The sequence below is a fragment of the Microcoleus sp. Pol8_D6 genome (genome assembly GCF_036700965.1).
Taxonomy (GTDB): domain Bacteria; phylum Cyanobacteriota; class Cyanobacteriia; order Cyanobacteriales; family Microcoleaceae; genus Microcoleus.
In genome coordinates this window covers 115,343-230,685 of the sequence record NZ_JAUBPW010000001.1, presented here as the reverse complement: position 1 = coordinate 230,685, position 115,343 = coordinate 115,343, and the positions used below count along the sequence as shown (strand labels likewise).

Genomic DNA, 115,343 nt, shown 5'->3' with positions numbered 1-115,343 from the left:
CCTAGTCGATACCGCTCAAGATTTTTTCATGTCTGCCCAGGAAGCTAAGGCGTATGGGATTATTGATAAAGTAGTAGATAAACTACCTTTAAGCTGTCAAACATAGTCTCACTCAGCTCAAAGCCCCTAACACTTTCAATGTAGCTTTTTGAGCGTTCGTCAATTCCGTTATACCTTGAATATTCATGCCTTCATACAGCCGATCGCCCATCAACGTCCTAATACAACATCCGGTTGCGACATCCCACAGCTTAATCGTGCGATCGAGGCCGCCACTTAATAAAATTTGACGGTCAGCGCTAAAGATGAAAGTGTTGGGCGAAGCGAACCGTAGGGTTCGATCGCACTCAACCCAACTTAAAATTTAGAAAGCAAAGTAATTAATCCGAAAGTATAAGCCTTTTTCCTGCAAAGTTCGATCGCCCGATCGAGCATTGATCAAAGGAATACCGTAGTCTAAACGCACATTCAACCGATCGCCCATCTGCCAAACCAGCCCCAAACCCGCACCCAGCAGTTTATCCGACTCAGGATTCGCCTTTTCCTCCGACTGGTTCCACCCTACCCCAAAATCGATAAACGGAGCGACTTGCAACAATCCTTGGACTTCCGGGACACGCCAAACCGGAATTCGCACTTCAGCAGATGCGATCGCACCGCTATCAGTTAACAGCAAATCTTGGCGGTATCCGCGCACGCTTTGAACGCCACCGATCCCAATTTGTTCGAGGGAAAGCAGAGGGCGATCGGCTAATTGAATATCGGAACGCACTATCAGCAAGGTTTCTGGCGCTAGCAGCCGCACGTACTGGGCTTGTCCGCGCCACGCCAAAAAGCGGCTGTCGGGCCCGCTATCGTTCGCAGTAGCGCCGAACAAATTAGTGCCGAGGGAGAATTGCGATCGCGCCGCGAACACTTGGTTGGAACTCCGCTGCACGTATTCTTGAAAAAAACGCACAGCCGAAACCCGCGTTTCGCCACGATCGTTTGCTCCCGCCGAAAGCGCAAATCGTTCCCCTGACAGGAATGTATCGCTTTCTTGTCGCGAAAAACTCAGTCCCAAAGCCAAAGTGCGATCGGGCTTTTCGACAATCGGCTGGCGGTAAGTTAACTCGTAAGTCCGCGATTTCCCCTCAATTTCAGCAGCATCAAACGGTTCCTCGATGATGTTGGTGCTAGCAGCACTCGCAGCGAACCCAATCGTGCCGTTGCGCGCGTTGACGGGGACTGTGTAGCTGCCGTTGAATTCATTGCTGCCGTCGGTGTTAGCATAAGATACCTCTAATCCGTCGCCCAAACCGAGCAAATTTGCTTGATTGATGCGAACACCGCGCCGAAAACTGCCGACGCTGGGCGATCGGTTGTTGTCTGCGAACACTTCACCGTTAAAGCTGTCTGCTTCTTTTACCCGCACTTCTAAACGGCTGTTTTCCGGGCGGCTTCCGGCTTGCAATTCGGCAGAAATATTGGCAATTAAGGGGTCGAGTTGCAGCAATTGCAAGGCTTCTAGCAGACGATCGCGATTCAGAGGGCGTCTGGTGGCGCGCTCAAGGCGCGATCGCACGTAATTGGAATTTAAGCGCCTGTTTCCTGTAATCACAATTTCATCTAATCCGCCTTCTACAATCCGAATTTTCACCACACCTCCGTCTCTCGGAAAGCTTTGGTTGGCGAGAATTACAGCGCCGGAATTGAGGTATCCTGCCGCTACATATTTTTGAGTGACGGCTGCTTCGGCTGCGATCAGTTCGGCAAAGGTGATTTCCCGGCCCGCAAACTGTTGTGTAACTTCTGCGAGTTCGCGATCGCTAAAAGCTGTGTTGCCCTCAAATTCAAAGCCAGCGACCTTAATTGTACCTGGAATACCTGGTCTAATTTCGCTTTCAACGGGCGTTGGCTGGGTGGGTTGGAGGGGAGACGGCGCAGGCGGTTGCGGCGGCTCAGGAGCTGGTAATTCGGGTTCTCGCGGCAGAATTGGGTTGGGCAGTTGGGCCAGATGCGAGGCTCGATCGATACCCAAATCAATTTTTTGTCGGTCAATATTTTCTTCTAGCTTTTGATCTGAGTTAAAAAGCTCGGTTTCTTGAGTTTTTGTGCTGAAAGTGCGATCGGTCTGAGACGTTGCACCATTGTCAATAAGCCTTTTACGGGCGGGCAGGATGCCCACCCCACAAGAAAACTCACTCCCTGTGGAACAGGCATCTTGCCTGTTCTTGAGAATGCTGTAAGATGTCACATCGACTGAATTTGCCGCAGACGGCGGTAAGTCGGGAGTTTCCGCCGCCACCGATCGTTCTGACTCTGTGGGTAACTGCGTTTCCTCGTCTTTTATCGGCAAGTCTTCGCCTTTGTCAAAAGTGGTATCGTTGGGGGCTAATGCTCGATCGCCTCCGCTGCTGACTGCTGCCAAATCCTCAACATTTGAGGTCAAAATTTCAACGGTGCTAGCGGATGTTTTCGCTGGTTTTGCCAACAAAACTAACCCAAAAAAGCCAGCGAATAAAAATAGTTTTTGCGAGCGACAAGCCATAGAATCTAATTATCTCGAATAATTGGGTGAAAATATTTTCCGCAATAGAGCACCCTCAAGTAAAAATCAATCTTAACAGCAAAAAAACGAAACAGCCGTCGCAGCTAACAGTTTCGGCGACGCTACAAACCAAAAGGTCGATCGACGGCTGTTCATTTCCCAAGACTTACACACCAACCGGGTTCTTATCCGAAAAAATATCGTGTAAGTCGATGGTAAACGGTAAAAAAAACCAAATTTTTTTGTTGCAAAACCTACGCTTTCATGCTAACGCAGCGACCAGAACACTCCTGCACGCCAGGGTAAACCAGAAACCGGGTTGTGTCCGAAAAGACTCGCTACAACTGAGATATGGCACCCTTCTCAATAATCTTTTTAGGAACAGGCAAGATGCCTGTTCCACAAGAGATGAATTTTCTTATGAAACAGGCATCTTGCCTGTTATTAATAATAGTGCAAGATATGAGTTACAGCCTGCAGAGCCACTAAAAAACCCGGTTTCTTTGATTTTGGTGCATCATACCAAATCCGACTTTAATACCCCCTTTATTATTGAGTCCGCGTCTACCCACATCCTGTGCGTAGACGCCGTTTCAACTGCCAAGCCTAATAAAGGGGATTTGTAACTTTAAATTATGCAGAGCGGCCCGCACTAGCCGCAGCACCCATTTGAGCCCCGTCAGTCAATCCCACCAACTTAGCACTCAACTCCCACATCCGCTCGCCTTTTTCATCATCGCGGGCCTGGGGAGAAACCTTTTGCACAAAAGACTTACCATCTTTTTTCTGGCGGTTCCCCCAACTCCAATAAGCCCCAGATTGCTTGTATTCGGGATCAGCAACCACCATCGCCAGCCTTTCCCCCGCCAACTCCTGCGACACATAACCGCCGGTGATATTCTTCTGAAACAGCGGGAACAGCTTCTGAAACAAAGGATAGTGGTTGCGGAACAGCGGCGTATCCGCAACGCATCCCGGATACAGCGAAGTGAAAGTAATCCCCGTGGATTCGTGAAAGCGGCGGTGCAATTCCCGCATCGTCAGCACGTTGCAAACTTTGCTATCTTTGTAAGCCTTGACCGGTTCAAACTTCTTGCCGTCAGCCATCGAAATCGGGTCTTTGAAACCCGCTTCAAAACCCTCAAACTTGCCCAAATCCGGGCGCGGCGGAATCTTCCCGCCCAACTCGTCTGGATTGTGAGTCACGGTTCCCAAAATCACGATTCTCGCATCGGAATAATAGGAAGGCTTCATATTTTCCATCATCAGGTTGCACAGCAGGAAATGACCCAGGTGATTGGTAGTCATCGTCAACTCATAACCCTCCGGGCTCCGCAGCGGTTCCTTAATCAAAGGCATATAAATGGCCGCGTTACACACCAAAGCGTCCAGAGGCCTGCCGCTGGCCTTAAATGCGCGAGCAAACCGGCGCACGCTCTCCAAATCGCCCAAGTCAATCTCCATGATGGAGAAACTGCCTTCAGGTATGCCCAACTCGCGGGCGGCGTCTCCGGCTTTTCGCACGTCCCGACAGGCCATGACTACGTGCCATCCCTTGTCTGCGAGAGCTTTCGCGCCGTACAAACCGACGCCGGAGGAAGCGCCGGTGATGATAACCGTTGATTTGTGATTTTGTGCCATCTTGTTAAAAGCGCTTCCGCTATTGATTATTTTCAGGCACTCAAACGCTGAGCTAGCAGCTTGGATGTTTGGAAGTACCCTATGGTTATTAGGATATGGGGAAACGTTCTCGATCTCAACTGGGAGTCTCTCACTTTTGCAGCCAAGCCCAAAATTGGAGGCAGGAGACTACGAGGCAGGAGGCAGAAGGCAGAAAGCAGGAGGCAGGAGGCAGAAGAAGTGTTTTTATAAGTAGGAGATGCTTGCTCTCAACGGGCGATGAAAATTAAATATGGCTCCAAATCCGACTTTTCTTTTGAGAAATTAACCATAAATCTTTTAGGGGCGGGTTCACCATTATCTATGATGCACATACTCGGTATTTATTGATAAACCCGCCCCAACCAAATTAACTAAGAAATAGCTGCTGGTTCCTGATAGGTAGGGAAATCGATATAACCTTCAGATCCAAAAGAATACCAGACGCCGACTTCAGCAGGCGGATTGAGTGGCCAACCATTAGTAAAACGCTCTACCAAGTCAGGATTGCTGATAAAATCCCGACCAAAAGCAATTAAATCCGCAACTTGGCTGCTCAGGGCCGTTTCAGCCTGTTCTTGAGTATATCCGCAGTTGCCGACGAGCGGCCCTGCAAACACATCGCGAAACTCTCCTATCATCATCGGCGTTCCCAATTCATGAAAGCCAAAAGCCAAACCGTCCACCAAGTGAAGGTAAGCTAAATCATAGGCATTTAACTGCCCTGCGAAATACAGAAAATCTTCGCGATAACTGGGAGAACCCATATCATTGAAAACACCGTTGGGAGAAAGTCTAACTCCCACTTTGTTTGCCGGAAATACTGTGATAATCGCCTCGACAATTTCCTTGAGAAAACGGTAGCGATTTTCAACTGTGCCGCCATAGGAATCAGTGCGGTGATTGGTTTTGGTTTGCAGGAATGTGTCAATGAGATAGCCGTTTGCCGCGTGAATTTCTACACCGTCAAAACCTGCCATTTTGGCTCGTTCGGCCGCCTTGCGATAATCTTCTACAACCAGGGAGATTTCATCGGTTTCTAGAGCGCGGGGGGTTTCATAGGGTTGTTTGCCCACAGGGGTATGAATGCCTTCTCCGTTTATTTTGATGGCAGAGGCTGCAACTGGCAATTGATTGTTTTGATGAAAACTGCTGTGGGAAGCTCGTCCGCAGTGCCAAAGCTGCATGAAAATCGGCGTTTGGTGGGCATGAACCGCAGTCACAACTTGTTTCCAAGCTTCGCCTTGCTCGTCTGAATAAATACCGGGCGTATTGAGCCAACCATTAGCTTGAGTAGAAACGACTGTGGCTTCTGTAATGATTAATCCAGCGGAGGCTCGCTGAGTGTAATACTCTGCCATCAAGGCGTTGGGCATCCGCGCTTCACCGGCTCTGGCTCTCGTTAGTGGTGCCATGACTACCCGATTTTTTAAGGGTAAATCTCCGATTTTGAAGGGACTGAGTAGGAGTGGAGAAGTTGTTTGATTGGTCATAATTTTGGTATTTTTTCAACTGAATAATCTGGGAAATCACATATAGCAACTGCCCGTGTTAGGTTCCCAGGTGCAATACATCCAAGGGTGGCCAAAATGTAAGCAATCAAACTCATCAAGATGTTTGCGAATTTGACTTTTTAGCCAAGACTCTTCTTTGTTCAATTTTGTTAAACTCTGGAGAGTATGGCGGTAAATATAATAGTCTACACCCTGCTGTTTGAATCAATTCCTGAATCCGACCACTTTTATCAAATGTGAGATTATCTATGACCACCACCTGTGCTGTGACAAGTGTTGGAAGTAAACTTGTTGCTAGCCCAAGAGATGAGTAAGGAGATGGATAGCTGGGAGGTTTCCATCCCTGATAGGGTTTTTCCAGTTTTGTCCGTACCGCTGTTGGCATCAAGATGGATAGCTGGGAGGTTTCCATCCCTGATAGGGTTTTAGGTTGTTTCCGGCTTTATATAACGTAGTTATAAATAGCATCATCCGAGCCTTGTAAAAGTTTCAATCCCTGATAGGGTTTTAGGTTGTTTCCGGCATTCGATGTTCCTAGGTGTTTATGGTACTGAGTGGTTTCAATCCCTGATAGGGTTTTAGGTTGTTTCCGGCGATTATTGGCTTGGGGACTCTGTAAGTTTTTGCTGGGTTTCAATCCCTGATAGGGTTTTAGGTTGTTTCCGGCTTTATCGACTTTCAATTTACTCCAACAGTTGCTAAGTTTCAATCCCTGATAGGGTTTTAGGTTGTTTCCGGCCTCCAAACGTTCTTATCCAACGGCTTGGGGAAGTCGTGTTTCAATCCCTGATAGGGTTTTAGGTTGTTTCCGGCCTAAATAATTATGCCAACTTCGGCGCGATACCCTGTTTCAATCCCTGATAGGGTTTTAGGTTGTTTCCGGCATGGGGATGGGAGCAAAAAGGATTTTTATCAACGTTTCAATCCCTGATAGGGTTTTAGGTTGTTTCCGGCCTAACTGGGTGCAGCAGTGTTTCTAAAAATCTTCCGGTTTCAATCCCTGATAGGGTTTTAGGTTGTTTCCGGCTCTGATGGATTGTACTTATCCAGCAAGCTTGACGGGTTTCAATCCCTGATAGGGTTTTAGGTTGTTTCCGGCGAAGGTGGCGAAGGCTGAGGAATTTGAGGCACTGAGTTTCAATCCCTGATAGGGTTTTAGGTTGTTTCCGGCATGTACTCGAAAGGCCACGTCAGCGGGTTCAGTCCGTTTCAATCCCTGATAGGGTTTTAGGTTGTTTCCGGCCCTTGAAAGCTTCTTCGTGTTCCATCAAGTAGATCAAGCCGTTGTTTCAATCCCTGATAGGGTTTTAGGTTGTTTCCGGCCTTTCCCCGCTTTGGTTTTGGCGTTTTTAAGCTTGGCAGTTTCAATCCCTGATAGGGTTTTAGGTTGTTTCCGGCTTTTCTTTCAAATTTGCTCCATTGGCCAGGGTGTGTTTCAATCCCTGATAGGGTTTTAGGTTGTTTCCGGCCGGTCCAATGAGCGGCGGAATTATGGCTGTGGATTTTGTTTCAATCCCTGATAGGGTTTTAGGTTGTTTCCGGCGTTCTGTAAATTTCGGTAATGCAAATGGTGAGAGTGATGTTTCAATCCCTGATAGGGTTTTAGGTTGTTTCCGGCCTGTCGCCGATGACTCCAATGTGGAAAGGTAATCGTTTCAATCCCTGATAGGGTTTTAGGTTGTTTCCGGCATGCAGGCAATCGTTAATAATCTACAGTTGGCACAAGTTTCAATCCCTGATAGGGTTTTAGGTTGTTTCCGGCTTGATTTATTGCCACACCAATAACTAAACTGGTCGCGAGTCGTTTCAATCCCTGATAGGGTTTTAGGTTGTTTCCGGCGGTAGCTGCTACGGTTATCGGCTGGTGTGAAGAAGGGTTTCAATCCCTGATAGGGTTTTAGGTTGTTTCCGGCTCAGCAGCGCGGTTTTCTGCTTTCTCTAAGCCGAGTTTCAATCCCTGATAGGGTTTTAGGTTGTTTCCGGCGCAAAAACTATTTAGACAATCGGAGGAATATCAGTGTTTCAATCCCTGATAGGGTTTTAGGTTGTTTCCGGCACGATTCTAAGTCCGCTTAACACTCTTCAATGCGTGTTTCAATCCCTGATAGGGTTTTAGGTTGTTTCCGGCCCATCTACATAGAAGCAAACAACAAAGCAGAAGGTTTCAATCCCTGATAGGGTTTTAGGTTGTTTCCGGCGAGGATCTGTTTCATCCAGCCAAAATCCTGGATTCTGGGTTTCAATCCCTGATAGGGTTTTAGGTTGTTTCCGGCGTCAATGAGATCGAAGACTTGCAGCGACTTTTAAGTTTCAATCCCTGATAGGGTTTTAGGTTGTTTCCGGCACCCCCCGACATTGGCGATATGCCCAAAACAACAAAGTTTCAATCCCTGATAGGGTTTTAGGTTGTTTCCGGCTTTACGTATGCTCAACAATTCGGATTCGTATCCAGTTTCAATCCCTGATAGGGTTTTAGGTTGTTTCCGGCCACCCCCGATCGTTGATCCCGCAGAACTCGATCCGTTTCAATCCCTGATAGGGTTTTAGGTTGTTTCCGGCGAGTCAGGCTCCACACTTCAAGAATCTACCACCGCGTTTCAATCCCTGATAGGGTTTTAGGTTGTTTCCGGCGAGGTCGCAGACCGTAAGCCGCCAGCATCCCGAAGTTTCAATCCCTGATAGGGTTTTAGGTTGTTTCCGGCTAGGCATTTTCTGCCTTTGTCCCAGTCGTAAATAGGTTTCAATCCCTGATAGGGTTTTAGGTTGTTTCCGGCTTGCTCGGTGCCGCCAAAAAATCTGGATTGATTCGCGGGTATGTTTCAATCCCTGATAGGGTTTTAGGTTGTTTCCGGCGCGTATCGATGCCCGAAAGTGCGATCGCTTTCTGAAGTTTCAATCCCTGATAGGGTTTTAGGTTGTTTCCGGCTGGTAAGTACACCAAGTGTAGACAGGAGGGGGGGGTGCTGTAGTTTCAATCCCTGATAGGGTTTTAGGTTGTTTCCGGCTCCAAAAGCGATCGCTCAAAATCACCACGAGCAGGTTTCAATCCCTGATAGGGTTTTAGGTTGTTTCCGGCGGGTAAGCGTAGAATTTAAATTGGTGGAGCTTCAGTTTCAATCCCTGATAGGGTTTTAGGTTGTTTCCGGCTTATTTCCAGTAAAAGACACTTGTGCAACAGTTGAAAGTTTCAATCCCTGATAGGGTTTTAGGTTGTTTCCGGCTCAAAACAAGCTAATAAAGCTGTTCCCAAAGTTGGTTTCAATCCCTGATAGGGTTTTAGGTTGTTTCCGGCTCAAGGTACTTTTTTTTTCAGCCTCATTTTCGCCTGCTGTTTCAATCCCTGATAGGGTTTTAGGTTGTTTCCGGCATAGTAGAGTACATTCACAAATGAGCAAGAGAGAAGTTTCAATCCCTGATAGGGTTTTAGGTTGTTTCCGGCTCTGGTTAAGCCCTGCTTCTTCCATAAGTATTTGTGTTTCAATCCCTGATAGGGTTTTAGGTTGTTTCCGGCGATTGGTGCTACTTTGTGGCCAATTGTTGCTGTTTTAATGTTTCAATCCCTGATAGGGTTTTAGGTTGTTTCCGGCAAGTACCAGAAATAGGTGTAACTTCTTGAATGCCCGTTTCAATCCCTGATAGGGTTTTAGGTTGTTTCCGGCTTCAACGTGCAACTGCCCTTCTCCGTGTGCATTTGTTTCAATCCCTGATAGGGTTTTAGGTTGTTTCCGGCCAAAATGATCGTCTGCGGTAAAAGCTTGAAATTGTTGTTTCAATCCCTGATAGGGTTTTAGGTTGTTTCCGGCGTGCAGCGAGTTTCCCAAATGGTCTCTGTGCCTGGTTTCAATCCCTGATAGGGTTTTAGGTTGTTTCCGGCATTGCTGCACCCGCCGAAATCGAATCAGGGGCAATTGTTTCAATCCCTGATAGGGTTTTAGGTTGTTTCCGGCCTTTAGAGAACGCTGAAACTGCCGCACAAAAAGCGTTTCAATCCCTGATAGGGTTTTAGGTTGTTTCCGGCGCTCAACCCCTGCATTCACCCAGCTTGGTTTATTTGTTTCAATCCCTGATAGGGTTTTAGGTTGTTTCCGGCATAAAGCCGTAGCCAAAAAAGCTCTAGAAAGAAGTTTCAATCCCTGATAGGGTTTTAGGTTGTTTCCGGCGGATCTACGTTATTCCCAACGCTTTTCACAAAGTTGTTTCAATCCCTGATAGGGTTTTAGGTTGTTTCCGGCTCTATTTGTTTGTAGGCAGAGTCAAGTGCTTTGTTCGTTTCAATCCCTGATAGGGTTTTAGGTTGTTTCCGGCCTTGAGCAAATGCTAATATAGGTTCTTTGGCAATGTTTCAATCCCTGATAGGGTTTTAGGTTGTTTCCGGCTAGAATCGTTACGGCGTATGGCTTGTGTGACACAAGAAGATAGTTTCAATCCCTGATAGGGTTTTAGGTTGTTTCCGGCAATTCAATTGCCTGCTGCTTTTGGCTGATAGCCAATGTTTCAATCCCTGATAGGGTTTTAGGTTGTTTCCGGCCTTAGTCAGTCAAAATCATGGACTCCAACATTGAAGGTTTCAATCCCTGATAGGGTTTTAGGTTGTTTCCGGCATATCAATGTCTTCGTCGGTTCCTGTTAATTCGTTTCAATCCCTGATAGGGTTTTAGGTTGTTTCCGGCTTTCCCTAATAGTTTCTTGCCATCGCTACTTTCGTTTCAATCCCTGATAGGGTTTTAGGTTGTTTCCGGCCATTGCCCCTACGGGCGACAAAAGACTTAAAAAGTTTCAATCCCTGATAGGGTTTTAGGTTGTTTCCGGCGTGAAGTTTGAAGCGCGAGAGCGGAAATTAATTGGTTTCAATCCCTGATAGGGTTTTAGGTTGTTTCCGGCAGTAGACTTCCAAGGCACGCGAATGATGCAATGTGTAGTTTCAATCCCTGATAGGGTTTTAGGTTGTTTCCGGCTTGATAGATTTTATGTACCTAGACGCGGTGAGGTAGTTTCAATCCCTGATAGGGTTTTAGGTTGTTTCCGGCTTTAAAAAATCAACCCACTAAACTAACATTATGCGTTTCAATCCCTGATAGGGTTTTAGGTTGTTTCCGGCTCGGGAATGAAGATGAACCTTGCTGGTACGATAAGTTTCAATCCCTGATAGGGTTTTAGGTTGTTTCCGGCAGGATTGCGATTTGGCGTAGTGTGAGTTCGTATTGTGAGTTTCAATCCCTGATAGGGTTTTAGGTTGTTTCCGGCCCACGCTCTAAGCTTCTAAATTCTGCTTTGGGAGGGTTTCAATCCCTGATAGGGTTTTAGGTTGTTTCCGGCCCCCGTCCCTCAAAATCTCTTTTTGAAGATTAATTACTGTTTCAATCCCTGATAGGGTTTTAGGTTGTTTCCGGCGCGATCGCAGTTCCCGGACTCGTGCCGGACTTGCAGCGGTTTCAATCCCTGATAGGGTTTTAGGTTGTTTCCGGCCCGAGTGCAGAAGTTAAGCGTAGAAAAAGGCGTAGTTTCAATCCCTGATAGGGTTTTAGGTTGTTTCCGGCAGGTGTGGCTGCTTTGTCAGGTTTATGAGGTGGTGGGTTTCAATCCCTGATAGGGTTTTAGGTTGTTTCCGGCGCTAACCTTAGTTCTCCCAATAAAGGGGTTAGTTTTTGTTTCAATCCCTGATAGGGTTTTAGGTTGTTTCCGGCCCAGTAGTCATCGTCATTGTCAAATTCCCCAGAGAGTTTCAATCCCTGATAGGGTTTTAGGTTGTTTCCGGCGATATTTTTCATTTTTGGATTTGGGTAAAGTAAGTTTCAATCCCTGATAGGGTTTTAGGTTGTTTCCGGCTTAACTGGGCTGGGGCGTGGCACTTCTATTCGTATTGTTTCAATCCCTGATAGGGTTTTAGGTTGTTTCCGGCAAAGGGGAGGTTTTTACACATTAAAATTTCGGCGTTTCAATCCCTGATAGGGTTTTAGGTTGTTTCCGGCGTGTAGCTAATGCGATTGGCATGATTCAAGCCATTGTTTCAATCCCTGATAGGGTTTTAGGTTGTTTCCGGCGGGTTACCGCAAAGACCTGCTAGGGTGGCATTCTAAAGTTCAAGTTAGTTTCAATCCCTGATAGGGTTTTAGGTTGTTTCCGGCGACAAAACCCGAAGTGAGTTGGGTTGCCAAATTTTGTTTCAATCCCTGATAGGGTTTTAGGTTGTTTCCGGCGCTTGAACTTGAGTGTACTGCTGTTTCCGTTAAAGTTTCAATCCCTGATAGGGTTTTAGGTTGTTTCCGGCTTAAAATTGCTTTTTTGGTTGATCAGATTAATGTGTTTCAATCCCTGATAGGGTTTTAGGTTGTTTCCGGCTCGCGAACGTTTGAATGCCGAATTAGAAGAGTTAATCGGTTTCAATCCCTGATAGGGTTTTAGGTTGTTTCCGGCGAGAGTTATCAATCATATTTCTTGTGGTTGGGAATAAGTTTCAATCCCTGATAGGGTTTTAGGTTGTTTCCGGCGCGACCGAGCGTATCGGAGCTGATCCGAGCGATCGCCGTTTCAATCCCTGATAGGGTTTTAGGTTGTTTCCGGCCGGTTCAAAAATCTTGCTTGGCGATATCTTGTATGCCGTTTCAATCCCTGATAGGGTTTTAGGTTGTTTCCGGCTAGGCGGTATGCCTATCATTTGGCTCAAATATTACCAAGTTTCAATCCCTGATAGGGTTTTAGGTTGTTTCCGGCTTAAGGCTTAATCTTTTGCTGATTCAATTCATCGTTTCAATCCCTGATAGGGTTTTAGGTTGTTTCCGGCTGATATATGCGCGCCGTAACTTGTGGCTGAGTATTTGTTTCAATCCCTGATAGGGTTTTAGGTTGTTTCCGGCTTCCTGAGCGTGTCGCGCATCCAGTCAGCATGATCGTTTCAATCCCTGATAGGGTTTTAGGTTGTTTCCGGCTCATTCCGAGGGCCGAGCGTAATTCCCTGTCAGAGCAGTTTCAATCCCTGATAGGGTTTTAGGTTGTTTCCGGCCTAGGATTGAGGCGTCAGATTGCGCCCAATCGGTATTGTTTCAATCCCTGATAGGGTTTTAGGTTGTTTCCGGCCCGGCTGGCTTTCGAGGTAGCTTTCCGTGGCTTCCACAAAGTTTCAATCCCTGATAGGGTTTTAGGTTGTTTCCGGCGGGAAATATTTGGCGGAACCCTAGGGTTCCGCAAGTTTCAATCCCTGATAGGGTTTTAGGTTGTTTCCGGCATAAAGGCGATCGCACTTGGCAATTCTTTTGCACTGTTTCAATCCCTGATAGGGTTTTAGGTTGTTTCCGGCAGAACAGACTAAATATTTGCAAGAATTTGCAGGGTTTCAATCCCTGATAGGGTTTTAGGTTGTTTCCGGCCGCAGCAGTCGCGGTGGCCGCAGCCTGAGAGAATCCGGTTGTTTCAATCCCTGATAGGGTTTTAGGTTGTTTCCGGCAAATTTATCGAAGATTCATAATTATGATGCCACAATAGTTTCAATCCCTGATAGGGTTTTAGGTTGTTTCCGGCTCTGGTGACTGGCTTGCCTGAAATTTCAGCGAAATAGTCAACGTTTCAATCCCTGATAGGGTTTTAGGTTGTTTCCGGCGTTATAGAGAAAATTAGAGACCTATAGGTTTCTAGCTCGTTTCAATCCCTGATAGGGTTTTAGGTTGTTTCCGGCCCGCGAGCTTGAACAAGAGTCCGAGCAAGAATCCGTTTCAATCCCTGATAGGGTTTTAGGTTGTTTCCGGCTCCCAGTGAAGCAATAGGTTTGCAGTGGAAAAATATTGTTTCAATCCCTGATAGGGTTTTAGGTTGTTTCCGGCGAATCATTCGCTCTCCCTCGGCATGGGTTGAACTGTAGTTTCAATCCCTGATAGGGTTTTAGGTTGTTTCCGGCCCAAACAATATTGTTATGCTTCTCGACTTACCTCAAGGTTTCAATCCCTGATAGGGTTTTAGGTTGTTTCCGGCGTGGCCAATTTCTCGCCGGTATTTCCGCAGCAGGAAGTTTCAATCCCTGATAGGGTTTTAGGTTGTTTCCGGCTTAAAATCTGCTGGCTCAATGCTTGGCGATGCTGGCGTTTCAATCCCTGATAGGGTTTTAGGTTGTTTCCGGCCTGTGCGCGTTAGTTTCGGTCCCGGTGGAACTTTTGTTTCAATCCCTGATAGGGTTTTAGGTTGTTTCCGGCGACTTTGTGAAAATACCGCCAAACGTTACGACGTGGTTTCAATCCCTGATAGGGTTTTAGGTTGTTTCCGGCCTAGACCACGATGATTTATTGCATCCTGATGCTCTGTGGTTTCAATCCCTGATAGGGTTTTAGGTTGTTTCCGGCGGTTCATGGTTTGCCTCCGCTTGCAGCGCATCGTTTCAATCCCTGATAGGGTTTTAGGTTGTTTCCGGCTTTACTCAGAAAAAATACACTCGATTTGAAAAATAATTGTTTCAATCCCTGATAGGGTTTTAGGTTGTTTCCGGCTTATGGGCGCAACTGCACTGAGCACTGGTTGGTTGCGTTTCAATCCCTGATAGGGTTTTAGGTTGTTTCCGGCCGGTTGGACTTCAATAGTTGAGCGTGTTTTGTTGTCGTTTCAATCCCTGATAGGGTTTTAGGTTGTTTCCGGCTTTGTTTTTAGTTTGGTTGTTGCGGTTCTGTTCAGCCTGTTTCAATCCCTGATAGGGTTTTAGGTTGTTTCCGGCTGCAAAGCTAGCTCTAGATTGCATAAATGTTTAATGTTTCAATCCCTGATAGGGTTTTAGGTTGTTTCCGGCGCTGCATCTAATCCGATCGTGAGCTCAGTTAGAGTAGTTTCAATCCCTGATAGGGTTTTAGGTTGTTTCCGGCGTTTGATTGTTGAATTGTTTCATCGATTCGGGCGTTAGTTTCAATCCCTGATAGGGTTTTAGGTTGTTTCCGGCCTTTCTCTGTTGTAAACCGGAATAACAACGGAAACTTTTGGGTTTCAATCCCTGATAGGGTTTTAGGTTGTTTCCGGCTTTAACCTGGAAAGTGTTTATATCTTTTGCATCATGTTTCAATCCCTGATAGGGTTTTAGGTTGTTTCCGGCGCATTAAGTCACTAATTCCATTCACCCGTATTCAGGTTTCAATCCCTGATAGGGTTTTAGGTTGTTTCCGGCCCTTACTCAAACCACTCCCGCTACTTGCCTTTTCGTGTTTCAATCCCTGATAGGGTTTTAGGTTGTTTCCGGCGTATGAAGCTTATAAATTAGGAGAAATCTCAGAAGATGTTTCAATCCCTGATAGGGTTTTAGGTTGTTTCCGGCCCTTCTATGGTGTTTACGTGCCATCTATTGAGCCAGGTTTCAATCCCTGATAGGGTTTTAGGTTGTTTCCGGCATTTTTACTGTGCGCCTATTGGTAGCTGTAGTTCCGTTTCAATCCCTGATAGGGTTTTAGGTTGTTTCCGGCTTCACGGTAAATACATAGGTAAAAAATCATGCAAAGTTTCAATCCCTGATAGGGTTTTAGGTTGTTTCCGGCTTTTGCCCGATTATGGATACTATCTATGCTGCTACTTAGTTTCAATCCCTGATAGGGTTTTAGGTTGTTTCCGGCCCCCCTTGATTAGCACGTACTCAACTCGTTCGTTCCATCCAGTTTCAATCCCTGATAGGGTTTTAGGTTGTTTCCGGCAATTCGGCATAAAAAGGCAACTGACACGATAAGACGTTTCAATCCCTGATAGGGTTTTAGGTTGTTTCCGGCCGCCTGGGTCTGGGAGGCTTGAAATATAAGGTTTTCAAGGTTCAGTTGCGTCTGACTGCAATCAATATACCGTTTCAGCGATCGCCCCGTCAAGGGGGCAAAAATCAAATAGACCTCAAACTCTCTCCCAGTAAAGCTTTCAGCATTTGCGTCTGACCCGCATGAGGTACAAACCACCGCAAACCCAGTCCTGGTAAAGCTCTTGGCCATTAAAATTCCCCCCCTCCGTTCTACACCTACAGCCAGACGCAAAATCACACCATAAAAATCGTAGTATCGATCGGTGCCCGGCCGCCAATCCGCTCGATCTTGCCCTGACAGCAAGCACACAAAGAATGAAACAGGATGCTGTCTTCTTCTGACTTAATCACCCTATTCAGACGTTGGCGCATCCGGGCATACTGAGTATCCGTCACCTCGCAATGAAACACCGAATACTGCTTCCATTCCCCATAAGACTTGAGAATCTGGTGAATCTTAGTGCGGCGCTTGTCCTCTGATATATCGTAGCAAACCAAAACAAACATAACTTAATTGCCTCCCTATTTCAGAATCAAAGGTGGATACTTATCAACTTCACCCATCAAATACTTAGCCATCAACCGCCCTTGAATTTCAAACGCTTCTTGATAAGTACACAACTTTCCCATCACAGGATGCTTAAACGTTGACTGCTTCTTTTCTTCGTAAAGTCGCAAAAAATTGTGCAGCGCTTCTTTTGTCAAAGAAACCGCCCCACTCAACGGTTCTGCCGTAAAATCGCTAGGGGAAACTTTCTGCAAATTGATCGCCGTCAACACTACAGCATCAACTACCAAAGGTCGAAATTCTTCCATCAAATCCAGCGCTAAGGAAGGACGCCCATAGCGCTCAAAATGCAAATATCCCAAATACGGATCGAATCCCACAATATTCACCGCACTTTGAACATCGTGCCGCAGCAGAGAATATCCCAAACTTAACAGAGAGTTTACCGGATCTGTAGGCGGACGGCGGCGGCGAACTTCAAAGCTAAATTCCGGCACGCGAATCAGCCGATTGAAGCAGCCAAAATAAGTCGCACTACCCGCCCCCTCTAATCCTCGCAGAGAATTAATATTGGAAGTTTTATCAATAGAGGCGATGACTTGTTTCAATTGGGCGATGGGCTTCTCAAATTCCTGGGGAGAATATTTGCGCTGACATTCTAACAAAGTATTGCGGTAATTCTTGAGTTTTCCCCGTACAAACCCCCTAACTAAATGCACCGCCTGTTCCGATTCCCCAGCCGCTTGCCACTGAGCTTTTCGCACAAAGATATTTTTCGTCATCTCCGGTTCCAACCTCCCCAAATAACGTCCGTTTACTGTCAAAAAACTCAAAGGAATGTGACGTTCCAACAGTTCCACAACCACAGCCGGCGAAACTGTAGCCCGTCCCAATGCAACAACGCCATCAATCTTAATTAATGGCACGTCCAAGAGATTTTTTTGATCGGCTTTAACCGTCAGACGTTCATCCACTTTGCCAATAAAAGCATCTTCTTGAGTAATGTAAACTGTTCCCATTGTGAAATCTCCTGTTTGCAGATTAACTTGCTTCTTGATAGCGGTTGACTTTGGCGGCAGCTTGGGGCAGACATTGGGGAAAAAGACTGCATCCCTTACACCGAGAGGTGTAAACTGGTAAAGGGATATTTCCCGATCGCCAAAGAGCACCGACTTTTTCAATAGTTGCGATCGCATCCTGTCTCAAACCCTCAGAAATCTCGACTAATTGCCGCTGATGCGACTGCGCGTAATACACATATCCAGTTGCAATAGTTTTCCCCGTCATCTCCTCTAAACAAAGCGCTTGGGCGCAAACCTGCAACTCGTCGTTATCCCATTCCCCCTTCCGGCCGCGCTTGTATTCCACCGGATAAATCTCACCCTCTGCCGACTCAATCAAATCCGATTTCCCAATCAGTTTGTAGCGCTCAGATTTCAGCCAAATCGCCCGAACCTGCCAAGTTTCATCGCGATTAATCTCGCCCATCGTGTGAACGCGATCGTGCAAACTTGTCCCTTCAATGGTATACTGATTATCCGTGAATTCTCCCGCACAAGACATCCGCCAGCAGCGGTGAGGACAGTAAGAATACTGGTTGAGAGTTGCGATCGAAATGTAATCAAAATCGTTCATAATTTTGATGGTTTGTAGTAAATTAGTAATTGAAATTAGCAACAGGCAAGATGCCTGTTCCACAAGAGTTTAGTGTTATTGTGGGGTGGGCATCTTGCCCGCCCTGGAAACCCGGAATCTTGCCCGCCCTCAAAATCCCTTTAACTCTTATTAACAACAATCCGCCGAGTCATTCCCATCCCCATCGGAGTTTTCCTCCCCACCCCGCAGTAAACAGCAAAATCAGCCAAAGCATTAATTTGCTTAATCGCTAAAGGCTCCACATCTCCCAAAATCCGATAACTAACCTCCCCAACCATGCCGACAAAATCGCTTTGATAGTTAGTCAATCTTTCACTTTTGATATTGACAAATGTCGAAAAAAGTGCATCGAACGACTGCTCGGGAATTGCGATCGGGCTGTACTTATTCCAGCGACTGAGGAGACTGTTAAAAACGCAGTCTCTAGTAGGAATCACCGAATCAAATTTTCCCTGTCGAAAGGTAGTAGGAGTCGCAAAACTGAAGGCAATTAAGCGATTAGTTTCGGAAGCGCGATCGTACAATTGAGAGTAATCGCAAGCATTAGCCCAAGGCTGATCTACTTGGGGCGTTCCGAGAATCTTAGTAATCATCAAATCAGCGGGGCCCAAATGCCACGGCTTCGAGGGATTGAGATTCAGCCAAAGATTAGTTAATTTGCCGAATAGAGCGTCATCAAGCAGAGTAATCCGCCACCAACAGAGGGTATGTTCTGGAATCGGTTCTGTGTGTTCCCATTGCAGGAAATGGTGTTTTTTGAAAGGGCATTTTTTAGTTTGCAAAGGGCTGAGGGTGAAGGATTTTTGGGCGGTGGCATCGTGGAGGCGATCGCCGAGTTTTTTGTCAACCGAGCTCACGAGGGTAAGGAAGAGGGCGTGCAGGTGTCTTCCGGTGAGGTATCCGGGGGGAATTGGGGCCAGGGGGAGGATGTTGAGGACTAGGCTGTGCGGCATAATTTAAACTACCCAGAATTCTTGATTGTCAGGACATCTTAAGGTAATGCCAGCGGAGGCGATCGCCAAAATCCCCGATAAACTCGGGAAAAATGTAAATGGCTTGGCAGCGAAGCTATCTTTGACTGTAATCGAATAGGATTCGATTCCTTGTTTTTTGAGTTGGCAAATTGCCCAGCTATTTTTGCGGTGTTCTCGGACGATAACACCGGGCATTAGAGACAGTGAAAGTTGGGAAATTAGCGCTGTGGGACGCACGATATTGCTGCCCCTCGTCCGCGCAATCGTACAATTTTTGAAGGCATACACTTTGCAAAGAGAGTTGTTAGTAAATTCTTCTAAATCAGGAACTTGCAAAGTGAATTCGAGTACGTAGGTTTGGGAGGCACGATCGGTAAGAACAATCCCATTTTCATCTGAGGTAAATTCAAAAAATCTCAGCAGGTGAATCGGATCGAGATTGGTTTCGCCGACTTCATCGAGTAAAAAGTTTTTGGGGTCATAAATTTTGACATTTTCAAACAAACTTTCTCGAAATTTGAAAACGGGAGACCAAACCGTTTTCCAGAAAATCGCAAACTCTTTGAGTTTGGCGGCTGACTTCTCATATTGACGAAAGTCTTTCTCTATCTCATCCATCGTAAGTTGTTTACGATTGAGAATATCGGGATGTTGGCACTCCAGAAACTTTTCTATAAACTGCTTTCTAAAACAAGGAGGCTGTTTAAACAGAACTTCAACAAAAGACCACTCATTTTTGCGTCGAGGTTTCAGTGGGGCTAGGGCAAGTCTCTCTGCCGTCCTAATTAAAGTCATTCGGTATTTATAGTCGTTCCAACGGCGAGAACCACCTAATATTTTTTGAAGTGTATAATAGAGTTCGTGAACGCAACTTTCTTCCTCTAAATTGTGTAGGCTATCTTCAAGTTCTAGTAGGGGTCTAGCAATTTCCAAAAAAGCTTCGGAACGCCAGTAAATTTCGAGAAAGGGACGCTTCATGCAGTCTAGACTTTCTAACATTTCCGTCAGGGATTTGCGTCCACCGCTACAGTCAAGTTGTTCGATGCCTTGTTCCCAAGCGCGATCGGGCAAATAGGCGATCGCCTCTGAAGGGATTTCTGTTTGCGTTTTCCCTAAAACCCGTCCGACACGTCCGATGCGTTGCCAGAATGAAAAGCGATCGCGCGTTGAAAAAATCAACCAATCGAGATTTTGACGGGGTGGCGGATTATCGCGATCGAAGTTGAAGCCGACATCGACGGTACTGGTAGCTAGAATCACTTGTTTTTGGGCAGCCAGCGCGCGTTTTTCCTTCGGTGTATCCCCCGTAATCCGCCCGCAGAAATCGGCAAATCCCCGATCGCACAATTGGTTATAAATGCGCCCTAGGGTATCTTTGGCATCAAGAATGACCGCCCCATTTTGGTCTGGATTTTCTTTGAGTCGCCGCAGAACTTCTTGCACAATTTCTGCGATCGTAGTTTCTTTATCAACCTGCTTGCGAATTTCTAGATTTACTTCTGTTTGAGAAGGACGTAGATAACTAATTTGACTTTTGCCATCGATTCGAGCAATTTTTACCCCATTTTTTCCTAACACATTTAGGGCTTCTTCACAAGCAGGTTCGGGCGTTGCCGTCAAGAGAACTATTTTTCGATTGTACTGAAAGTAGCCAAACTCTTTAGATAAAGCGAGATAGAAAAACAAGCTAACTAATTGTTTGGCATCATAGAGGTGAAATTCATCGAAAATTACAGTGGAGAAACTGCTGTAAAATTCACTGGCAATATTTCCGCGATCCAGTGGATTGTATTGAAAAAATGCAGCGTAGTAGAAAATATCCGGGTTGGTCACCAGCAAAATAGGTCTACCGCCACCGCATTCGGGAAAAATAGTTGCAGGTTCGCGCAAAACATTATAGATTTTCTCGCCAGAACGTGTCCCAACGCGACCGTCTGGCCAGGAATGGACTTGTCTAGCAGAAGCAGCTTTTACGATATGAGGTAAACCAGCATCCCGAACAAATTTTTCGGCGGCTTCAGTTTGTTGGTCAATTAAGGCATTTGTTGGCGCGATATAGATAGCATTGCGCTGAGAGTTGTGCAGCAAAACACTCAATCCAGCTTTCGTTTTTCCCGTTCCCGTCGGTGCTAGGTCGAGAATGATATCATTATTTTTGGCAGATTCCCAAACATCGACTTGATGCTGCAAGGCTTGTCCCATAAATTCCAATGGTTGAGGCAATTGGGGACAGGCAGAAATGCTTGCTGGTTCGAGTTTAATTTTCAGATTATCCATTGTTATTTCCACCACAAAATTCAATGTTAGCTGGGAGAATGAAATTGCCGGCTTGCAGCGCCTCACCCCGAAACGAAAGATTTTTCAATAACGATGCGGGCGGCATCGAAATTAAGTCGAAAGCGAGGAGTTCAATATTTGGAGGTAAGTCGGCGGCGCTGAGATAAGTATTGCAGCGATAATCGCCCCTCGGAAGTTGCACAACATCGAGTTTTTTAACGATTTCAAGGCGGACTTTGCTGGTAAATTTGCCGACGCGAATGTATTCGGGCAATTCGCGATCGCCAAATACTAATGTCTGAAACCGATTTCCCCGTTCAATTACTCGCAATCGCCCGGTTTGCGGAAAATTACTAGGGCGATAGGTATTGGGTTTTTTCCCGGTTCTACTGAGGGGTAAATCTTCCCGCGCTGTTGCTACTCGGTTATTTGTCATGGCATACCAATAGGAGTCAGAAAGGGCGTTAAACCGCTCAAATCGGAACGATAAAGTGCCTTCAGTGGGCCAGGCGGGGAGGATGTAGCTATTACCGGAAAGGGGCGTTAAATCTTCTATATACCGAGGTCTGCTGGTATCTTGTCCGGTGAGGCGATAGGGCGATCGCGCCCAGCCTAAAGCATAGGCTAGTGCATAATTGCCGATCGCCCCTTCGGTATAGTAAGTATCGGACAATTCCCGCGAGGCAAAAAACACGGGTTCGGCACACCAAAGTTCGATTAAGCGTGCGGTGGAATGTGTCAAAATGGAGTTGGACGGGTTTAGAGTCATAAATTAAGAAGGATGGATTAAGAATATGGTTGCCAGTCAAAATCCAGGCTATATTTCTCCAGAAAAGTATCTGCAATTAGAGGAAACCAATTCAGTTAAACATGAATACAGGCAGGGCGATGTGTACGCAATGGCAGGGGCAAGTAATACTCATGTGCTAATTGCGGGAAATCTGTATGTGTTGCTGAGAAATCATCTGCGCGGACGAGGTTGTCTTCCATATATTTCTGATACAAAGGTTCGGGTCGAATCCATTAACACCTATTACTATCCAGATATTGCGGTTACTTGCGATCGTCGGGACAGAGAGTTTAGCAATTTTTTGCGCTATCCCTGTTTGATTGTGGAAGTTTTATCTGAGACAACAGAAGCATTCGATCGCGGGGACAAATTTGCAGATTACCGCAATTTAGAAACCCTGCAAGAATATGTCCTCATCAGCCAAACTCGCATCCAAGTCGATGTTTTTCGCCGCAACGAGTTCGGACAGTGGATTCTCTATCCGCATAGAGCAGGAGATACAATTCATCTAGCTAGTATTGACTTTTCTTGTGCGCTCGAGGATTTGTATGAAGATGTAGAGTTTTCTCCTGTTTCGTAATTGCAGGAAGGGCGAAAGGCTTTGGCCCTTCCTACAACCGCTATTCTTCTGATTTTTTACCCTTTCCTTTCTTCCCGCCTCCTTCACTCTTCACCTTCCGCCAAGGTGCATAGGATTCATCCAAGCGTTTGAGGAAGGTTTCTTGTTCTGGTAACGACCAATGGCGATCTACATCGGCAATCAGCGCGTCACATTCTGCTGGGGAAAGCTGCATCGAAATGCCTCGTTTATTTGTCCAAGTGCCGATTATTTCCTGAGTTGCATCTACTAAAGATGCGGTTTTTAAAGGATGTTCTAGGGCCGTATTTTGGGCTTTCAGCTTGTCATAAATTCCTTGTACCAATTCTAGGCAACTCGGCAGTTCGGCAATGCCGCCAAATACACCGAGAATTTGATTGTCCATGCGTCCGACGCGGCTGGAAACGGCACCGTAACGAGTCGTTAATAAAATGTTGCCGAGGGTGTAGCGCAGTTCGTCAGCGGTGACATCTTTGAGGGTGACAATATCGAGGAAGTGAACCCCAGGCTTGATGTATTCGCTGGTGTTGAGGGCCGTCGAAGCGTTACCTTTTTCATCGCGCATCGTTCCGGTTTCAAAGATAGCATTGATGGTGCGATCGGCAATTAGTTCTGTCGAATGCAACACGCTAAACGCATCCTCTGTCCACACCCTGCTTTTTTGCGCCCCTTCTCCCCCCGCTGCGAAGCCGTAGAGGAAGCAATCAACGCACATTTCACAAGGCGCATTGGTATTGAGAGCACAAATTGCATCAGTTTTTGGTGCAGTATAGAGAAGATTGTGCGATCGCAAAAACTCTCGTCCTTTCCGTCGTTCCGGTGCAACTTGTTTGCGTTTTGTCATTACCAACCGAGGAATAGATTCGGTATCTTCAATGCCAGCTTGCACGTATTCACTACACATCGGTTCGCCCGTTCCCTCTGTCCGAAAAATGGTTTCCGATTGCGTGGTACGAAGGACAACAATCCCAATGGTGCGGCCTTTGGGGAAGTTTTCGTAGCTGGGTGCGAGGAAGGGTTGCAATTTGGTGATCGACATTTTGTATTCTCCTAGTTGTTTGCAGATGTGGATTCAGATTCGGTTTTTGATTCAGTTTTTGATTCTTTCTGTGCTTCTTTAACAAAGAATAAGTAAGCAGCTTCAAGAGTTTTGCGATCGATCAATAAGCGGTCAGCCCGTTCATGATAAACTTCTTGAAAAAGCTTTCTCAGGACGTGATAGTAATTTTTAATTTGCTCCTCCCGCTCTTGACTGATTTGTGACTGTTTTAGAATTCTTGCCAAGCGAATGCGATACTCTTGGATGAGTGCAGCAAAAATAACATCCCAAGACATATGAGGTTTTCGGGATCTCACCGCTTGTAAGAAAGCGGTAAAAGGTTCTGTTTGGGAAGTACGTTTATACGAACTTCCCCGTAAGTTATACTGGGCGGCAATTTGTGCAGCTTCCATCATGTACTGTTTAATTACTTCGTGTTCTTCTGACATCAAACTCTCCAATAAAGTATTCAAAGGTTCTTTTATCCGAGACCAAATTGCCTCCAAATTGGGGTCATCTTGTTCCCGCAGCAGCCAGCGCAGCAGGACGTAATAGAAACTCAGCGGACGAGTTGCCGCCCGCGCCAAGTCATACAAACAGTCATCTTTTTTCTGAATACTTGCCACCGAAATAGCTAGCTTTCCGATACAGCGCAGCCGTTCTAAAACTTGCTCTGCCGTGACTGCCGTGCGCCGTTCTTCCTTGGATAAATGACCGTTTCGCCGATACTGGCCGCTGCCTAATAGTGGCTGCAAAGATGAGGGGATTCCCTCAACTTTTCCGAAAAAATCCCAAGTTGGTTCCACTTCCAAATTTGCACCCAAAACAAAGGGAAAACCGTCAAATGCCAAACTCATTTCCAACGCCAACCTGAGCGATTTCAGCAATGCCACGGAGTTATTAACTTCTCCCCACAGCACGGGAATTGTCACCGTTGAGTTGATAAATTCAGGACGTTTTGGCAGTGCCAACCCAACCATTTTGTTGGATTGAAAAACTATCTCGTTTTCGCGGTAAAGTTTAATTTCGTCAACTGTTACTGTCCCATCTTCATTGTGGGCGGTGGTCTTTCTCAGAAAATTTTGCCAAATTGTTCTGAGTTCAACACTCGATCCTTTTGGCAGGGCAAAGTGAAGATATAGCGGGTCTTGTTTGACAGAGTTCGGAAAATTTGCACCAACCGCCATCAACTGATAACCCAATGCCGATAAGTTATCTGCCCGCCGTTTGGGTTCAGCAATCATGCCGCCGGGAAGACGATTGGAAAAAGCTTGGACTTTGGTTCCGGGTGGCATTTTTGGAGAACTCAATTCGCTGATTTGTAGCGATGTCGTCCCCAAGGAACAGCGCTGGCGCGGGTTGGCTTCAATGTAGGCTGTGAGTTCGTTAAAGCCTTGCCAATTGGCTGGTGTGGAAAAGTTGAGCAGTTGTCGAACGGCATTTACCAATTCTTCAGATACGTCTACCTCTTCGGCTTTAGCGCGCAGTTGAAATGAGTCTTCTAAGGCGGCAAATACCTTTTCTAACTTCTGTTCGCGATCGCCCTCGATGGATTTGGCCGCAAACAAACAGCGTCCGTACTGCGCGTTAAATGGTTCTAATGCCGATCGCTGTTCTGAGGATAATCCGACTTGCGTTGCAATTCGATCCCAAACATCCTTGGGGCTGAGTTCGGCGGCTCGATAGCTGAGGTAAGCGGTTTTTAGTCCTTCAGAAATGGCAAATTCATCGGCATTGGAAACTGGATGCAAGCCGACAGCAGCGGCGGCGGTAACGGCATTTTCTCCAGCATCGCCGCCATATTTTTCAATATCCTTGGCGACTTTTTCGACTTTGTAACCGCTGGCTTTTTTTACCAGTAACTTATTTACTTCGTCTAAAGTTGCTTCTGGATTTTGTTGGATGGCTTGCGGGTCGATTTTGATGCCGTCTTTGGTGGCGTTCACGAGTTGTTCGACGTTGCTGCTAAAGACGCGATCGATCTTTTTTTGCCATTTTTTAGCAATGATTGGGCTTAAATCGCCGTCGGGAAAGGCTTCTCCGACAAAAATTTGACCGTTGGGATCGATCGCGAGAGTATGCAAATTGCGATCGTGCAAAACCTCTTCACAAGCTGACAGCAACAGTGAAGTTAAATAACCTCGGTCTTCGGAAAGAGTGACATGAAACAACTTACTGTCACGCTGCAATGCAACGGTTAACTCGGTTTCAACTTTGCGAATGCGCTTATTTTCCTCAATTCCTAAGTCAAATAAGTCGCCCCCAATCAACATCGCGGCCCAACGTTTAATATTGGGGTCTTCAGGCAAAAAACGCATTCCATCGCTGGCGCTGTGACCGGAATGGCGTTCTATCAGGCGGCGGACGAGTTCGAGTTCGGACTCGGTTTGGGCGAATTCGGCAACGCAGGCGCGATCGAGTTGTTGTAGCAAAAAAGAGCGATCGCGTGCCAACGTCTTAACATTGCGTCCGTCGTCTGCCAGCTTATTCAAATCGTGAACGGCAGTCGCGGCCAGAATACAAGCGCGTTTGTCATCGGGAACTCCGGCAATTTTGCTAACCGTTAAAACGAACTGACAAGCCGAATCGAGGTGTTCGGCAAGGGTGCGTCCTTGGCGAGTGCCATACTGTCCGTGATTCGTATGCAGTTCGTACAGCCGGGGACGAACTTCCCTAAAGTAGCGGTGGTCTAAAGTTTGAGGTTCTTCGTCAAAAAGCGAATTTTTGATTGACATAATTTCGCCCTAATAAATTCATTGAATACGAAAAAGTTTAATCTCTTCTTTTTGTTTGGAGTAATTTTTCAATTTTCATACTTTGCATTATTCTGTTTTCTCTGGTTCAATGGGTTGATATTCCTGAATTGCACCCTGTCGAATAATCCACAATTTCCCAAAAACCTCTGCTTGCTGTAATCCTAGAATTAATGTTTCTATTGCTTCTATCCACTCTGTAAAATTGCCACGAGGCGTTAGCCGAATTACAACAATCCCCGCATACTCAGATGGATTAAACCGCATTCGATTGCCAAAACCGCGATCGGCAGTAACTAAACATCTTTCCTCTTGATGGCAAACATTAATAAGTTCCACATCGGGTGCTGAAGTCAAACCTTCACTTACGACTGTTTCTACGTCATGCCCTGCCAAACGTAAAAAGGTGATAACGCGAACATCGACATTTTCATCTAGTTTTAGCTTCACGTTGCTGCTTCCTCCTTTTTTCCTAATGGAATTTCGGCATAATAATCTCGCGTTACTTCAGCAGCATAAGCAATACAAGCGAATACATCTTCTCTTTCTATGCTGGGATATGCTTCTAGGATTTCCTCAACAGCCATTCCTCCAGCTAGGTAGTCAAGGATTAGGGAAACCCAAATCCGATGGCCGCGAATGCAAGGTTTTCCAAAACAAATATTTGGATCGATCGAAATTCGGGACAGTAGATTATCTCTAGTCATTGGTCTTCCTCCAGATTTCACGTAATTCCTTTAAACAAATCCACTGGTCATTTTTCTTAACCTCGATGTAGTCCCAACCATTAGCTGAACTGCCATTTAGTTTTTCTGCCAATGGACTCGGTTGATCGAAATCTTCTCCGTCGTAAACAATGGTTCCTCTGATAGAGATTTCCAGGCTATTGATATACTCACGACCTAACTTTTTTGCCACAGGCCGCTTCAGTTTGACTCGCACAGGCATTCCTCGCTTGGTGATACCGGCATCAAATAGTTGAGTTAGTTTGACACGGGAGTTGTCTGCTTTCTCCTCTGAAGTCTGACTGGCAAGTGCCAAATCGAGAGTTAACTGAGTCGGTGATGTCTCTGGCTGACTGGACTGCTGGCGAACTGGTACTTCGGGCTGTAACGTATTTGTCTTCAGGTATTGAGGCAGCCAGTCGAGAAACGAAGTCCTTAGCAGTTCAGGCATCTGAGAGATGTCGCTGTCGTTGAGATGAATATCCATAAGAAGTCTGTTGAGGTTGTTCCCATCGTGCCATCCTCTCCAGTGAAATGTCAAGTTGTTGCTGTAGCCTTTTGATATCCGCGTTGCTGTAGCCTTGAGTTTGACGGGCGAGCAAAATCGTGTATCCTATATCTATGGAGAAAGGTTGCAGTTCAGTGCTGCACTGGTAGAAATACCTAAATACCTCTCAGGGATTGAAACGCTGTCGCCTTATGATGTCGGGCAAAACCCTTTCTCCTCAATCTTTTCAACATATCCACTACGCTGAATATCGCTGATATCAAGGAAAAGGCGTATAGGCAAAACCTTTTTTGTTCATCCAAACTTGTGCGCCATGCGGAGATAAAACTCCCCTTCTAGATCGTCTTTACACTTCTCCAGAATGACTAAATTTTGCGTCCAACCAATTTCTGCAACCATTGGTTGCAGTTTTTAATTTTGACTGTACGTGGTGTAAAAGTTGCGCTATTCCAGATATTACGGGCCGAAAATCCACTAATACCTGGAAACTCAGCCTGTAAATCTTTTGCCAGTTGTTCGACTACTGATAAGGAAGTCGATCAGGAAGCTGCGAAGCAATTTCCTGAATTTCAGTCAGCTTTGGACAAATTTGGAGCATAGTTAACCTTTGTTATGTCTAGGGTTTGTACTTGCACTAGAATTATAGTGGCATCTAAAACCAAATTTGTCAAGCATATACTTACACTTTATTAATGCCCCGCAAAAAAGAGACAATTACACTGTCAATTCCTGCCGGAACCAAAGAGCAGCTAGAGGCGATCGCCCTTCGCCTCGGTATCACATGGGGCAAAAGTCCCAGTATATCTGGGTTATTGGTCGCGATCGCCCAACAAAAAATCGAAGTGGGCGAACCCTTTACTCTCAATTCAGTGCAGGTACAATCCTTGAACAAAGCCGTCAAATTCCTCAACGACTCTGGCGAAGTCGAAGCAGCCCAGATCGTCATGGCATTACTTTTGGACAAAGCCAATCTGGAAACCCCTTTCCGGCAAAAGTTGCTCGAACAAGTCAACCAAACTGCCGAAGCGTGGCGGCTTCGGCTCAATCAACTGATTGACGATCGCCAACCGTTCAGACTGTTTTACCAGGCAGGCAAAGACAAAGTGAGCGAATTTACTGCCCGCAGTGCCAAAATTCGCCTCTACGACAAGCGCCTATACCTAGAAATCTGGTGCGACGATGCTGACTCCAGAGAAATCCCGGAATTAGCTCACAATCGGTGTTTGCGCTTAGACAAGATTGTTAACTTGCTACCTGCAAGTGAAAAATGGCGCGAAACCATAGACTACTTAGAAGTACACTTACACTTTTGTAGGGGATTGGCTGGGAACTATGAATTCAAAGCGGATGAAGATGTGGCAAATGAAATGGTGGGAGACGTGCGCCATGTAGTGAAGCGGGTATCCAGTCGATTCTGGCTGTTCCGAGATGTGCTGCGGTACGGCAAAGACTGCGTGATTGTCTCGCCCCAGAATGTGCGCGATCGCTTCCAACAAGAACTGATCGACCTCTGTCGCCAGTACAACCTGGAAATCCGCGATTAAATCAAAAAAAAGCAGCCGGTAAAGGCTGCTTTGACAAAAAAACCGTTGTTGAGTTAGAGGAGAAAACTTTTAAATCGAATTCAAATTACCGCTGTTTCCACTCCTGCCTGAGTTTCCACTATTTTCATCTACCGCTGACTCACCCTGCCTTCAGAACAAAACTTCAAATCCCGATTAGAATGCTGCTGAAAGTTCGTTGACCACTTTCACTCGGCCTCTGAGCACCGCCCGCAGCAAGCGGTTGACACAGCCTCTGTCTTCGTCATTCAGAGAGTCGTCGAAGGTGGCGGCCATCAAACCGTAGCGATCCGCCAGAGTCAAAACGCCTGTATCGGTTACAGAAGCGAGGATTTCAGAGATAGCGCCGGGGAGGAGTTGTACGGGGTGCATGGCAGTGCGGTTGAATTCGATATATTTATCATCTTCTGATTTCCTCTAAATATCGGTGATATTAATAAGGCCGCGAATGTGATTCTCTAGGGTGAAAGCAAGTGATCCGAGTAGAGTAAAGTTGTGACTTGGGTCACAGCGCCACAGGTAGCCGCAGGCAATTCCATCCCGCGCCGATTTTTGGGTAGGACGTGGGGCTGACGGCATTTCGCTAAAATGATCGTTAATGCCCCAACCAGTTTAATTTTTACCCCAGTACCGAAAATGCTTGATTTTCTCAATCCCATTTTGGGCCGCAAGCCCGATCACATCAAAGCCAATGTGGAAATCTATACTTGGCAAACCTGTCCCTACTGCATCCGCGCCAAAACTTTGCTGTGGTGGAAAGGCGTAAATTTCACGGAATACAAAATTGATGGCGACGAAGCCGCTAGAAAAGCAATGGCCGATCGCGCTAACGGACGCCGCAGCGTGCCCCAAATTTTCATTAATAAGCAACACGTAGGCGGCTGCGATGACATTCACAAACTCGATGCCGATGGAGAGTTAGATCCGCTGCTAGCTCAACCAGCAGTTTAAATTAGTGTAGGTTGGGTTTCGTTCCACCTGCTCAACCTACAAATTTACAAATCTTTGGCAAATTTACTTAGATTATCTTGCCGCCATTTAGCATCGGCGCGCCTGTCTGTTTGCAATTCTAAGACGCGAATCCCGCTATTTGGCAAAAAACTTAATTTTTGTTTGAACTGTTCCCAATCGTCTATTATCTCGTGTTCCACGCCGTAAGTTGCACACAACTGAGCAAAATTGATATGCTGCGGCGTGGCAAAAAACTCTTCAAAGGGCGGGTCAAATTTGGCAACGGGCAACATTTCAAAAATTCCGCCGCCGTTGTTATTAATTAATATGATTGTCAGATGGCCGACAAATTTATTTTTAATTAAAAAACCGTTCGTATCGTGCAAAAGTGTTAAATCGCCTGTTAGCATGATGCTGCTTTGATTGCGGTGAGCAACTCCCAAAGCTGTTGATAATGTGCCGTCTATGCCGTTAGCGCCGCGATTGACAAAAGGTTTTATTTCTAAGTTGTTTGGCTTCCAGAAAAACTCTACATCTCGCACGGGCATACTGTTGGCAATAAAGATCGGTGTTGCTGGAGGCAAAATTTGGGAAAGCAGCCAGGAAACTTTGGGCTCGATTATGTTGTTAATTGCTGATATTTTTTGGTCTATTGTTTGTCGGACTTGGATTTCGGTGTTGCGCCAAAGTTGGAGGTATTCGTTTGATGGAGAGGTTTGAACCCCCCCTAACCCCCCCTTGTTAAGGGGGGGGACAAGAGTTGACTCGCCCTTGTTTAGGGGGGGGACAAGAGTTAATATAGTTGCGAGATTAGTTGCGATATTTTCTGGGGAGGTTCGCAGGTGAAGTGTTTGGCCGTGTAGGGGATCGAAGTTGTGGTGGCTGGGGTCGATTATGTAGCGTTTGGGTTGGGTTTTGTCTAGCCAGTTTCGCAGTTCTTTGCTTGTGGGTAAGTCTCCGATTTGAATGGCGATTTCTGGGGTTAATTTATCTGCTAGTTCGCGGTTTCGCAGGATTAAATCGTAGGTGGAAATTAGATAAGGATTGAGTTGGGCGTAGTTTCTGACTGGGGATAATCCTTCTGCTAAAACTGGCCAGTTTAAGGATTTGGAAATTTGGGCGATCGCACTACAGTATTTTTCGGCAAATTGAGGCTGTGCAACGCCTGCAATAATAATCCCTTTGCTGCACTTTTGCCACTGTTGCATTGTACTTTCTTCTCCCCCCCTTAACAAGGGGGGGCTGGGGGGGGTAGAGCTTTCTCCCGCGAAAATGGGTTCTAATCCTGCAAAGAAATCTTCGGGATTAAATTCTGTTTCTAAAGCTTCTACGGCTATGTCTGGAACGGGTACAAGCGGGTCGCGAAAGGGGATGTTGAGGTGGACGGGGCCCGGTGTTGGAAATTGAGATCGCTCCCAAGCATACACGATCGTCTGGCGCAGATAGTCTAGCATTCCTCTGGACGCAGAAGGTATCGCTAATTCGGCTTGCCAGTTGGGATAATTGCCGTAGATTTTCACTTGGTCGATCGCTTGTCCGGCGTGACAGTCCCGCAGTTCTGGAGGTCGATCGGCGGTGAATATTAGCAGCGGAATTCGACTTTCTCTGGCTTCTATGATAGCAGGATAAAAGTTGGCTGCGGCCGTTCCAGATGTACAAATTAGTGCGGTTGGCAAATAGGATTTTTTGGCAATTCCTAATGCAAAAAAACTCGCTGAACGTTCGTCGAGTATGGGAATAGTTTCGAGTTTTTTGTTTTGAGCAAAGGCTATTGTTAGCGGTGCCGATCGCGAACCGGGACAAATCACGGCTGTAGTTAATCCCAACCGCTGCAAAGTTTCTGCTAATACGGAAGCCCAGACGGTATTTGTGTTGCGAAAATCTATTGGCATTGCTAAACCTGAGTAGCTCAACTCTGTATTGTGCTAGGATATTATACTCAAATAATTGTCAGGATACATTTTTATGATTCTTGAGGCGGTTGTGCTTAATGTCAAATCTGGCTGTGAGAGGGATTTTGAGATAGCTTTTAGAGAAGCCTCCAGTTTGATAGCGTCTATAGATGGATATTTATCTCACGAACTTCATCGCTGCACAGAAGTTCAAGGAAAATATCTATTATTGGTTAGATGGAAAAATTTAGAAGCTCATACCATTCGATTTAGGAATTCCGCTGAATATCAAGAGTGGAAAAGAATGCTTCACCATTTTTACGATCCTTTTCCCATAGTAGAACATTTTGAGGAGGTGAAAATTAAACATTAACACAGACTCAATCAATTAACTTGACAACTCTAGATCCTGCAAATTAGCTTAATTATTAGACTAAAGCATTTAAAAGTGGTTGTAATTTGAGCTGAATTTCTGCTAGTTCTTTCTCTGGTTCCGAACCCGCCACAATACCAGCACCAGCATAAAGTATAGCCCGATCGCCATCGATTAAAGCCGATCGAATTCCCACGGCAAATTCGCCGTTGCCGGTGCGATCGATCCAGCCGAGGGGTGCTGCGTACAAAGAGCGATCGCAGCTTTCGCAGCGGCGAATTTGTTCGAGAGCAATATCTCTCGGCACGCCTGCTACCGCTGGGGTTGGATGCAGTTGAGCTAAAATCTTTAATAAATGAATATCAGGGGGAATTTGAGCTGTTATAGGTGTCCACAAATGCTGAATGTTTGATAGTTGCAGCAGTCTGGGCACTGGGGAAAATTTGGGGGTTATGCCGAGTTTAGATAGGCGATCGACAATAAAGTCAATCACAACTTGATGTTCGCGAATATCCTTCTCACTCTCTAGCAATCCTTGGGCTAATTTCGCATCTCCCGCCTCCGTTTTTCCTCTCGGTGCTGAACCTGCTAAAGCATCTGTTAATAACTGATTGTTGTGAATGCTAATTAAGCGTTCTGGACTAGCACCGATAAAATTTTGTCCTTTGCCGTTACTGGTTGAAAATACATAGCAATCTGGATAGCTGAGGCGCAAGTTATTTAATGAATCTATTAAACTGAAAGGGGTTTGAGAAATCACATTGATTGCTTGGGATAAAACAATTTTACTAAAATATTTAGAGGCGATCAATTCTAAAGCCGACTTGACTGATGTTTTAAATTGACTGGCATCATTGACGGGGATTTGTTTCAAAGATATCGAACTGTCGATCGCAGTTGTTAGTTTATGGTATTTGCGAGATTCAATTTTATCAAAGGTTTGCCAAATATTCTCAGCAATATTTTTAACGTTTCGATCTTTTTCTATGATGGCATTTGCGACGAGGATGCAGGTATCTTTCTGTCTGGTAATCTGCCATTTGGGTAAAAATATGGTGGCGGGCGGAAAGTAAGAATTAGCAGCAATGTTCTCATCAAAAAAAGCAAAGCTACAAAAAAAGTGAGGCCCGCTAAATGGCAAGCGTTCCGCACCAATGGTAATTGTATTGGCAACTGTTGAACGAATAAAGTTTTGAGCTGCCACAAATCGATCGGTTCCTGCTACGGTGAGATGGATTGCCGAATCAAGGGCGGCAATTGCAAAACTTTTGCCGGCAATGGGGTCTCTTTTTTCAAAGTAAAAGTGCCGCTGACAAGGTTCGGAAATCTCTTGCAGTACAGCTAGCGGATCGAGGGGATAAATTTCCTGAGAAATACTAACTATTTTTGTGCGATCTTTTTCGGTTAAAGACTGCTGGCAATTTAACAGAAACTGATGCAGTTGATTGCGGTCTTGCAAGAGATTAGCGCGGTGCGGTATTACTGTCATGAAAGCGAGAATAGCAGATTTGTCAGATAGAGTGTGGGTTTGTCCGGCTAAAACCCCTATTTCGATCTAAGCACGGGAGGGCGATCGCAAAACACGACCTTTTGAGTTTCCCTCCCTGTTTGGGCTCTGTTGGGGAAAAAAACCGACCGTCGGGCGATCGATCGAAACATTTAGACACAAAACTTTAAGATCGATCGGCTAAATTTCGCAAAAGTCGATCGCCCCCTGCAGAGGTTGACAGACGGGCTACTTGCGCTGTTTGAGTACCGCCACAGCCTCTATGTGGATGTCGGCCGCACACTCAACCCGATCGAGAGTAGACTTTGTTCACCAATAAAATTGTAAAATTACTACGCTGCTATCAATTGAATCAAGTTTGTGTAATGACAACAAAGTTAATTGAACGTTCAAATAGTAAATTGTGGCTGGCGGCAATCAAGCCGCCCATGTACAGCGTTGCGGTGATTCCTATTTCAGTAGGAACTGCAATTGCTTTTGCCGAAACTCAAACGATTAATTCGTCAATTTTTTCGACATTTTTAATTTCAGCCATTTTGATTATAGCATGGCTGAATCTCAGCAATGATGTATTTGACTCAGAAACCGGCATCGATAAAAACAAAGCGCATTCTCTAGTTAACTTAACCGGAAATAAAGCTTTAATTTTCGGGCTAGCAAATCTATTTTTAGCAGTCGGAGTGTCAGGAATCTGTGCCATAAGCTGGTGGCAAAAAGACCCAACAGTAATTTTGCTAGTAGTTTTATGCTGTGCTCTGGGCTACACTTATCAAGGGCCTCCGTTTCGTCTTGGCTATCAAGGTTTGGGAGAAATTATTTGCTTTTTCACCTTCGGGCCGCTAGCCTTCGCCGCTGCTTATTACAGTCAAACTCAAACTTGGTCTGCAACTAATTTGGTGGGTTCTGCAATCGTGGGAATTACAACGAGTATCATTTTATTTTGTTCCCATTTTCACCAAGTTGAGGACGATTTGGCGGCGGGTAAAAAATCCCCAATTGTTCGACTCGGTACGAAAAAAGGTGCTCAGTTGTTGCAGTGGTTATGCGGCAGCGTTTATGCTTTGACTGTGCTATTTGTGGCTTTGGGAATGTTCCCAATTTGGACGCTGTTGATTTTTGGAAGTTTGCCATTTGCGATCGACCTTTGCCGCCATGTCACAGACTATCACGACCAACCGGCAAAGGTCAGCAACTCTAAGTTTATCGCAGTCACGCTGCATTTTTCGAGCGGATTGCTGCTGGCGTTGGGGTTTGTTTTGTAGATCGGGCGATCGAGAATTCCGGTAAAATTGAGGTATGGTTTGCTAAGTTGAGGGAGTTCGTGGAGTTGGCAGAGTTGGGCGACTTCTCAAAATCTTCTTTAATTCAGCAATTCGTACCTCACATTGAATCGTAGAATTGTCTATGAACAAATTTAAGAATTATAACTTTCACTATTCCTTAACTGGCAACAAGAATCAGCCGACACTTTTATTTTTGCATGGATTCACGGGCAGCAGTCAAGACTTTAGCAGGGTCATCCCCTTACTTTCTAACAGTTATTGCTGCTTAGCAGTTGACCTTCCCGGTCACGGAAAAACCAGAGTAATCGGCGACGAAAGTTGCTACAATATGTCAACTACTGCCCAAGCATTAATCGAGTTATTAAATGATTTACAAATAGATAAATGTTTGTTGTTGGGCTATTCAATGGGCGGGCGGTTGGCACTTTACATGGCATTACATTTTCCAGAAAGATTCGAGAAAGTAGTGTTAGAGTCAGCTTCGCCAGGATTGAAAACCGAAAAAGAGCGATCGCACCGCCGGGAAGCCGATTTACAGCTAGCACAAAAGCTGGAAAATAGCAACATTAAAGATTTTTTATTCAACTGGTACGATCGCCCTTTATTCAAATCTTTAAAAAACTCTCCCAATTTCGACAAACTCATAGAAACCCGCTTAGCAAACAATCCCTTAGAGTTAGCCAAATCTCTCCGCAATATGGGAACCGGCAACCAGCCCTCTCTCTGGGAAAAACTCGCACAAAATCAAATCCCCATCCTCTTGCTAGCGGGAGAATATGATGATAAATTTACAACTATAAATACCGAAATTGCCCGCTTGTGTCCTGCCGCCCGTCTGGAAATTGTACCAAAAGCTGGTCACAATATCCATTTTGAAAATATTGAGAATTTTGGATCAGTTGTGAGAGAATTTTATGATTAACTAAAAAACTAATGCTTTATCAATTCGAGTTTCGCACTTATCAGCGAAAATTTAAGCGTCCCTTGCAAACAAGTCACGGCATCTGGCATATTCGATCAGGAATTATCCTGCGAATTGTGGGCGAAAATAATCAAATTGGGTGGGGAGAAATTGCCCCTTTGAGTTGGTTTGGTTCCGAAAGTTTTGAGCAAGCTTTAGATTTTTGTAACTCGTTGCCAGGTAATATTTCATCAGAGATGATTTTTGCTATTTCCGCTGAATTGCCGGCTTGTCAATTTGGCTTTGAGTCAGCACTATCAAACGACAAAAATTCACCCCCCCCAGCCCCCCCTTGGCAAGGGGGGGAGAAGAGAAAAAATTTAACTTACCTTTGCGAAGAGGAGGAGAAGAGGCTGAGTCAGTACAGCGGTTTATTGCCAGCAGGTGAAACAGCTTTGCAGGCTTTACCAATGCTTTGGTTAGAGGGATATCGGACGTTTAAATGGAAAATTGGTGTTGCTGCAATTGAACAAGAATTAAAGATTTTTCAACAGCTAATCCAAGCAATGCACAATTTGTGCGATCGCGAAAAATCATTTTTGCGCTTAGATGCCAACGGGGGACTTAGTTACTCGCAGGCTAAAACATGGCTGGAAGCTTGCGACAAGGTAAAAGCAACTCCCGACTTTTCTGCAGACATTGAATTTTTGGAACAGCCGCTGCCCGTAACACAGTTTCAGGAAATGGTAGAATTAAATGCTATTTATGCAACTCCGATCGCCCTTGATGAATCTGCAGCCAACCTCGATCGCATCCAAGAGTGCTACAGCCAAGGCTGGCGGGGAATTTTCGTCATTAAACCTGCGATTGCTGGTTCCCCATCCCAACTGCGAAAATTTTGTCAAACTCACAATATAGACGCTGTTTTCTCATCAGTATTTGAAACCAAAATCGGCAGACAAGCAGCCTTAAATTTAGCAACAGAATTGTCTTTTAATAATAGATCATTAGGCTTCGGAACTGATTCCTGGTTCGACGAGAATGATTCGATTTTAGATTTTAGATTTTAGATTTTAGATTAGTCCCACGACTAAATCAGGCGGGTTACATAATTGTTTTGAATCGAAAAACTTGGTGAAAGCATCTATGGCAACAAATCTCACAGTAAATATTCTGGATCTCGTGGCTGGCTTGCCCAATAATTGGCTCATCGGTTGTGACAGCGGCGAATTTGCCCGAATTGTCGATCGGGTATTTCAACAATTCAGCCAAAATCAACCACAGCAAACACCGCAGACAATTTTTATAGCAGAAGCGGAACCCGTACAATTTCTTGCTAGTTTCATCAGCGCTTGTGCCGCCAAATGCCAGATTTTTCTCTGCAATCCCAACTGGGTAAAATCAGAATGGCAACAAGTTTTTGATTTAGTCCAACCAGACATAATTTTTGGGCAAAATGCACTGGAAAATCTCAAGAAAATGCAATTAATCTCACATCTTGCACCATTCTCAATAAGTCTTTTAGGGGCGGGCAAGATGCCCACCCCACAATCAAATTCACTCCTTGTGGAACAGGCATCTTGCCTGTTCTTGAGAATGGTGCAAGATTTCAGATTAAGCGCATCTCCAACTGACCCAAATAAAAACCCTCACCAATTACCAATTACCAATTACCCATTACCATCAATCATGATTCCCACCGGCGGTTCTTCAGGAAAAATCCGTTTTGCCATGCACACTTGGGAAACATTAACCGCATCAGTACAAGGTTTTCAACAATATTTTAAAGTTGACAAAATCAACTCGTTCTGCGTTTTGCCATTATACCATGTCAGCGGTTTAATGCAATTCATGCGTTCCTTTACTACCGGAGGAAAACTGGCTATTCAGCCATTTAAAGAATTAGAAAATGGTAAAAAAAGCGATATCGAACCCGAAGAATTTTTCATTTCTTTAGTTCCCACTCAACTGCAACGGCTGCTGCAAAACCCAGATACAGCTAATTGGCTGGGACGGTTTCGTGCCGTACTTTTGGGCGGGGCTCCCGCTTGGCCGGAACTTTTAGAAACAGCTAGAAACTATCAAATCAAATTAGCGCCTAGTTACGGCATGACCGAAACAGCCTCGCAAATTGCTACACTAAAACCCGAAGATTTTCTCGCGGGTAATAACAGTTCCGGTCAAACTTTACCGCACGCTCAAATAACTATTCGCAGTGCAAAAGGCGAGATTTTGTGCGATAATAAAATTGGAAATATTGTGGTTAATGCTCAATCTTTGGCGTTGGGTTATTATCCTGAACTATTCGGCGATCGCCAATATTTCCAATTAGACGACGTGGGATTTTTTGATAAAAATAACTACTTAAATATCGTTGGACGCAGCAGCGATAAAATTATCACAGGCGGAGAAAATGTATTTCCGGCGGAAGTTGAAGCCGTTGTGCGATCGACTAATTTAGTGGCGGATATTGCTGTAATTGGCTTGCCAAACAAAGATTGGGGTCAAGTCGTTACGGCTATCTACGTTCCCGCTAATTCCGAAGTTAGTGTCAAAAATCTGCAAGCGGCAATAGAAGATAAGTTGAGCAAGTTTAAGCGACCGAAATATTGGGTTATCGTCGAACAATTGCCCCGCAATTCTCAAGGCAAACTCAATCGAGAACAATTGCAAGAAATTGCGCTCAAAGATCAATAATTATTAGGCGCGATCTATACAGAAGGCAGAATTTCTCATGCTTATTTCCGACTCCTGACAACAGTCAACAGTCAACTGACTAATTACGACAAACCTAACAGCCTTCTCGTCCTCTCCGCTTCTTGTCTTTGAAAATCCACAAACTTCAACATTCGGTAAAGTACCTCTATTTGGGGCAACTTAAGACCTGCTTGCTGCGCCACCCGTATCGGATTACCAAAAATTGCCTCAACTTCCAGGGGCCGCGATTCATCATAATCGATTTTCATGCTGGTGCGGTAAGGCTTCATTTTCTGAGTGTATTCAAGCATTTGTGGGATAAAGTCATCGGGAATAATGCGATCGCAACTTTTGGCTCCCGCTACCACTTCCCCCATGATTTCCTCCACTAAAATCAGAGTATCAGGATTAGCCATCAGTTCGTCAGTTCTCGCATCCAAAACTACAGACAGCCCGTTATAAGGAATATTCCAAACCAGCTTTTTCCACCTTGACAATAGCAAATCATCGCTCATTTTTATGGGAATATGAGCACGTTTAAAGTCTGCAGCAATTTGGTGCAATCTATTAGTAATACCGATTGCTTTGTACTCTTGGCAATATTCTCCCAGCGTGATAGTGCCGTAATCAAGGTGGCAGATATGACCTGGCCCAACTTTATAAGAACAGAGAAAACACAGCCCGCCAACCACTCGTTCTGCACCGACAATTTTAGCTACTTCCGGTTCTGTATTCAATCCGTTTTGCAATACTAAAACCGCGCCGTTATCCTTTAATAAAGGAGGCAAAATTTTGGGCAACAAGTGATTTTGAGTTGTTTTCAGCGCTAGAATTACTACGTCGCACTGAGGCATTTTGTGCGCGTCGTGGTAGGCGCGGACGTGGGGGAGGGTGAAGTCGCCTTCGGGAGACTCGACAATCAAACCGTGTTTTTTGACGTAATCGTAATCGCTGCGTAGCAAAAAATTGACTTCTAAACCTGCTTGTTGCAGTCTAGCACCGTAGAATCCGCCTAAAGCTCCCGTACCCACAATGGCATAATTGCGATTTGACATAATATCAACAATTCAGAAATAATTATCAACAAAACAGAAATTTTACAGTCATTCCCTGCTATTATTTAAAGAGAGAACTAATCGGAAATCTCAATCTCAAATTTCCTCATCCACTGCATCAAGTCTTCAGATAGCTGTTTTCTAGTTCGGCTAAGTGCATCGATGCAGACGTGCTTAGTCAGAGCTTTAGCAGCGCTTCTTCCTGCAACTTCCTCAGAAAATACTTGATAGGCAATTTCAAATTCATCGCCAGTAAGTTGTTTGGGCGTCAATTGAATTATCAGCCGATCGCCCGCAAACATTGGGCGATAAAAATCTACACTAGCATGAATTATGGGAAAGGCAACCTCGGAATTGCTGAAAAATGCTTTGAGATTAATTCCCGATGCTGCTAGAGATGCCTCGTAAGCTTCGTGGCACATCGCCAAAACGTTAGCAAAGTAAACGACTCCAGCAGCATCGGTATCTTGAAAGTGAACAGTGCGGGTGTAAGTGAAAGGCATTTGAGGTAGTAGCGGGCGATCGCAATTGGGATCGCAATTTTACCAACCATCATATCCCTCAACCCGCACTTTTGGAGAATTTGTCAGCTAAGTAAGTAGGCGCTAATTTTTTATATTGTAAAATTCGCCCTCCTCACTCCTCCCCCTGATTTCTTAACCTTTGTTCTTAATCAACATCACGTCTATAATCTTGAGGGCAATATCTTCGGAAAGCCCCAATGCACTGTAAAGATCGTTCAAAAGTTGTTCTTCTTCTTCTGAAACCTCGCCATCTGCTAAAGCGATATCAGTTGTGACAGCAAAAACGGTTTCTTTAAGTTCGTCGGGAAGGGTTGCCAAAGCTGCATTAAACAGTACCTCAACTCCTTGCCGTTGCAGAATCATCAGCAGGCGCTCGAGCATTTTTCTCATTACGTCATCGGGATAGCTGCGGAACAGTTGCATCCGAGATAGCGTCATGCTAATCGCTTTACTTTCGCTGTCATTGATGTAACCGTCGGCTGCTACGGCAATTAGCGCGATCGCCGCAAATGCTTCTGCCGGCCCTAATCTTACGTCCGTTTCTTGACGAGTCTGCGATACTTTATCAAATAAACCCATGATATTTTCCTCATTATTTAGTAGTCGATTCATGGAGTCAGGATGTGCTCTGGCTCGGGAAGTTTCTTGGGAGATTTCGACAATTATATCAAATCTTGTTAGTTAGTTGTTATCAATAAAATTATGAAAAAATTAAGATTTTTATTTGGCCCTTGTGTACTGTAAGGGCGGGTTAATTCCTATCCTGAATTGCCTTCCCATATATCGGCTCAAACCCGCCCTAGATCGCAGACTATCTATTTTTCAAAAAGGGCTAAATCTGCTTTCAGGAAATCAACAAACTGCCGCGCAGTCCTCCCCGATCGCCCATTGCGACGAGTTGCCCATTCTTTAGCACGGTTATCCAAATCCTCGGGAGCGAGTTGGATTCCAGCAAGTTCTGCCAGATGTCGCACAATTGTTAAATAAGTGTTTTGATCGGCCGGTTCAAAAGTTAAAGTCAAGCCAAATCGATCACTAAATGAAAGTTTTTCCTGCACAGTATCCCAAGCGTGAACTTCGTCTCCATCGCGGGGGCGAGGTCTGTCGTCAAAAAACTCTCGAATTAAATGCCTGCGGTTAGATGTGGCGTAAACTACCACATTTTGAGAGCGAGCAGTGACATTTCCTTCCAAGACAACTTTCAGAGCTTTAAAAGCATCGTCATCTTCCTCAAAAGAAAGGTCATCCACAAAAATAATAAACTTTTGAGGAACTCCCCGCAACTGCTCGACAATTAGCGGCAAATCTTGCAAATCCGATTTAGATACTTCAATCAAGCGCAGATTGCGAGATCCAAATTCATTTAACAGCGACTTCACCAAAGAAGACTTACCCGAACCGCGGCTCCCGTACAGCAAAACGTGCAAAGCCGGATAACCTGCCAACAAAAACTCCGTATTTTTTACCAGAGCATCCCGCTGCCAATCGCAGCAAACCAACTCTTTTAAAGTTATGCCATCGGGATGTGAAATACTCGCCAACTGCCCTCTCCGCCACCTAAAAGCGCGATATTCGGCAAACAAACCCGTGCCAAACTGTCGGTAATAAACTGCCAAAGATTCCACCGCGCTCGACCATTTTTCCAGTTTTCCGTGCAGCGGCAAATCTCCCGGTTCTGCTACAGTTTCTGAATGCCAAATCGGAGGCACTGCGTCAAGTTGACCCGCTACGCGCACCCACTTGCTCAACTGTTCGCTGCTGCATTCGTAAATATTTTGCAGCACTTCTAAATCATGTCGGGCGGCTTCCACCAAAGCGGGGGGCAAACTTGCAAAATCTGTTTGCTGAGCTCGGCGAGAAAAGGGGTTTTCGTCTTTGAGAATTTCGGAAATCAGAGAATCTTTCCAGCTTAAATTTTTAGCAGCCTGAAGTTTGAACCAGTTTCCGTAAGCTATCTGACATTCCAAAGCGCTGACTTCGCTGTGATGAAGGGCTTGCAGCAAATCGAGAAAAGCTTGACCTGCGGGGCTTTTGAGAACTGATTGATACAGCAGCAGGGATGCCGCTTGGCGCTGGAGGTAACGGATTTGGGCGATCGCACCAGAAGTTAGGGCTGACATAATGGCAATTGTATAACAGTTACATATCCTGACTGGCTTTAATAAATTTTCTAACAATTCGTGACACTAATTGCAGGCTGCGCTGTATAAATTTAGATGCAAACAGTGAAATCGAGAGGATTAAAAATGAATTTAGGTACAACAGCCGCGATCGGCTACGGCATTTTAACACTGGTTGGCGGCATCATGGGTTATATCAAGGCCAAAAGCCAAGCCTCACTCATTTCCGGCCTGATTAGCGGTTCCCTGCTAATTTTTGCCGGCACCGCCCAGCTTATGGGACAAAGTTGGGGTTTAACATTAGCAGCAGCCATCTCCGCTGTTTTAGTAATAGTCTTTATTGTGCGCCTTGTTAAAACTCAAAAATTCATGCCGGCCGGAATGCTAATTTTAGCTAGCTTAGCGTCTTTGGGCGCGATCGTTTACGAAATCAGCGGTCAATATCAATAATCTGTTGACAGTTGACAGTTGACTGTTGACTGTTGACTGTTTTTAGTGGTCAGTGGTTATTTGTTAATTGTTAGTTGTTCGTTCTAATAACCCATAACCAATAACCAATAACTACTAACCAATAACCAATAACCAGTGACCAATAACTAATGACTAATGACTAATGACTAATGACTAATGACTAATGACTAATGACTAATGACTAATGACTAATGACTGCATCAATATACTGCTGAACTTCCCTGAGTTGCTGCCGCTGGCATTCGATCCAAATTTTTTCCGCAGATCGCTGTTCCGGCGTCTCTTTCTGATACCGCGCCTGCTTCTCTAAAAAATTATTGTAGAATTTAATCGCTTTTTCAACTGTTTGAATTGCCAGTTTCATGCGCTCCTCAAAAATTGCTATAATCACATTATCCAGGATTAACCCAATCACTTTACAGGACTCTTCAAAATCGACCAAACTGATTCCCATCTTGCTTTTGTGAACCAAATTCTCTACAGGTTCTTTCAGTGTTTCTTTAAAAGTTTTAATATAAGAATCAGGCAAATATTTCAGTGGCTCCGTAAACTTCGATACAATCTCCCCGCCTATTGATTGTAGTCGCTCTCTAAATTTCGACTGACTCTTTAGGTCGAAGCATTCAATACAAATTTCAAATTTTTCTATATCTATAGATTGTAATTCTTGAAAAATTAAAGTTAGTTCATTCTCCATAATTAAAATCACTCGCTCGGCTTGGGCATCAACTTCATTCCGCAGCTCTTTGTGCAAATTATCTTTTTCAAAAAAACCAATAGTATCTCTTTGAAACACTTGAGCGTTTTTATCCCACAAAAACCACTGATTTTTTAACTTGGTCGCCTTGTCGCTCCAAGATTTGCGAACTTTAGCAACAGTATCATATTTGCCCTGTTTTCCTAAACTGCGAATTCTCACATCGCATCCGCTTAGTTCGCCAATTTGCTCCCAGACATCAACAGGAGATGATCCAGCAATTCTCGGCTTGCTATTCCAGACATCCTCAGCATGAGATACATCTTTGAAACATACCTGAAGTAACCCCTTGAGTCTGATGGCAGATTGCTTAATTTCGTCAATACAAGGTTCCACATCTAAACTGAGTTGGGTAGCTGACTGTTTAATCTCCACGGATTGATATTCGTCTGCCAACAATCGATCGCTAAACTGGGTAATAGCCTGGAATGCCTTGAGATACTCATTCATTTCCTTTCATGCCTCGTTTCCATAAACAGCATACAATACAGAACATCTGCGTTTTTGAATGGAAACTGAGTCACAACATGGATTATATATTCACCCCTGCAACTCAGGCGCGACTCAATAGTGGCAAGCTTGTACAGCCTGCTGCCAAAACAGGAAAATTGCTCCCTGCTGCTAGAGATCCGGTGACAGGAGAGTTTGTGGAGATTGCAAAAATTTTTTATCAATCAAAAAGTGAAACTCAATCGGATCGCGGAGTTATAGGATTGCTCGCACAGTTAGGCGGAGGTGGCCCCATACAGCCGCTGGTAGCTCCCGTGTACGTGACACTGGCGCCGTTGCAGGTGGCTCAAACTCATCAGGGGTTTCAAAAAACATACAGAATGCTTAACTGTCTGAAAATTAATTTGGCAGTGATCCAAGCAACTGCTGCTGTCATTGGTATTGGCACTGTATCGAGCACAGTTTTGTCAGCAGTAAACCTCAACCAAGTATTAAAAATCCGAGAAGAGGCCAAGCACCAGAAGCTAAAAATTAAAGACGGGTTTATTGATCTCAGACACATCCTCAAAGATAGGGGAGTAGAGGTGATCCAGCATATTTTTAAGGTGGCTCACGACTCTAGTTTTGAAATGCACCGCCAGAAACTGGTTAACGGTTATGAGATTTTTTCTAAAGCTATAAAACGCTGTCAGTCAGCCCTGACAGTGCCAGATATTAAACTTCGGAATTCCGAAATTAATAGCGGGCGGGATATGCTGTTTGAGGCTTTAAAAATTTATGAGAATCCTAGTTTGTTAGAGGGGCTATGTTCTGCCGGACAACTCAGGCAAATGGAATGTGTTTGGGCGATCGAGCAGGCGATCGGCGTCACGTTTCACTTGCAGCGGGCCTACGATATGGTGAGCGATCGCCTGCGGGAACTCCAATCAAAAATTTGTCAAAATCTTCTAACTGTTGTTAAAGGATGTCAATCCGAACCAGAACTAAATTTTTTATTTCCCGAAGTTACTAGGATTCTAGGTCATGATTTAAGTGTAATAGAATTTTGGCAAAATGAGGTTGATTGGATGGAAACTTTGTCTCCAAAAGAGCAGCACCAGTTAGCTAGTTTAGATAAACTCACTGCCGATAGTTTAAAAAGCAGCGTGTACACTACATTCGCGGTATTAGCTACGGAACCTTCCCTTTATGAAACTTTAAAGCAAAAGTCTCACTTTCTATCCTTGCGCGACCAGCTAACCTTCGCTGTGTCGCCGGAAATCCGCCGGGGATACGAATTTTATATCAGCCAGCAGGCGATCGCTACTGGCTATCAAGCTTTAGCTGCCTCGAATTGGCAAGAAATATCCGATTTAACTGTGGCTAACCTCTACTACTTTTTTCAAATCCGAGAGAAATCAACTGAAAATTATTCAACTGAGGACGAATTAGAAACGCCTTATTGGCACTTTCCCCCAATCTTAAAAAACGAGCTGAATTATAGCAATTAAATGACAGGTGACTAATGGATACTGTTGACTGTTGACTGTTGACTGACTTCTTCCCTCGTAGACCCAACTTTTCAATTTTTACACTACTTGTGTAGTAGTAAAGTGTGTACTGCCCACCCTACAAGTATAGTCTGTGGTCAAGGACTATTTTTCCTTCTTCCTTCTATCCTGTACATCCGTTACATCCGTTACATAATCCGTTGCCGAACTTCCTTCTGATTACCTCAACCACAACTTAATAGTATTGTCTTTAGAACCGCTAGCAATAGTTTTGCCATCAGGACTAAAAGTCACCACATAAACCTCATCGGAATGTCCCGTCAAAGTATTCAGCAATTCTCCGGTAGCAAAATCCCAAACTTTAATAGTTTTATCCTTGCTCCCGCTCGCAATAAAATTCCCATCCGGGCTGATAGCAACCGAGACAATATCGTCAGAATGTCCCTTGATCGAGCGAATTAAATCTCCTGTTTCGATATTCCAGATTTTAATACTTTCATCGTAGGAACCGCTAACAATTGTCTTGCCGTCTGGGCTAACAGCAATCGACCTCACGGGGTCGCCGTGTCCCTCAATAGTTTTGAGCAACGCCCCTGTTGCGACATCAACAATTGTAATTTTTTTATCCTTAGAAGCGCTAACCAAACTTTTTCCATCTGGAGTGAAAGCAACAGAATAAACAAAATCTGTATGGTCTGGAAAACTCTGAATCAAACGGCCAGTTGCTGCCTCCGAAATCTTTGTGGTTTTGTCTCCGCTGCCACTAGCCACAAGCTGTCCGTCGGGGCTGAGAGCGACAGACCACACAGAAGCAGTGTGGTCGAGACTGCGAATCACTTGCCCTGTTTTCAAATCCCACAGCATGACTCGCCAAAAACCGGTTCCAGTCGCCAGTTTAGTACCGTTTGAGTCAAAAGCAACCGACCAAATGGTGGAGGAATCTCCTGGAAAAGTGCGGATAGACTTGCCTGTAGCTAAATCCCAAATTTGGATGGTTTTGTCTTTAGAACCGCTGGCTAACATTAAGCCGTCTGGACTGAAAGCAACAGACCCAACGGCATCTGAATGCTGAGCGAAATTTTTGACTTTGGCGTTCTTCCACCGCAGACCTGCTTGGCACTGTTCCTGTAACTCCTGAGCGGATGAATAGCTGCTGGAAGTGTTGGCAATTGTTGGTATTTGGCTGATGCAGTCTTCATAATTACTGCCTTTATAAAAAGCTTCAATTTGATTGAGCTCTTGGGATTCTTTCTGGGCTCGCTGCTGCCATTCTTGCCACTTGAGATATCCGTAAATTCCGCCGATCGCAGCTAAGAGAGCCGCAATTGTTGCCCCGGCAAGATAAGGATTGAATTTGCGAGTTTCTTTGGGGACAAGTGCTGCTGGGCTGGCGATCCTCTCCGTTGGCGTAGCCCCCGTAGGGGCGGGCTGCGCTAACGAGAAATCGGTTTTTCCGTTCAGATTTACCTGCGAGGATACCGCCGGACTTGCCTGCAATTCGAGGTGAGGGGCGCTACTCGGTGGTGGCAGATTGGGGTTGCGGTGTCCCTCCAAAACTGTGGAGATCGCCTTGTACAATTTAGCAAATAAAGATTTAGGAATGACTAATTCTTCGATTTTCGCGGCATCTTCGTCGGTAAGCCCTAAAACTTGCTGCAAGCGTTTTAACTCCTCGCGAGTTTCCTGAGAAAAGGGATATTCTTGCTGCATTGCTTCTTGCAGTGATTGTTCGTAGCGTTCGCCTTTTTGCCTGTATTTCCGGTAAGGGTTCAATACCTCATCTTCGATCGCCTCTGCTTCTTCTGGCAGCAATTCCAAACTGACGCGCAGTTCATCTAATATTCTCCGACCGACGACGGTAATATCACCCCGGCTGCTGCTGCGCCGATCGACTTCTTCGCGATATATTGTTAGCTTGGGAATCCGCGCCCGCGAGCGATCGCCAATTTTCCTCAAATCGGCTAAAGCTTCCGCCGCCGACTGGTACCTCTCCCGAAAATCGTAGCGCACCATATTATCCAAAACATCGGCCAGCGCTTGGGAACACGTGGCTAAATGCCGCCAAACAATTTCGCCTTTATTAGAATTTTTCAAATCCCGCAATTTCGGCAAATCGTAAGCCGGCAAACCCGTCATTGCTTGGATGCCAATCATTCCCAAAGCGTAGATATCGCTGTTGAGTTGCGGGTTGTATTGAAATTGTTCGATCGGCATATATTCCAGAGTGCCAATCCGCACAGTTACCGGCGCTTGTCTTTGAGCGATGTGAATTTCTTTCACCGAGCCAAAGTCAATCAAAACTAACTTATTATCTGAATAGCGGCGGATTAAATTAGCCGGTTTAATATCTCGGTGAATTACTCCCTGTCCGTGTACAAACACTAAAATTTCTAACAGTTCCTTCAGCAAAGGAATCATTTTTTCTTCAGTTAGAGGCTTGCCCGGTACAATCTCGGTTGATAGCGAGTGACCGGCAACAAAGGATTCAACTAAGAAAAATTCTTCATTTTCTTCAAAATAAGCGAATAGCTGAGGAATTTGGTCGTGTTGACCGAGCTTTTCTAGAACTTCTGCTTCTTTTTGAAAAAGACGGCGCGTAGTATTAATTAATTTCGGTTCGGTAGTACCGGGACGCAGGTGCTTGACAAAGCACTGCGGTTCTCCGGGACGGCGAATATCTTTGGCCAGATAGGTTTGTCCAAATTCTCCTGTTTCTATGACTTCAATGATTTGATAGCGTCCATCTAAAAGTTGGCTCACCATGATAATAACGCAGCCTTTTTTTGGTTGATTTTCGCAAGAAACAGTTGCAATGTTGAGTCAGTTGTATAGCCTTGTTCAGGTGAATTAGGTCTTCCTGGGCAGGGGCAAAACAGGGCATTGGGCATTGGCAAAACAGGGAATTGGGTATTCGGAATAGTTGTTTCTTTCCTTCTTCTTTCTTTCCTTATTCCGAGTTCCATCGGACTTCTTCCCTCTGACTTCTTTCCTTCAGACCTCTTTCCTTCATACTTCAGACTTCTGACTTCTGACTGAGATATTGCACCATTCTCAATTACTTGTTGAGGAACAGGCAAGATGCCTGTTCCACAAGAAAAATCATTCTTTGTGGAACGGGCATCTTGCCCGTTCTTGACAATGGTGTAACATCTCAGTTCTGACATACTTTATTTTTTCAACATCTGCAAAGCTTGATATCCCAAAAAGAAAAAACCCAAAGCGCCGAGTACCGCTATCGTGTTCGCAAACACATCGACTGTAAAAAATTCGCCCATTGCAATATCCTCTGAAAACTGATATCTATCCTCGGCTTTTCGGTCGCTGTCTGGGTGAGGGGTCTTGCCCCTCGCTGCGGGCGAGCCGAAAGATGCTCACAAATTATAGCAAAAGAGTTGGTCAATCGATTTTAGATTTTAGATTTTAGATTTTAGATTGAAGCATTGACCCCACGGATGAATCCGGGGGCTTGTATCCTGGATGCTTTCGGTCAAAATAACTTTTCGGGCGATCGACTAGCTTTTTGTTTTAATATTTTTTAATATTTAGGGAGACAAATCCTGTACCGAAATTTTGAGGTCAGTTCGCTTTGATATTGTTAACCCTGCTAATTTTTTCTCTGATTGTAAGTAGAGCTTACACTAAGAATTTGCGCCGATCGGTCGAAAATGCGCCTCGAACCGACAGAAGTTTGGCTAAGCTGTCACCGGAGTCCGCCGCGCAGTTCCCTAAAGTTTCGGTAATCGTACCAGCATACAACGAGGCAGAGAATATTCGGGATTGCGCGAGATCCATTTTGGAGAGTACACCGCTGTCTGTGGACAACTTAGAGGTTTTAATTGTAGACGATCGCTCGACAGACGACACGTTAGCGATCGCGCAAACCCTGCAACAGCATCTCAACGACCCCCGGCTTAAAATATTAGCAGGTCAGCCGCGACCAACCAACCAATATTGGGCGGGCAAAAACTGGGCCTGCGCCCAAGCTGTGCAAATAGCAACCGGAGACTTCTTATTATTTATCGATGCCGACGTGCGACTCAAACCAGGAGCGATCGAAACCGCTATTGCCACAGCCGAAACCGAGAAAATAGACTTGTTCACCTGTATGCCAGCGCTGGTTTGTGAGTGTTTGGCCGAGTGGTTAGTACAGCCGATAATGTTCAATCACCTAGCAGTTTGCTACGACTTTACCGCCGTCAACGATCCCTCGAAAACAGACAGTGCTTTTGCGGGCGGGCCGTTCATGTTATTTAGGCGATCGGCCTACGAAAAAATCGGCGGTCACGAAGCAGTTGCCGGCGAAATTGTGGAAGATGTGGAACTAGCTAGACGCATCAAACGTGCGGGTTTAAAGCTCGGACTTTATTCCGGGTCAGATTTGGCATCCGTGCGGATGTATCGGTCTTGGAGCGCATTGTGGGAAGGCTGGACAAAGAATTTGTATCTCGGCGCTAACCGCAGTTGGGGCTTGATGGTTTACATGGCTGCAATTATGTTCTTTATTTATCCTATGCCGTGGATAGGATTATTCATTATTCTGAAACAAATAATTTCCGTCTTCCCTCTTTCTTCTTCCGTCTTCTCTCTTCCTTCTTCCTTCTTCCTTCTTCCTTCTTCCTTCTTAGTAATAATCGTAATTTGGCAGCATTACAATTTGCGCCGCTTGGGTGCCGAGATTTCTGAATGTCCGACGAAATACTGGTGGTTAGGAGGTTTGGGAGGTGCGTTAGTGGCGGCGATGGCGATCGGTTCTGCGATTAAAACCGAAACTGGTTGGGGATGGACTTGGCGCGGTAGAACTTTGCAAATTAAGAGTTAATTAAGACTTGCATAGGGGCAGGCAAGATGCCCACCCTACAAAAAATTAACTCCTTGTGGAACAGGCATCTTGCCTGTTCTTAAAAATCATCGAAAATGTGAGTTATAGAAGACCGAAGGTAGAGCTAATCATAACATCCGTTACATCCGTTACATCCGTTACCGAACTTCCGCGTATACAAAAGCAGGTACGCGCTTGTAAGCAGGCGTGCCCGATCGCTTTTCAATCTCCGGGTGAAAAATCACATTAACTTCAGGATAAAACATCAAAGCAGCACCCTCACGAACCGCCCCGTAAATCACCTCGACATTTTCCATTTTCCCCACATTTCCCTGGACCGTCACGCGCTGATGTTCTTGAAAACCAGTGCTTTCTGCATCCGCGCGATTCATCAAAATGCAGTTGCGGTGCGGCATTCCCCGGTACTTGTCATCAATTTTGTAGACGACAGTATTATGCTGAGAATAGCTGCGTCCCGTCATCAATGCCACAACAATACCCTGTGTTGACTCCGATACTCCAAATTCTTTCGCTTCGGGTAATTTCAACTTAGGTAAAGGCGTGACAAACATCTTCGCTTTCCCAGACTCTGTAGGGAATTTAGGTTCTGTAAAAATGCGACCGCCGATCGTGAATTCCTCTTTTGTTTCATCAATTGTGGCTATTTTTTCATAGCCCGGAATAGTTTTACCAATCAATTGGCGAACGTATTTTGTGTCTTGAAGTTGGCGCCAATCAACGGGAAAATTACCGTGAATTCTGCTGGCTAATTCTGTTAAAAAATGCACTTCAGGAATCAAATCCGAATTCTGGAGATGAGTTTTTCCCTCATCATTTAAACGCACAAAATTATTCCCCGATTCCACCGTTGTTTTGTGGGGGTTTTCAAAGCGATTTAGCACGGGAATCACAATTGTATTGTGCTTGGCTAATCCGTGAAAATGCCCTAAATTCGGTTTGGTTGCGAGGTAGATAACGGTTTCAACATTGCTTAAAGCGCGTTTTGCCTGCGTTGAATCTGGATTCGCCCCGTACAAGTTGCCACCCAGACAGATCAGCGTATCGACTTTGCCTGCATCTGCTGCTTCAATGAGCGATCGAGTTTCGTAACCCTTAACAGGACTGAGGGGACGATCTAACAGTTTTTCTAAAGCTTGTTGAATTTCTTTTTTCAGCTTGACAGTGACGCCCATAGAGCCGAATCCTTGGACATTTGAGTGTCCTCTGACTGGCATTAATCCCGCCCCTTCTTTGCCGACATTTCCCGTCATCAATGCCGTATTGGCAATGCTGAAAACGTTATCTACACCGTTACCGTGTTGGGTAATTCCCATCGCCCAACCGAATACAACTCGCTTTGAAGTGCCGATGATTTTGGCTGCTGCCTCAATTTCTGCTTGGGAAACTCCGCAGGTTTTAGTAATAGTTTCCCAATCGGTTTGGCGGGCGTGCTGGACTACTGCTTCCCAGCCTTCTGTATAGGCTTGCAAGTATTTTTCGTCCAGCAATCCTTGTTCGATTATAGACTTTTGAATGCCGACAAATAGCGCCGTATCGCTGCCCGGAATTGGTTGCAAGTATAAGGAGGAAATATCGGAACCGGGGATGAGCGACTTGACGGGAAATGCTGGAGAACCAAACTTGACTAACCCGATTTCCATCACCGGATTGATTACAATGATTTTACCGCCTTTGTCGCGAATTTTAATTAATTCGTTCATGAAGCGGGGATGGTTGTAGGCAGAATTCGCACCCGCGAGCACGACGCAATCTGCTTGCTTTAAGTTTTCTAGACTCACTATCGAGGTGCGAGTGGCAAACATTTCGCTTAAGCCAGTTGTCGAGGGAGCGTGGCAGAGATCGGAACAATCTGCTAAGTTATTGGAACCCATCGCCCGCATCATCAATTGCAGCAGAAAAGCCGCTTCGTTGGAAGAGCGACCGGAACTGTAAGATGCCACTCTTTCGGGGGTTTTGCGAAAAGCAGCTTCGGCAATTTGATAAACTTCTTCCCAAGAAATGCGATCGTAATGAGATGAACCAGCCCGCAAAATCATCGGAAAACTCAGCCTTCCCAGCCTATCGGCTTCCATTGAAGTTAATTGCTGTAGTTCTGCAATACTCTTCTTTTCAAAAAATTGAGTTGAGATAGCCGGCTTGATTTCAGCGGAGATTGCTTCGACGCTTTTCATGCAGCGCTGAAGTTTTTCACCCTCTTCATTTGTAAAACCTCCTTTCTGCCCGCCAGTGCCCCAAGAACATGACAAACAAGCACTTTTGTGCAGCAAAGTTTTCCAAAGTTTCGGCCCTTCCGGGGACAAGCTATGTTCTGCCCAATATTCTATTACGGGCAAACCGCCCCCTATTTCTGGTGTTTCCTCGTTTGTCTCGTTGAATGGCGGGATTGGTTGGACATTTTGGGAGTTGACATCCATGTGGTTGACCTTTTGTTTGAATTGCGGATTGATGGGGCTGGCGAACCGCCAAATGAGTTAAATTTATTACTGGAATTTTACCGCAAATTTACAGCCCAAAACACCAGTCAACAGATAGATTTTTTAATCTAAATTTAACTCGATGTTCGCCGTCACGAATGCAAGTTTTTATTCATCCGCCGACAGAGGAATGCAGTCCTCACTAAATGGTTTATTTCCTCTTATTTAAGGCCTGCTTGCCAAATCCCAGACACAGCAGCCGATCGCCCTCAGCAACATTCGGGTCATTCTGCAAATAATCTCCCAACCATTCGCAACTCCGAGCAATGATTTTATTCAGTTCAAAATTCTCCAAAGGCCACAGAATTATAGTCCTATCGCTGCTAGCAAAAGCCAGAGTTTTGCTGTCAGAACTAAAAGTAACGCTCAACACGCGATCGCTCGATTCCAAAGTCTTCGATAGCAGCGCCTTCTTGCCGTCAAAATCCCACAGCTTAACAGTATTTCCCCCACTCGCCGCCGCAATCAATTTGCCGTCGGGACTAAAACTCACGCTTTCTACAGTATCGCTGTGGTCGAGTTTTTTAGTTAAATTCGCCATTTTTCCATCAAACTCCCACAAGTAAACTTTTTTGTCACCGCAAGCAGCAGCAATAGTCTTACCGTCGGGACTAAAACTAACATTTTTAACGCTGTCCTCGTGGTCGAGAGTTTTCAGGATTTTCGCCGACGAACCGTTGAATTGCCACAGGTAAACTCTCTTTTCTCCGGTAATTTCAAAAGCCTTTTTCTTCCCGCTTGCCTTGTCCTCAGCAGCGGTAGCAGTAGCAATAGTTTTGCCGTCGGGACTGAAGCTAACGCTAATTACTGGATTGCTGTGATCGAGTTTGGCAAACAAAGTTGCTTTAGAACCGTTCCAGCGCCAGAGGTACAATTTGCGATCGGCACTTGCCGCGGCAATTATCTTTCCATCGGGACTAAAACTCACGCTTCTAACAATGCCGCTGTGGCTGAGAGTATCTAACAGTTTGCCGTCTAAACTCCAGACTTTCACTGTTTTGTCATTGCTGGCCGAAGCAACAGTTTTATCATCAGGGGAAATGCTCACCCAGGTAACAGAATCCTTGTGATCTTCTAAGGTTTTGAATAAACTACCGTCAGTGCGCCAAAGTCTCACTGTTTTGTCCCCGCTAGCAGAAGCAATTGTTTTGCCGTCAGCACTAAAACTGACTTTGTAAACCCAGTCTCCGTGTCCCGATAAAATTTTATTCAGCGGAGTGCTGTCCGGTTTCCAAATTTTCACTATTTTGTCCTTACTTGCGGAAGCAATAGTGCCATCACCGCTGAAACTCACTGCCCTCACATCGTCTTGATGTCCTCGAAAAGTGTTGAGCAAAGTGCCGCTGCGACTCCAAACTTTCACCGTATCGTCTGCACTGCCGGTGACAATTTTTTTGCCGTCGCGACTGAAACTCGCGCTGACAACTTCATCGTTATGTCCTTTGAGAGTTCTGATTTCCTCACCGTTTCGGTTCCAAATTTTGGCTGTGGTGTCGGCACTTGCTGAGACGAGTTCTCGGCTGTTTGGACTGAACTTAATGCTGTACACAATGTCAGAATGTTTGGTTAATGTTTTGGGATTAATTTTAAATTTCTGGGTTTTAGTTTCTCTGTTCCAAAGTTTGACAGTTTTGTCAACACTTGCTGAGGCTATTGTTTGGCCGTCGGGGCTGAAACTGACACCGAGCACCCAGTCTTTGTGTCCGGTTAAGGTTTGCAGCAATTTTTTGTTCGCAAGGTTCCAGATTTTGACTGTGTTGTCGTGACTGGCGGAAGCTAGGGTTTTGCCGTTGGGACTGAAACTGACGCTGGTGACGATATCGCGGTGGCTGGATAAAATGGCGATCGCACTTTTGTCGTTATTTACTTGCCAAATTCTAATTGTGCGATCTGCACAACCAGTCGCGATCGTTTTCCCATCGGGACTAAAACTAACACTCGTCACGCTATCCGGGTGATTGAAAGTTTTTAATAACTTACCTTCTTTAGTCCACAATTTAACAGTTTTGTCAGCACTTGCCGAAGCAACTGAATTGCCATCGGGACTGACACTCACATCCAAAACAAACTTGCTGTGCTGCTCGAAACGGTTGCGTTCTTGCACCCCAGAAACTGCTTGTCTGAGTCTTTCAGCAATTTGATATTTAGTGTCCACAGGCAGCGCTGTACTTTTCAGAGAATCACGACCAATTTTGATACTATTTCCCAACACTCCTAATTGATTTTTTTCATTAGATATCACTAAAGCTTCCGACGCCGAATTTAGGGCATCAGTCCGACTGGTTTCTGCTTCTTGCCGTGCGATTTCTGCTAATTTTGCTTGCTCGAATGCCATCCCCGAAACACCTGCGAGTACAAGCACTCCTAGAACCGCCGCCCGCAATTGCCATCTCCGAGATTGGTAAAGTTGAGCTTCCGCTTCGTGCTGTTTTTCTCTAGCTTCCGACAGCAAAGCATCTTGCTCTCTGTCTTTGCGAATTTGTTCAATTTCATCTCGGTTAATTTGGTTTTGCTTTCGCAGTTCCTCAAATTCTGCCTTTTGATCTAATTCTTGCTGCTGGCGAATGAAGCTAACTAAATAATCGTGAACGAGCTGATAAAGCTCAGCAGGCAGTTCCGTCCATCGAAAAACTAAACCAGAGCTTACTAACAGTTCTAAGACTAAATCTAATTTGTCAGCTTCGGCAAATGTCGCTAAATTCGAGGCTAATTCTGCGCGGGTTTTTAGGGGACGTATCTCCTCTTCATCTGTGAGCAAATACAAGACTCTGCGTGCAGCTACTTCATTCTCTGGGCCGCAATCTTTGATGACTTCTTCGAGAAACCTTTCTACTAATTTTTGTTGCGGATTGTTGCCGAGTTCCTGATATTGAGTTAAAGTTCTAATGTTCTCTTGTTGCAGTTGAGCGCCGACAAGTTGTAGTTCGATCGGGCGGACTTCTCCCAATTCTCCAGCTAAATTTTTGACTAATTCTTCGATCAACTCCGGTTCTAAGTAAAACTGCGCTCGCTCAGTTAAAGTACGAATTACGGATCGCGCATCGACCAGCGAAAAGTTTCCCAAATAAAACAGAATGTTTTTGCTGAGAATGTCCTCCAAAATATCATTGTTAACAAATCCTGTCTGGTTTTTGGGTCGGGAAAATTCTAGCAAATAGTGCAGGTAATCTTCCCGCAAACACAGGACGACTTTTAAATATTTGATTTTCAAGCATTCCCGCAAAAAATCAAAAAATATTTGTCTTTCCGCTGGCTCTTTCCACACGAAAAAAAATTCTTCAAATTGGTCAAATATCAGAACAGTTACTAAATGTTCGGAATTTATTTGCAGCTCCTTGAGAATATTGTCGTATTCGATCGCCTGTTGTTGTATGATTAATTCTATTGGCTGTGACTGCTCCCTTTTATCCTCATTATTCCCAGTCGAGCCACCCTGAAATCCCGAAATAAGATTTCCCTTGACTGCACCTGCTTCTACGGTCAAATCTACCGGATCAGTTTCTGGTAAGGCTTCGGAATTTTCCGGATCGAATATTTCAGCTTTCCCAGCAGATAGCTGTCTGGTCAATTCCCGCGGCCAGTTGTTGTAAACTTGCAACACTACGGGCAAAACAGTCCGCATTTCTATTTTTTTTTGTTTAAGAGCTGGTACTAATCCTCCCGTGACTATTGAACTTTTCCCAACTCCAGACTGACCGTAAATTACTGTCAGTTTGTCGGGGGTATTGTTCATCCTATATATCAAGCGGTTGAGGTCTTGCTCTCTGCCGGAAGCTGTAATTTCGTCAGCAATAGTAGCAGCGCCGGCAATAGTTTCGGCGACGGAATTAACCGCTTCTCTGTGCGGCTGCAATTTTCCTGCTCCAATAAAAGCTCGGAACCGATACGTGTGTTCCACCGCTCGATAATCTTGCTTAATTTGAAATGCTTCGAGATATTCTCCCCGCTGAAAATAGAGCGATCGCAGCATTTCTAAAACCCGCAAATACAGTTGCGGGTTGTAGCAAGGTTCGGTTTCCGAGCGAGCAAGCTCTAAATGTGCGATCGCCTCCTGCACCTCACCCAATTGACTCTGAGCCTCTGCTAAAATTAACAGATATAAGCCTAGATGCTGGGACTTTACAGGGGTTCCCTGTCCCGTCGCTTCTAAATTTGAGTTGAGAACGTCTAGAGCGATTAAAGCCCATTCTTTCGCCCCTTTCCAGTTCTTTTGCTCTAAGGCTACTCTAGCCAAAAAGCCGTAATCTTGAGCCAAATTAACTGCTGAATTTTCCATATTTTCATGTAACCTCCGAGCTTTGATAGCTAAATTCCAGAGTGCATCCCAATCTTCTAAATGCTGCAATACTTCGCCAAGTTGATTGATGAATATACCAACGGCATCCGGCCGTCCCGCCTGTTCTAAAATATCAATACATTCCTGAAAATAATTCTTCGCCTCCGTCCAGTAAGGACGGTTGCCGGTGCGGTGTTGTTCTGCTTGGAAGCGGTAACAAAGACCGATGTGGAATAGCAGAATTCCCTCTAACACCGGTGCTGGGTGAACGGTAAATAACAAATCGCTAAATTCTGTTTTTTGTCCAATAAAGGCTACTTGATACTTCCAAAATTTGAGACTTTTTTGGTACAATTCAATGGCGGCAGGGATGCGGTGACAAGCATATTCGTGCCTGCCGCGAATAAATTGCAAACTCGCTTCAATAGCTGGTTCTAACCTGATGTTGCAAGTTTGCAAGTCTTGGCTGGCAGACTCTAGTTCAGTCAAAGAATTGGCTCCGAGAATGGCAGAATTAGTTAAACGCCAATTGCCACTTTCTAAAATGTTGGAAAAAATGCGATCGGCACTTTTGCCCAGGAACTCCACCAAGTCGTCGGGGCCAATCACAAATTCAACACTTGTCGTCCAAGTTTCGATATCTGTTACTAACCGAATCAGTTTTTTTAAGATTTTGTCTGTCACCCACAGCACCACCGGAAAGGGAAAATTATTCCGAAATTCTTCCCTCACGTAGTTGGTAGAAATTAGCACCTGATCGATCGCACTTACCGATTCTAATCCAAACACCATTAAAGCTGGCGGGTGGCTGCAGGAAAGTTTGGTTTCTATCGTCGTGTAAAGAGTTTTAACAGATGCGGGAAGGACAATTTCTCGGATCTCTATACCCGACTCCTCCCGCAAGTGCCTTACAATTTCCTCTCTCATCGCACTGTAATTGCACCGTACCAAAATCAGCGAAAATTGCCCCTGAGACATCGAGAGAGTCCGGGAGAGAGTTTGCAGCGAACTTTTGTTTTGCTGTGCTGCGGTGTCTTGCTGGCAGTGCGAATTAAGCATAATTAATATTTGAAAAATATTCTCAGGATAGGTGCTGTCAACTGCCGAAAAAAGGAAGTTCGGCAACGGATTTTTTAACGGATGTAACGAATGGAAGGAATCGACGGATTTTTTAACGGATTTTTTAACGGATGTAACGAATGGAAGGAATCGACGGATTTTTTAACGGATGTAACTGATGGAAGGAATCGACGGCAGGGGAAAGTGCAATTAAGAATTTCATAACCGTTTTGGCGGTTGCTCTAAGTTTACTTTTAACCGTTTTTACGTTTGTCAATCAGAGCGAAGAATCACATGATTAATTGTATTTCTGCACTTTTGGGTGATTTCCTATCACTGGGAACCATAAATTAGTTAAGTTTATTTCAGCCTGCATACTTATTATGTTAGCCGATCGCAATTAAAGCATACCCAAATAAATACATACTCTGTTATTCGCATATTCCCAGCAAAATCAACCGGAGTTTACTGAAATCTTGATAATTGCTCCAATTCTACCCAGCAAATGAGTCTTTGTTTGCGGGAGTCCCAGCCATCGCCAAAATCGCACCAATCCGATTCAGTTATTCGCATATCCCAGAAATCCGGCATTCCCGCGTTGACTGGCCTCTGGCCGCACTGAGATAAACTACCGGGGGCGGCTCATCAATTACAGGTTGAAGATTTTTTGTCATAAATTTACTAATCTCCATATCTAAAGTAGCTGCGAAATCAGGTTCATCCCAATCCTCGCTTTCTTCAATGCTAATTGTTGTTGGTGGCCCAATATCAAAATCTAGCTCATCGCCCAAATCCGAAACTTTCTTAATTGGCTCTATTTTCTGCTCGGTATCAGTCGCTAAAGCTTGAGTTGTATTGGCTATTAGTACGATCGGCAGTGCTACTATGGCACTTATCGTTTGTCGCGCCGTGATTTTCCTCATGGTATCCTCCTGGTATAAACTAAATTTTGGTGCTGCTATACATTCAACATCTGCGGCTACTTTAGAGCGCTCTCAGTCGATTTTAGATTTTAGATTTTAGATTGACTCCACAGAAGAATCTGAGAGCTTTAACTAGGGTCTAAAATTGTGCGCTGCTTAACACTCCGGCACTTCGCAAGTATCCGTTTTTGAGCAGAGTCATTAATTAATAGTGGCTTGTTTTTCCACAGGATATAACCTGATCTGTGACTCTTCATGGCAAGTTTGTTTAACTGAGCATATCCGGTCAAGTGTTTGCCTTTCTATTTACTACGTGAAAACTCTTAAACAGTCAGGTTTTCCCGTTAAGAAGTAATTCCCCGGTGTTTGCGAGTGTTCATCTCAGACTCGAAGCAAAGTGGGTGAGAAGTTCGCGCGTGCGTAGCTATCCCGTAGGGAATCGCACACCCGTTTTCGCACACCCGTTTTCGCACTCCCGCGCTGCCACCAGTAAGCTGATGTGACATACCACAACCACGGAATATCTGTCAATACTTATATCTTAACATTTCTAATTTTTTGCATAATTCTCGTTACCAGGAAGAGCCTGGTAACGCAGCTCGGCGAGGCAAAGCCTCCAGCCAAGTCTAGAGGACTCCTATTTCGTCAAGCCGTGTTCGAGAGCGAAGCGAACCAACTCAGTACGGCTGTTAGTACCCGTCTTGCTAAACAAACGGCTGACGTACTTTTCCACATTACGCACGCTAGTTTCCAAGCGGCGGGCAATTTCCTTATTCATCAAACCTTGAGCAACCAAATCCAAAACACTTTGTTCTCGCGGAGTCAAATCAATTTTAATCGGCGAAGGACTTTGGGCGATCGAACTCCGCCCACTCAGCAAAGACTCAATTCTCGCCATTTGGCTTGTCAAAGCAGCAATATCTGGACTTTCAGCATTTTCACTTGTCTCCTTAGCAGCCGCGCGGCGGGCCAGCAAATTGGTTACTATTGCTACTAATTCGTCGGGATCGAAGGGCTTAGAAAGATAAGCATCGCAGCCTGCTTGATAGCCTTGAATGCGATCGCTCGTCATCCCCTTAGCCGTCAAAAACACCACCGGCAAAGCTTTATAGCGAGGATCTTCCCGCACTTGCTTGAGAAACTGATAACCGTCCACCTGGGGCATCATAATGTCTGAAATCACCAAATCCGGATTAGTCTGCTGCAAGATTTCCCAGCCGTCGCGAGCATTACTGGCAACCTCAACCGCAAAATCGCTATCTTCCAAATAAGCTTGTACTGCTTCCCGCAAGCCCGGTTCATCATCTACCAATAATAATCGTGCTGACATCTCTGTTACCTTCTTAATAGTGTAAATATTGTAGGTTGGGTTGAGGAACGAAACCCAAATCTTCATTTTAAATAAGGTGTTGGGTTTCGCCATCGCTCAACCCAACCTACAGAATAAAAACTTTAGCTCAAAACTCAAAACTATTGTCTTTTGTTCCCCTTAAACTTTGGAACGATCGGTCAAAATTTCATAGCCAGTTTCTGTCACCAACACAGTATGCTCAAACTGAGCCGACATAGCATTGTCAACTGTTACAGCAGTCCACTTGTCAGAAAGCGTCCGAGTGTACTTAGAACCGGCATTCAGAATCGGTTCGATCGCCAATGTCATACCGGCTCGCAATTTCACGTTCGGCATTTCCCGCGTGCGGAAATTGAAAACCGACGGTTCCTCGTGCAAATTTCGCCCGACACCGTGGCCGGTAAACTCCTCAACGATACTAAAACCGTTGCTTTTGACATGATCTTCCATCGCACCAGCCAGATCGAGCAAATAAGCTCCCGCCTTGACTTGTTCGATGCCTTTGTAGAGCGTTTCTTCTGCGACTCGGATTAATTTTGCCGATTCGGGAGTCACTTCTACAACTGCGATCGTAATGCAAGAATCGCCGTGAAAACCTTGGTAATATGCCCCCGTATCTACCTTGAGAACATCTCCGGCCCGAATTACTTTTTTGGCGCTGGGGATGCCGTGAACAACTTCGTTATTAATGCTAGAGCAAATCGATCCCGTGAAACCGTGATAGCCTTTAAAACTGGGAGTTGCACCCATTTCGCGGATGCGTCTTTCGGCATAAGCATCCAAATCAGCAGTAGTCATTCCCGGTTTCACCATTTGGGAAATTTCTTTGAGTACCGTTGCAACGATTTTCGCTGCTTGCCGCATAATTTCGATTTCGCGTTCCGACTTAATTTCAATGCCTCGACGCTGTTTTTTGACTTGGGGTGCTTGAGTTGGGCTAGAAAGCAGACTGCTAAAAATATTCATGTATTGATGGGCGGGTAATTTTGTACTTGGACGGCAGGTTGAAGCAAAAAACGGCAAATATCCAGCTTTTTGTGGAAAAATGGGTGTCTTGTTCCGAACTGTCGATCGCGTGTCCTTTAAGCTAGCTTAATATTTTTCTCAGTAATCAGCACGGGATTGGGGGGTCAACAAAGCGGTTTTAACCGCCGAGTCCGTCGGCTCAGGATTTCCGAGTATTCCGGTGAGGTTAGCAATTGCTGCAATTAACTGAGTTATGTCAACTGGTTTAGATAAGTGCATCTGGAAACCAGCTTCCAGCGCTTGCTGGCGCTCTTCCTCTCTCGCGTAGGCCGTCAGAGCGATCCCAGGCATCTTTCCACCCCTGATCACTTCCATTTCTCTCACGCGCGCGATCAACTCATAGCCGTCTGCTTCCGGCATTCCAATGTCGCTCAGCAGCACATCCGGCCAATAACTCTCCAGTGCCACTAGAGCCCCGGCTACCGATGCAGCCGATCGCACCACAGCTCCTTCGTCCTCAAGTAAAGCAATCAAAAACTCCCGCGTGTCATCGTCATCATCCACCACCAGCAATTGCAAATTAGCCAGAGTGGGAAGGGTCTCTGCCTGGTCATTGAGGTGCGACCAATCATCGTCAGCAGCAAGGGCGTTCCTCTGTGCCACAGGGAGAGCCACCGTAAATTTCGCACCCTCGCCCGGATTATTCTCTGCATGCACCTTACCGCCGTGCTGTTCCACCAAGTGACGGACGATCGCCAATCCCAGTCCCAAACCTCCGTAAGACCTAGTTGTGCTGCTATCAGCTTGGCGGAAGCGATCGAAAACATAAGGCAGAAAATCAGGCTCAATACCAATGCCGCTATCAATTATCTGAATGTGAGCCTCATCTCCAACTGACTCTAACCGCACCTCTACTTTACCCTCTTGCGGACTAAACTTAATCGCATTTGACAGCAAATTCCACACAATTTGCTGCAAGCGATCGGGATCGCCGATAACTTCACCTACATTGGGACTGCACGTTAATTCTATGACTATGGATTTTTCCTCAGTCAGCGGCTCCAAAGAATCTATTGCCAGCTTAATCGCAGATTCCAACCGAATCGGATGCTTATTTAAATTTAGTTTACCCCGCAAAATCCGCGAAACATCTAAAATATCTTCGATGAGTTGAGCTTGAGATTTAGCATTGCGCTCAATTGTTTCTAGGGCTTTCTCAATAGTGTCTTGGTCAAATGTTTTGGTACGAAGCAGCCTAGACCAGCCGAGAATTGCATTTAAAGGAGTGCGGAGTTCGTGAGAGAGAATAGCTAGAAATTCATCCTTCATCTGGTTAGCTCTCTCCGCTTCTTGCCGCGCCACTTGTTCGCGGATTAGTCTCCCGCGTTCTTCCTCTGCTTGCTTGCGGTCTGTGACATCTCTAACCGTGCCCACATGACCGATAAGTTTTCCCAAATCCGAAAACATTGGTGACGACTGCACGTGAACCCAACGCACGCTTTCGCTACCAGCTAATCGAAACTCGTTAGAATATTCCTGACTTTCTTTAATCCAAGCTAACCAATCTGTGACTACGCGATCGCGATCTTCTGGATGAACTTCCCGCTGCCAAACCTCTACCAAGCTTTCGTCCAAAGCTAACCCGCAAATCGCTTGACAACGGGGATTAATGTATGTACAGCGGCCTTCAACGTCAGCTAAGTAAATTCCCAGTGGCGAACAAGCACACAAAGTGCGAAACCGCTCTTCACTTTTACTTAGTTCACTATTAACAGCCGCTAACTGTGTTGCTTGCTGCTTCACCTCGACGGTTTTTTGGAACAATTCCACAAATACCTGCACCTTCGAGGTCAATATTTCCGGTTCCAATGGTTTGAACAGGTAATCCACTGCACCCAGAGAATAACCTTTAAACACGTGGGTGTCATTACTGCTGAATGCTGTGATAAAAATAATCGGAGTCGCTCGCGATCGATCTCTAGAGCGAATCAATGTTGCTGTCTCAAATCCATCCATTCCCGGCATCTGCACATCAAGCAAAATTACTGCAAAATCTTCATTAAGCAGACATCTCAGAGCCTCCGCGCCCGAACTAGCTTGTACTAGATTATAAGAGGGGCTGTTGAGAATAGCTTCTAGAGCTATCAAATTTTCTGGGCGATCGTCAACTAAAAGGACATTTACTCGATGGGGGGACTGCTGATTCATAATTTTTTTAATCTTTAATTCTTAGCAAATTGACTAAACAGGGAGCAATTTTAGAGAGGGGTAAAATCCAGTCTACTTCAACATTTGCGATCGCTGACGCTGGCATGGTCGGGCACAGAGCTGAAGCCGGTTCCTCCACAAATGTCAATCCTCCTTCAGCTTTAATTTTTGCCAGCCCTTTACTACCATCCGAATTCGCTCCCGTTAAAATTATGCCGATAACTTTCTCCCCAAAGGCATCCGCAGCAGACTCAAACAGCACATCGATTGATGGCCGCGCGTAGCAGACAGGAGCCTCAGTTGATAGTGCAAATGTAGGAGTTCCGCGATTGGGGATTGGGGATTTTGAATTATGGATTGACTCCACTGCCACGCTCCCCCATTCTGTAAAGTTGTTTTGATACAGGCTAAACTCCTCCTCACAGGGAGATTCTATTAGCAAGTGATAGTCAGCGGGAGCCAAGTAAACCCGTCCAGGTGCGATCTCCTCTTTGTCTTGGGCTTCTGTGATTTGGAGAGAGCTTTGCTGTTGTAAAACATCCGTAAGCCTATTCTGAGAACTCTTATGGCGGTGTTGGACAATAACTACAGGCAAAGGAAAGCTTTGTGGCAAATCTGCCAGCAGCACAGTCAGAGCCTGCAGCCCTCCCAAAGACGTGCCCACAACCACTATTTCAAAAATTTTTTTATTTAACTCTTCGGTAGAGTTTGTCACTACTTTCAATTGGTTCATAGTATTTTTCATAAGGTGTAAAAGTCAGAGACTCCTGGTGTCCTAGTCCTAAAACTCCAAACATTCCCAGGCTCTCATAAAAAAGCTTGTGTACCCGCTCTTGGAGGTGTGAATTGAAATAAATCAGCACATTACGGCACAAAATAACATTAAATTCATTAAAAGAATTATCCGTTGCTAGGTTATGGTGAGCAAAGACAATATTATCTTTAAGTGAAGAGCGAAAAATCGCATTTTCATAGGCAGCAGTGTAATACTCAGAAAACGCTTTCTTGCCCCCCGCTTGGTGGTATAGTTGCGTATATTCTTGCATTTGCTTCAGCGGGAAGATCCCTGTCTTGGCTGTTTTCAAAACTAATTCATTCATGTCCGTAGCGTAAATCCGACAACGGTCGTACAGTCCTTCTTCTTGCAGCAAGATTGCCATAGAATAGACTTCTTCTCCCGTTGAACATCCAGCGTGCCAAATCCGAATAAAAGGATAAGTACGCAGCATTGGCACCACTTTATTTCTGAAACTAATGTAAAAGCTAGGATCGCGAAACATCGCCGTTACATTGACAGAAATATCCAGCAGTAAACGATCTAGGTAAGCAGGATTGTGAAGTACCTTTTCTTGAAGTGCAGAGACAGTGGTGAGCCGTTCCGAGCGAATAGTGTTCCTAATACGGCGCTTGAGAGAGGCAAGAGCATAATTACGAAAATCAAATCCGTAATAGCGAAACATTCCCTCTAGTAGGAGTTGAATTTCGATTGTTTCAAGTTCATGGCTTTCGGACATTTTTAATTACTAATTGGTTATTGGGCATTGTTGGCTGCTCACTAATGACTGCTGACTGTTGACTGCTCACTAATGACAACTGCCAACAGTCAACAGTCAACGGACTTGTATTATCGATAAAGCCAGACACGCAGCAGCGAGAGCAACTGTTCCGTGTCCACAGGTTTGGTAATGTAGTCAGACGCACCAGCTCCGATACATTTTTCCCGATCGCCCTTCATAGCTTTCGCAGTAAGAGCAATCATTGGCAACGAAGCAAATTGAGGCATATTACGAATAGCTTGCATTGTTTCGTAACCGTCCATCTCTGGCATCATCACGTCCATCAACACAATATTTATGCCAGGGGTATTTTGCAATTTAGCAATGCCCTCTCTGCCATTCTCAGCATACACAACTTCCATTTTATGGCGCTCCAGCATACTTGTGAGGGCGAAAATATTCCGCATATCGTCGTCAACAATCAAGACTGTTTTGCCCGCGAGCGTCGAATCTGTTTGATACAGTTGCTCTAGCATTTGGCGCTTTGGTTCCGGCAAATTTGCTTGGACTCGGTGCAAAAACAAAGCGGTTTCATCTAACAAACGTTCCGGCGATCGCACATCTTTAACAATGATTGTTTCCGCCATGCGCTTGAGTTGAGTTTCTTCGGATCTTGTCAAGTCTTGGCCCGTATAAATAATAAGCGGCAGACTTTTCAAAGTAGCCTCTTGCTTGATCTGCTCGATCAGTTCAAAACCAGTCATATCTGGTAGTCCCAAATCGAGTACAACGCAGTCAAAATGCCCGGATTTCAAAGTGGCTAGCGCCTCTGCACCACTCCCCACAGCCGTTGTAGAAACATCGTGATTGCCGATTAAATCCACAATGCTCAGACGCTGTGTTTCGTCGTCTTCCACGACTAGCAAATTCTTCACTGGCCGCTCCACAAAACCCTTAATATCAGTCAAAGCTTTGCTCAAGGCTTCGCGACTGACAGGCTTTTGTAAGTAGGCGATCGCCCCTAACTGCAAACTGCGCTGCCGCCCTTCTTCAACTGATACAATGTGAACCGGAATGTGGCGCGTACTTGGGTCGTGCTTCAAGCGATCGAGCACTGTCCAGCCATCCATCACAGGCAAATTTAGATCCAGCATAATCGCAGTTGGCTTGAACTCTCGCGCCATCGCCAAACCAATATCGCTCCGCAAAGCCACCAAACCTTTAAAACCCTGTTCCTGCGCCATATCCAACAGAATTCGAGCGAAGTTTACATCATCCTCGACAATCAACAGCACGCGATCGTCACTCTCAATATTTTCTCGATCATCAGAGATTAAAGGTGAGGGGTAAGGCGCGATCGGCAAGTGGAAATTCGGCAAAGGAAGTGCGGGAGAATTAGCAGAGGGTAATTGAGGCGTTTGCTTGCCCGTTCCCGCTCCCGTATCAGTGATTATTATTCGCGATTCTTGGTAAGTTTGTGGCAGATAAAGCGTGAACCTACTACCCTCACCAGGGCGACTTGTCAATTTAATTTCTCCGCCTAGCAAATTAGCGATTTCTCTACTAATTGACAAACCCAAACCCGTGCCCCCGTATTTGCGGCTAGTGCTACCATCTGCTTGTTGGAAAGCCTCAAAAATAACCCTGTGTTTTTCAGCAGAAATCCCAATCCCGGTATCGCTAACTGAGAAAGCCAAAACAGTAGGGGAACTCCTTAAACTTTCTATCTCTAAACTCCACCCTTCCCGCGCTACTTCCGCACGCAATTTCACCTCACCTCGCTCTGTAAACTTAAACGCATTAGAGAGGAGATTCTTCAAAACTTGTTGCAGCCGTTTAGCATCAGTATAGAGACCTTTTGGCAACCCAGCCTCAAGCTCTATTTTAAAACTCAACTTCTTATCCTGGGCGATTTGGCGGAAAGTCCGATCCAAATGATCTCGCAAGTCCGTAAACAACACTTGCTCAATTTCCACCGACATCGTGCCCGATTCAATCTTAGCCAGATCCAAGATGTCATTAATCAGCCCCAGCAAATCATTTCCTGCCGAGTAAATTGTGCGCGTGTATTCAACTTGCTTGAGAGTCAAATTGCCTTCAGTATTGTCAGAAAGCAATCGAGCCAGAATCAACAGCGAATTTAGCGGAGTTCGCAACTCGTGAGACATATTTGCCAAAAACTCCGACTTATACTTAGAAGTTAGAGCCAACTGTTCGGCTCTTTCTTCCAACAACCCCCTCGCCTGTTCGATATCTCGGTTTTTCCGCTCAACTTCCTTATTTTGCAGCGCTAGCAATTCAGCTTGTTCTTCTAGTTCTTCGTTCGTTTGTTGCAACTCTTCCTGCTGACTCTTTAACAGTTCCTCAGATGCGCGGAGTGACTGCGCTTGTTGTTCGAGACGCTTGTTAGTTTCCGTTAGTTCTTTTTGCTGAGTTTGTAACTCTTCTGCCAAAGACTGTGACTGTTTCAGCAACTCTTCCGTCCGCATACTCGCCGCAATTGTATTTAAGACAATGGCGATACTTTCTGTAAGTTGGTCGAGGAATGTCAAGTGTATTTCGCTGAATCGGCGGAACGAAGCTAACTCGATTACTGCCGTCACTTGTCCCTCAAATAATACGGGTAAAACCACCACATTCAGCGGCGTAGATTCTCCCAGTCCCGATCCAATTTTAACGTAGTTTTCCGGTACTTCGGTCAACAGTATCCGTTCTTTTTCCAGGGCGCATTGTCCTACCAAACCTTCGCCTAAATGGAATCGATTTCCTAACTGTTTGCGTTCGCGGTATGCGTAGGTACTTAACAGTTTTAGAAACGGATCGTGCTCGACAGATTCCATCATAAAGAAGACGCCATGCTGAGCAGACACCAGCGGCGTCAATTCTGAGAGAATTAGTTTAGAAACTGTTTCTAAATCCCGCTGACCTTGTAGCATTCGAGTAAACTTAGCAAGGTTTGTTTTCAGCCAATCTTGCTCAGTATTTTTCTGCGTAGTCTCCCGGAGATTGGCGATCATCTGGTTAATGTTGTCCTTAACGATCGCAACTTCTCCTTCCGTGGCGACCGAAATTGACCTCGTTAAATCGCCTCTGGTAACAGCAATTGCCACTTCTGCGATCGCCCGCAACTGAGTAGTCAAATTCGCCGCCAATTCATTCACATTATCCGTCAAATCTCGCCACGTCCCCGCCGCGCCCGGAACCTTCGCCTGGCCGCCCAATTTCCCTTCAATTCCCACCTCCCGCGCCACGGTAGTAACTTGATCGGCAAACGTCGCCAGCGTATCAATCATCTCGTTAATCGTATCTGCCAGAGTCGCAATTTCTCCCTTAGCTTCCAGCATTAATTTGCGCTTCAAATCGCCATTCGCTACCGCCGTCACAACCTTAGCAATACCCCGCACTTGCGCTGTCAAATTCCCCGCCATCGAGTTTACATTGTCGGTTAAATCTTTCCAAGTTCCCGCAACTCCTTTCACCTCAGCTTGACCGCCCAATTTACCCTCAGTTCCCACCTCCCGCGCCACCCGCGTTACCTCAGAAGCAAAGGAATTAAGCTGATCCACCATCACGTTAATAGTGTCTTTCAACTCCAGAATTTCGCCTTTAACATCTACGGTGATTTTCTTAGACAAATCGCCATTGGCCACCGCTTTCGTCACTTCCGCAATATTCCGCACCTGCGCCGTCAAATTCCCCGCCATCAAGTTTACGTTGTCGGTTAAATCTTTCCAAGTTCCCCCTACACCCCGCACGTAAGCTTGCACACCTAATTTACCTTCCGTTCCTACTTCTCTCGCCACCCGCGTTACTTCAGATGCGAAGGAACTCAACTGATCCACCATGATGTTAATCGTGTTTTTCAGTTCGAGAATTTCGCCTTTAACATCTACTGTAATTTTTTTGGATAAATCGCCATTTGCCACCGCCGTAGTCACTTCGGCAATGTTACGCACTTGTGCTGTTAAATTCCCCGCCATCGAGTTAACTGAATCCGTTAAATCTTTCCAAGTTCCGGCAACTCCTTTAACTTCAGCTTGCACACCTAATTTCCCTTCCGTCCCCACTTCCCTAGCAACCCTGGTTACTTCCGAAGCGAAGGAATTTAACTGATCCACCATCGTGTTGACGGTGTTTTTTAACTCTAGAATTTCACCCTTAACATCTACAGTAATTTTCTTCGATAAGTCGCCATTTGCCACCGCAGTAGTAACAGCCGCAATATTCCGTACTTGCTCTGTCAAACTACCCGCCATAAAGTTAACGCTATCCGTTAAATCCTTCCAAGTTCCTGCTACGCCTCGCACATCCGCTTGACCGCCGAGTTTACCTTCGGAACCCACTTCCCTAGCAACCCTGGTTACTTCAGATGCAAAGGAATTAAGCTGATCCACCATCACATTAATGGTGTTTTTCAGTTCTAAAATTTCGCCTTTTACCTGTACCGTAATTTTTTTAGATAAGTCACCGTTAGCAACAGCAGTCGTCACCTCAGCAATGTTGCGGACTTGTGCTGTTAAATTCCCGGCCATTGAGTTAACTGAATCCGTTAAATCTTTCCAGGTTCCTGCTACTTCTTGCACTTCAGCTTGCACGCCTAATTTCCCTTCCGTTCCCACTTCCCTAGCAACCCTGGTTACTTCAGATGCGAAGGAATTTAACTGGTCAACCATCGTGTTGACGGTATTTTTGAGTTCGAGAATTTCCCCTTTAACATCTACGGTAATTTTCTTAGATAAATCGCCCTTGGCCACAGCGGTTGTCACTTCAGCGATGTTCCGCACTTGTGCTGTCAAACTGCCTGCCATGAAGTTAACGCTATCTGTTAAATCCTTCCAAGTTCCGGCAACTCCTTTCACCTCAGCTTGACCGCCTAGTTTGCCTTCGGAACCTACTTCTCTCGCCACCCGCGTCACTTCAGATGCGAAGGAATTTAACTGATCCACCATGATGTTAATAGTGTTTTTTAACTCCAGAATTTCACCTTTAACATCTACTGTAATTTTTTTAGATAAGTCACCATTTGCCACAGCCGTCGTCACGTCGGCAATGTTCCGTACTTGTGCGGTAAGATTGCCGGCCATTGAGTTAACTGAATCCGTTAAATCTTTCCAGGTTCCTGCAACTCCCCGCACTTCAGCTTGCACCCCTAATTTGCCTTCCGTTCCTACTTCTCTCGCCACCCGCGTTACTTCAGATGCGAAGGAACTCAACTGATCCACCATGATGTTAATCGTGTTTTTCAGTTCGAGAATTTCACCTTTTACATCTACTGTAATTTTTTTGGATAAATCGCCATTTGCCACCGCCGTCGTCACTTCGGCAATGTTACGCACTTGTGCTGTTAAATTCCCCGCCATTGAGTTAACTGAATCCGTTAAATCTTTCCAGGTTCCAGCAACTCCTTTAACTTCAGCTTGGACACCTAATTTCCCTTCGGTTCCTACTTCCCTAGCCACCCGCGTTACTTCTGACGCAAAGGAACTCAACTGGTCTACCATTGTGTTAACAATTTGCGCTGTTTGGAGGAATTCTCCTTTGAGGGGTCTGTCTTCTATTTCTAACGCGATGGTTTGCGATAAATCTCCTTTTGCTACGGCCCGAATTACTCTGGCGGTTTCAGAGGTTGGTTGCACTAAATCTGTAATTAGGGTATTGACAGAGTTGACGCTAGCTGCCCATGACCCCTCGGCGCTGCCGATGGTGGCCCGCTGGGCGATTTTGCCTTCTTTACCGACAACTGTGCCGATGCGATCGAGTTCGGCCGCCATTCTCTCATTGAGCTCGATAATGTCGTTAAGTTCGTCAGCAATTTTCCCCGCTAGACCGGTCTGGTCTATGGGCATCCGAACTGAAAAGTCCCCTTTTTTGACTGCCACTAAGGTTCTAAGTAACTGTTTGGCATAATTATTGGAATTGGGGCTGGTTATCTGTGCAGTTGACATGAGCGTTACCTTTGACGAGTTTGAAGGGGAAGGGGGGAATATTTTTGAGATTATTGATATTATCCAACTAAAGCAGTGTCTGATTGCTTCTGTCGAAAGATGGATGACAAATTGCTGTTTATCAGCTATTTTGTTATTGGTTATTTTATACTGGTTAGCAAACTCTTCTTGCTAACGAGTTAATTGTGGGGTGTCAGGAACAAGCCCGAAAGCCTGTTCCACCCTGTTCCACACAGAGTGAATTTTATTGTAAGGCGGGCAGGATGCCGGCCCTACAGATTATCAACTGCGATTATTTCCAATTTTGCCACGAACTATTGAAAATAGAAGTACCCGGAAAGGCGATCGGATTGGCATTTTGTTGCAACCGCAACTGCAATACTTCCAAGTTCGGCTCGCGGGACGGCAATTCGTCCACTAATTCATAAGGTAGAATCCCTTTTTCCAAGGAAAAAGCAGCCGTAACTCCCGCCGCCGCACCGGCAGACCATTCAAAAGAATGCACTCGATAAGCAGCGGCCGCTGTGTGGCTAACAGCAATACTTTTACCCGCCACTAACATATTGTCAATTTTCTGAGGAATCATTGCCCGCAGCGGAATTTGGAAGGGATAAGCTTGCCCTTGACCTTTGCGAGTACCTTCGCGTTCGGTATTTCCCGGTGCTTCCGGCGGACTGTTGGTCATGCAGGGGTGAAAGTCGATCGCATAATGACCAATCCCCACAGAATCAGGATAAATCGTAGCGCGCGATCGCGATTTTGTAGCCTCAACAGATTGACTTCCCACAGCCAAAGCCGGCGCATTCAAACCACCCACAGCTAACCACAAATTCCGATACTCTTCCTCCGACAAATTCTGGCGATAAAAATCAGCCGTAAAGTCAGTGCGAGACATATCAACTTCCCACACAGTAAAACCTTGAGGCTGATTAAAACTCGGCCGCCCAATAATACGTCGGCCCTCCCGCATATAAGGATATTTAGAAAGTCCGTGCACCGTCCCCATCGGCGAATCCAACCCGCTCAAAAAACGATTGTTTGGATTAGGCTTTTTGACTCCCTCTCCTAGCTGCGAGTCAGTAGTTCCTGTTACCAGCCAGTAGAAAAATCCTTTGGCATTTTCTTCTCCCTTACGCAAAGTTTCGGTTCGCAAACCGCCCATCCATTCCCCCGGTTGCAGTTGACCTGCTGCTTCCAACTGCGGGCGAGAATAAATTAAATTATCCTCAGCAGAACCGGGACGATAGTCATTGCCCCAAGTCCAGTTTTGCATCGAAATATCCCCCGGATAAATCGGGAATTGCTTCGGGTCTAAAGGTCGCTTTTCATCCGGTCTCATGGTCCTGATTTGGCGGTAGCTGAAAACTAAGGGAAAGCTCGCCAATCTCTGCAATTCGTAGCTGTAGTAAGGAGCGTATTGTTGATAAAAAGACGGCACTTGATGCTGCTGCGGTTCCTTCGTTGCCTCCATCGCAAAGGTGTAGGTAAAACCTTGAGTGCAGTAAGGGTCGCCGGTTGGGCTGGCGGAGGAAGGTTCCAGAGGGGAACGCGGGTCAATTCCGAGGCGGTAGGGAACATCGGCAAGTCCGATCAATTCACCTGTTTCAGTGGCATCTACAACGTACCAATCAGCACCCCCTTGTAAAGGGGGGGAACTTGTGGCATTCCCCACAATTCTGGGGTTAGGGGGGGTTCCAGATGATTTAGAAATAAACCGAATAATAGTTTTATTAAATCGCGGAGAATTTTCGTAGCGATAGGCATCTTCGATAGTTTGAGAAAGAGTTTCGGTGTTGAGTGGTGGGGTGTTGGCGGCGGGTTTGTGTTGAATGGCGATCGCACTTTTAATTTGTTGACCCCCAACCGTATTCCCCGCCACAGCAGGAGTAATTGCTAGTTCTTTAATAACCGTATTGGGAAACCATTTCAGCGTGCCTTTGCCTTTTCTAGCGGCATCCTGCAAGATGTTAAAGAGAATTTTGTGACCGTCGTAGGGCATGAAACACGAATAGCTAACCCAACAGCCTCCGGGATTTAGCCGGCCGTAATGTTCCTTGATCCGCTCCCGCAATTCTAGGTAGCCACGGGGGTAAAATAAGAGCGATCGCTGAGTATCTCTTTCATCGAGTGCGGAAGTTCCCTGGGAGGAAATTTGACCGCCTACCCAATCAGTAATTTCAGTGAGGCAAACTGTGCGCCCCGCCAGCAAACCTTCGTAAGCGGTAGCAGCCCCTGCGAGACCACCGCCTGCTACTAGAATGTCGCAAGTTTCAGCAGTGTCGGGATTGCGGGGAGGTGCAGCAAATACTGGCGAAATGCTCCCCATCGCGGAAATTATGCCGAGGGTGAGGCTAAGGATCGATCGACCTTTGAGCAAAAATAGATACTGTCGAAGTTTCATCGGAGATTGTGGAATTAATTTTGACATAGCGCGAAAAACACTCATCCCATCTAAATGTTTATTTTGCAGTATACTGGTATTTCGCGCTGTTGTCAGGGAAAACTTTTTTAGAGAAGAGGCATTAATACCAGCAACAACTATTGAACAGCCGGATGAACCTTATGCTCAAGATAGTAAAATTTTTTAGGTTATTTATTCCTTTTGAGACTTTAACAATTACCACCAGTTTAACTTATTCGGAAGTTTTACGCAGGTTGGACGAAGTTGTTACTCCTCCCAAAGTTTTTAGAATAATTCTACCCTTTGGTCAGCCCCCTGCGAAACCCTATGAAGGAACGATTTATGGCAAAAAATTCAAAATTAATCGCATCATCATCGGTAGACATTTATTGTTCCCAATTATACAAGGAGATATACATAATCAACAGTTCGGTTGTTCCATCAGAATTAGGATGAGTTTACATACAACAGTTATAGGATTTCTGATTCTGTGGCTGTGGACAACTGGCAGTATTGGAATGTTTTCTTTATTTGCTTGGTTAGTCGAACCATCCGTGGGAGCCATATTTTTACCAATTTTAGGAATGTTTATTTTTGGCTGGCTTTTGTGCTTGATTCCATTTAAGATAGAGGCAAAAGCAGCTATAAAGTTTTTGTCTATTCTCTTAACATAAAGTAATTTATTACAACCATATTTGAGCTGTATTATTAAAAACAATCTGGCTTCATCTGCGGTAAAAAACAACTAAACTTTCCGGGATTACCCATGCGTCAAAACAAACTCAAACAAAAAATTAAACAAGGCGAAACAGTCCTCGGTTTATTTATGAACTGCGCTTATCCCGCATTCATGGAAATCTGCGGTCACGCTGGATTTGATTTCGCCGTTATCGATATGGAACACGGCCCCCTGAACCCGCTTGCTGCTGAAGATTTGTGTCGCGCCGCCGACTGCACCGGAATTGCACCGATTGTTCGTGTCCGCAAAAACGACGGGCCGCAAATTCAACGAGCTCTCGACATCGGCAGTGCAGGAGTTCAAGTACCTCAAATTGAAAGCAAAATCGATGCCGAAACCGCTGTCAAAAGTGCTAAATACAGTCCTCTGGGCACGCGAGGCCTTTCCTTTGCTACGCGGGCAGGACTTTACACCGCTGCAGGTACAAATATCACCGATCAACTCAACGAAGAATCCTTAGTTGTGATTCATGTCGAAGGCAAAGGCGGCATCGACAACCTGGCAGAAATTGTTACTGTGCCAGAGGTGGACGTGATTTTTCTGGGGCCTTACGATTTGTCACAGTCGATCGGCATTCCCGGGCAAGTCCGCGATCCCCGAGTCATCGACATGATGCAAGAGGCAGTCCAAACCATCCGCAAAGCAGGCAAAGCCGCCGGTACTTTTGCCGAAAACCCCGAAATCGCCCAGCAGTGGATTGATGCTGGCGTTCAGTACGTCGCACTTGGCGTCGATGTTGCCGTTTTCCTGCAGGCCTGTCAGTCGCTGGTGAAAGCAGTCAATCGATTTTAGATTTTAGATTGGGGATTTTGGATTAAAAGAAGAACCAGCCCCCAATTCATCTTGTCGTCTTTACGATATCTTTGCAATTTTTGTAGTGTTTTTTACGACACATACAAAAATCCTGCGCTAGAGTAGAAGCATACACCTCCTCCAGGCAAAATTAGGGAGGGGAGCAAGGCTTCAGGGAGTAAAATCTATGAAAACCGTATTAGAATCCATTCATTTGGATTATGCCTTCATGTTTACTTTCAAAAAAGTAAACTCGATTAAGCTAGAAGGCTTCAAGGAATTTTTTGACGATATGCCTGTTGATCCGTATGTGAAAGGTAAGTATCGTTCGAGAAGATTATCGCGGTTTGCAGTCAACGGAAATGAGTTAGTTAAGTTACCTCACGGCTATTTGTATCAAAGCAAAACATACAATCCGCTAGTGGGTGATATCAGGCGGGAATTTGCCGAATTGGACGATCGGCTAATTGCCCTCGATAATTTCAAACAGATGATTTTTGCTTTTTTCGATTCCTGCAAAATTCACCCGGAAGCTGAAATCGGCATCCATCAAATCAGGACGACTTGTTCGCCAAACAATTTCGGCAACCCCGCACCGGAAGGCATTCACCAAGACGGTACTGACTTTATCGGGATTTTCTCGGTTGACAGAACTAATATTGTAGGCGGGGAAACGCATTTGTACTTGGCTAAAAAAGAGAAGCCTGTTTTTAATAAAGTTCTGCAGCCAGGGGAATTGCTGTTAGTTAACGACCACGAGTTTTTCCACTTTACTACACCGATTAAACCGGAATCTGAAGGGGTGGGAACCAGGGATGTCTTTGTGCTGACTTCTCCGAGTTTGCTTTGCGATTGAGGATACAGTCTGGGACGAATAACCTAATGAAGTAGGGTGCGTACTCCGCACCTTACTTCGATTACCGATTACTGCATCTCACAGAGCACCTTTTGGTTTCGCCCCCACCCATCTCGATCGTGGTTAATGCTTGGGAAAATCAATTCCTGAAATTGATATTCCTTCCATCTTCTGCACATATCGTCCTTGAGCAGCTAGACATTCTGCCATTTTTTTAGCTTGTATGGGTTGACTCCTTGGATCGGGCGAGATACCTCTATACTCCCATGTACCGCGAATGTCGCCAGAAAATGCTTTTCCATTGTTTTGTAATACAAGCTCTGTGCCAGTTGCATCAATATAGTATTTCCCATTTTCCAAAGACACGCTGCTAATTGTGATAGATTCGACTCCTTTGTAGGGATTTGCAGGGCCATCGACGATCTTGATGCAGATTCTATTGTTTTGATGTGCAATCTCTCTACGGGAGTTATTGAACATTGTTCCTTGAGCGTAGTAAGCTCCTGTGGGTAGAATTGTAGAGCCCTGTGGATTACTTTGAGCAGATGACAATGATGAGATTGACAGAAGGATAGAACTAACAATTAGTGTTTCGATAGCTAAAATTTTCATTTGCAACAAAACTCCATTAAAATTGTTTTTTCAGATTCTACACGATCGCAGATGCTCTATAAACTTCTCTAGAGTGCTGGCAAAAGTAAAATTTACCCCCCGCAAGTCGCCCCTTATTAAGGGGGGAAACAAGAATAATCTTGCCTCCTCCCCTGATTCAAGGGGAGGGTTGGGGTGGGGTTCTTTGTATTTTTGCAAGAAATCTAATCATGACTCAAGTCCTTACTACAAACCTTTCGTTAGTAGTGAGGACTTTATTCGTCTTTCTGGCCTTGAGTCAATCATGACTAAAGTCCTGACTACAAACCTGCGTATTTTCCTAAAAAACCAGGTTTATGCGTCTAACAACTCACAGATAAATCTTATCGAAACTTCCGTTCAGATTCTTGAATGGGAACATCATTAATGCTAGCTTCACGTCTTCGCATTAACCCATTTTCTGCAAATTCCCACTGTTCATTACCATAGGCGCGATACCAGTAGCCAGAATCATCGTGCCACTCATACTCGAAGCGAACAGAAATCCGATTATCTGTAAAACTCCACAGTTCTTTCTTTAAACGGTAATCTAATTCTTTTGCCCATTTTCGTCTTAAAAAAGCCTTGATTTCTTCCCGTCCGCTGAAGAATTCGGCACGGTTTCGCCACTGAGAATCTTCCGTATAAGCTAAGGCTACTCGTTCTGGATCGCGGGTATTCCAGGCATCTTCAGCAGCTTGAACTTTGGCTTTAGCCGTTTCCAACGTAAAGGGCGGTAGAGGTGGTTTAGTTTCCATCAGGTTTGTTTTTTGTGATTAAAAAAGATCGGGTGCGGGATGCTCGCGCTACAGAGAGAGTTTTGGGAATTTGATATCAATCCTCAGCATCGGGATCAATTCCCATTGCTCGCAGTCGATCGGCTAACTGGGTAACTTTTCGCTCTGCTTGTTCGGCTCTTTCCCGTTCTTGCTCGGCTCTAGCCCGCTCAATTTCAACTTGTTCGGAGCCAGTTAACAGCAAATTTCCCTGGGAATCCCACCACCGCAGCCAAAGCAGTTCTTGATTTTGATAGCTTCCCTGCCAAAGTCCCAATTCTACATCTAATACAGGAATGGGATAGTGACCGCGTTCGTTTGGCTCCATCCTTCGATACACAAAATCTATCAGGTGATAGACTTCTAAATTGCCAGTTCTCATTTCATAAATACCGTAGTAAGGAATGCGGATAATTCTCTCGTACACCCAAAACTTACCCGGTTTAGTGGTGGTACCATCGGCGGCCACAGTCAAGGGAGTACGATCGCGCTCTTCATCTCCATTACCGCTAGCAAATTCTAAAGCAATGAACGGAGCCATGTGTTCCCGCCAAAGTACATAAGAACGGCGAAAACCGTCAAGTGTTGCGGGTACATTCGGCACGTAAAACCAATCCGGTGCTTCTGCGCCTCGCTCTGGCGGGTCAGTTTCTCGCCAGTAAATGCCGCAATCTTGCCCGATCGCATATTGTCCGTCTGGATGCAGCCGCTCTACAACCGGCCCGATCGAATCTGTCAGAATGATGCTCTGGGGATGCTCCTGAAAATTTTTCACAAATGTACCGTCTTCGTCTGGCAATTGGGTATGATCGGGGAATGCAGGAGGCAGACCTGTAGCAGTTATTGTCTCGTTCATCGTCGTTTTCCGTGCAGTTATTGTTAATTGTACTGCGAAATTTTAGAGCAAGCTGAGTTGAGACTTTAGCTAATATTAGCTAATATGGAAAAGCGATCGTAAAAGGTAAGTCAAATGGTTGCCGCAATTTCTAAAGCAGGATTGGGTACAGGTGCGGCTTTCCTGTCAAACGTGACATGGGAGACTCTAGAAAAGTTGGATGCAGATTTGGCCCAAACTGGGGCGCATTTAACTTATTTGGACGGGTGTTTAGAAATTATGGCTCCTTTTTCTGAGGAACATGAAGAATCTAGAAACACTTTAGATCAGCTTTTAGAGATTTATATGCGGACGAAAGACATTCGTTTCTACGGGCGCGGTAGTACAACTATCGGGATGAAGGAGTTGGGTGCACGGAAAGAACCAGATGAGTCTTATTGTTTGGGTACGCGCAAGTCGGTTCCAGATTTGGCGATCGAGATAACAGTTACAAGTGGTGGAATTGATACGCTGGAAATCTATCGTCGGGTGGGTGTGCGGGAGGTTTGGTTCTGGGAGGATGGGGTAATTTCGGTTTATTGCTTGCGTTCTACGGGGTATGAGTTGGTGAGTAAGAGCGAACTTTTGCCGGAGTTGGATTTGCGATCGATCGAGTTTTATTCGCGGATGGCGGATCGATATGATGCGGTGAATGCTTTTATGCGATCGATGTAGAAGTTGAGAAGTGCGATCGATGTTACAGTTTGATACTGCTAGGATTTGACTTGGATTGAATGTATTGTTGAAATACAGGATTGAGTAAAAATAGCGCTCCCACTCCTACTTGTACTTTTTCCAGTAAGCCACGCCGCGCTAAAGATTGTATGGCTTGCCAAAATTCTGATTTAGATAACTCAATATCGGCAGGTGCTTGGGAAATATCTACCGCTTTATCTTGACTTGCTAACCAATGGCTCACCTTTTTTTCTGACTCCGATAAACGCTCTAAGTGAGATTCTAACATGGTTTCTAAGTCACCTAAATAAATATCATTGTTATCTGTTAAAAACCGGGAAGCGCTACCGTCAAAGAATTCTAAAATTGTTGAAGCTATGATATTTAACCAGGAAGGATGACCTTGATAAATGGCGATCAAGTCTGACCATTTTTCCTCATCTGCTAATCCTTTTTCTCTGAGAATTTCTGCCGATTCTTCCCCTAACCCTTTGAGGTGTAAAGTTCGTGCAGGTCGATTTAGTGCTTCTAAAGCAGTAATTTCTCTGGGTTGTTCCCAACTGAGGATAATTAAACAACTCTGATGAGAGGATGTGGCAATTTGTTTAAAAAATTTGCCATAGTCTTCATAGCCTGCTAAATATTGACCTGCTAATTGACTGCTTTTAAAAATATTCTGTACGTCATCAAGGATTACTAAACAGCGAGAAGATCGAAAATAATCGATGACTGTGGGTAATGGGGGTTGTGGCGATCGCCCAAAAAATTGCTTGAGTTCGGTTTGGAGGGTTGAAAGTGTGGGTGTGTCAGCGAGGCTTAACCAAATAATATAATCAAATTCGGTTTGAATTTGTTCGATGAGTTTGAGGGCGATCGCACTTTTGCCAATTCCACTTAAGCCGTAGATGGTAATCAAGCGGGTATGGGCTTGTAATATCCATTGTTTGAGGGTGGAGAGTTCTGAGGTGCGATCGTAAAAGTAAGGGAGTTCGGGTGCGTCTGTTAAATCGATTATGGGCGATCGGGCTTGATTTTGGGGAGATTCAGGGGGAAAGGGCGATCGTGCTTCTGCATTTTTAATATTTTGTATAAATTGACCACAAATATTAATATCAATTTCTTGTAAGAAACTGTCGCCCACTTGGGACGATTGAGAAATTTTATGTCTTTTTTCTAAATTAGAACGAAAATTAAATTTATTGAGGTCTTCTCCTAATTCCTCACGCAACTTTTCCCATAACTTCGCCGCTTCTTTTTTAACGTGAGATTCACTGCAATTAAACTCTTTAGCTATTTGAGGATATTTCTGTCTTTGCCAAACACCCGTCACTATTGCTTCCTGTACGGGTGTGAGATGTTCTCCAGTTTTGTCAACAATCAAATTATTCATCCATTGTACAACATCTTCAACATTCATACGTCAGCGTTGAGCGAGGTTTAGTGTACTATATTCTACCAAATCCTACTTTGTCAACTGACTTCTACTGATTTTTACTAAAATTGGTTCAGTTCAATTATAAAAATTGTGTACTAAATGCGACCGTTTTGAGTTGTCATATCGGAGTGAAACGTACAAAATAAAATTATGGAATAAAACATGAGCTAGCTTAACCAAATAGAGGGAGAATTTTATGTCTAAAACAACTAGGTTCCCTGATAAATTTTATCTTTCTTTTATGGGGCGTAACCAAGACGAATTAATGACTTCGCTCAAAGAAAGATTAGCAGCAAATAGTTGGAAAGAAGCTGATGAGCTGACCCGAGCTTTAATGTTCAAAATATCTTCTAAACAATATTATGAATATTTACATTTAGATGTTGATAATCTCTCCGCTCAAAAAATTAATGAGATTGATCGATTATGGCGAGACTCTAGTAATTCTTACTTTGGTTTTAGCGCACAAAAAGCAATCTATAACCAGGGAAATTATCAACAATTTATTAGAAATGTAGGTTGGTATAAAGGAGATTATTGGTTAAACTATGACGATCTATTTTCGTGGGAAACTGCACTAAAAGGACACTTACCTTACTGTGGATGGCATTTTTGGCAAGCCCTATGTACAGGTGAAATGCTCCATCAAACTCACTATCATCATGCACCTCATGGACATGGTTCGGGTCAAGGTGGCTTGTCTAGTGGCTTGGCTCTGGGAGGATTGGCACTTGCTCTACCTTGGGTAGCTGCCGCAGCAGCAGCGACAACGGCTGGTTATTTGATTTATCGTGAAGTAACTAAAGAAGAAAGAGAAGAGAAAGAGAGATTAAAAAGAGAAGAAGAGAAAAGAGAAAAGGAAAATAAAGTCCAGAAAAATATTGCTACTCTCTTGGCTTTAGTTAATTAAAACACCACTGAAAATTACTCAATCGGATAATTTTTACCAGCAAGTAGTAGGGTATGTCACGTTGCAATTTTTCACCAAAACGATTAATTATCCCAGGTGACACACTCTAAATTTGTTGGCAATCAAATTGCGATCGCCCATCCCCTACCATACCCAGTAGCAGAAGAAGATCGCTCGTTTTATTTAATATAATTGACAAAACCCTCTCAACTTTAGAGGTTCTCCCAATCACTAATATCAACTTTAGCCTGTCGCAAAATCTTAGCTAAAAAGTTGGCACTGATATCACCTTGATGAGGATTGGGGATGGTAATGCGAAGGTTATCTTTCAACATGAACTGATGCCTTTTTGCCGAATAGGGGCCGTCAAATCCCAGTTGTTTCAGATAATAAATTAAGTCTCGACGTTGGACTGGTTTTAAAGGAGGCATCAGGCAACTTCCTTGGTAACTGTAAGGTCGATATTATCAAGGACAGGTAAAGGAAGTTTCAGGGTGAGACTAAGTAAAATCCAGTCTTCCAATACCTCTTGCAATTCTTCTCGACAAGCTTCGAGAGTTACAGAATTTGCATAGACTCCCTCACAGATAGGAATTTCTCCGTAGAAAGTCCCATCATCAGGGAAAATTTCATACTTAGCTTGCTTCATGGCAGCTTGGATGTATTTAGTTAACATATTAAACCAATCTCCTTTAAGGTGATAAAACGAATTGGGATGATATCAAGCCAACCTTGATTAGCAAGAGAGCAAAACAAAATTAGGGCGTGTCCGTTGAGATTACGATCGATCAAAAAAATTATGCTTTAGCATCAAGTTTGGCCTTCGCGGCTCGAAGATTTTCCCAAGCAGCTTCGGTTCCTGGTATTGGTGGCCCGGCGGCAATTCGGGCAATCAGATCGCGATTTTTTTCTTCATAATACAGCCGCAGTTCCTCAGCTTCCTTAAGAACCATTTGATACTCAGCTTCAACGGTGGCGCGATTTGCCTCAATATAAGCTAAAGCCGCGTTAATTTGTTCCTCTGTAAGGTCAAACAATCCCTGATAAACTTAGGCGGATATTGAGCCGTCACATAGTCCATGATGTCGTAGATAGTGATGCGCGTACCTGCGATCGTCAGTCCTCTTTCTGTACGGATGATAGCTGTTTGTTCGTCGGATATGCTTGTCATGCCTCTAACCTCCTAGAAGTTATTTCTATATTAGACCAACTCTCAAAAGTCTTGCAAAAATCATTAGTGTTGGGTTTATTTCCTGTTTTAGTAACGCCCTCCAAATCCCAGAAACCGGGTTTCTGCGATAATTTACGCATCCTTACCGAGATTTTGAGAAGAAACCCGGTTTCTAACTCCCACGCGATCGCCCAACTTCAACTAAACCCAGCTAACCACAGCGGAAGCATCAACAGCAACCCGACAGAAGTGATGGCGATGCTGCTAGCTAACAAATCGCGATCGAGCTCGTAGACTTCTGCTAAAATCAGCACGGAAAGAGCTGTGGGCGTTCCCGACATCAACACCAACACGAACCTCGGATCGCCGCTCAATCCGAAATAACTAGCACCCAATCCGATCAGCACCGGCACAATTACCACTTTTAACAGCGACGGGATTAACGCCAGTTCAAAACTTTCCCATTTCTTAATAGACCTCAGCCGGATGCCAACCAACAGCAAAGCACTGGCAATTACCACCCAAACAGCAGTCTGCAATCCCGATTCCACTGTCTCGGGCAGGGGGATGTTTCTAGTATAAAAACCAATTAAAAATGCCCACAGGGCGGGAACTGTCAGCACGTCCCGGAGCTGAGTCCACCAGTGATTTTTTTGCTCGGAGTTCCCGAAATAGCTAGCAATAAATACACCGAAACAATAAGTTCCAATAACATTGTTAGTGACGCTGTACAAGACAGCCCAGTTGTTGTTATCGCTGCTGATGATAGACGGGGTGATTGCTAATCCAACAAAGCCCGTATTCCCTAACATCGAAGCTAGGAGAAAACTGCCTTGGCTCGATCGCTTCAGGGAATTAAAATTTAATAAAAATAAATTTATTAGAGAATTTTTGCCCTGAAAATAGGGCTTTTTGATGTGAGCAGCACTCAGCCTACGCAATAATACCCAAGTCAGCCAAGCACAACTCGTACTCAGAAATAACACGAATATGGCGATCGCCGGCGTGAATCCCACAGCACCCGAAAAATCGCTCTGACGGGCTAAAACTAGAATTTGCAGCGGTATCCCAATCCAGAAAAGAAAGTGGCTCAGCAGCTTGGGAAAATCAACTGGGATGTACCGAAACAGCAGCAGTCCCAAGCCCGTCCAGATAACTAGAGGCGTATAAGCGTGAAATAAGGTTTCAATCATAAAAAGTTAACTTGACAATTTGAAATGCCTTTATCTATTAATAATAATGCTAAAATCCGTTGGAAAAATGCGACTTGTCGTTAGCGGAGCCCTCGAAAACGATCGCACTTGCACGCTTTTTAGTCCTAGCGTGTTCGCAGGACTCCAGGCCCAAAAAAATCCGCCCAAATCCCCGCATCTTCCCAGGCACAATCCTCAGACTGGCAGCCCCCAACGATTGCAGCTTTTTACCTTCAGATTTACCAAACCTATGTTAATTTGACCAATGTGCGATCGAGCTATCTTGCCTTTTTCAAACAGATGTCCCACGTTTTCCTGCCGTTTCGAGCGAAGGGAAACAGGGGGAGACTAAAGCTGCTGACGACTTGCACTCATTAATTCAATTTCAAAGCATTAACAGGCACCTCATCCCAAGAACTAACAGTCCGCAAGGTAGCAACCCAGCCCTGCTGTTTTTGCTCTGCCGTCAAATTCTTCTCAAAAGATTCGTGGCAATCCTTCGCTTGATTCTCATCGCAACAAGCAATGCAAGAATAAAGAATGCCAGACGGATCGATTTGCTCGTTTACCCAAATAATCACGATCTACTCTCTCAATCAAAATCTACTGTTACTTAAATTTTCCTATATTTTTGCCACTTAAGTAGGTCGGTATTAATTAACCGGAGTGTGGCCTTTTAGCTTAACAGGCAAGATGCCTGTTCCACACACAGGCAAGATGCCTGTTCCACAACAGATGAATTTTTTGTGGGGCGTTGCTCCTAGCCCGCCCTGAATTACTTCGATGCCAAGGTTGCCAAAGACTCGCCCGCAACCCGGCAAATCCGCCAGTCGGGCATCACATCAGCACCGATACCCTTGTAAAATCCGATCGCCAATTCATTCCAATCCAAAACACTCCATTCCAAACGCCCGCAGCCCCTTTCAACCGCCAACTGCGCTAAATAAACTATCAAAGATTTGCCAATTCCCCGCCCTCGAAACTCAGGGATCACAAACAAATCTTCCAAATAAATTCCCGGCTGAGTCAAAAAAGTAGAATAATTGTAAAAAAACAGCGCCCAGCCCACCACTCGATTTTCGCACTCGGCTAAAATCGCTTCAGCAAAAGGTCGATCGCCAAACAAATGATGCTCCAAATCAACGGCATTGCCAGTAACGGCATGAGATAATTTTTCGTACTCAGCTAAAGCTTTAATCAAATCAAACAGCACCGGCACGTCGGCGCGGGTAGCTGGACGCAAAATTACCTCTGAAGACATAAATAAGTAAATAGTAAGCGACAATCAACAATTAAAAATACCACATTAAGACATTTTTAATTTGTAATTTTTTATTAATTTTTTCCACCTTGAACCAGCATATTTTCGATAGCCTCGGAGTGCCACCCCACAATAATTTTAAGATTTTTCAAAATGCCAACTCAATTTTTTTTGCTTATTTCAACCAGCCCTTCAATCGTTCCGTCACTTGAGGGCGGCGCAGCTTTCGCATTGCCTTATTTTGAATTTGACGGACTCGTTCGCGGGACAAATTGAACAAACTGCTGACCTCTTCTAAAGTGTAAGGTTCGCCGGTCAGCAAACCGTAACGCATAGCAACAATCTCTTTTTCCCGCTCAGTCAAAATACTGTCCAACACCTCCAAAATATCTTGGCGCATCATCATCTCATTCATCTGAGCTTCTGGAGATTGCGTCGCGTTATCTTCGAGAACATCCAAAAGTTCCGAACTTTCTTCTGAGCCGATGCGGTGGTTGAGAGACAAAGATTGCCGGCGTACTTGCTGGAGGTAGCGAAGCTGTTCGCAAGAAACTTGCATTTCTTTAGCGAGTTCAGTTTCACTTGGATTGCGTTGAAGAGAACGCTTCAAATCTCGATAAACTTTTTTGAGTTTATTTAACTGTTCGACAATGTGAACAGGCAAGCGAATCGTCCGCCCTTGATTGGCAATTGTCCGGGTAATTCCTTGGCGAATCCACCAATAGGCATAAGTAGAAAACTTGTAACCCTTCTCCGGATCGAACTTTTCGGCTGCCCGGTTTAAACCCAAAGCTCCTTCTTGAATTAAATCGAGAAAAGGCACGCCCCGATTAAGATAGCGTTTGGCAATCGAAACCACCAAGCGCAAATTCGAGCTGATCATTTTCCGTTTCGCCGACTGACACTGGTGGCGAAGCTGTTGCAGTTGAGTTTCGCTCACTCCCAAAGCCGCTGCGAGTTCAGCTTTTGTCGGCACTCTGTCTAATTCCTGCTGCAAACGCTGTTCTAGTTCATCCAGGGCTACCAATTCTTGAACGCGGCGCGCCAACTCCACCTCTTCGGTGGCAGTCAGTAGAGGATAGCGAGCCATTTCCTTGAACAAAGCTCCCACTGGATCGTCGGCAGACCAGTTGTTGTATGCTGACGAGCGAGTTACCGTGGGACGATCGATCTCGGTGTCTTCATCTTGTGCGATCGCGAATGAGGCTTCGGGTGCCACCGCAAAACTGCCTAGGTCAGATTCTGCCATATCGTGCTTGGTGTCGGTGGAAGGATTTGAAAAGTATCCCTTAACTTTAACCAATTTAACCGGAAATTTCCGAAATCCATCTAGAAGCCCGTGACAGAAATTAGATGGCCCCAATTTTATACCTTTCTATTGAGTTCGAGCCAGTAAAGGAGCTGCCTGCAATAATTGCTGAGTATAAGGGTGCTGCGGATTAGTAAAAATATCCCTAGTCTTACCGATTTCAACAATTTTTCCGGCATTCATTACCGCAATACGATCGCAAAAAAATCTCGCCACCCACAAATCGTGCGTAATAAACAGATAAGTCAAATTAAATTCCTGCTTCAACTCCAACATCAGCTCTAATACTTGAGTCTGCACGCTGGCATCTAACATACTCACAGGTTCGTCGCAAATTATCAGTTGCGGGCGAGTAATCAAAGCGCGGGCGATCGAAACTCGCTGCTGTTGTCCTCCTGACAATTCCCCCGGATAGCGACGAAAGAAATCCTCCCCTGGAGTTAAACCCACCCGCTCTAACATTTGGATTACTTGTTTTTTAGCTTCACTGCCCTTAGCTAATTTGTGAATAAACAAAGGGTCAGCAATACTTTGCCCAACAGTCATCATCGGATTCAGGCAAGCGTGGGGGTCTTGAAAGATCATTTGCATTTCGCGGCGGTGCTTCCTCACAGCATCGCGGTTCAGGGCAGTTATATCTATTCCTTGAAATTCCACTTTGCCACCAGTGGCGGTAATTAGCTGCAAAATCGTGCGTGACAAGGTACTTTTGCCGCAGCCGGACTCCCCCACCAGCCCTAGGGTTTCTCCCCGTTCTAGCTCTAAACTAACGCCGTCTACTGCTTTAATTACCTGGCGATTCCTGGAAAACAACTGATCTAATAAATTGCTTTCTAAACTGTAGTGTTGCTGCAAATTCGTTACGGTCAAAAGAGGCGAATTTGTTGAGTTTGCAGTAACGGCTTCAGTCCTGATTTCCTCGAATGCTAATCCTTTGTCAGAATCGGCTTGAATGTGCAAAGCTGCTTTGAGGAGCGATCGAGTATATTCGTGCTGCGGCTTTTCAAACACGTTTTGCACCGGCCCTGTTTCTACGACTTTACCGCCGTACATCACCGCAATGCGATCGCAATACTCAGCCACCATCGCCAAATCGTGAGAAATCAACAAAATAGCCGTTCCCCGTTCCTCGCAAAGTCTGGTTAATTCCTGCAAAATCTGGGCAGCTACAGTTACGTCCAAACTTGTAGTCGGTTCGTCCGCCACAATTAATTTGGGATCGAGCAAAAGAGCCAAAGCAATTGCTACTCTTTGCCGCATTCCGCCACTAAATTCGTGGGGAAATTGCGACCAGCGAGACGCGGGAATTTTCACAGCTTCCAGAGTTTCGATCGCCCGTTTCTTAGCTTGCTTGCGATCCAAATTCGGTCTGTGAGCTTGCAAAGTCTCGATGCAATGTTCTCCTACAGTCATCAAAGGATCGAGACGAGTCATCGGATCTTGAAAAATCAATGCCACAGCTTCGCCCCGAAATTGTCTCAGCCGCGAAGCATTCATATCAAACACCGACTCTCCAGCAAAACTAACTCGCCCCTCAATCAGCGTCGAATCCGGCAGCAACCGCATCGCCGCCCTTCCCAAAGTTGACTTACCGCAGCCAGACTCCCCAACTAATCCGAGCTTTTCCCCCGGTTTCAGCGTCAGGGAAACCCCGTCAACGGCCCAACCAGATTGGCCTCGCCGCTGAGGATAAGCTACTCGCAAATTGTCAACTGAAAATAGAGAAGAGTCATTAGTCATTAGTCATTAGTCCTTAGTCTGTTGTCTGTTGTCTGTTGTCTGTTGTCTGTTGTCTGTTGTTTGTTGTCTGTTGACTGTTGACTGTTGTCTGTTGTTATTTATTATTTATCAATATACTGGCGGTTAGTTGTTAGTTATTAGTATTTTTCAGGGCTTATTAGTGATTGGCAAGAGACCGATATGCTGGTGTAAATACCAATAAAAATTGCTAGCAACAAAGATTTTATTACTACATCATTAACCGACCAACCGCTTACTAACAACAGTCAACAGTCAACCGTCCACAGTTTGTAAATACCAATAGAAATTGCTACAAACAAAGATTTTATCACTACATCATTAACCCACCAACCGCTTACTAACAACAGTCAACAGTCAACCGTTAACAGTCAACCGTCAACAGCCAACTGTCAACAGCCAACAGACTAAATTTCCTTTCGCTTCAACTCAGCTCTCCGCAGTATGTAAGTAGCGGCACAATCTGCGTGAGGATGGTCTGCTAAAACTTCCGCGAGTTCCAATACATATCCGGCGATATCCGGCCCCAGCTTCTCAGTCAGCACTTGACGTTCCCTAGAGGCGAGTTCTTGCACGCGGGCCTTAGCTTGCCAATTCGGAGAAAACATCTTGTCAATCTCGGTGTGGAATCCCAGACTTTCGAGAATGTCCCACTCGCCGTTATCGCACCAAATGCCCCCGCACAACATACAGCGCTCTATGTAAAAGGGCACTCTGCTGAAAGGAACTTTCGCCCGCGACAGATAGTGACCGTCTTCGGGACACAGCGCTGCTTTGCTGTCGTAGGGAGACGGCGTGAATTCTATGCCGAGAGTCGCTGTCGCATCAGGCTTCTCTGATTTGTTGTACCACTGGCTTTGCTCTTTTTGCCAAGCTTCGTATTCTCGGCCTGGAATCCAGATACCGTAACAGTTGGGACACCACTGCACCGACATACGGCCGGCTAAGGTACCGCCTTCTAAATTGGGATGTTTACATTTTGGACATTCCACCGCTTTATTTCTCCTTGCCTTATTAATTCCCTGTTAATTCAATTATTAATTCTGTATCTAGGCGGGCCCTGAAGAACCAGAATTTTTTTGCAGCAGCGCGCCACAGTAGCCAATTAGCGTGTTGAGCCGCGCGATCGCCGCAGTTTGCCTCGCCTTTGCTGTCGCTGGCTGGCGCGACGCTTGCAAAAAGGTGACATCTGTCCCCAATAACCGCAGTTGCTTGTGAATTTCCGTCAAATAGGACTGCTCTGGGGGTGTTTCTGAGGCGTCTAACTCATCGCTTTCGGGTCTCATAATTTGGTTTCCGAAAAATTGTTGCACTTTTGTGTATTCGATCGCCAGCGCGACCCGATCCACATTATCCTGTGCAGCAGTTCTTTGTAGTTGTTCTAGTGCTTGCTGTAATTCTTGGTAGCACTGGCGGCGGTCTTCGGACAATATCATGATTTTGTAAACAAATTTGTATTTATAATCAAAGTAGATACTTACTTAAGTTTGCTCATATGGAGGGAAGCGGTGCGTTTTTGGAGCAATTCCCTGTTTTGTGAGAACTTTTTTCGATTTTCTGCCCTAACTCTACCCTTCTGGCTGCTGCTTTTAGTTTAGCGTTGCCGGTAAATGCCGATCCCCCGCAACCTCAACGGCTACCGCCCAAATCTGCTGATTTTACCCGATTTTCCTCGTTCGACAGACTGCGGCGGCGGCAGTGGTGTCACTATATTTTCCTACCTCCGAGGGGGGGCGACTCCGGATTACATAGGTATAGTTTGAGAAAAATCGACTATTTTTTTGAATTGCAAATTGTGGCATTCAATTAGTTTAGTATAGCTAAACACATAATTTCGGCAATTCAACCGGAAACCGGCTTTTAACCATTTGTATTTCTAAGTTTTAAAGGTGTACCCCATGAACGCGAACACTCTGACTCCCTCTCCTTCGATCGATCCTGCCGTAGTTCCCGATTGGCTGCAAGAATGCCTGAATAATCGATCGCAGCCGGATGGGGGCTCTAACCCGAATTGTTCGACTGACGACAGCTTAATTTGTCGGGCCTTTGAATTTGCCCGCGACTTGCACGAAGGACAATACCGCAAATCGGGAGAACCTTACATTTGCCATCCGGTAGCTGTGGCTGGAATACTCCGGTATATGGGCGGCAACAACGTCATGATTGCCGCCGGCTTCCTCCACGACATTGTTGAAGATACAGATATTACTCTCGAAGAAATAGAACAGCGGTTCGGCGCGGAAGTGCGACAGTTGGTTGAAGGTGTCACCAAGCTTTCTAAGTTTAATTTTTCCAGCAAAACAGAGCGCCTTGCGGAAAATTTCCGCCGAATGTTCCTAGCAATGGCTAAAGATATTCGCGTCATTGTCGTCAAACTCGCAGATCGGCTGCACAATATGAGGACTTTGGAGCATTTGTCCGAAGAAAAGCAGCGCAGTATTGCCTTAGAAACCCGAGATATTTTTGCTCCCCTAGCAAACCGTTTGGGTATCGGCCGCTTTAAGTGGGAATTGGAAGATTTAGCGTTTAAATACCTGGAACCCGAAGCTTACCGCGAAATTCAGGAATTGGTGGCCGAGAAGCGGGCCGATCGAGAAACTCAACTCGCAGAAGTCACAGATTGTTTGCGAGAAAGGCTTGACAATTTAGGCATTAAATGCTATGAAGTTAGCGGGCGTCCCAAACATTTGTACGGGATTTACGCGAAGATGCAGCGCCGCCAAAAAGGGTTTAAGCAAGTGTACGATATTGCGGCGGTGCGGATCATCGTAGAAACCAATGATGACTGTTATCGGGCTTTGGCGATCGTCCACGATTCTTTCCGCCCGATTCCCGGCCGCTTTAAAGATTATATCGGTTTACCAAAAGCCAACCGCTATCAATCATTGCACACCGGAGTAATCGGAACCAGTGGCCGCCCCATCGAAGTGCAAATTCGCACCGTAGCAATGCACCACATTGCAGAATACGGCATTGCCGCGCACTGGAAATACAAAGAAACTGGCGGTTCTAACACAACAGTCACCGGCGACGACGAAAAATTTACTTGGCTGCGACAACTCCTAGAATGGCAAAGCGACCTCAAAGACGATCGCGAATATTTACAAAGCATTAAGGACAACTTATTCGACGAAGATATTTACGTTTTTACTCCTAACGGAGACGTAATTGCTCTCAATAGCGGGTCAACTCCCGTAGATTTTGCTTTCCGCATTCACACCGAAATTGGTAATCACTGCACCGGTGCCAGAGTCAACGGGCGAATGGTAACACTAGACAAGGTTTTAAAGAATGGCGATATTGTAGAAATCTTGACCCAAAAAAATGGTCATCCCAGTTCCGACTGGCTGAATTTTGTCAAGACAAACGGAGCAAAAAACCGAATTCGTCAGTGGTTGAAGCGATCGCACCGAGATGAAAATCTTGCTCGCGGGCGGGAATTACTGGAAAAAGAATTAGGTAAAAACGGATTAGAATCTTTGCTGAAATCTGAACCCATGCAATCGGTGGCTCAGCGCTGCAACTACCACAGCGTCGAAGATTTAATCGCCGGTTTGGGCTACGGCGAAGTTACCTTAAATCTCGTAGTAAATCGACTGCGAGATTTAGTAAAAGTGCAGCAAAAAATTGAAGCTGCTCCTGCAGGAACGCACGAAGTGCCCCAGCTCATACCTGCATCGACGACACCGAAACCAGTACCGAGTTCATCTCCGAGCAAATCGCCCATCGCAGGTGTAGAGGGATTGCTCTACCATTTAGCCGGCTGTTGCTGTCCGATTCCTGGGGAATCAATTATTGGAGTTGTGACTCGCACTCGCGGAATTTCGATTCACCGACAACGATGTTCAAATGTTGAGAGCGTACCTGGGGATCGGTTGGTTCCTGTGAGTTGGAATTCCAGCAACCGCAATGAATCTCGACCAAATACTTATCCGGTTAATATTCAAATTGAAGCCCTCGATCGAGTGGGAGTTCTCAATGATGTTTTATCGCATTTGAAGGACAACCAAGTAAACGTCCGCAGCGCTCAAGTCAAAACATATCCCGGATTGCCGGCATTAATTGACTTGTGCATGGATATCCAGGATAAACAACAGTTCGAGCGCACTTGTATGCAAATTAAAAAGATGAGCGACATTTTGAATTTGCGGAGGCTCAGTGAAGGGACTTAAGAGAAAAGTCTTCCTATGGCAAAACTCAGCCTTAACTCGGTTATTCCTTCAGCAAAGCTGACCAACTATTTATTAATCCGGCTTCCTAAAGACGACAAATCTCAGTTTCTCGATCGAGGTGGTTACAGCATAGAAAACTGGCAACAGCTCGATCGAGATTTAAGAAGCCAGATACTTCCCCTGGAAGCGGAGCTAATGGAAAACACCAAATACGGTCAAAAGTACATAATTCAAGGCAGTTTAACTGGTCCAAATGGTACGATTTTACAAGTTAAAACCGTTTGGATCGTTACTCCATCCGAAACCAGATTTGTTACATTAGTTCCTGATTGACAAGAGGTTAAGCCCCATGAAATTTAAACTATTTTCACAGGTAGCATTGCGAGAAGACATTCCTAAGTATGGCCTAAAAAAAGGTGATACAGCAACTATCGTTGAACACTACCAGATGCCGGAAGGTGAAGAAGACGGTTATAGCTTAGAGGGTTTCAATATCGAAGCAATTACAGTTGAAGTGGCCGAGTCCCAGATTGAAGCGATAAAAGCTCCTGTTTTGCAGCTTGGAAAATATTGATTACCATTCGCCTTCCACCAGCCTGCGATGAGAGGGAGTCATCTTGCGAAGCAAAACTTGTTCTTCTTCAGAGAGAGGTGCTTCGCAAGCAGCATTAATTTTTTCTAACAGTTGTTGATTTTCGCGGCGGCGGATAAATTCTTCAAGGGCTATTTCGATTAAAAAACTCTGAGAAATTTGCATTTCGCAAAGCTTTTGTTTCGGCTTGTTCAAATAAAGATGCTGGCAATGAGATAGCAGTTTTGACAGTTGTCATAGCTTTATACCTTCATTTATTTATATGAGTCTAACTCATAGTATAGCTAACCACAATAGGGTTCAGCAAACAGGCAGAACAATGAAACCCTTTATTTGGGCGGACTGACTGGCTTTGACTCGCCCAGCTTTTGCTGCAAAAACTCCTGGGCTACTTGTCCAGCTTCCTGCTGTTTCTTATCAACTTGATAATTGAGTCGTCGCATATCTTCCTCGGAGATTTTGCCGCCCAATTCTGCGAGCACTTGACGCAATTCTGGGTATTTTTCCAAAACTTGCGATCGCACAACCGGAACTGCTTCGTAGGGCGGGAAATAGTTCTTGTCATCTTTGAGAACTACTAAACCTAAACTTTGAATCAAACCGTCCGTCGTATTACCAGCAATCACATCTACTTCTTTTTGTTGTAGCCCTTGATAAAGCAATCCTAACAGCAATTCCTTCGGTTGTTCTCGAAATTTAATCCCGTAAGTTTTAGCCAATCCGGGAAACCCATCTTCTCTCTCGTTAAATTCTGGGCCGAAACCAGCCCGGAGGTTAGGTGAAGCTTTCCCAAGTTGCGAGAGAGTTTGTAAATTGAGCTTTTTGGCATCGTCTCCCCGCACAATAATCGCAAAACTGTTATTAAATCCTAGCGGTTCCGTCCATTCTGCTTTAAACTGTTTGGGATATTCTTGTTTGAGGTAATCGAGGACTTTTTTGGGGTCAGAAATCGGTTTCTGTTTGAGCAGGTTGGCGTAAGCAGTACCCGTATATTCGACGTACAAATCGATTTTACCTGCTGTTAGGGATTGATGGCAAAGCGAACCTCCGAGATTCAGTTCTCGTTCTACTTTGATATCTGTTTTAGCTTCGATGTGCTGTGCTAAAATTTCTGCGAGAATGGCTTGTTCGGTAAAGTCTTTTGAGCAGATGACAACTTGCTTTGCGGGCTTAGAGGTACATCCTGCTACTGCAAGCAAGCAAAGCAGCCAGCAGGAATAGAAAAAAAAATCGTTCTTAGATATTTTCATGACTTAACTCACATTAAAAATCTACAATTAATACCTTATAAGTTATAGCATAAAGCCCAGATCGCAGACTTATTTCAGAAGTCTGTGCTTTAACACCGATCGCACTTTACCCGACTTTCCTTTTACTGTTGTAACATTTATTTATAGACATGGAGGACAAAAGATGGTAATCAGCGTCAGCGATATTATCCAGCAGCAGCGGCAATTTTTTGCGACTGGGAAAACGAAAGATGTGGATTTTCGGATCGAACAACTGAAAAAACTTAAAAGTGCGATCGAACTTAATCAATCACGAATAGTCGATGCTGTCAAGGCAGACCTGGGTCGGCCGGAATTCGAGGCTTATCTTGAAATCGCATCGATTGCCGAAGTTAATTATGCCCTCAAAAACCTCAAATCGTGGGTAAAGCCGAGAAAAGTGCCTGCTTCGATAGATCAATTCCCAGCATCAGCCCGCATTTACCCTGAACCTTTGGGCGTAGTGTTAATCATCGGGCCTTGGAATTACCCATTTCAGCTAATGATATCACCTTTAGTCGGGGCGATCGCCGCCGGCAACTGTGCAGTTCTCAAACCTTCGGAAATCGCCTCACACACCTCGGCAGTTGTCGCCGACATGATTACCAAAACCTTCGATCCCGCCTACGTAGCCGCCGTCGAAGGAGGCGTGGAAATAAGCCAACAATTACTAGCCGAAAAATTCGACCACATCTTCTTTACCGGAGGCACTAAAATCGGTCGAATTGTCATGGAAGCTGCCGCTAAACACCTGACACCTGTAACCTTGGAATTAGGTGGCAAAAGTCCTTGCATTGTAGACTCCGACATTCAGGTTGAATACACCGCAAAACGCATTGCCTGGGGCAAATTTCTCAATGCCGGACAAACTTGCATCGCTCCCGATTACCTATTAGTTGATAAAAAAGTTAAACCTGCTTTGATGACAGCAATTAAAACAGCAATTCACGAATTTTACGGCGACAATCCGCAAACAAGTCCCGACTATTCGCGGATTATCAACCAGCGGCAATTAGACCGTTTGAGTGCGTTTATCAAAGATGGAGAAATTGTCGTCGGTGGGGAAGTTAAGCCGGAAGATAGATATATTGCACCGACGGTTTTAGATCGTGTTTCCTGGGATTCGTCGGTGATGCAGGATGAGATTTTTGGGCCAATTTTGCCAGTTTTGGAGTATGATGATTTCGGAGAGGCTATCGCCCAAATCAACTCCCGTCCCAAACCTTTAGCTTTGTATTGTTTCTCGAGGGATAAAGAGAAACAAGAGCGAGTTTTGCGGGAAACTTCTTCGGGGGGAGTTTGTCTCAACGACACGGTTATGCAAGTGGGAGTAAAAGATTTACCTTTTGGCGGAGTTGGCGACAGCGGCATCGGTAGTTATCACGCTAAAGCAAGTTTTGATACTTTTTCGCATTACAAAAGCGTGCTGCAAAAGTCATTTTGGCTTGACTTGAAATGGCGCTATGCTCCCTATAAAGGTAAGTTGGATTTGATTAAGAAAATTATCGGTTGAGCGATCGCACTTGGAGGGGCGGGTTCCTCAACGTTTACAATATCACCGAGATAGCCAAATCAACCCGCCCCTTCCTGATATTATCGGTTAAGCGATTCCACGGTGAACGATTATTTGCAGAAATTTTAAATGATTGCTCATCTGTTTTTGGAACGATTTTGAGCGCAATGTCTGCGTCACTCCTAACTCACATCTTGCACCATTCTCAAGCACAGGCAAGGTGCCTGTTCCACCAAGAGTAAATTTCTTGTGGGCTGGGCATCCTAGCCGCCCATAAAAAGCTTATTGAAAATGGTGCAAGATGTCAATCCTAAAGGACAGTTGCCGTTCAAAATAATTCAGATTATAAATGTCTATATAGCAATCCTTGCAGGAGTCGTAAATTTTTTACCCACCCCAACCCTCTCCTTATCAAGGGGAGGGAGTAAGAAATTCACAAATGATTTAGGATGTCTATAATATCTTTTAGCATCTTCTCGCTAACAAGCAATTTATGGAACCTTTAGCAAAAGAACGCTGTGCCGCCTGCCGCCCAAACTCTCCCCGCCTCACAGCTTACGAAATTGTCCAGCTCAAACCTCAAATTCCCGACTGGAATTTAATCGAAAAAAAGGGCATTCCCCAAATAGAACGCACCTACGAATTCCCGGATTTCAAAAGTGCGATCGCCTTTACAAACAGCGTCGGCGAAGCAGCAGAAACTGAAGGACATCACCCCGCACTGCTAACCGAGTGGGGGAAAGTTACAGTTACTTGGTGGACTCACGCGATTTCTGGACTGCATCGTAATGATTTTATTATGGCTGCAAAAACAGATGCGATCGCCAATCAATTCTCAAAATAAAATCCGACTTATAGCCCGATCGTAGTCTAAGAACTCACAGCTCCCGGTACCAGCGGAGAAAGCCGTTGATTCCCATTCAACAACTCCAGATTGAGTCGATAGCCGACATTCCGCACAGTTTGAATCAGGCTCGGCTGTCGCGGGTCGATTTCGATTTTTTTACGCAGAGAGAGTACGTGAGTGTCGATCGTCCGGGGGTTATCAATAGCATCGGGCCAGGCGCGACGCAGCAAATCCGAGCGCGACAGTGGCACTCCTCCAGCTTGAGCTAGCACGTACAGCAGGCTAAATTCCTGGGGAGTCAGCTCAATATGTTCCTCGTACAACCTGACTCGGCGCTGCACCAAATCAATTTTCAGCAGCCCGCACTCCAGCGTCGCCGGCGGTATCATCGTCCGGTTACGGCGCATCAGAGCTTCCACCCTAGCCATAAACTCTTGCATCCCAAAGGGTTTAGTCAGGTAATCGTCTGCCCCCGCCTTCAAACCTTCAACAATATCCGATTCCGAATTCCGCGCCGACAGCATCAAAATCAGCGACTGCTGCTGCTGTTGCAGCCAGTGGCAAAATTCCAAACCGTCCCCATCCGGCAATTGGGCATCCAGAATGACTAGGGTTGGCTGGCGGCTGAAAAATATTTCCCTAGCGTGACTGATATCCGCTGACTGATGCACCCAGTGACCGACTTGCTGTAGATGCCAGCCCAAGAGCGATCGCAGGTGCGGATTCCCTTCAACAATTGAAATACTTGCAGATTCCACAGAGGCGAGCTTCCCATATCACTAATTGCTACAAGGTTAACAGAGCTTTTGTCAAGCTTTTGTAACCATCGCTACTCAAGCATGAGCTGCGTTTAAAGCAGCGGACATACCTAGGGTAGGAATTTTAAAGATTGGGTTAATTTGGCAGGGTCAGCCTGCAGAAAGGTTAAATCATTCTGGCGGTAAGCTTACAATGAAAATAAGACAGTGTAAAGACGATCGACCCCATGCCCCAACCGCCTGCCAAAAGCGATCCCCCCGACCCAGCCCCCACTCCCAGGAGGTTGACAAATCGCGCAAGTGAAACTAGAATTCCTCCAACCGTTCGCTCGGTAGCCGGAACACTCAGCCACTTTGACCGTCAAATTCAGCCACATCCCGACTCCATTAAACGCACAGCGAATTATCTAGGTGCGCGCAAAAAGTCGAGCAACTGCATTGCAACGAGTGAAATTTTTTATGGAGGGTAGCCTGTTGAGCAGGGTAAAAACTTTTATTTAGAAATAGCCTCAAGCTGAGCCACTCAGCATCAATCCAGGCCGTTCCTAAATCCCGCCGTCATTATACAAACCACAAAGGATTTCAAGCTCATACCATGCTACAAGACACCCAAACAATCCGGCACTACCAAAAACTCACCGACGCCCTCGTCGAAATGTGGAATAGAGGTTATCGCTTCGATGACCTGCGGCTTTACTTAGACGGCTATTTAGCAGCCCTGCGGCATTCCAACGGCCTGGAACCCTATCTGATTCACAGACTAGAGGAAGAAGCAGCGCGTTACATTCACGACCCCTCCAATTTTGTAATGCCACAGACACAGACACAGGCTGAATCAGACTACTATTAAATAGCAAATTCGGTTTGATAAACCCTTGATGATTTGGGAATTGGGAATTGGGAATTGGGAATTGGGAATTGGCAATTGGCAATTTTAACGGGTTCCCTGGCTATGCCTCGGAACCGGTGTCCACAGGCTTGGCCTCGCTTTGGGAGCCTAAAAATTCGATGCCTAGCCGACTGCATTGCGTTCCTAGGCTTTGCCTGGTAACGAATAATTAAGTAAATCAACCTAATTCAACGTAAAACGCGATTGCTGTTATTTCCCCGACTTCTTTAAGAAGTCGGGGAAATGTTTTTTAGGTCTAATTTAAGAAGCCAAAGCCACTTCTACAACTTCTTGCAATTCGCCCTTTTGATACATCTCGATCATAATATCCGAGCCGCCAATAAACTCCCCGTTGATATAAACTTGAGGAATTGTCGGCCATTGAGAATACTCTTTAACGCCTTGACGAATTTCCTGGTCTGCCAAAACATCAACAGTTTCGTAAGGCACTCCCAAAGTATTGAGAATTTGCACCACAGTATTAGAAAAACCACACTGGGGCATTAACTTATTGCCCTTCATAAACACCATGATTTTGTTTTGCTTAACCAACTCGTCAATTCTTTGATGTGCTGTTGTACTCATGGTAGGTCCTAATATTGTTTGAAAATTTTTAAACGTTGACTGACGCAGAAACCGCGTTTTTTAGGAAAATCTTTCGTTACAGCCATAGATTCCGGTTAAAAAACCCGGTTTCTTTGGTTTTTGTGCGTAAGTGCAGCAGTTGTATTTCAAGCACCTATTGACACCCGCACAAACTTGTGATACCCAATTGCCACTCAACAATTAAGCAACTTGATTTTTCGCTTCCCATTCTGCGGGAGTTAAGGTTTCCAAGCCCAAAGCGTGGATAGCTTCACTAGCCATTGCCTGTTTGAGAGCGCCGTAGACCATTTGGTGCTGCTGTACTCGGCTTTTTCCTTCAAAGGCTGCAGAGACGACTCTCGCCTGGTAGTGGTCACCGCCACCGGTCAAATCGTCAACTTGTATTTTAGCGTCAGGCAACCCTGCCTTAATCATTTCTGCTACTTGAGACGGTGTAACCATTGGTTTCTCTGATAAACGGCTGTAATTTAGATTTTAATGGAACTATTTTGTCGATGAGCTCGGTTGAGTGCTGGCAGGCCGGGGAAAGGGGGAATCCACAAAACCCAATTCCAGTAACTGCTGGTAAGCTTTCTTGCCCAAGTCGCGAGTTGGCTGCTGCGATCGAATAATCTGAATCAGCAGGGGTACAGCCAGTTCGGGCTTATTTTGCGCCCGGTGTACCAACGCCAGCCGGTAGGTAGCTTCGTCGCGCATTTGGGCTGTTTCTACAGCTTTGGTGCGGTGGCTTTCGGCCAATCGGATGTCAATTCCGGCAAAACTGCTACCCAGTTGTTGGTAGAAGTTGGAGAGTTGATTGAAAATCTGGCGGGATTCTTGGAGTTTTTGACTGGCGAGTGCATAATTCTGATTGGAAATAGCACTGCTGGCTTCTGTCATCAAACGCTGGCCTCCTTGGACGCTCAGCAGGCTGCTGTCTTGCGTCAGAGGGCGAAGATTGTTGGGGTCTGTGGGGTCGTCGGCGGGCTCGATTTGCGGTTGGTTCTCTGGCCCAGAAGGTTGCTGTGCTTGGACTGGGAGCGGTTGCAACAGGGTAAAAGCTGCGATCGCCCCGATCGTAATCCGGGCAGTGGAGCGAAGCCAACAAACAGTTCCAGAGTATACCATGAAATTACTTTGCGCCTGTGCGCTTTAAAAAAATATTTAGCTTGAGCCGATCTTACCATTGGTGATCGCAACCGGCTAAGTGTAAACCAAATTTGTTGAAATGTCAAAGGGTGCGATCGGGAGAAAAGCTCAAAACGAGTTTTCTGTGAGGTGGTTTATCTAAAAAATACTCAGCCGTCAAATAAAAATCGCCGATTGAAACCGAATCCTACACAAACTTTTGTCTCTCTCGCTTGAGACGAAAGGAGTTAGTAAGGCGCTTATGGCGCACCCTACCGCTGTTAGTTACAGTTTCAAACCCCTCATGGTAAAAACCTGCCTGACAGCTTATAAATATGTTTGATAAATAGACATCAAAGTCAAACAGGAACATTTCTGATGGTACAACCAAGCAAACCGACCTCCGAGACTCTCCAAAATTATCAAGGAATGGGAGTTCCAGAAGAAAGTCTGGCAGTGATTTTGCAGCGCGGCGGCGACGAATTGCTGCTGTCAAAAGCGGACGATCGCTTTACAGTCCGCCCCTCATCAACAGCATCAGCCTCAAACGATTGGGCTGCAACAACTGGGGCAAAACTCAACCGCCGCATCGGCCAAAGCAATCTCGAAGAATATCTCGTTGCGGCCTCTAGCCTAGAAGCAGCAATGCAAGCAGCCCGCGCCAGCGATGCCGTAGCTTTTGCCAGCCACGTCTATTGCCCCGCGAACAATCCGAGTACATTCTTTTATTTAACCGACCAAATTACGATTCAATTTGCCGAACAAGTAGACGAACGATCGCGAAAGGCGATCGCCAATGCAGCAGCTTTAAACATAGTCCGACCAGTAGAAGGAATTCCCAACACCTTCGTCTGCGAAGTCACAAAACAAGCAACAGAAAACCCGGTCAAAATTGCCAACCGCCTGACAAGATATCCAGAAGTTCTCGTAGCGGAACCAAACATTTTAGTAGAGACGCAGCAGCATTACACGCCCCGCGATCCGCTTTATCCCAAACAGTGGTATCTCAACAACAAAGGCGGCAACCAAGTTGTCGGCGGTGCTCAAATTTATGCAGAACCAGCTTGGGACATGACTCGCGGAGTTCGATCGATCGTAATTGCAATCGCCGACGATTCAGTTGACATCACCCACCCAGATTTTCAAGGCCAAGGCAAAATCGTCTCACCCATCGATTTCAAAGACGGCGATACCTCCCCGATGCCAGTCGCAGACTCAGACAACCACGGCACAAGTTGTGCCGGCGTCGCCGTTGCAGAAGAAAACGGCAAAGGCATTGTCGGCGTCGCCCCCGGATGCGCCCTGATGCCCATCCGTACCAGTGGTTTTCTCGATGACAATTCTGTCGAAAAAATATTTAATTGGGCGATCGAAAAAGGGGCCGCCGTCATTTCTTGCAGTTGGGGGCCTGCGGCAGTTTACTATCCCCTTTCCCTGCGGCAGAGTGCCGTTATCACCAAAGCAGCAACCCAAGGGCGGGGCGGCAGAGGCTGCGTTATTCTGTTCGCTGCCGGGAATGCCAACCGCCCAGTCAACGGTACTGTTAACGAGAAAGGCTGGCCCAACAACGTCGTGGAGGGTCAAACTAGATGGCTAAACGGATTTGCCGTTCACCCCGACGTAATTGCCGTCAGCGCTTCCACTTCCCTCAACAAAAAAGCAGCTTACAGCAATTGGGGCACCAGCATCTCGGTTTGCGCCCCCAGCAACAACGCGCCGCCGGGAACTTGGTTGCCAGAAACCGGATATATCGGCACGCCGCCGGAGGTGACGCAGTATTTGCCCGGTTTGGGGGTGTTTACTGCCGATCGAGTGGGCGATCGGGGCTACGACTGGGGGGACTATACTGATACTTTTGGCGGTACTTCCAGCGCCACTCCAGTAGTCGCTGGGGTTGCAGGGTTGATACTTTCGGCTAACCCCCGTTTGACGGCGCGGGAAGTGCGGGGAATTCTCGAACAAACTGCTGAGAAAATTGTCGATCTCGATCCCGATCCTCAGTTGGGCAATCGCCTGGGAAATTACGATCCTAACAACGGTCGCAGCGATTGGTTTGGTTACGGGAAAGTGAATGCTTTGAAAGCTGTGCAAGCTGCGGTGAGAAAAGGCGGCGGCAATCCGAATATCGGGGGTGCGGTGTTCAGCGATATTTCTGGACATTGGGCACAGAAGTTTATTGAAGCTTTGGCTGCGGCGAATATAATTAGCGGTTTTCCTGACGGTTCTTTTCGGCCTGATGACAGTTTAAATCGTGCTCAATATGCGGCGCTGTTGGTGAGTGCGTTTAGTCCGATTCCGAGGGTGCCGGCTACAAATTTTATTGATGTTTCTGCTACTTTTTGGGCCAGAAGTGCGATCGAACGGGCAAATCGGGGGGGTTTTTTGGCGGGGTTTCCGGGGTTGAAGTTCGGCCCGAATCAGAATTTGACTAAGAGTGAGGCGATCGTGTCTTTGGTTAACGGTTTGGAACTCAAGGGCGGCAATCCTGATTCTTTGAAAGTTTACATCGATCGTTCTCAAATTCCTAATTTTGCTTTGAGTGCGATCGCCACAGCAACTGCTTTGAAGATTGTGGTGAATTATCCTTCTCGCGATTGGCTTTCGCCGCAGCGGGATATTACCCGCGCTGAGATTTCGGCTTTGATTTACCAGACTTTGGTGGCGATTAATCGGGCAAAGCCGATCGATTCTCCTTACATTTTCTAAGGGCAATAGGTTCCTCGTGAGAAGTTTAGTCCTCACGAGGAACCTATTTTAGGCTGGCAGCTTTTAAGCTCGAAAATTCCCCAAAGCTTTCAATGCAAACTGTGGCAAAGCCAACATCCGTCGCCACCGCCAAGGTTCTTGATAAAGTCGGTACAACCATTCTAAATGATTGTCGCAAAACCAAGCCGGCGCGCGGTCTTTTGTTCCCGCCCAAATATCAAAACTACCGCCTACTCCCACCCAAATTGAATCAGGACAAAGGTGTCGGTGTTCGGCAATCCAAAACTCTTGGCGAGGCACTCCCAAGCCGACAAAAATTAGTTTTGGCTGCATTTTTTTGAGGCTTTCACGGAAGTCTTTTTCTTCATCTGCGGAAAGATAACCGTGTTGAGAAGCAATCGACAATCCGTTAACCTTTTGTTGCCAATTTTCGGCCGCAGCAGCCGCCACTCCCGGGGAACCTCCAAAGAAAAATAGTGGTTCCGAATCCGGCAATTTTCCCGCTTGTTGCAGCAGCGATTCTGCTAATTCAATCCCCGGATAGCGCTGTGCCTGTTTGCCTCGCAGCCGCAAGTACAGCACCACTCCCGAACCGTCGGGAATCACCAGTTCCGCTTTGCGGATTACATCTGCTAAGGCCTGATTTTGCTCGGCTTGCATCGCCATTTCAGCATTCAGCGTCACGACGTGACTTCCTAACCCTTGATGCAGGCGCTGCATCAGCCAACCTGCATAATCATCTAATATGTGAACTGGTAGTCCCAGCACTGAAAATTGCGGGCGCGATACATCCATATTTTTTCTTTGATATTCCTACACACCTAGTTATTTAAATTAGCTGAGATTGGCGATCGACGCTAGAGCAGTTTTGGACGCAAAAAACCCGGTTTGTGGCACCAATAGTCTGTTAAGTCATCGTTCGGTGGCCCAGAAACCGGTTTTTTTGTAAGCGACGGGTCGCGCAAGTTTATTAGAGTTCGCCAGCCAAGTGCGATCGAGCATTAGCGTTCGATTTTTTTGACAGAGCCGTCAGCGTACCATTCCATCGGTACTAGCTCAATTTTACCATTGATTTTCACCGTAGAGTAGACAACTTTTACGAAAGGAACGCTGTTGTTATTGTGGTTTTGGGTAGACATGGCAATTACCTTTTTGTGTTGGGATAACTTGAGTAATGATCTAATCTCTGATATATTTAAAAGTCTATTCACCCCAAATCTACTCGCATCAGGAAAAACAAGGAAAACGAAATGGCGATCGCAAAAACCCAGCGGCAAATCAGGTTAGATTATTACTACCAGCAAATCAAAAACATCATCCTCAAGCGCCAAAATCCAATTACTGGTTTGCTACCGGCGAGTACCGCCGTTAACGCCCACGGCGACTACACCGATGCCTGGGTGCGGGATAACGTGTACAGCATTCTCGCGGTTTGGGGTTTGGGTTTAGCTTACCGCAAAATTGATGGCGATCAGGGCAGAACATTTGAACTCGAACACAGCACAGTCAAACTAATGCGCGGCTTGCTGTTTGCGATGATGCAGCAATCGAGTAAAGTAGAACATTTTAAAAATACTCAGTCGCCCCTAGATGCCCTGCACGCTAAATACAATACTCAAACTGGAAGTATTGTTGTAGGTGATGACAAGTGGGGACATTTACAGTTAGACGCTACATCTATATTCTTATTAATTCTTGCTCAAATGACGGCTTCCGGGCTGCACGTAATTTTTACAATAGATGAAGTCAATTTCGTGCAAAATTTAGTTTACTACATTGGTAGAGCCTACCGCACGCCGGATTACGGAATTTGGGAAAGAGGACATAAAATCAATCGCGGCAATGCGGAATTGAACGCCAGTTCAGTTGGCATGGCAAAAGCAGCGCTGGAAGCAATAAATGGCTTGGATTTGTTTGGAATTAAAGGCTCTCAAGCCTCTGTTATTCACGTTTTGCCAGACGAAATTGCCAGAAGTCGCATAACTTTGGAATCGCTTTTGCCTCGCGAATCTAGTTCAAAAGAAGTAGATGCGGCTTTACTGAGTGTGATTAGTTTTCCGGCTTTTGCTGTGGAAGATCGAGAATTAATAGAACGGACTCGAAATAAGATTATTGACAAATTGCAAGGAAAATACGGCTGTAAGCGGTTTCTGCGGGACGGACACCAAACAGTCTTGGAAGATGCCGATCGCCTGCACTACGAACCCACAGAATTAAGGCAGTTCGAGCACATTGAATGCGAGTGGCCGCTATTTTTCACTTATTTGCTCTTGGACGGCATCTTTCAGGGAAATCAAGCTCAAGTGCAAGAGTACCAGCAGCGTTTGGAATCTCTAGCAGTCGATCGCTCTGGTTTGCCGCTACTACCCGAATTGTACTACGTCCCCGCCGAAAATATAGAAGCAGAAAAGCTAAATCCCAGCAGCCAGCAGCGCTTACCCAATGAAAATATTCCCCTAGTTTGGGCGCAAAGTCTGTATTTTCTCGGTCAATTACTGAACGAAGGATTAATCGCAGTTGGCGACATTGACCCGCTGGGAAGGCATCTGTCAGTCGGCCAACACAGAGAACCTTTAGTGCAAATTGCACTGTTAGCGGAAGACGAAGATTTGCAAGCAGAATTAGCCGCTAACGGCATTGCCGCACAAACCCCCAAACAGGTAGAACCAATTCAAGTCCGCCAGACTAAAGAATTATCAGCTATTTACACGCAAATTGGACGAAACGACCAATTAGGCTTAACCGGTCGCCCCGTGCGCCGCTTGCGGAGTTTAACAACTTCTCGGGTGTTTAAAATTCGCGAAGAGGCGATCGTATTTCTCCCCTCATTTTTGAACCGACAAGAGTTTTACTTAACTTTAGATTACCACTTTTTAGTATCTCAAATCAAGAGCGAAATAGCTCACATTCACCGCCACTGGTATCAGTTGGGACGCCCTACGGTAACGCTGATGCTGACTCACACGATGCTGGACACCGGCCGGGAAGCGTTGTTAGAATTAATGAAGGAATTCCGGGATGGACACTGTAAGAACACGCCCGTTAAACTCGGAAATCTTAAGCAGTTAATGCTGACCGCTGGCACCGAAAGAATTGATTTCATGCACGATTTTGAATTTACCGAATCTCCGGTGACAGGTGCAGTAGAAACGCGCAGCTATCTCACTTACAATCCTGAAAAAACTTGGCCTTTAGGTCACACCCAAGAATTTAAATTAGAGTGCGAAACTAATACTAAATTCTTGCTAACTAGCCTGCGAGATTCAGAAAATTTGTACGAGCAAATTGAGTTGCTGCACACGTTAGTTCGCCTCAAAGGATTAAATTTTGATACAGGATTTGGCGGTGCAGAACAAACAGTTAAAGTTGTAGATTTGCTCAACGAAGTTTATACAAAAGCTGGAGAAAGTTCGCAATCAAAAATCCAATGGGCCGTCATCCGCCATGCCGCAGGTTTGCTGGACAAGGTTGATATCAGCTTGTCCGATGCGGTGACAGACATTTTGGTGCGGCAAAAACAGATTGCTGTGGGGAAAGCCTACAGCGAAGATTCGATAATTTCGCGACCCGGATCTTACACCGAAGTGATGGAAAAAATTCGCCAATTCTGCGGAGAAGACATTCGCGATCGAGTTTTAACTCAAGAAATTCTCATCTACCTAGGCCTGTTAATTAAAGCCGAACCGCAGTTATTTAAAGGCCTGCTGACGCTGAGAGTTAGCTACTTTATTTTGCTGCTGACTAGCGAGTTTGCCCGCGAATTGGGAGTTACGCAAAATGAAGCTTACGAACATTTAATGCAGCTAAGCCCTTTTGAAATCAAAAATCGCCTGCGCCAAGTGTTGACAGAATACGAGGAAATGAATCAAATCCTCAAACAGCAAGAATCCCTGCGCGTCAAACAGCCGGAAAAAGATATTGAATGGGTAGTAGCGCCTGTTTCCGAAGAACCGCAAATGCCTGCGGGAGGATGGCGGCGGAAGCGGCAGATGGAAGGTACTGTCAATCGCGTACCGAAGGATTTTTATCCGAGTGTTTGGGGACTGCTGCGGCACTGCAAAGGCTTGATAATTGGCGACAAATTAGAGCGGCGCAATCGCTTAGATAGCCATATCATTTTATCGGAAATGACCCCAGGTGAAAAGAATTTTGCGCTACAAATCGAGCATTTGCTGAATAAAATTGTCGCGCCAGAATACCGACAAGTCAATATTGAGGCGCTGATGGAGTTGGCGGCGATCGCCCAGCGCAACCCAGAATTGCAAGTAGAAGAATACATCGTTTTAGATGTATTAGTCGGTCACGCGGTGCGGCTGAATTGGCTAGGAAAACACCAGGAAAGAGCCGATAAGTACGACGAAGACAAAGCGGCTGCTTGGCAAGCTTTTTACAATACTTCGCCTTACGTTTGCGCGAGTCACGTACTCGATGCTTTCCGGTTCTTGACGAAGTTTGGATAGATTGAGCGGCAATTCCGGTTTGAGCTTTTAGCGGTAATGTGTGTACTGCACACCTACATATAGAGGTTCTCCGTAAGTGCTGTCTTCTCTTATATTATCTCTCTTTTCTTCCTCAGCTTCCTCTGCGCCCTATGCAGTTCATTAAAATAAATTCTCATCAACTTAATTTTGATCAATGATCCAACCTGTTCTTGAGGCAAAAACCTGTGATTAACAACCAACCGATAACTATTAGTCTCTTTGCTGGAGCCTACGGTTTAGATTTAGGTCTAGAAAAAGCAGGATTTCAGACAGTAAGTTTAGTAGAAATCGAACCTGATGCTACCAAAACAATCTCTCTAAATCGTCCTCATTTATCCGTATCTGCTGTACCCAGAGATATTTGCGAAGTCCACGCCCAAACTTTATTAGAAGAAGGCGGACAAATCTTAGGTTTAGATAGGCCTCTGCGCGCTGATGAAGTAGATTTAGTGACTGGTGGCCCCCCGTGCCAACCTTTCAGCACAGCCGGAAAACGGGGATCTGTTGGCGATCCGCGCGGCAGCTTATTTATGGATTTTATACGCATCGTTGACGAAATCAAACCCCGCTTTTTTATCATGGAAAATGTTAAGGGGTTGCTGTCAGCTCCGATTCGACATCGACCTCACGATCGCAGAGGTTTAGGTTGCCCCCAGTTAGAAGCTGATGAGATGCCCGGTGCAGCTTTACAAGTGATTTTGACCGAGATGAAACGCATTGGTTATGAAGTTGTGTATGATTTGCTCAATACGGCTGACTATGGCGTTCCTCAATGTAGAGAAAGAGTTATTTTTATTGGTTATAAAAGTAACGATCCAGTTACTTTGCCCCTGCCAACTCACAGTCAAAAAGGTACTGGTAAAAAACCAAAATGGCTGACACTTAGAGAAGGATTAAAGGATTTAGTAGATTCTCCGCCAGAATTTGTCCCTTACTCAGAAAGTCGCCTCAAGTATTTGCGTTTGTTAACCGCTGGTCAAAACTGGAAGGATTTACCCAGCGAATTAAAAGCAGCAGCAATGGGAGGGGCATATAAATCTGAAGGTGGTAAAGTGGGTTTTTATCGACGGTTAGCGTGGGAGAAACCATCGCCTACTGTCACAACAAGCCCCCATCAAAAGGCTACTGATATGTGCCACCCTGATGAATTACGTCCTTTGAGTGTCAGAGAGTGCGCGCGAATTCAGACATTTCCCGATGAGTGGGTTTTTCATGGCTCAACAACTTCTAAATACCGACAGATTGGGAATGCGGTTCCTGTATTATTGGGAAAGGCGATCGGTGAATATCTTTACCAGGTCATTAAAGGCGAGCGAGTACAAGGGCGAGAAATATTTAAACAACTTTCCTTGTTCGCCTAACTCAAACTTGAATTTAACTTGAGGATACATAAAAGTGTCAGATCAACTTCATGAATTGTTAACATTTGTCTTGGAAAAGGAAGTGGGATTACCTGGCAGAAAGTCTCAATCTTTCGCGGGTCACTTTGCAGATTTAGAAGAATTCATGAGTTTGACAGCACAAACACTTAGAAACGGTATCAGCAGTATTTCTGGCAAAAGAGCTCTTAAATTTACTCCTAATGAGATTGAACGCATTTTAGCATTTATATCTTCAGGCAAGCTTTCGCTGCAACTTACTATCGCTGAAAATTTTTTAGCCAGTATTTGTCGAGATTTTACTGGGCGACAGCTAGTTATGGTGGAAAATCTGACTTTAGGGAAAATTCATCCCAACCCATTTTTAATCAGGGCGTTAAATCTGGACACTCCAGAAGAAGTTGTCAGGCTTAATGTTTATATGACGGCTACGAGATCTATTGTCACTTCAATGGGATTTTTTATTCAAAAACTATTGATATCTTGTTCTGAAAGTGCAGAAAGCCCACCCGGCAAGTCAGGATGGGACGCAATTAAAACTACCAGTGATGGCGAGAAATGCTGGATACAGGTAAAAAGTGGCCCGAATGATATGGATAAAGACCAGATAGTATATTGGGCTGCGAAAATTGAGGAAAAAATTAACGAGGGCGATCGCGCTTATATTGGTATAGCTTACGGCAAAAGAACTAATAAAACTGTAACACTTGGTTTGCTGAAGCAAATTTTGCCCAATTCGGAAATGATAACTTTAATAGGTCGAGAACTGTGGGATTTTGTCAGTGAAGATACTGATTTCACTGTCAATTTGTTTGAAGTTTTGCGTCTATCCGCCAGTCAAGTTTTAGCACAAAGTTCTATTGCTGAAGCTATAGAAAGGTGTAGCGATCGACTAATCGCTGAATTTATCGGGAAGTACGGCGAGGGAAGTCAAGGTGTTTTTAACTATATAGCAGATATATTTTAATTTACAGCTTTGCAGTAGCCCAGAAGCGCTACTGCAAACGCCAAACTACAAAACCCCTTTAGAACTCGGAATCCGAGTGGCGCGCCGGGGGTCGATTTCCACCGCCATCCGCAGAGCTCGCGCAAATGCCTTAAACGCCGCTTCCACAATGTGATGAGAATTTCCTCCCTGCAACTGTCGAATGTGCAGTGTCATTTGAGTGTGGTTCACCACCGCCGAAAAAAACTCTTTCACTAATTCAGTATCGTAAGTGCCGATCCGCTGGTTGGGAATTTCCAAGCTGTAACTTAAGTGAGGGCGTCCCGAAAAATCTAGCACTACCTCAATTAAAGCTTCATCCAAAGGTGCGATGAAATGTCCGAAGCGAGAAATGCCCGATCGATCGCCGACAGCTTTTGCTAGGGCTTGGCCCAAGGTAATTCCCACATCTTCGTTCGTGTGGTGGTCGTCAATCTCCAAATCTCCGATCGCCTGCACGTCCAAATCGATCAATCCGTGAGAAGCAATCTGGTGCAACATATGGTCTAAAAACGGAATCCCCGTAGACGCCTTGCAAGTTCCTACACCGTCTAGATTGAGGCTGGCCGTGACATCCGTTTCCAGTGTCGTGCGTTTCACTAGGGCGGCCCTAGCTGGTTGAGCTGAACTTGTAGGAGGTAGAGAAGGGCGATCGATTATCTCCATAATTCGCAATTGGTCATTCATTAGTTATTGATAATTAGTAATTTGAGAACGGGATTTCTTTAGTGTTGAGTCTCAAGCGAGGGGCGGGTTCTGCGTACAACTGACATCAGACACCAATGTCAATCAAGGGATTTTTGGTGGGTGGGGGCGGGTTTATTTAACCTGTCTGTCACATGAGAAAGTTTTTGGTGAACCCGCCCCTACAGGTTCTTGAAAATGATGCAAGAAGATGCGAGATAAAACTTACTTGTTAAAGTTAAAGTTTATTGTCTAAACCCGCCCCTACATAACTCAAAATTCTCGACTACCGTTACATTCCCATGATTTCGTAACCGGCATCGACATACAAAACTTGACCCGTAATTCCGCTAGCGAGATTGCTGCACAGAAAAGCCGCAGCATTTCCCACTTCCTGCTGAGTCACCGTCCGCCGCAGCGGGGCCACTTCCTCAACGTGGTGGATCATGTCCAGAATACCGCCAACTGCTGACGAAGCCAGAGTCCGAATCGGGCCAGAAGAAATCGCATTTACCCGAATATTTAACGGGCCCAGTTCAGCAGCCAGATAACGAACATTCATTTCCAAAGCCGCCTTAGCAATTCCCATCACATTATAATTAGGAACTACCCGGACGCCGCCCAAATAAGTCAGCGTCACAATACTGCCGCCCTCGGCCATCAGAGGTTTAGCAGCAGCACAAAGCCGTACCAGCGAGTAAGCGCTAATATCCAAAGCATTGGAGAAACCTTGACGCGAAGTGTTGGTGAAATCTCCCGAAAGTTCGTCCTTGCCAGCAAAGGCCAGACAGTGGATCAGGACATCTAACTTGCCCCACTTGTCGGCGATGGTTTGAAAAGTAGACTCAATTTCGCTCTCGTCTTGGACATTGCAGGGCAAATACAGACTGGGATTGAGCGGTTCCACCAGTTCAGCGACTTTGCGCTCGTGCTTGCCTTTCTCGTCCTTCAAATAAGTTATGCCGAGGTTGGCCCCAGCTTTGTGGAGCTGCTGAGCGATGCCCCAGGCGATCGAGCGATTGTTGGCAATGCCCGTAACAAGAGCATTTTTTCCGGTCAAATCTATCATCTGTAGTTTATCTAAAAGCAACTTGCACCGTTCTCATTGGCTATATCTGACAACCCCGCCAGTTTAGACACAACTGATTCAGATTTAACTGATTCAGACACAATTGAGACACAATTGAGACACAATTGATATTAATTTTGCTGTGGAGCTACATGGGGGCGGAATTGAAAAAGTTAAGAGAAGGGCTAGATTTAATCATACAGTGCGTGTTTACCTTAACATTAGATGGAAGTAACCGAATCCTTGGATATTGGAGGTTGGGAAGTATATTTACTCAATAAGGTTAATCGGCAAGTTATAAAGTATTGATTAGTACAAAGGATCTAGTCGTGACGCATGATAGACCGCTAGCAGCCGTGTTCCGCCAAATCAGCGGCGGGGCGTTTCCACCCATTGTGGAAACCTTTGAACGGGGCAAGACAATTTTTTTCCCTGGAGACCCGGCTGAGCGCGTCTACGTTCTCATTAGAGGTGCTGTGAAGCTCTCCAGGGTGTACGAAGCAGGGGAAGAAATTACAGTCGCCCTCCTACGCGAAAATAGCGTATTTGGGGTGCTGTCTTTGATTACGGGACACCGATCGGACAGGTTTTACCACGCGGTAGCCTTTACGCCGGTGGAATTGATCTCGCTGCCGATCGAACAAGTCGAGAAAGCGCTCAAGGAAGACCCGGAACTTTCGATGGTGATGCTGCGGGGACTGTCGTCTCGGATTTTGCAAACCGAGATGATGATTGAAACGCTGGCGCACCGAGATATGGGTTCGAGACTCGTCAGCTTTTTGCTGATTCTGTGCCGGGATTTTGGCGTGCCCGGTACAGAGGGGATTACGATAGATTTGAAGCTGTCCCACCAGGCGATCGCCGAAGCGATCGGCTCGACACGGGTAACTGTGACTCGTTTGCTCGGGGATCTCAGACAAGAAACCATGATCTCGATCCACAAGAAAAAGATCACAGTCCACAACCCGGTGGCTCTAAGCCAGCAATTCACTTGATGCCGAGAAAGTATAGGATTTTGGATTTTGGATTTTAGATTCAATCCAAAATCCAAAATCCAAAATCTAAAATCGGAATGACTGCTGGATACATCCTGGTATTTGTAATTTTAGTGTTGGGGGGTGTGATCGCCACTGTTAGCGATCGCCTTGGGACAAAAGTCGGCAAGGCAAGGTTGAGCTTATTCAAACTTCGCCCCCGCGATACTGCTGTTGTTGTGACAGTGATGGCCGGCAGCATCCTGTCAGCACTGACTCTGGGCATTTTGTTTGCAACTAGCAAGCCACTGCGAACGGGAGTTTTTAGAATAGACGAGATTCAAAAAAGGCTCAACAACGCCCGCCGAGAAATCAACCAAGCCACTCAAGAAAAAAATCGAGTTGAAACTGAATTAGCTCAAGCCAGGGCAGCTCAAGCGCAAGCTAGAGCCAATTTAGAGCAAATTAATCAATCCCTCCAAGCTGCTAATGCTGAGCAAGCTCGAACGCAAACAAAATTAAACTCGCTGCGGGCCCAGCTCAACAGCGTGCAAGCAGCCAAGTCTAAAACTGAAGAGCAATTAAGTCAGGTAGAAGCGGCTAAATCTAAGACAGAAGCACAGCTCAGCAGCGTGGAAGCAGCTAAATCCCGCACCGAAGAACAATTGAAACTGGTTCAAACGGCCCGATCGAATACACAAGCTCAGCTCGATCGCACCGAGAACCAATTGAAAACAGTTTCTGGTCAAAAAACGACTTTAGGAGCGGAAATCGCCCAACTGCAAGAGGAACGCCAACAGTTAATCGAGCAGGTAAAAACTCAAATTGCCCAGCGCGATCAAGAAATTGCCAAGCGAGAGAGAGAAATTGCCAGGCGAGACGCAGAAATTGTCGATCGCAACGAACTAATTGCCCAACGGGACAAGGAAATTGCTCAGCGGGTGCAAAATCTCGCCGAGCGCGATCGAACTATTGTCGAGCGCGACAAAGTAATTGCCGAGAGGGAAGCACTCCTAGAAACCTTGGCACAGCAACAATCTCAACTCGAACAGCAACAAACTTTATTGCAGCAGCAAGTGCAAGTTTTGGAACGCGATTTTCAGGCAATCCGCGAGGGTACAGTTGCCATCAGGCGCGGTCAAATTTTAGCTGCGGGCGTGGTTCGCATTATTGAACCCGGTATGGCGAGTCGCGCGATCGATCGACTCTTGCAAGAAGCAAATAAAACCACCGTCGGACTCATGCAGCCGGAAAATACCAAGGTTAGGGATCAGGTTATTCAAATTACTAAAGCAGAAATCGATCAGCTAATTAGTCAGATTAAAGACGGTCAAGACTACGTGGTGCGAATTGTTGCCGGCGCTAATTACCTGCGCGAAGAAAAGGTAATTAAGGTATTTGCAGAAGCAGAAATCAATCGAGTTGTGTTCCGGGCTGGAGATGTGATTGCAGGGGTTGCTGTTGATCCTGTGACTTTGACCCACGAACAGGTGCGGCAGCAATTGCTGCAATTGATAGAAGCTTGTCAATTTCGCGCTCGCCTGATCGGTGTTGTCGGCGGTAGAGTTCAAGTGGCCGACAGTCAGATTGAAACTTTAGCTGGTTTTATCGAGCGATTACAGCAGTACGAGAAACCGCTGGACGTTCAGGCGATCGCCACAGATGTCACTTACATTGCCGGCCCGCTTAAAATAGATTTAGTTGCTCTTGAAAACGGAGCCGTTGTGTTCCGCACCGGACAACAAAAACAAGGCCCCGGAGACTTGAACATTGAAAAATAAATTTGGTAATTAATAATGGGTAACTGGCTATGATTTTAGGTTTCGATCCCGGTAAAGACAAATGCGGCATAGCTGTAATGGGTAGAGATAAGAAGGTCTGCTACCATCAAGTTGTACCCTCCGAGAGTGCAATTTCTACTATTCAATCTTTGTGCGAACAGTCTCCCATTGAGTTATTGGTGCTCGGAGATCAAACGACTTCTAAGAGTTGGAAACAAAAACTAACGCAGAGTTTGTCGCCTGCGGTCAAAATTGTTCAGGTTGACGAGAGGTACAGCAGCTTAGAAGCGAGGGAACGCTACTGGCAAATGTACCCTCCGACGGGACTCAACCGCTTGATTCCAAAGGGAATGCGGACGCCGCCGAGACCGGTGGACGATATTGTGGCGATCGTCCTAATTCAGAGGTATTTAAACAAAAGTTAGTCAATTTTATAAGCGTTACCACTGATGAGCTTTGATAATTTAAGGAATCAATATGTTTTGGCGACTCTGGAATTTTTTACTTAAATAAAATACACCCTGAATTTAGTGAATTTATCATTAAATAACAGTTAGTGTTACTTGATCACACCTTCGGTCAAAATTACCTTACCATTTTGCCGGACTTGTAGGCGTTGTGGGTTAATCGAATAGATAATATTGCCGTTAGTCGCTTCATAAGTTCCGTCGTCACCTGTCGTTACTTGCATGACATTGATTTGGCTGCCATTTATTTTGCTGAGGCCTCGGTAAAAAATATCGCCTTCCTGGGTTTTGCAAATGTATATAGAAAAGTTGGGCGTTGCGAAAAATTGCACCATTTCGGCTCTCGGACATCCCTCAACTTGAGCAATTTGTAGCGGTTGATTATTGCCCAAAGTGTTGGGTGCGATCGCCCGAACTTTGTCAATCGGTTGATTTAGTGCAGTTGCTTCTGCTGAGGCAGTCAAAAAGCAGATCGCGCTAATGCCTGCCATAACTAGAACTACTCCTTTAATGCCCTTAACTCTCTCCTTATAAAACATCTTGTCACTCCTGGTTTTAACTATATAATTACATCTTAAGCTATCTTGGCTGGATATTAATAATATTTAATGTCAGAGGTGAGATGTGCAGGGAACAGGGTCGGTTTAAGTAAGGTGCGAACTGTCCACCCTAAACCAGTGAAAATACATAAGTATGTCAACGCGATCGCAGGAAAGCAATCTCTTGCATTTATGACATTTTTAAGGTTTTATGACTTGTTCACGCTGATTTGAGAAACCGTGTTTCTTCATATATTTCTCGTTACTAAACCTTTGATTTTCCTAGAAACCGGGTTTATAGTCCCCCAGGCGATCGCTAACTGACTCTTTTACAGGGTAATGTTTATTTGTGCTTAGCTATTTAGTGATATCATGTCCGATCGAGTAACCGAGATTAAAAGGGCTGGTTTTTGAGATTGTCAATTATGGGCAGATATTTTTCGTGAGGGGAAACCCTACCGTATTAGGGTAATCGACGGGACATAATATGAATAAAAGAAGGGAAACAGAAGATACATTTTTCCTCCCATTTCCCCTGTTGAAAAGAACCGTCGTCCTGACTGGGAACCTGGTAATTAATTAACTGCTGCCAACTGTTTGCCTTTGATTTCCACAGGCGCGGTTAATGCCTCTTCCAAATCCGCACAGCCGAGTTTTTCCTCCAAAATTGCCATCACTTCGCGGCCGAAATCATTGGAATTACGCTGCCAAGCTTCTAAACAAATTTGCCCGAAAAACGAACCCAAAGGTTCGGGATTCCACAGCAACTTGCGCGCTGTCCAAGGCATCAAACTCATCGGATCGTAACCAGGTTGCAGAATATCCTTTTTAAAGGCGTATTCTTCCAAAATTGTGTGCGGCTGCAACCCGATAAAGAAAATAGCTGGTTCTACTTTATCTAC

97 protein-coding genes and 1 CRISPR repeat array (2 of these 98 running past the window's edge) are annotated in these 115,343 nt (G+C 45.4%); of the genes, 33 read left to right on the top strand and 64 right to left on the bottom strand.

From position 1 onward, the window contains the following. Together QUA10_RS00960 and QUA10_RS00955 are read left to right on the top strand one after the other, a co-directional pair. Positions 1–106, top strand: the 3' portion of a protein-coding gene (locus QUA10_RS00960) for an ATP-dependent Clp protease proteolytic subunit (protein WP_333086138.1). 635 nt of this gene lie to the left of the window's left edge; only the last 106 of its 741 coding nucleotides appear in the window; its start codon lies off the left edge, out of view; its stop codon occupies positions 104–106. A gap of 42 nt (positions 107–148) precedes the next feature. After that, positions 149–280, top strand: a complete 132-nt coding sequence (locus QUA10_RS00955; protein WP_333086137.1) for a hypothetical protein — start codon at positions 149–151, stop codon at positions 278–280. 84 nt (positions 281–364) lie between these two features. On the opposite strand, the gene QUA10_RS00950 is transcribed toward QUA10_RS00955, so the two are convergent. After that, the gene (locus QUA10_RS00950; RefSeq protein WP_333080746.1) at positions 365–2,530 is read right to left on the bottom strand and encodes a ShlB/FhaC/HecB family hemolysin secretion/activation protein; all 2,166 of its coding nucleotides are present in this window, start codon (positions 2,528–2,530) and stop codon (positions 365–367) included. Between the two features lie 26 nt (positions 2,531–2,556). Between QUA10_RS00950 and QUA10_RS00945 the strand changes: the two genes are divergently transcribed. After that, on the top strand, positions 2,557–3,156 hold the full coding sequence (locus tag QUA10_RS00945) for a hypothetical protein (protein WP_333080745.1): 600 nt from the start codon (positions 2,557–2,559) through the stop codon (positions 3,154–3,156). Between the two features lie 7 nt (positions 3,157–3,163). On the opposite strand, the gene QUA10_RS00940 is transcribed toward QUA10_RS00945, so the two are convergent. From QUA10_RS00940 to cas5d, 9 genes are all read right to left on the bottom strand, one after another. Further along, positions 3,164–4,171, bottom strand: coding sequence for a protochlorophyllide reductase (locus QUA10_RS00940; RefSeq protein ID WP_333080744.1), 1,008 nt, complete (start codon positions 4,169–4,171; stop codon positions 3,164–3,166). A gap of 392 nt (positions 4,172–4,563) precedes the next feature. Continuing rightward, complete coding sequence (locus QUA10_RS00935; RefSeq protein ID WP_333080743.1) at positions 4,564–5,682, bottom strand: alkene reductase; 1,119 nt, start codon at positions 5,680–5,682, stop codon at positions 4,564–4,566. A gap of 115 nt (positions 5,683–5,797) precedes the next feature. Continuing rightward, positions 5,798–6,088, bottom strand: coding sequence for a transposase (locus QUA10_RS29045; protein ID WP_445243545.1), 291 nt, complete (start codon positions 6,086–6,088; stop codon positions 5,798–5,800). Between the two features lie 19 nt (positions 6,089–6,107). Further along, positions 6,108–15,425: direct repeats of the CRISPR family, unit length 37 nt; unit sequence GTTTCAATCCCTGATAGGGTTTTAGGTTGTTTCCGGC. Between the two features lie 254 nt (positions 15,426–15,679). After that, positions 15,680–15,952 carry a CRISPR-associated endonuclease Cas2 gene (gene cas2, locus QUA10_RS00925; protein ID WP_333080741.1) on the bottom strand — a complete coding sequence of 91 codons (273 nt, stop codon included), beginning with the start codon at positions 15,950–15,952 and terminating at the stop codon, positions 15,680–15,682. Between the two features lie 15 nt (positions 15,953–15,967). Next, positions 15,968–16,972 (bottom strand): type I-D CRISPR-associated endonuclease Cas1d, encoded by a 1,005-nt coding sequence (gene cas1d, locus QUA10_RS00920; protein WP_333080740.1) that lies wholly within the window; start codon positions 16,970–16,972, stop codon positions 15,968–15,970. 22 nt (positions 16,973–16,994) lie between these two features. Next, entirely contained in the window at positions 16,995–17,588 is a 594-nt protein-coding gene (cas4, locus tag QUA10_RS00915) for a CRISPR-associated protein Cas4 (RefSeq protein WP_333080739.1), read from the bottom strand. A gap of 140 nt (positions 17,589–17,728) precedes the next feature. Further along, a complete protein-coding gene (cas6, locus tag QUA10_RS00910; protein ID WP_333080738.1) occupies positions 17,729–18,562 on the bottom strand; it encodes a CRISPR-associated endoribonuclease Cas6 in 834 nt (277 codons plus the stop codon). A gap of 3 nt (positions 18,563–18,565) precedes the next feature. Next, on the bottom strand, positions 18,566–20,860 hold the full coding sequence (cas3, locus tag QUA10_RS00905; protein ID WP_333080737.1) for a type I-D CRISPR-associated helicase Cas3': 2,295 nt from the start codon (positions 20,858–20,860) through the stop codon (positions 18,566–18,568). Next, entirely contained in the window at positions 20,853–21,602 is a 750-nt protein-coding gene (cas5d, locus tag QUA10_RS00900) for a type I-D CRISPR-associated protein Cas5/Csc1 (RefSeq protein WP_333080736.1), read from the bottom strand. Before cas5d ends, cas3 begins: the two co-directional genes overlap by 8 nt. Positions 21,603–21,654: 52 nt before the next feature. Here cas5d and QUA10_RS00895 point away from each other — a divergent pair, with 52 nt between their 5' ends. Beyond that, a complete protein-coding gene (locus tag QUA10_RS00895) occupies positions 21,655–22,230 on the top strand; it encodes a Uma2 family endonuclease (RefSeq protein WP_333080735.1) in 576 nt (191 codons plus the stop codon). A gap of 40 nt (positions 22,231–22,270) precedes the next feature. Here the strand turns inward: QUA10_RS00895 and cas7d are convergent, their stop codons facing one another. From cas7d to QUA10_RS00870, 5 genes are all read right to left on the bottom strand, one after another. Next, positions 22,271–23,287, bottom strand: coding sequence for a type I-D CRISPR-associated protein Cas7/Csc2 (gene cas7d / locus QUA10_RS00890; RefSeq protein WP_333080734.1), 1,017 nt, complete (start codon positions 23,285–23,287; stop codon positions 22,271–22,273). 11 nt (positions 23,288–23,298) lie between these two features. Beyond that, positions 23,299–26,022 (bottom strand): CRISPR-associated protein Csc3, encoded by a 2,724-nt coding sequence (locus tag QUA10_RS00885; protein WP_333080733.1) that lies wholly within the window; start codon positions 26,020–26,022, stop codon positions 23,299–23,301. An 87-nt stretch (positions 26,023–26,109) separates the two neighbouring features. Then, positions 26,110–26,490: a DUF5615 family PIN-like protein gene (locus QUA10_RS00880; RefSeq protein WP_333080732.1), complete on the bottom strand. Its 381-nt coding sequence runs from the start codon at positions 26,488–26,490 to the stop codon at positions 26,110–26,112. Further along, positions 26,487–26,747: a DUF433 domain-containing protein gene (locus tag QUA10_RS00875; protein ID WP_333080731.1), complete on the bottom strand. Its 261-nt coding sequence runs from the start codon at positions 26,745–26,747 to the stop codon at positions 26,487–26,489. Before QUA10_RS00875 ends, QUA10_RS00880 begins: the two co-directional genes overlap by 4 nt. Continuing rightward, complete coding sequence (locus tag QUA10_RS00870; protein WP_333080730.1) at positions 26,740–27,252, bottom strand: hypothetical protein; 513 nt, start codon at positions 27,250–27,252, stop codon at positions 26,740–26,742. Before QUA10_RS00870 ends, QUA10_RS00875 begins: the two co-directional genes overlap by 8 nt. Before the next feature lie 713 nt (positions 27,253–27,965). Between QUA10_RS00870 and QUA10_RS00865 the strand changes: the two genes are divergently transcribed. Beyond that, on the top strand, positions 27,966–28,817 hold the full coding sequence (locus tag QUA10_RS00865; protein WP_333080729.1) for a WYL domain-containing protein: 852 nt from the start codon (positions 27,966–27,968) through the stop codon (positions 28,815–28,817). Between the two features lie 174 nt (positions 28,818–28,991). Here QUA10_RS00865 and QUA10_RS00860 read toward each other — a convergent pair whose 3' ends face one another. After that, positions 28,992–29,207: a hypothetical protein gene (locus QUA10_RS00860; protein ID WP_190731630.1), complete on the bottom strand. Its 216-nt coding sequence runs from the start codon at positions 29,205–29,207 to the stop codon at positions 28,992–28,994. Between the two features lie 264 nt (positions 29,208–29,471). Between QUA10_RS00860 and grxC the strand changes: the two genes are divergently transcribed. After that, positions 29,472–29,786: a glutaredoxin 3 gene (gene grxC / locus QUA10_RS00855; RefSeq protein ID WP_333080728.1), complete on the top strand. Its 315-nt coding sequence runs from the start codon at positions 29,472–29,474 to the stop codon at positions 29,784–29,786. A 44-nt stretch (positions 29,787–29,830) separates the two neighbouring features. Here grxC and menD read toward each other — a convergent pair whose 3' ends face one another. After that, a complete protein-coding gene (menD, locus tag QUA10_RS00850) occupies positions 29,831–31,678 on the bottom strand; it encodes a 2-succinyl-5-enolpyruvyl-6-hydroxy-3-cyclohexene-1-carboxylic-acid synthase (protein WP_333080727.1) in 1,848 nt (615 codons plus the stop codon). A gap of 73 nt (positions 31,679–31,751) precedes the next feature. Between menD and QUA10_RS00845 the strand changes: the two genes are divergently transcribed. Then, positions 31,752–32,051, top strand: a complete 300-nt coding sequence (locus QUA10_RS00845) for an antibiotic biosynthesis monooxygenase (RefSeq protein WP_333080726.1) — start codon at positions 31,752–31,754, stop codon at positions 32,049–32,051. A gap of 55 nt (positions 32,052–32,106) precedes the next feature. Here QUA10_RS00845 and QUA10_RS00840 read toward each other — a convergent pair whose 3' ends face one another. Then, positions 32,107–33,540, bottom strand: coding sequence for an isochorismate synthase (locus QUA10_RS00840; RefSeq protein ID WP_333080724.1), 1,434 nt, complete (start codon positions 33,538–33,540; stop codon positions 32,107–32,109). A 383-nt stretch (positions 33,541–33,923) separates the two neighbouring features. Between QUA10_RS00840 and menA the strand changes: the two genes are divergently transcribed. The 4 genes from menA (at position 33,924) to QUA10_RS00820 (ending at position 38,439) form a co-directional block, all read left to right on the top strand. Further along, positions 33,924–34,820, top strand: a complete 897-nt coding sequence (gene menA / locus QUA10_RS00835; RefSeq protein ID WP_333080723.1) for a 2-carboxy-1,4-naphthoquinone phytyltransferase — start codon at positions 33,924–33,926, stop codon at positions 34,818–34,820. A 142-nt stretch (positions 34,821–34,962) separates the two neighbouring features. Further along, a complete protein-coding gene (menH, locus tag QUA10_RS00830; protein WP_333080722.1) occupies positions 34,963–35,763 on the top strand; it encodes a 2-succinyl-6-hydroxy-2,4-cyclohexadiene-1-carboxylate synthase in 801 nt (266 codons plus the stop codon). An 11-nt stretch (positions 35,764–35,774) separates the two neighbouring features. After that, positions 35,775–36,812, top strand: a complete 1,038-nt coding sequence (locus tag QUA10_RS00825; protein WP_333080720.1) for an o-succinylbenzoate synthase — start codon at positions 35,775–35,777, stop codon at positions 36,810–36,812. 76 nt (positions 36,813–36,888) lie between these two features. After that, a complete protein-coding gene (locus QUA10_RS00820; RefSeq protein WP_333080719.1) occupies positions 36,889–38,439 on the top strand; it encodes a 2-succinylbenzoate--CoA ligase in 1,551 nt (516 codons plus the stop codon). Positions 38,440–38,522: 83 nt separating this feature from the next. Here the strand turns inward: QUA10_RS00820 and QUA10_RS00815 are convergent, their stop codons facing one another. From QUA10_RS00815 to QUA10_RS00800, 4 genes are all read right to left on the bottom strand, one after another. Next, positions 38,523–39,494, bottom strand: a complete 972-nt coding sequence (locus tag QUA10_RS00815; RefSeq protein ID WP_333080718.1) for a putative 2-dehydropantoate 2-reductase — start codon at positions 39,492–39,494, stop codon at positions 38,523–38,525. Between the two features lie 77 nt (positions 39,495–39,571). After that, on the bottom strand, positions 39,572–39,997 hold the full coding sequence (locus QUA10_RS00810; RefSeq protein ID WP_333080717.1) for a thioesterase family protein: 426 nt from the start codon (positions 39,995–39,997) through the stop codon (positions 39,572–39,574). A gap of 153 nt (positions 39,998–40,150) precedes the next feature. Then, positions 40,151–40,597 carry a tellurite resistance TerB family protein gene (locus QUA10_RS00805; RefSeq protein WP_333080753.1) on the bottom strand — a complete coding sequence of 149 codons (447 nt, stop codon included), beginning with the start codon at positions 40,595–40,597 and terminating at the stop codon, positions 40,151–40,153. Between the two features lie 236 nt (positions 40,598–40,833). Then, positions 40,834–42,138: an ATP-binding protein gene (locus tag QUA10_RS00800; protein ID WP_333080716.1), complete on the bottom strand. Its 1,305-nt coding sequence runs from the start codon at positions 42,136–42,138 to the stop codon at positions 40,834–40,836. Between the two features lie 126 nt (positions 42,139–42,264). On the opposite strand from QUA10_RS00800, the gene QUA10_RS00795 reads away from it, so the two are divergent. Beyond that, complete coding sequence (locus QUA10_RS00795; RefSeq protein WP_333080715.1) at positions 42,265–42,588, top strand: TMEM14 family protein; 324 nt, start codon at positions 42,265–42,267, stop codon at positions 42,586–42,588. A 202-nt stretch (positions 42,589–42,790) separates the two neighbouring features. Here the strand turns inward: QUA10_RS00795 and QUA10_RS00790 are convergent, their stop codons facing one another. Next, positions 42,791–43,816 carry a hypothetical protein gene (locus QUA10_RS00790; RefSeq protein ID WP_333080714.1) on the bottom strand — a complete coding sequence of 342 codons (1,026 nt, stop codon included), beginning with the start codon at positions 43,814–43,816 and terminating at the stop codon, positions 42,791–42,793. 77 nt (positions 43,817–43,893) lie between these two features. On the opposite strand from QUA10_RS00790, the gene QUA10_RS00785 reads away from it, so the two are divergent. Continuing rightward, the gene (locus tag QUA10_RS00785) at positions 43,894–45,306 is read left to right on the top strand and encodes a hypothetical protein (RefSeq protein WP_333080713.1); all 1,413 of its coding nucleotides are present in this window, start codon (positions 43,894–43,896) and stop codon (positions 45,304–45,306) included. Positions 45,307–45,525: 219 nt separating this feature from the next. Here QUA10_RS00785 and QUA10_RS00780 read toward each other — a convergent pair whose 3' ends face one another. Beyond that, positions 45,526–48,069 carry a protein kinase domain-containing protein gene (locus QUA10_RS00780; RefSeq protein WP_333080712.1) on the bottom strand — a complete coding sequence of 848 codons (2,544 nt, stop codon included), beginning with the start codon at positions 48,067–48,069 and terminating at the stop codon, positions 45,526–45,528. Beyond that, positions 48,063–48,470, bottom strand: coding sequence for a hypothetical protein (locus QUA10_RS00775; protein WP_333080711.1), 408 nt, complete (start codon positions 48,468–48,470; stop codon positions 48,063–48,065). Before QUA10_RS00775 ends, QUA10_RS00780 begins: the two co-directional genes overlap by 7 nt. Before the next feature lie 422 nt (positions 48,471–48,892). Here QUA10_RS00775 and QUA10_RS00770 point away from each other — a divergent pair, with 422 nt between their 5' ends. Then, positions 48,893–50,125 (top strand): glycosyltransferase family 2 protein, encoded by a 1,233-nt coding sequence (locus QUA10_RS00770; RefSeq protein ID WP_333080710.1) that lies wholly within the window; start codon positions 48,893–48,895, stop codon positions 50,123–50,125. 158 nt (positions 50,126–50,283) lie between these two features. Here QUA10_RS00770 and QUA10_RS00765 read toward each other — a convergent pair whose 3' ends face one another. From QUA10_RS00765 to QUA10_RS00715, 11 genes are all read right to left on the bottom strand, one after another. Beyond that, positions 50,284–52,560, bottom strand: coding sequence for an FdhF/YdeP family oxidoreductase (locus QUA10_RS00765; RefSeq protein ID WP_333080709.1), 2,277 nt, complete (start codon positions 52,558–52,560; stop codon positions 50,284–50,286). Positions 52,561–52,771: 211 nt separating this feature from the next. Continuing rightward, complete coding sequence (locus QUA10_RS00760) at positions 52,772–57,955, bottom strand: nSTAND1 domain-containing NTPase (RefSeq protein WP_333080707.1); 5,184 nt, start codon at positions 57,953–57,955, stop codon at positions 52,772–52,774. Between the two features lie 563 nt (positions 57,956–58,518). Further along, on the bottom strand, positions 58,519–58,878 hold the full coding sequence (locus tag QUA10_RS00755; RefSeq protein ID WP_333080706.1) for a hypothetical protein: 360 nt from the start codon (positions 58,876–58,878) through the stop codon (positions 58,519–58,521). A 344-nt stretch (positions 58,879–59,222) separates the two neighbouring features. Continuing rightward, positions 59,223–59,384 (bottom strand): hypothetical protein, encoded by a 162-nt coding sequence (locus tag QUA10_RS00750; RefSeq protein ID WP_333080705.1) that lies wholly within the window; start codon positions 59,382–59,384, stop codon positions 59,223–59,225. 131 nt (positions 59,385–59,515) lie between these two features. Then, complete coding sequence (locus tag QUA10_RS00745) at positions 59,516–60,208, bottom strand: response regulator transcription factor (RefSeq protein WP_333080704.1); 693 nt, start codon at positions 60,206–60,208, stop codon at positions 59,516–59,518. Between the two features lie 159 nt (positions 60,209–60,367). Next, positions 60,368–61,195, bottom strand: a complete 828-nt coding sequence (map, locus tag QUA10_RS00740) for a type I methionyl aminopeptidase (RefSeq protein WP_333080703.1) — start codon at positions 61,193–61,195, stop codon at positions 60,368–60,370. A 138-nt stretch (positions 61,196–61,333) separates the two neighbouring features. Further along, positions 61,334–63,403, bottom strand: a complete 2,070-nt coding sequence (locus QUA10_RS00735; RefSeq protein ID WP_333080702.1) for a response regulator — start codon at positions 63,401–63,403, stop codon at positions 61,334–61,336. 7 nt (positions 63,404–63,410) lie between these two features. Further along, entirely contained in the window at positions 63,411–64,136 is a 726-nt protein-coding gene (locus QUA10_RS00730; protein ID WP_333080700.1) for a chemotaxis protein CheB, read from the bottom strand. After that, a complete protein-coding gene (locus QUA10_RS00725; RefSeq protein WP_333080699.1) occupies positions 64,090–64,917 on the bottom strand; it encodes a protein-glutamate O-methyltransferase CheR in 828 nt (275 codons plus the stop codon). The genes QUA10_RS00730 and QUA10_RS00725 overlap by 47 nt, the downstream gene beginning before the upstream one ends. A gap of 110 nt (positions 64,918–65,027) precedes the next feature. Further along, a complete protein-coding gene (locus tag QUA10_RS00720; protein ID WP_333080698.1) occupies positions 65,028–70,844 on the bottom strand; it encodes a HAMP domain-containing protein in 5,817 nt (1,938 codons plus the stop codon). A gap of 292 nt (positions 70,845–71,136) precedes the next feature. Then, entirely contained in the window at positions 71,137–73,245 is a 2,109-nt protein-coding gene (locus QUA10_RS00715) for an FAD-dependent oxidoreductase (RefSeq protein WP_333080695.1), read from the bottom strand. Positions 73,246–73,406: 161 nt separating this feature from the next. On the opposite strand from QUA10_RS00715, the gene QUA10_RS00710 reads away from it, so the two are divergent. The 3 genes from QUA10_RS00710 to QUA10_RS00700 all read left to right on the top strand — a co-directional run bounded on the left by QUA10_RS00710 (position 73,407) and on the right by QUA10_RS00700 (position 75,632). Continuing rightward, positions 73,407–73,919, top strand: coding sequence for a hypothetical protein (locus QUA10_RS00710; RefSeq protein WP_333080694.1), 513 nt, complete (start codon positions 73,407–73,409; stop codon positions 73,917–73,919). 92 nt (positions 73,920–74,011) lie between these two features. Then, positions 74,012–74,776, top strand: a complete 765-nt coding sequence (locus QUA10_RS00705; RefSeq protein WP_333080693.1) for an aldolase/citrate lyase family protein — start codon at positions 74,012–74,014, stop codon at positions 74,774–74,776. 187 nt (positions 74,777–74,963) lie between these two features. Then, positions 74,964–75,632: a 2OG-Fe dioxygenase family protein gene (locus QUA10_RS00700; protein ID WP_333080692.1), complete on the top strand. Its 669-nt coding sequence runs from the start codon at positions 74,964–74,966 to the stop codon at positions 75,630–75,632. A gap of 123 nt (positions 75,633–75,755) precedes the next feature. Here the strand turns inward: QUA10_RS00700 and QUA10_RS00695 are convergent, their stop codons facing one another. The 3 genes from QUA10_RS00695 to QUA10_RS00685 all read right to left on the bottom strand — a co-directional run bounded on the left by QUA10_RS00695 (position 75,756) and on the right by QUA10_RS00685 (position 77,894). Further along, complete coding sequence (locus QUA10_RS00695) at positions 75,756–76,244, bottom strand: hypothetical protein (protein ID WP_333080690.1); 489 nt, start codon at positions 76,242–76,244, stop codon at positions 75,756–75,758. 362 nt (positions 76,245–76,606) lie between these two features. Continuing rightward, positions 76,607–77,020 carry a nuclear transport factor 2 family protein gene (locus QUA10_RS00690; protein WP_190657739.1) on the bottom strand — a complete coding sequence of 138 codons (414 nt, stop codon included), beginning with the start codon at positions 77,018–77,020 and terminating at the stop codon, positions 76,607–76,609. 76 nt (positions 77,021–77,096) lie between these two features. Further along, positions 77,097–77,894: a Uma2 family endonuclease gene (locus tag QUA10_RS00685; RefSeq protein ID WP_333080689.1), complete on the bottom strand. Its 798-nt coding sequence runs from the start codon at positions 77,892–77,894 to the stop codon at positions 77,097–77,099. A 114-nt stretch (positions 77,895–78,008) separates the two neighbouring features. On the opposite strand from QUA10_RS00685, the gene QUA10_RS00680 reads away from it, so the two are divergent. Beyond that, entirely contained in the window at positions 78,009–78,587 is a 579-nt protein-coding gene (locus QUA10_RS00680; RefSeq protein ID WP_333080688.1) for a Uma2 family endonuclease, read from the top strand. A gap of 22 nt (positions 78,588–78,609) precedes the next feature. Here QUA10_RS00680 and QUA10_RS00675 read toward each other — a convergent pair whose 3' ends face one another. After that, entirely contained in the window at positions 78,610–80,004 is a 1,395-nt protein-coding gene (locus QUA10_RS00675) for an ATP-binding protein (protein WP_333080687.1), read from the bottom strand. Positions 80,005–80,218: 214 nt separating this feature from the next. Here QUA10_RS00675 and QUA10_RS00670 point away from each other — a divergent pair, with 214 nt between their 5' ends. Further along, complete coding sequence (locus QUA10_RS00670) at positions 80,219–80,932, top strand: GUN4 domain-containing protein (RefSeq protein WP_333080686.1); 714 nt, start codon at positions 80,219–80,221, stop codon at positions 80,930–80,932. 212 nt (positions 80,933–81,144) lie between these two features. Here the strand turns inward: QUA10_RS00670 and QUA10_RS00665 are convergent, their stop codons facing one another. From QUA10_RS00665 to patD, 12 genes are all read right to left on the bottom strand, one after another. After that, positions 81,145–81,363: a type II toxin-antitoxin system HicA family toxin gene (locus QUA10_RS00665; protein WP_333080685.1), complete on the bottom strand. Its 219-nt coding sequence runs from the start codon at positions 81,361–81,363 to the stop codon at positions 81,145–81,147. Continuing rightward, on the bottom strand, positions 81,363–81,608 hold the full coding sequence (locus QUA10_RS00660) for a type II toxin-antitoxin system HicB family antitoxin (protein WP_333080684.1): 246 nt from the start codon (positions 81,606–81,608) through the stop codon (positions 81,363–81,365). The genes QUA10_RS00665 and QUA10_RS00660 overlap by 1 nt, the downstream gene beginning before the upstream one ends. Positions 81,609–81,729: 121 nt before the next feature. Further along, positions 81,730–81,969, bottom strand: a complete 240-nt coding sequence (locus QUA10_RS00655; protein WP_333080683.1) for a hypothetical protein — start codon at positions 81,967–81,969, stop codon at positions 81,730–81,732. Beyond that, the gene (locus QUA10_RS00650) at positions 81,930–82,103 is read right to left on the bottom strand and encodes a hypothetical protein (RefSeq protein ID WP_333080682.1); all 174 of its coding nucleotides are present in this window, start codon (positions 82,101–82,103) and stop codon (positions 81,930–81,932) included. The genes QUA10_RS00655 and QUA10_RS00650 overlap by 40 nt, the downstream gene beginning before the upstream one ends. Beyond that, complete coding sequence (locus tag QUA10_RS00645) at positions 82,100–82,243, bottom strand: hypothetical protein (protein WP_333086136.1); 144 nt, start codon at positions 82,241–82,243, stop codon at positions 82,100–82,102. Before QUA10_RS00645 ends, QUA10_RS00650 begins: the two co-directional genes overlap by 4 nt. Positions 82,244–82,300: 57 nt before the next feature. Then, complete coding sequence (locus tag QUA10_RS00640; RefSeq protein WP_333080681.1) at positions 82,301–83,296, bottom strand: AEC family transporter; 996 nt, start codon at positions 83,294–83,296, stop codon at positions 82,301–82,303. Between the two features lie 374 nt (positions 83,297–83,670). Beyond that, entirely contained in the window at positions 83,671–83,877 is a 207-nt protein-coding gene (locus tag QUA10_RS00635; protein ID WP_333080680.1) for a glycogen debranching protein, read from the bottom strand. A gap of 194 nt (positions 83,878–84,071) precedes the next feature. Next, on the bottom strand, positions 84,072–84,557 hold the full coding sequence (locus QUA10_RS00630; protein ID WP_333080679.1) for a GNAT family N-acetyltransferase: 486 nt from the start codon (positions 84,555–84,557) through the stop codon (positions 84,072–84,074). Between the two features lie 175 nt (positions 84,558–84,732). After that, on the bottom strand, positions 84,733–85,806 hold the full coding sequence (locus tag QUA10_RS00625) for an RNA polymerase sigma factor, RpoD/SigA family (protein ID WP_333080678.1): 1,074 nt from the start codon (positions 85,804–85,806) through the stop codon (positions 84,733–84,735). 126 nt (positions 85,807–85,932) lie between these two features. Further along, on the bottom strand, positions 85,933–87,606 hold the full coding sequence (locus tag QUA10_RS00620) for an ABC transporter ATP-binding protein (protein ID WP_333080677.1): 1,674 nt from the start codon (positions 87,604–87,606) through the stop codon (positions 85,933–85,935). A 425-nt stretch (positions 87,607–88,031) separates the two neighbouring features. Continuing rightward, a complete protein-coding gene (locus QUA10_RS00615; RefSeq protein WP_333080676.1) occupies positions 88,032–88,616 on the bottom strand; it encodes a zf-TFIIB domain-containing protein in 585 nt (194 codons plus the stop codon). Positions 88,617–88,673: 57 nt separating this feature from the next. Further along, complete coding sequence (gene patD / locus QUA10_RS00610; RefSeq protein WP_333080675.1) at positions 88,674–89,060, bottom strand: heterocyst frequency control protein PatD; 387 nt, start codon at positions 89,058–89,060, stop codon at positions 88,674–88,676. A 174-nt stretch (positions 89,061–89,234) separates the two neighbouring features. Between patD and QUA10_RS00605 the strand changes: the two genes are divergently transcribed. The 4 genes from QUA10_RS00605 to QUA10_RS00590 all read left to right on the top strand — a co-directional run bounded on the left by QUA10_RS00605 (position 89,235) and on the right by QUA10_RS00590 (position 92,370). After that, positions 89,235–89,387 (top strand): hypothetical protein, encoded by a 153-nt coding sequence (locus tag QUA10_RS00605; RefSeq protein ID WP_333075552.1) that lies wholly within the window; start codon positions 89,235–89,237, stop codon positions 89,385–89,387. A 135-nt stretch (positions 89,388–89,522) separates the two neighbouring features. Next, entirely contained in the window at positions 89,523–91,796 is a 2,274-nt protein-coding gene (locus QUA10_RS00600) for a bifunctional (p)ppGpp synthetase/guanosine-3',5'-bis(diphosphate) 3'-pyrophosphohydrolase (RefSeq protein ID WP_333080674.1), read from the top strand. A gap of 15 nt (positions 91,797–91,811) precedes the next feature. Next, on the top strand, positions 91,812–92,129 hold the full coding sequence (locus QUA10_RS00595) for a DUF6883 domain-containing protein (protein ID WP_333080673.1): 318 nt from the start codon (positions 91,812–91,814) through the stop codon (positions 92,127–92,129). 16 nt (positions 92,130–92,145) lie between these two features. Next, positions 92,146–92,370 carry a DUF4926 domain-containing protein gene (locus QUA10_RS00590; RefSeq protein ID WP_333080672.1) on the top strand — a complete coding sequence of 75 codons (225 nt, stop codon included), beginning with the start codon at positions 92,146–92,148 and terminating at the stop codon, positions 92,368–92,370. Here the strand turns inward: QUA10_RS00590 and QUA10_RS00585 are convergent, their stop codons facing one another. Then, positions 92,371–92,553 carry a hypothetical protein gene (locus QUA10_RS00585; RefSeq protein WP_333080671.1) on the bottom strand — a complete coding sequence of 61 codons (183 nt, stop codon included), beginning with the start codon at positions 92,551–92,553 and terminating at the stop codon, positions 92,371–92,373. Between the two features lie 164 nt (positions 92,554–92,717). Beyond that, positions 92,718–93,638 (bottom strand): glycine betaine ABC transporter substrate-binding protein, encoded by a 921-nt coding sequence (locus QUA10_RS00580; protein ID WP_333080670.1) that lies wholly within the window; start codon positions 93,636–93,638, stop codon positions 92,718–92,720. A gap of 163 nt (positions 93,639–93,801) precedes the next feature. Between QUA10_RS00580 and QUA10_RS00575 the strand changes: the two genes are divergently transcribed. Beyond that, positions 93,802–95,169 carry an aldehyde dehydrogenase gene (locus tag QUA10_RS00575; RefSeq protein ID WP_333080669.1) on the top strand — a complete coding sequence of 456 codons (1,368 nt, stop codon included), beginning with the start codon at positions 93,802–93,804 and terminating at the stop codon, positions 95,167–95,169. 493 nt (positions 95,170–95,662) lie between these two features. Further along, complete coding sequence (locus tag QUA10_RS00570) at positions 95,663–96,013, top strand: 4a-hydroxytetrahydrobiopterin dehydratase (protein WP_333080668.1); 351 nt, start codon at positions 95,663–95,665, stop codon at positions 96,011–96,013. Between the two features lie 26 nt (positions 96,014–96,039). On the opposite strand, the gene QUA10_RS00565 is transcribed toward QUA10_RS00570, so the two are convergent. Further along, positions 96,040–96,774, bottom strand: coding sequence for a response regulator transcription factor (locus tag QUA10_RS00565; RefSeq protein WP_333063182.1), 735 nt, complete (start codon positions 96,772–96,774; stop codon positions 96,040–96,042). A 595-nt stretch (positions 96,775–97,369) separates the two neighbouring features. Here QUA10_RS00565 and QUA10_RS00560 point away from each other — a divergent pair. After that, a complete protein-coding gene (locus QUA10_RS00560; protein WP_333080667.1) occupies positions 97,370–97,624 on the top strand; it encodes a DUF6761 family protein in 255 nt (84 codons plus the stop codon). A gap of 300 nt (positions 97,625–97,924) precedes the next feature. Here QUA10_RS00560 and grxD read toward each other — a convergent pair whose 3' ends face one another. The 3 genes from grxD to QUA10_RS00545 all read right to left on the bottom strand — a co-directional run bounded on the left by grxD (position 97,925) and on the right by QUA10_RS00545 (position 99,376). Next, positions 97,925–98,248, bottom strand: a complete 324-nt coding sequence (gene grxD, locus QUA10_RS00555) for a Grx4 family monothiol glutaredoxin (RefSeq protein ID WP_006634036.1) — start codon at positions 98,246–98,248, stop codon at positions 97,925–97,927. 201 nt (positions 98,249–98,449) lie between these two features. Further along, entirely contained in the window at positions 98,450–98,710 is a 261-nt protein-coding gene (locus tag QUA10_RS00550) for a BolA family transcriptional regulator (RefSeq protein WP_333080666.1), read from the bottom strand. Positions 98,711–98,752: 42 nt separating this feature from the next. Next, positions 98,753–99,376, bottom strand: a complete 624-nt coding sequence (locus tag QUA10_RS00545) for a hypothetical protein (protein WP_333080665.1) — start codon at positions 99,374–99,376, stop codon at positions 98,753–98,755. Between the two features lie 378 nt (positions 99,377–99,754). On the opposite strand from QUA10_RS00545, the gene QUA10_RS00540 reads away from it, so the two are divergent. Further along, positions 99,755–102,082, top strand: coding sequence for a S8 family serine peptidase (locus QUA10_RS00540; protein ID WP_333080664.1), 2,328 nt, complete (start codon positions 99,755–99,757; stop codon positions 102,080–102,082). Between the two features lie 63 nt (positions 102,083–102,145). Here QUA10_RS00540 and QUA10_RS00535 read toward each other — a convergent pair whose 3' ends face one another. Beyond that, on the bottom strand, positions 102,146–102,877 hold the full coding sequence (locus QUA10_RS00535; protein ID WP_333080663.1) for a WecB/TagA/CpsF family glycosyltransferase: 732 nt from the start codon (positions 102,875–102,877) through the stop codon (positions 102,146–102,148). Between the two features lie 206 nt (positions 102,878–103,083). Beyond that, positions 103,084–103,221, bottom strand: a complete 138-nt coding sequence (locus QUA10_RS00530) for a hypothetical protein (protein WP_333038037.1) — start codon at positions 103,219–103,221, stop codon at positions 103,084–103,086. Positions 103,222–103,332: 111 nt separating this feature from the next. Between QUA10_RS00530 and QUA10_RS00525 the strand changes: the two genes are divergently transcribed. The 3 genes from QUA10_RS00525 (at position 103,333) to QUA10_RS00515 (ending at position 108,909) form a co-directional block, all read left to right on the top strand. Beyond that, complete coding sequence (locus QUA10_RS00525; RefSeq protein WP_333080662.1) at positions 103,333–106,542, top strand: glycoside hydrolase family 15 protein; 3,210 nt, start codon at positions 103,333–103,335, stop codon at positions 106,540–106,542. 206 nt (positions 106,543–106,748) lie between these two features. Beyond that, entirely contained in the window at positions 106,749–107,924 is a 1,176-nt protein-coding gene (locus QUA10_RS00520) for a DNA cytosine methyltransferase (protein WP_333080661.1), read from the top strand. Between the two features lie 34 nt (positions 107,925–107,958). After that, positions 107,959–108,909: a PmeII family type II restriction endonuclease gene (locus QUA10_RS00515; protein ID WP_333080660.1), complete on the top strand. Its 951-nt coding sequence runs from the start codon at positions 107,959–107,961 to the stop codon at positions 108,907–108,909. 45 nt (positions 108,910–108,954) lie between these two features. Here the strand turns inward: QUA10_RS00515 and hisB are convergent, their stop codons facing one another. After that, positions 108,955–109,593, bottom strand: a complete 639-nt coding sequence (gene hisB / locus QUA10_RS00510) for an imidazoleglycerol-phosphate dehydratase HisB (protein ID WP_333080752.1) — start codon at positions 109,591–109,593, stop codon at positions 108,955–108,957. Positions 109,594–109,903: 310 nt separating this feature from the next. After that, positions 109,904–110,680, bottom strand: coding sequence for an enoyl-ACP reductase FabI (gene fabI, locus QUA10_RS00505; RefSeq protein WP_006634022.1), 777 nt, complete (start codon positions 110,678–110,680; stop codon positions 109,904–109,906). 329 nt (positions 110,681–111,009) lie between these two features. On the opposite strand from fabI, the gene ntcA reads away from it, so the two are divergent. The 3 genes from ntcA to QUA10_RS00490 all read left to right on the top strand — a co-directional run bounded on the left by ntcA (position 111,010) and on the right by QUA10_RS00490 (position 113,860). After that, positions 111,010–111,675 (top strand): global nitrogen regulator NtcA, encoded by a 666-nt coding sequence (gene ntcA, locus QUA10_RS00500; protein WP_006634020.1) that lies wholly within the window; start codon positions 111,010–111,012, stop codon positions 111,673–111,675. A 77-nt stretch (positions 111,676–111,752) separates the two neighbouring features. Continuing rightward, a complete protein-coding gene (locus tag QUA10_RS00495) occupies positions 111,753–113,435 on the top strand; it encodes a DUF3084 domain-containing protein (protein ID WP_333080659.1) in 1,683 nt (560 codons plus the stop codon). Between the two features lie 29 nt (positions 113,436–113,464). Next, a complete protein-coding gene (locus QUA10_RS00490; protein WP_333080658.1) occupies positions 113,465–113,860 on the top strand; it encodes a pre-16S rRNA-processing nuclease YqgF in 396 nt (131 codons plus the stop codon). 134 nt (positions 113,861–113,994) lie between these two features. Here the strand turns inward: QUA10_RS00490 and QUA10_RS00485 are convergent, their stop codons facing one another. Together QUA10_RS00485 and QUA10_RS00480 are read right to left on the bottom strand one after the other, a co-directional pair. Beyond that, positions 113,995–114,441, bottom strand: coding sequence for a hypothetical protein (locus QUA10_RS00485; protein ID WP_333086135.1), 447 nt, complete (start codon positions 114,439–114,441; stop codon positions 113,995–113,997). A gap of 575 nt (positions 114,442–115,016) precedes the next feature. Continuing rightward, positions 115,017–115,343: the 3' portion of a photosystem II high light acclimation radical SAM protein gene (locus QUA10_RS00480; RefSeq protein WP_333080656.1), read on the bottom strand. The gene runs 1,254 nt beyond the window's last position; the window shows 327 of its 1,581 coding nt (coding positions 1,255–1,581); its start codon lies beyond the right edge, outside the window; it ends in the stop codon at positions 115,017–115,019.

Bases quoted from the DNA above. Each gene is read 5' to 3' on its own strand.
- QUA10_RS00950 (WP_333080746.1), bottom strand. From the start codon at position 2,530: ATGGCTTGTCGCTCGCAAAAACTATTTTTATTCGCTGGCTTTTTTGGG.
- QUA10_RS00940 (WP_333080744.1), bottom strand. From the start codon at position 4,171: ATGGCACAAAATCACAAATCAACGGTTATCATCACCGGCGCTTCCTCC.
- QUA10_RS00935 (WP_333080743.1), bottom strand. From the start codon at position 5,682: ATGACCAATCAAACAACTTCTCCACTCCTACTCAGTCCCTTCAAAATC.
- QUA10_RS29045 (WP_445243545.1), bottom strand. From the start codon at position 6,088: ATGCCAACAGCGGTACGGACAAAACTGGAAAAACCCTATCAGGGATGG.
- cas2 (WP_333080741.1), bottom strand. From the start codon at position 15,952: ATGTTTGTTTTGGTTTGCTACGATATATCAGAGGACAAGCGCCGCACT.
- cas1d (WP_333080740.1), bottom strand. From the start codon at position 16,972: ATGGGAACAGTTTACATTACTCAAGAAGATGCTTTTATTGGCAAAGTG.
- cas4 (WP_333080739.1), bottom strand. From the start codon at position 17,588: ATGAACGATTTTGATTACATTTCGATCGCAACTCTCAACCAGTATTCT.
- cas6 (WP_333080738.1), bottom strand. From the start codon at position 18,562: ATGCCGCACAGCCTAGTCCTCAACATCCTCCCCCTGGCCCCAATTCCC.
- cas3 (WP_333080737.1), bottom strand. From the start codon at position 20,860: ATGGATAATCTGAAAATTAAACTCGAACCAGCAAGCATTTCTGCCTGT.
- QUA10_RS00895 (WP_333080735.1), top strand. From the start codon at position 21,655: ATGGTTGCCAGTCAAAATCCAGGCTATATTTCTCCAGAAAAGTATCTG.
- cas7d (WP_333080734.1), bottom strand. From the start codon at position 23,287: ATGTCGATCACCAAATTGCAACCCTTCCTCGCACCCAGCTACGAAAAC.
- QUA10_RS00885 (WP_333080733.1), bottom strand. From the start codon at position 26,022: ATGTCAATCAAAAATTCGCTTTTTGACGAAGAACCTCAAACTTTAGAC.
- QUA10_RS00875 (WP_333080731.1), bottom strand. From the start codon at position 26,747: ATGACTAGAGATAATCTACTGTCCCGAATTTCGATCGATCCAAATATT.
- QUA10_RS00870 (WP_333080730.1), bottom strand. From the start codon at position 27,252: ATGGATATTCATCTCAACGACAGCGACATCTCTCAGATGCCTGAACTG.
- QUA10_RS00865 (WP_333080729.1), top strand. From the start codon at position 27,966: ATGCCCCGCAAAAAAGAGACAATTACACTGTCAATTCCTGCCGGAACC.
- QUA10_RS00860 (WP_190731630.1), bottom strand. From the start codon at position 29,207: ATGCACCCCGTACAACTCCTCCCCGGCGCTATCTCTGAAATCCTCGCT.
- grxC (WP_333080728.1), top strand. From the start codon at position 29,472: ATGCTTGATTTTCTCAATCCCATTTTGGGCCGCAAGCCCGATCACATC.
- menD (WP_333080727.1), bottom strand. From the start codon at position 31,678: ATGCCAATAGATTTTCGCAACACAAATACCGTCTGGGCTTCCGTATTA.
- QUA10_RS00845 (WP_333080726.1), top strand. From the start codon at position 31,752: ATGATTCTTGAGGCGGTTGTGCTTAATGTCAAATCTGGCTGTGAGAGG.
- QUA10_RS00840 (WP_333080724.1), bottom strand. From the start codon at position 33,540: ATGACAGTAATACCGCACCGCGCTAATCTCTTGCAAGACCGCAATCAA.
- menA (WP_333080723.1), top strand. From the start codon at position 33,924: ATGACAACAAAGTTAATTGAACGTTCAAATAGTAAATTGTGGCTGGCG.
- menH (WP_333080722.1), top strand. From the start codon at position 34,963: ATGAACAAATTTAAGAATTATAACTTTCACTATTCCTTAACTGGCAAC.
- QUA10_RS00825 (WP_333080720.1), top strand. From the start codon at position 35,775: ATGCTTTATCAATTCGAGTTTCGCACTTATCAGCGAAAATTTAAGCGT.
- QUA10_RS00820 (WP_333080719.1), top strand. From the start codon at position 36,889: ATGGCAACAAATCTCACAGTAAATATTCTGGATCTCGTGGCTGGCTTG.
- QUA10_RS00815 (WP_333080718.1), bottom strand. From the start codon at position 39,494: ATGTCAAATCGCAATTATGCCATTGTGGGTACGGGAGCTTTAGGCGGA.
- QUA10_RS00810 (WP_333080717.1), bottom strand. From the start codon at position 39,997: ATGCCTTTCACTTACACCCGCACTGTTCACTTTCAAGATACCGATGCT.
- QUA10_RS00805 (WP_333080753.1), bottom strand. From the start codon at position 40,597: ATGGGTTTATTTGATAAAGTATCGCAGACTCGTCAAGAAACGGACGTA.
- QUA10_RS00800 (WP_333080716.1), bottom strand. From the start codon at position 42,138: ATGTCAGCCCTAACTTCTGGTGCGATCGCCCAAATCCGTTACCTCCAG.
- QUA10_RS00795 (WP_333080715.1), top strand. From the start codon at position 42,265: ATGAATTTAGGTACAACAGCCGCGATCGGCTACGGCATTTTAACACTG.
- QUA10_RS00790 (WP_333080714.1), bottom strand. From the start codon at position 43,816: ATGAATGAGTATCTCAAGGCATTCCAGGCTATTACCCAGTTTAGCGAT.
- QUA10_RS00785 (WP_333080713.1), top strand. From the start codon at position 43,894: ATGGATTATATATTCACCCCTGCAACTCAGGCGCGACTCAATAGTGGC.
- QUA10_RS00780 (WP_333080712.1), bottom strand. From the start codon at position 48,069: ATGGTGAGCCAACTTTTAGATGGACGCTATCAAATCATTGAAGTCATA.
- QUA10_RS00775 (WP_333080711.1), bottom strand. From the start codon at position 48,470: ATGTCAGAACTGAGATGTTACACCATTGTCAAGAACGGGCAAGATGCC.
- QUA10_RS00765 (WP_333080709.1), bottom strand. From the start codon at position 52,560: ATGGATGTCAACTCCCAAAATGTCCAACCAATCCCGCCATTCAACGAG.
- QUA10_RS00760 (WP_333080707.1), bottom strand. From the start codon at position 57,955: ATGCTTAATTCGCACTGCCAGCAAGACACCGCAGCACAGCAAAACAAA.
- QUA10_RS00755 (WP_333080706.1), bottom strand. From the start codon at position 58,878: ATGAGGAAAATCACGGCGCGACAAACGATAAGTGCCATAGTAGCACTG.
- QUA10_RS00750 (WP_333080705.1), bottom strand. From the start codon at position 59,384: ATGTCACATCAGCTTACTGGTGGCAGCGCGGGAGTGCGAAAACGGGTG.
- QUA10_RS00745 (WP_333080704.1), bottom strand. From the start codon at position 60,208: ATGTCAGCACGATTATTATTGGTAGATGATGAACCGGGCTTGCGGGAA.
- map (WP_333080703.1), bottom strand. From the start codon at position 61,195: ATGAATATTTTTAGCAGTCTGCTTTCTAGCCCAACTCAAGCACCCCAA.
- QUA10_RS00735 (WP_333080702.1), bottom strand. From the start codon at position 63,403: ATGAATCAGCAGTCCCCCCATCGAGTAAATGTCCTTTTAGTTGACGAT.
- QUA10_RS00730 (WP_333080700.1), bottom strand. From the start codon at position 64,136: ATGAACCAATTGAAAGTAGTGACAAACTCTACCGAAGAGTTAAATAAA.
- QUA10_RS00725 (WP_333080699.1), bottom strand. From the start codon at position 64,917: ATGTCCGAAAGCCATGAACTTGAAACAATCGAAATTCAACTCCTACTA.
- QUA10_RS00720 (WP_333080698.1), bottom strand. From the start codon at position 70,844: ATGTCAACTGCACAGATAACCAGCCCCAATTCCAATAATTATGCCAAA.
- QUA10_RS00715 (WP_333080695.1), bottom strand. From the start codon at position 73,245: ATGAAACTTCGACAGTATCTATTTTTGCTCAAAGGTCGATCGATCCTT.
- QUA10_RS00710 (WP_333080694.1), top strand. From the start codon at position 73,407: ATGCTCAAGATAGTAAAATTTTTTAGGTTATTTATTCCTTTTGAGACT.
- QUA10_RS00705 (WP_333080693.1), top strand. From the start codon at position 74,012: ATGCGTCAAAACAAACTCAAACAAAAAATTAAACAAGGCGAAACAGTC.
- QUA10_RS00700 (WP_333080692.1), top strand. From the start codon at position 74,964: ATGAAAACCGTATTAGAATCCATTCATTTGGATTATGCCTTCATGTTT.
- QUA10_RS00695 (WP_333080690.1), bottom strand. From the start codon at position 76,244: ATGAAAATTTTAGCTATCGAAACACTAATTGTTAGTTCTATCCTTCTG.
- QUA10_RS00690 (WP_190657739.1), bottom strand. From the start codon at position 77,020: ATGGAAACTAAACCACCTCTACCGCCCTTTACGTTGGAAACGGCTAAA.
- QUA10_RS00685 (WP_333080689.1), bottom strand. From the start codon at position 77,894: ATGAACGAGACAATAACTGCTACAGGTCTGCCTCCTGCATTCCCCGAT.
- QUA10_RS00680 (WP_333080688.1), top strand. From the start codon at position 78,009: ATGGTTGCCGCAATTTCTAAAGCAGGATTGGGTACAGGTGCGGCTTTC.
- QUA10_RS00675 (WP_333080687.1), bottom strand. From the start codon at position 80,004: ATGAATGTTGAAGATGTTGTACAATGGATGAATAATTTGATTGTTGAC.
- QUA10_RS00670 (WP_333080686.1), top strand. From the start codon at position 80,219: ATGTCTAAAACAACTAGGTTCCCTGATAAATTTTATCTTTCTTTTATG.
- QUA10_RS00665 (WP_333080685.1), bottom strand. From the start codon at position 81,363: ATGCCTCCTTTAAAACCAGTCCAACGTCGAGACTTAATTTATTATCTG.
- QUA10_RS00660 (WP_333080684.1), bottom strand. From the start codon at position 81,608: ATGTTAACTAAATACATCCAAGCTGCCATGAAGCAAGCTAAGTATGAA.
- QUA10_RS00650 (WP_333080682.1), bottom strand. From the start codon at position 82,103: ATGACAAGCATATCCGACGAACAAACAGCTATCATCCGTACAGAAAGA.
- QUA10_RS00645 (WP_333086136.1), bottom strand. From the start codon at position 82,243: ATGCGTAAATTATCGCAGAAACCCGGTTTCTGGGATTTGGAGGGCGTT.
- QUA10_RS00640 (WP_333080681.1), bottom strand. From the start codon at position 83,296: ATGATTGAAACCTTATTTCACGCTTATACGCCTCTAGTTATCTGGACG.
- QUA10_RS00630 (WP_333080679.1), bottom strand. From the start codon at position 84,557: ATGTCTTCAGAGGTAATTTTGCGTCCAGCTACCCGCGCCGACGTGCCG.
- QUA10_RS00625 (WP_333080678.1), bottom strand. From the start codon at position 85,806: ATGGCAGAATCTGACCTAGGCAGTTTTGCGGTGGCACCCGAAGCCTCA.
- QUA10_RS00620 (WP_333080677.1), bottom strand. From the start codon at position 87,606: ATGACTAATGACTCTTCTCTATTTTCAGTTGACAATTTGCGAGTAGCT.
- patD (WP_333080675.1), bottom strand. From the start codon at position 89,060: ATGATATTGTCCGAAGACCGCCGCCAGTGCTACCAAGAATTACAGCAA.
- QUA10_RS00605 (WP_333075552.1), top strand. From the start codon at position 89,235: ATGCCGATCCCCCGCAACCTCAACGGCTACCGCCCAAATCTGCTGATT.
- QUA10_RS00600 (WP_333080674.1), top strand. From the start codon at position 89,523: ATGAACGCGAACACTCTGACTCCCTCTCCTTCGATCGATCCTGCCGTA.
- QUA10_RS00595 (WP_333080673.1), top strand. From the start codon at position 91,812: ATGGCAAAACTCAGCCTTAACTCGGTTATTCCTTCAGCAAAGCTGACC.
- QUA10_RS00590 (WP_333080672.1), top strand. From the start codon at position 92,146: ATGAAATTTAAACTATTTTCACAGGTAGCATTGCGAGAAGACATTCCT.
- QUA10_RS00585 (WP_333080671.1), bottom strand. From the start codon at position 92,553: ATGCAAATTTCTCAGAGTTTTTTAATCGAAATAGCCCTTGAAGAATTT.
- QUA10_RS00580 (WP_333080670.1), bottom strand. From the start codon at position 93,638: ATGAAAATATCTAAGAACGATTTTTTTTTCTATTCCTGCTGGCTGCTT.
- QUA10_RS00575 (WP_333080669.1), top strand. From the start codon at position 93,802: ATGGTAATCAGCGTCAGCGATATTATCCAGCAGCAGCGGCAATTTTTT.
- QUA10_RS00570 (WP_333080668.1), top strand. From the start codon at position 95,663: ATGGAACCTTTAGCAAAAGAACGCTGTGCCGCCTGCCGCCCAAACTCT.
- QUA10_RS00560 (WP_333080667.1), top strand. From the start codon at position 97,370: ATGCTACAAGACACCCAAACAATCCGGCACTACCAAAAACTCACCGAC.
- grxD (WP_006634036.1), bottom strand. From the start codon at position 98,248: ATGAGTACAACAGCACATCAAAGAATTGACGAGTTGGTTAAGCAAAAC.
- QUA10_RS00550 (WP_333080666.1), bottom strand. From the start codon at position 98,710: ATGGTTACACCGTCTCAAGTAGCAGAAATGATTAAGGCAGGGTTGCCT.
- QUA10_RS00545 (WP_333080665.1), bottom strand. From the start codon at position 99,376: ATGGTATACTCTGGAACTGTTTGTTGGCTTCGCTCCACTGCCCGGATT.
- QUA10_RS00540 (WP_333080664.1), top strand. From the start codon at position 99,755: ATGGTACAACCAAGCAAACCGACCTCCGAGACTCTCCAAAATTATCAA.
- QUA10_RS00535 (WP_333080663.1), bottom strand. From the start codon at position 102,877: ATGGATGTATCGCGCCCGCAATTTTCAGTGCTGGGACTACCAGTTCAC.
- QUA10_RS00530 (WP_333038037.1), bottom strand. From the start codon at position 103,221: ATGTCTACCCAAAACCACAATAACAACAGCGTTCCTTTCGTAAAAGTT.
- QUA10_RS00525 (WP_333080662.1), top strand. From the start codon at position 103,333: ATGGCGATCGCAAAAACCCAGCGGCAAATCAGGTTAGATTATTACTAC.
- hisB (WP_333080752.1), bottom strand. From the start codon at position 109,593: ATGGAGATAATCGATCGCCCTTCTCTACCTCCTACAAGTTCAGCTCAA.
- fabI (WP_006634022.1), bottom strand. From the start codon at position 110,680: ATGATAGATTTGACCGGAAAAAATGCTCTTGTTACGGGCATTGCCAAC.
- QUA10_RS00495 (WP_333080659.1), top strand. From the start codon at position 111,753: ATGACTGCTGGATACATCCTGGTATTTGTAATTTTAGTGTTGGGGGGT.
- QUA10_RS00490 (WP_333080658.1), top strand. From the start codon at position 113,465: ATGATTTTAGGTTTCGATCCCGGTAAAGACAAATGCGGCATAGCTGTA.
- QUA10_RS00485 (WP_333086135.1), bottom strand. From the start codon at position 114,441: ATGTTTTATAAGGAGAGAGTTAAGGGCATTAAAGGAGTAGTTCTAGTT.